The following is an 87929-nucleotide window of genomic DNA, read 5'->3' on the forward strand; positions in this document are numbered from 1 at the left end:
GTTTGGTGGCGATAGCGGAAGGGTTCCACGCGTACCCATCCCGAACACGACCGTTAAGCCTTCCAGCGCCGATGGTACTTGGACCGAAGGGTCCTGGGAGAGTAGGACGCCGCCAAGCGGAAATTTCCACACACTCTGTGGTATTTTTTTTGCCCTTATTAGTTGAATAGGCATATGAAAGGGCCTTTAGCTCAGCTGGTTAGAGCGCACCTCTGATAAGGGTGAGGTCAGTGGTTCGAGTCCACTAAGGCCCACCATTTTCCCTGATAGCTCAGTTGGTAGAGCACTCGACTGTTAATCGAGTTGTCACAGGTTCGAGTCCTGTTCGGGGAGCCATCTGGAGAGGTGTCCGAGTTTGGCCGAAGGAGCACGATTGGAAATCGTGTAGGCGCCACAAGCGTCTCGAGGGTTCGAATCCCTCTCTCTCCGTTCGATTTTGTTTTATTCTTTATAGCATGGCTCGTTGGTCAAGGGGTTAAGACACCTCCCTTTCACGGAGGTAACATGGGTTCGAATCCCATACGAGTCATATCATGGAGGCTTAGCTCAGCTGGGAGAGCATCTGCCTTACAAGCAGAGGGTCGGGGGTTCGAACCCCTCAGCCTCCACCATAATATTCCCCAAAAAGTGAAGCGATGCTTCGCAGAGGATTCCGGTACTTTCCGGGGGCCCCAAGGGATATATACTTTTTACTGACGCGGGGTGGAGCAGCCCGGTAGCTCGTCGGGCTCATAACCCGAAGGCCGCAGGTTCAAATCCTGCCCCCGCAACCAATTTGGAACCGTGGTGTAGTTGGCCTAACATGCCTGCCTGTCACGCAGGAGATCGCGAGTTCGAATCTCGTCGGTTCCGCCATTTTAAATGGTATTAAGGTATCAGGGATTGTGCATCCTATATCTCGAAGTATAGAGTATCCACCCGATTCCGTTGGTTTTGCTAATTATAATATTGGGGATTAGCCAAGCGGTAAGGCAACGGACTTTGACTCCGTCATTCATAGGTTCGATTCCTATATCCCCAGCCATTATGTATAAGAGCCATTAGCTCAGTTGGTAGAGCACCTGACTTTTAATCAGGGTGTCGAAGGTTCGAGTCCTTCATGGCTCACCATTTTCTCACAAAGTGTGCGCGTGTGGCGGAATGGCAGACGCACCAGACTTAGGATCTGGCGTTTCACGACGTGGGGGTTCAAGTCCCTTCACGCGCACCATGTTTTTGCGGACGTGGCTCAGCGGTAGAGCATCGCCTTGCCAAGGCGAGGGTCGCGGGTTCGATTCCCGTCGTCCGCTCCATATAGATTTTGCGCCCTTAGCTCAGCTGGATAGAGCGTTTGACTACGAATCAAAAGGTCGGGAGTTCGAATCTCTCAGGGCGCGCCACTTATTTTTTGAAGTGTGATTACCGTATTACGGGATGTAGCTCAGCTTGGTAGAGCACCTGGTTTGGGACCAGGGGGTCGCATGTTCAAATCGTGTCATCCCGATTTTATATCTTTGCGGGTGTAGTTCAATGGTAGAACTTTAGCCTTCCAAGCTAATAGCGTGGGTTCGATTCCCATCACCCGCTTCATAAACAAAGAAAGAGCTGTGGATTATCCGCAGCTCTTTCTTTTGTTTTCCGGTAAAAGGATGGAAAGAAATTAGTGAGACCTGAGGAAAGACGTGTGTTTGGTGACAGCGGGAATGCCGGTATGCTGATATATTATATTTACATAATTATCCACATTGAATACAAGAAGCCAAGGAGCCTACCGCATGACAGACAAAGTAATTCGAATCTTCAAAATTATTAACGCGATCCAGTCTAATCCCGGAATCACAGCCACGGATCTAGCCTTCAGATGTGACGTAACCCTCCGGACGATTTACAGGGATCTTGATATTATCAGCCACTTTGCTCCGGTTACGAATGAAGGCAGGGGGACCGGCTACAGGTTCCTGGGTAAGTTTTTTCAATATCCGCTGGATTTTTCTGAGCAGGAGGCATTGGCATTCTCCCTTTTGCCCTCAGTGCTGAATCCGGACAAAATCCCTCCGGGTTTTCACACAGCCTATGACAAGGTTATGGGCACACATCTGAAAGAAAAGTATAAGCAGAATGGAATTCTGGAGAACATTGCAGACATTATTCAAATGGGGAAACCTGCCTACCGCAAAGAAAGCCGCAATTTTCTGCAGCCGATTATCGGAGCGATCCTGGAACAACGGAGCATTCGGACAATATATCACTCGCAGTCACGCAATGCCACAACAGAACGTGAAATTAATCCTTATTATTTAATTCCGCGCGACCAGCGCTTTTATCTTATTGGGTACTGTCATGTTAAGGGAGCTATCCGTACCTTCCGCATGAGCCGGTTTCAGCAGGTTGAGGTCACGGACTCCAGCTTTGACAAAAGCGGGTTTAATATTAGAAGTTATTTGAAGCATACCTGGTCGATTAACCGCGGGAATAAATACATAAGGTTCAAGGTGCGTTTTTCTCCTGAGGTGGCGCGCTACATTAAGGAAGAAGAGCTCTTTGTCCATCCACGGATGAGCGACGAGCAGGACGGCAGTCTTCTGTTCGAAGTGACCGTTAACAATGCCAATGAGTTCATGAAATGGATTTTGCAATATGGTCCAAATGCGGAGATTCTCGAACCACTGTCGGCCAGAGCGGAGCTTCAGCTTCAATTGGAGCAGTGGGTGGGGCTTTATCAGTAGTGTTGGTTGAAATTGAAAAATCCCCGGGCTCCTAGCCCGGGGATTTTTATTGAAGGCTTTTATTCAGCTGCAGGTACAGGCAATCCAAGGCCAGCAGCCACACGCTGTCCGAATTCAGGATCAGCTTTGTAGAAGTGGCCGATCTGGCGGATTTTGATTTCATCGTATTCTACAGGTGTCATGGCCCCTACGATATTCTGCACAAGCCGGGCACGTTCCTCTTCACTCAGCAGGCGGTACAGATCACCAGCTTGTGTATAATGATCGTTGTGATCGTATGCCACACTGTCTGCCTGGCCGGAAACTTTGAAAGGTGCAGGCTTATGCTGCGGAGATTCTGTTGCTCCGCCAAAGCTGTTAGGCTCGTAGTAGACAGACCCGCCGCCATTGCTGGTCGAATTCATCGCACCGTCACGCTGGTTATTGTTCACCTCGGCGACAGGCCGGTTAATCGGCAGCTGGTTGTGGTTGGCACCTACCCGGTAACGGTGGGCATCGGCATAAGCGAACAGGCGCCCCTGGAGCATTTTGTCTGGTGAAGCTTCAATTCCGGGCACGAACGAACCAGGGGAGAAGGTGGCCTGCTCAACTTCTGCGAAATAGTTCTCAGGATTACGGTCCAGTACCATGCGGCCGACCTCAATCAGCGGATAGTCTTTCTGCGACCAGACCTTGGTTACGTCGAACGGGTCGAACCGGTACGTATCAGCATCTTCTTCCGGCATGATCTGTACACAGAGTTTCCAAGCCGGGAAATCGCCTTTATCAATGGCATTGAATAAGTCCTCGGTATGATAATCCGGGTTCTCACCTGCAAGCTGTGCCGCCAAATTAACATCAAGGTTTCTTACACCCTGTTCTGTTTTGAAATGATATTTAACCCAAACAGCTTTCCCTTCAGCATTAACCCATTTAAAGGTATGGCTTCCGAAGCCATGCATATGACGGAGCGTTGCCGGAATGCCGCGGTCTGACATCAGAATCGTAACCTGGTGCAGCGACTCAGGCGATAATGACCAGAAGTCCCAGACGGCATTTGGATTCTTCAGGTGTGTCTGCGGATGACGTTTCTGGGTATGGATGAAATCCGGGAACTTAATCGCATCGCGGATGAAGAAGACCGGCGTATTGTTGCCGACAAGATCATAATTGCCTTCCTCAGTGTAAAATTTAACAGCAAAACCGCGCGGGTCACGGACAGTATCGGCAGAACCCAGCTCACCGGCTACGGTTGAAAAGCGGATAAACATAGGTGTGCGCTTGCCCACTTCAGACAAGAAGGCCGCTTTGGTATATTGGGACAAATCCTGTGTAACCTCAAAATATCCATGAGCACCGGCCCCTTTAGCGTGAACGACACGCTCTGGAACACGTTCTCTGTTGAAATGGGCCAGTTTCTCGAGCAGATGAACATCCTGCAGCAAAGTGGGCCCACGGGAACCTGCTGTCATTGAATTCTGATTGTCTCCTACGGGGGCGCCCCAGCTTGTTGTAAGTTTGTTATTGCTTTGACTCATGAATACAATCACCTCGGTATAGGATTTGAATTTAGAATTAGTATAAGTTCTATAATAACAAAGATTCGATGGAAATCAATCCTTTTTTATAATCATTTTAATTAACAATATGCGGAAGAAGATTATTTAATGATAGGGACTACTGGCAGCGAAAAATAGTTAGCATGGTTTGGGCATGGCGTGATAATTGGGAAGGCAGAAGGCAGAAGGCAGAAGGAGCTGTGTAATAAAAGAGCCTCCCCACCGCAAAAGCGGTGGGGAGGCTGATAATGAGATTAATCTCCAGAAATCATGGAGTGATCAGGATCGTATATTAATTTTCGTTAATAACGGCTTAACCCTTGATGTACATTTTGCTGTAATATTCATCCAACATTCGTTTGCTTGCGAATTCGGTGCGGGTAGTTTCGATACTCTTGTGCATCATTTCTACCCATTTGTCCCGGTTCTCATAAAAGGTCGGAACTACCCGGTTCAGAAGCGTATCATATAGTGCGTCACTGTCATGCTTGTCGAGCACTGCAAAATCAGTAGTTTCAAAACCGTCGCCAATCTGCCAGCCATTCTCCCCGTCAATGCAGGCTTCCGGCCACCAGCCGTCCAGGATGGAGCAGTTCAGCACCCCGTTCATCGCTGCCTTCATGCCGGAGGTTCCACTTGCTTCAAGCGGTCTGCGCGGATTGTTGAGCCAAATGTCAGATCCGCGGGTCAGCTGTGCACCGATCGTCATGTCGTAGTTTTCCAGGAAAACTACGCTCTTCGGATACTTTTTCATCATGGCGACGAGGTTGCTGACGATTTTTTTGCCGTTGTCATCCAGGGGATGGGCTTTGCCGGAGAAGACGATTTGGATTTTGCCGTCTCTCAGGTAAGGCTCGATCACTTCCGGCTGGGAGAAAATCAGGTCGCTGCGCTTGTAAGGCGCGGCACGGCGGGAGAAGCCGATCAGCAGATTGTCGGGATTCAGGGCAATGCCGGAGCGCTCCTCAATAAAGCCGATCAGTTCATTCTTGATCTCTGTATGTGTAGCCCACAGATCGCCGCCTTCCTCGAAGGCGCGGGTCATTCGTTCATCTACCCAGGTAGGGGTATGAATGGCATTGGTGATGCCGATGATTTCCGATCTGCCGGCAACCTCTTTCCACATTTTATTAGCGGTATCGGCGTGCAGCTGGGCAACGGCATTGGAGATCCGCGACAGGCGCAGGCCGGCAACGGTCATATTGAACGGTTCACCGCCGATCCGTTCCATTTGGTCACGGGTTAAGCCGTTAAAGGCACTCATGTACTCCAGACGGTCTAGCGGATGGGTCTCATTGCCTTCTTTTATCGGGGTATGGGTAGTGAACACAACTTCTTCGCGCGTCGCTTTCCATGCTTCTTCAAAGGTGCTGCCGCCGGACATTTTTTCGCGGATCAGCTCGATTGCCGCCAGTGCAGCATGACCTTCATTAAAATGATAGACATCAATCGGAATCTGCAGCGCACGCATCGCCTTCACCCCGCCAATGCCAAGGACAATCTCCTGTGCAATCCGTTCTTCACCAAACCAGCCGTACAGCTGGCCGGTAATCCATGCATCACTGTTCTCCGGGATATCCGTATCAAGCAGGTAGAGCGGGCTGTTGCCGAATTGCTCGGTTTTCCATACTTTGCAGACCACATCGGTTTTTCTGACTTTTACAGTAACCTTAACCCCTGTATCTTCAAGGAAATCATAGACATAATTGTGGTAAGAGTCATAGGGATTGCCATTCGCATCAATCTTCTGGTCCGTGTAGCCTTGCTTCCATTTCAGTCCGATAGGGATGATTGGGGCACCGATGTCCTTTGCACCTTTGATGTAATCTCCAGCAAGGATGCCCAGGCCGCCGGCATACATTTTGAAGTCGGAATGCAGGCCATACTCCATGCTGAAATAAGCGACAGACGGTAATTTGTTCTGGTTCACTTGATAAGCCTCCTAAATACGAATTAGATTGGAATCAGGTGTTGCTGTAAGCTACATCTAAGGTGCAAACGTTTGCTCAAAACGGTGAAGCTTTCCCTGGAAGCGATTGCACACCTATTCTAGCACATTTGCTGAACAAAAGCATAGCGATGTTTGAAAAACAATTCGACCTGGAAAAGCATACAAATTAAGTAAGCCGGGGTCTAATATGAAGTAGGTATCCTTGGCTAGTGCCAGGGGAGTATCGCAGGTTCCGGACTGAGTAAAACCTCCTAAATATTCATTTTTGCTCATCAGGCGAGGGACGGCAACCGAAATATATGATGAAGTACATCACAGCATAGGGGGAACAGATCACATGAAAAAATTCCTTAGTATCTTTGCAAGCTGTCTTTTGGCATTCAGCATGATGTCGGGAGCGGCACTGGCAAAATCTGAAAACGGTAACGGAAAGGGTAACAGCAACGGTAACAGCAATAAAGAAGCTGCTGTGACACCTGCTGCGACACCTGCTGCAACACCTGCAGCCGACAAAGCGAAAGAAAAGGAAAAAGAGAAGGGCAATGAAAAGGCTAAAGAAAGCGTTACTTCTGTTACATATGCTACATATGAAAACAAGGGTCACAATGGATATAAGGGGCTTCTGAATGCGATCGAAAATGTGAAGGACAAGCCGGCAGGAGCAGTTATTGCGGGGCTGTTGTTGACCAAATATAATACTGAGCTGACACCGGAAATGAAAGCTGAGCTGGAGGCCATTCAAGATAAGGATGCTGCGCTGTCGGCACTTGCGGATATGCTGAAGGAGCGGGGAAGTGTAACTGATGCAGTGTATGTGCAGAAGGAAGCTATTCTGGCCAATGTCAAGAATCTGAATTCATACAAAAAGCTTGGCGAGCTGTATGCACAAACCGGCCAAAACGGGATAAAGCTGTATGTTAACGGCGAAGAGTCTACCTCAGCAGTTGCTCCAATTCTTAAAGCCGGAACTACATTAGTACCGTTCAAGGCTATTGCGGAGGCCCTCCAGGCTGAGGTGGTCTGGAACGCGAAGGATCGTTCGGTTACCATGACCCGGGAAGGGACTACCGTGAAGCTGTTTATCGATAAGAAGACTGCATATGTTAACGGTCAGGAAATCATTCTCCAGGTGACGCCGGCCATCGTTAAGGGCAATACCGTGGTGCCTGCCCGCTTTGTCAGTGAAGCCTTGAAGGCTACTGTCAAATGGGAGCCGGTATCCCAATCTGTAGTTATCTACGAAGAGTAGTATACTTCAATATTCGCTAAGGCACGGCAGATACTGTCGTGTCTTTTTGCGTATAAGGACAGAAATAGATCACGTCATCGTTTGATTAATCCGGGGAAATCCGAGTAAGATAGAGAGTAACAAGTTTAGGATGGTGAAAAGATTGGGAATCGTGATAATTGGCAGCCTGAATATGGATATGGTCGTGCGTACAAGCCGGGCTCCTGAGGCCGGAGAGACCCTGTTTGGACAGGCCTTTGCCTTATCCCCAGGCGGAAAAGGGGCTAATCAGGCTGTAGCCGCAGCACGTCTTGGCGCAGAGGTGACGATGATCGGCAGAGTGGGCAAGGATGGATTTGGCCGTGAGCTGCTTGAGGTCATGCGGCAGGAGGGGGTCCATACGGAGTATATCGGGCAGAGTGAAACCCAGGCTACAGGTGTAGCTTCCATCGTAGTGGATGAAGAAGGGGAGAACCGGATTATCGTTGTGCCTGGGGCGAATCTTGAAATGGGACGTGAGGATATCGCAGCACTGGCACCGGTTATCAGCCAAGCGGAAATGGTGGTCATGCAGCTGGAAACGGATCTTCCGATGTGTGAACAAGCTGCGTCTATCGCGTATAGCAATGGGATTCCGGTGATTCTCAACCCGGCCCCGGCCCGCGCCCTTAACGATGAATTGTTACAGCATGTGGCCTATCTGACTCCCAATGAAACGGAGGCGGGTATCCTGGCGGGAATGGCTGTGAACAGCATCGCGGATGCCGGGCAGGCGGCGCGGGTTCTCCTGCAAAAAGGCGTAGAGAATGTTATCGTTACGCTCGGTGCCAAGGGGGCGCTGATTGTGAATGATGCCGGTAGCTTGCACATCCCGGGATTCCCGGTACAAGCCGTGGATACGGTTGCTGCCGGGGATTCTTTTAACGGTGCGCTGGCCTATCAGCTGACCTCCGGAAAGACGCTTGCGGAAGCTGTCCGTTTCGCTAATAGTGTCGGTGCGCTGGCGGTAGGCAAGCACGGGGCGATTCCATCACTGCCGCAGCTGGCGGAGGTTGAACAGTTCCTCAAGGAATCGGCCGGAGCCTAAGGTATATTATAAGCAAATTAAGATACATAAGGAGCTGAACATAATGAGCGGTACTGTAACGGTTAAAAATGTAACGCTGGGTGAAGGAATGCCTAAAATATGTGTACCGCTGGTTAGTGGAACATTGGCTGAACTGGAAAAAGAGGCTGAGGCGCTGAAAGCTCTCGAACCGGATGTAGTGGAGTGGCGGAGCGATTTTTTGGCCGGAGTGGAGGATATCGCAGCAGTTATGGAAGCGCTGGAGCGGATTCAGTCCATTCTGCCGGACATTCCGCTGATCTTCACGTTCCGTAGCGCCAAGGAAGGCGGGGAGAAGGAGATCTCCACCGAATATTATATTCAGCTCAATAAGGCCGCCGCTGAGAGCGGCTGGGTCGATATTATCGATGTGGAACTGTTCAACGAGGAGAATGTCGTACGTGATTTAATTGCGGCTGCCCATGCCTGCGGGGTGTTCGTAATCCTGTCCAATCATGATTTTGAGGGAACACCGTCCGAAGAGGAGATTGTCTCCCGGCTGTGCAGGGCACAGGAGCTTGGAGGCGATCTGCCGAAGATTGCCGTTATGCCGGACAGTCCGGGGGATGTGCTGACACTGCTGGCAGCAACGAATAAGATGCAGGAGCAATATGCGGACCGTCCAATCATTACGATGTCCATGGCCGGAGAAGGGGTAATAAGCCGCCTGACCGGGGAAATCTTCGGCTCGGCGCTGACCTTTGGTGCAGCACACAAGCCCTCGGCCCCAGGCCAGGTGGCGGTAACCGAGCTGCGCAGAGTGCTGGAGCTGCTGCACCGCAGCCTATGAGCCTTGGGTCTTGAAGGAATCGGGAGAATACAGACAGCTCCATCAGTCGGAGCTGTCTTTTTGCTGATCCTGTACCGTTATTCCACGTGACTTAAATACGTCCTTAGCCACAAAGGTTGCATTCAGTACACGGGGAAATCCGGCGTAAGGTGCGCAATGCAGGATGGCTTCCACTATTTGTTTTGGAGAGAGTCCTACATTAAGCGCGGCATTGATGTGAACGTTAAGCTGTGGTTCACAGCCGCCCAGAGTGGTGAGTGAGGAGATGGTGATAAGCTGGCGCTGCCGCAAATCCAGCCCATCTCGGGTATAAATATCGCCAAAAGCAAACTCGATGACAAATTGCCCCAAATCGGGAGAGATATCTTTCAGCGATTCAATCACTTTGGCTCCTCCGGTACCGTCCACCTCCATCAGCTTTTCCCAACCGCGGTTATATCGTTCTGTAGTCATAAGTAAACCTCCGTTTATATAGAAATTATATGCTCTACACACAGAGTACAGCTTAGAGCGCGCTCTAATGCAACTGTTCATTTGCTGTGGTATGATTTCAGCATGAACAACTTACTTACGATTCAGGAAATGTCCCGCTTGACGGGACTATCAGCGCATACGCTGCGGTATTACGAGAAAGTTGGTATGCTGGAGGGCGTGTCCAGGAATGAACAGGGCTACCGTGCCTATTCCGAGGCCGATGTGTCTTGGGTACAGTTTCTGGTCATTCTGAGGGAGCTGGATATCCCAATCCGGGAAATGAAGCGTTATTCCGATCTGCGCAGCCAGGGTCCCTCCACTGTCCATGAGAGACGATTGATGCTGGAAGCCCATCAGAGCAGGGTCCAGCAGCAGATGCAGAAGCTTAGCGATAATCTCGGGAAGATTGAGGGCAAGATTCAATACTACAAAGAAATGGAGGAAGAGGTGGAAGCTTAGATACAAAAGAGCGGCAGCGAGTATCTGCTGCCGCTGTCGCTGTCGCTTCATGGTCAAAGAACGCCCTATAATAAGGGCAGGTGAACCTTGAACTGAAATCTGGTTTACTCTTGCGAAGGCCCGGTATACACATGAACGGCATCCCTTAGGAACTTGGCCATACCGGGACGGACCTTGTCGTAGTAAGCGGTAAACCGCTCATCATCCACGTACATCTGCGCTACTCCGGCATGGGCTTCTTTCGTGTAAGTGTCCCAGTAGAAGCTGAGCCACTGGCGGTGCAGGTCAGCGGCTTTTTGCGCCAGCTCGCTGGCAGAATCACCTTCCTCCATCGCCTGCTCCAGTGACGCGAACATGTCTGCTTCGAGCTGTTGAAGGGCAGTGTATTGCTCTTCCGTCATATTGCTCAGCTTGCGGTTCGACTTCTCTACGGCTTCCTCGCCGTATTTCTCCCGGACCTCTTGTCCGTATTTCTGCTCGTTATCATCGATTAGCTTCTGCTTAAAGCCTGCGAATTTCTCTTCATTACTCATGGTTATTCTCCCTTCTGATTGGGCCAGTGTCTGCTCGACGTTCGCAATCAGCTCATCCAGCTGATTCCTCCGCTGAAGCAGCTTTTCATGGTGTTCCCGCAGAGCCTGTGCACCGTCAAAGGACGGTGAGGTTACGATTTCCTTAATTGCCTCCAGGGTTAGGCCGAGCTCACGGTAAAATAGAATCTGCTGCAGCAGATCTACTTCAGCCTGGCCGTAAATACGGTATCCCGAGGAGTTAATTCTTGCAGGTCTCAGAAGCCCGAACTCATCGTAATAACGCAACGTCCGTGTGCTGATTCCCGCAAGTTGCCCTAGCTTCTGCACGGTATATTCCATAATGACTGCCTCCTGTAACAGATTTTCAGCGTCAGATTCCTCTGCATGACTGCGCATCCCGCCGGTAAGCTGCTGCTTACAAAACCACTCTACACCTTCACGTAACGGCAATGTCAAACGCTATTTTTATTGTAACCATCTTTATTATCAGATAGGCAAAAGGCACAAAAAAGCGGCAGTCTCCGCCGGGATACCCCAACTGGAAAACTGCCGCCATTCATACCGTCTAAAGTTGAAGATTATTTCTTGCCTAGCTGTGCTGCAAAATAGGCCTGCAGCTCCGCCGCTTTGCGGGGATCGGCCAAAGCATCTTCGCCCGGGAAGTAGTGCTCGGCTACCAGCTCCCAGGTGGGAACGATTTTTTGCGAGGTCATGGCTTTGATCGCAATTTTGACCGTTTTTCGCTCTCTGGCATTGGAGAAGGTATCCACATAGTGCTGGGACCGCTCAAAGTCCAGCTCCGGGAAGACTGCACGAAAAATCTCCGCAGTCATCTTGGCATCGTCTAGCGCCCGGTGGGCAGAGCCGGAGGGCTCAAGCCCAAACAGCGCCATCGCACCTTCAACGCTGATGTCATTGCTGAGCCCGCGTGCCCGGAGCACCCCTTTTAGGAGATCAAAATAGGTAGCCTCCATCCAGTAGGCGTCGTCCATTTTGTGCATCCGGATGTCCTGGATGATCCGCTTCATGTCCTCGCCGCCCCAGGTCAGGAGCAGCACGCCGTCAGGGCTTTGATCGAGCCAGGCCCGGAATGCAGTAATGACTTTAGGGAACCGGTCAGCGACATCGATATCCTCTTGGGGAATGCCGGTTTTTTTCTTAATAAACGAATTCAGGGTAGAGAAATATATAGGTTTGATTAAGGCGGAGAACTCATCCTTAAACTGCAATGAAGCGTCTAACCGGACGGCTCCAATCTCAATGACCTCCATAGGATGCTCGCTGGCAAATTTGCGGCCGTTGAATTCGATGTCCAGAATAATATAATCCACAGGTAATGCCTCCGTTTCAGTGACTGGCGCTTTCAAGCCGAAGCATGCGCCGACTCTTCTATTTTAGCAAAAAAAGCGGACAAAAGGGAAACTGGCCTGGAATTGCCGATGGCCAAGCGTAAGGGCTGCAGAATTAGGACATCGGTTGGTTCTCTATGGACAGATCTGGTTATTGCATGATTATGTATACGCATTAGGAATTAATGGATTTTAATCTATATTTGTCATAAAACAGCGCAGAAAAGGAGGGATTTTGTCTTATTATGGCGAATTTATAAGCTTGGGAGAGTGGTTGAGGGAATGAAGAAAAAAGCGGCTGTACATTTGCAGTCTTTACAGAATGCATACTCTTCTTTATGTGGATTGACTATGGTAGTAACGAATCAAGAGGATGAACGCTTAACGGAGCCTTCAGGATTGTCTGAAGGACTTGGTCTTTTGTTAAAGTTTCAAGGCAAAAGCTTAGAGAAGGCGATTCCCAATATTTTAACGAAAGTTAAGGATATACAAAAACCGATTGTTTATGAGACCTCTTCAGGCTTCAAACTCTTGATTGCGCCTATAATAACCAAACAATATATGCCGTATTTTATTCTTGCGGGTGTCTTGGTAGAGGAAAACACTAAAGAACTGGTGGAGGGGATCGTCTATCAATCCAAACCGCTGGAGGAACACGAGGCATGGAAGCGCTCTCTTCATGGTGCGCGAGTCTATACTATGGAACGCATAAGACTCATCCTTAATCAGCTGGAGGAACTGGCAGAGATTATGGGGATTCTTCTGGACCAGGAAAAGGAAGAGAATAATTATGCGTATAAACTGCAATTAATGAATCTGATTCATCTCATGGATGCTGATAGTCCTACCTGGCTTCAGGGTGTTTTAGCTATTTTTAACCGTGTGATGGGGCTGGAATTTACGGGATATGCCACTAATGATCTGGACGGGGAACCATTTCGTGTGACGGAAACGGTGGGTTTGAACGCAGACCATGCTTTACTGGGGGCCTCTTTTTATCCGGGGGAAGGCTACCTGGGTCAGGTGGGGCTTTCCAAGCAAATGGGGTATTGGGAAAAGGCAGACCGGGATCCCAGAGCCTCTTTCTTCACAGGCAGGGGGATACAACCCAAAGTGGTGATCTGCTACCCCATCAAGCATCAGAATCAATTTTTCGGAGTGCTTTTTGGCGGGAGTACTTCCATACCGGAGATCTCGGAAGAACTTGCGGATATGGGAATGCTGGTAGCTACTCAGATCTCCTCGGCGCTGTACGCCCTGAATAAGGAAACCTCTAGTGAACGGCGGCGGATACGGATTCAGACTTTTCATGAGCTGGCTCAGGCTGCTGTAGTCATTAAGGAAAAAGAGATCTTTCTGCAAATGTTGATCAAGTCCATACAGCAGCACATTGACAGTGCTTTTCTGTGCCTGCTGCTCGATCCGCAGGATGGTGGAGGCATGAAAATATATACGCCTTTTAATGATCATACAGAAGACTATTCAGCATACGCCGCCGATGTGGAGGCCGCTTATTTCAGAGAAGATAAGCCCGGAGTGATCATGTTCCGCAGGCCCATACAGCGGCAGTGGGAGGGAAGGGGCCTCGTTGAATTCCCTATAGCTTACGAGCAGAGACTTTTGGGTGTGATGGCTGTACATTTTAATAATGGTCTGCAGCAGGAGGAGTGTACACCTTTTCTAAACGCAATCAATGTCCTGGTGGTAACTAAACTGCAATTGGAGACAACAAACGTCTCCTTCAGTAACGCGGATATTATCAGCCTGCTTCATGACAACCTGCTAATCTGGAATCCTGAAGCCCACCATAGAGGGGTCAGAGCCAGGGAACTAACCATTGGATTCCTCCAGGAACTGAATCGTCCAAACGATGAAATCGAACTTATAGGCAAAGCAAGTCTGCTCACGGAATATAATCCGGAGCTATTATCCAAATATTTCGGTGACAGCCCCGTTGTGCTTGTATTACGTCAATTTCAGGCCTGCAAGGCAGGGCGGAGCGAAGAGGGGACACCGGGACTAGAGCCTTATGCGTTTTTGGGGAAGGTCCTGCTTATCATGAGCTTGTACTTGGAGAAAGGGGAAAAGGATTGGAAGGCAACTCTCCCGGTTTCCCTGCAAGAGTCTTTATTGCTGCCCGCTGATCATTTTCTCCACTCGTTGTCAATGGAAACAATGGAGCCCCAGCCGGAAGCCAAGGGGCGTCTAACGGCCAGGGAGGAAGAGATTTTGACGCATATTATGCAAGGATTAAACAATAAGGATATTGCCGAAAAGCTGTTTATCAGTGTGCATACGGTTAAAAACCATATTACAAAAATCTATGAGAAGCTGGGAGTCAGCGGCCGCGTTCAAGCCATCTCTCAAATGTACCAAAGCCCATTACCAGAACCAAACAAAAAGCGATAATCCTGCTCCTGCAGAATTATCGCTTTTTGTTTGAATATAGGAATCAGTTCCTATAGTAGCTATAGGAGTTCCTTGGTAATAAACGGGAATCAGCGGGGATAGGCACAAGGGCCTAAAGATACGATAATTTAAGAGAAATATTTCACAAACTCATACTTCAAGCAATGGACACCAAAGGAGAACTCCATTATGTAGATTTTAAATCCGCCATCAGAAGAGTATCTGTGTATGAGGTTACTATTTGGAAACGCAAACAAAGGAAACAAAGACAGAACTTTAGGGGAGTGTAAGGTATGAAATTAAATATCCGTTTTAAATTATTGGGCAGTTTTCTGGTTGTTGTTGCTTTGCTTCTGTTTATTAGTGGATTATCAATTATGAAAATGGGACAGATGAACAGTGATTCTGAGGAAATGCGTGATTACAATTTCCCGGGATTAGTCAATATGGAGAATATCCGCACTGATCTGTATAAGCTGCGGGGCGATTTAATGAAGATTATTCTGGAAACACGCACTTCGGAATTCAGTAAAATTCAGTCTGCTATCAAACAAGACCAGGATAAACTCACTGCGAATATCAATGCATACACCAAACTCGAGCTGAATGATGAGCAAAGATCATCGCTGGAGACAATTAAGCAAAGCATAGAGAGCTATAACGCTGTTGTACCGGATGTAATTGTAGCCGGAATGGCCAATGATAATATCAAAGGTTATCAAATGTTACTGGATTCGCTTCCTAATCTGCAAAAGGCGCTGGACACGGCAGATCTTGCGGTTGAAGGCCTGGTTAAAGATGCAAATGCTAATATCGATACAACTGTAGACAGCTATCTGTCCGGCAGAATGACGATCGTCATCTTTGCGTTCATTGCTACAGTAATTGCGATTGCACTGGCCTTCATTATCTCACAGGGAATTGTCGGTCCTGTATCCAAGATCCTCACCTTAGTGACTAAGATGGCCGGTGGTGATCTGAGAGAGCAGGTATCCATCAAAAACCGGGATGAATTCGGCAGATTGGCCACGGCTGTAAATGATATGACAGAGAGCTTAAGAAAATTAATTGGTTCGGCTGCCGAATCCGCTCAGAATGTTGCCGCTTCCTCCGAGGAAATCTCGGCGACTACGGAACAGATTGCTGACGGAAGCCAGTCCCAAGCCCAGGCGGCACAAAATATGAATCAGCTGATCCAGGATCTGGTCAGAGGAATTGATGAGGTTGCTAAAAATGCCGAGGTGGTCTCGGAGCTGTCCATTCAAACACGCCAGGGTGCAGAAGAAGGCAGCAACGCCGTAAGGGAATCCAGTCAGGGCATGAATGACTTATCTCAAAAAATGGAGCTGCTTGAGCAGGACTCTCAAAAAATCGGAGAAATTATTGAGGTCATTAATGAAATTGCGGAACAAACGAATCTACTTGCCTTAAATGCGGCGATTGAAGCGGCGCGTGCAGGAGAGCAGGGCAGAGGCTTTGCCGTTGTTGCTGATGAAGTACGCAAGCTGGCAGAACGCAGCAGCGAAGCTACGAAGCAAATTGCCCATATTATCCGGGGAATGCAGAAGAATACAGTACTGAGTGTACAAGCTGTTGGTGAGGTAAGCGCACTGTCAGACCGGACGGAAGGGCTGATTAATGGAATCGTCTCCCGCGTAAATGAAACCACACAGCAGATCACCAGTATCGCTGCAGCCTGTGAGGAACAGGCGGCTCAAACGAGTGAAGTACTCTTCTCTATTGAAGCCATAGCCGCAGGAAGCGAGGAATCCGCAGCTGCAGCCCAGGAAACGGCGGCCTCCTCACAAATGCTGGCCAAGCTGGCCGATGAGTTGAACATCTCTGTCTCAGCTTTTAAGTTATAGGAGGGAGTCATATGCCCGCAGGAGGCTCTGAACAATATATCGTGTCCCGCTTGGGGAGTGAACGGCATGCTATAAACATCCGGGATATCGAAGAAATTATTAAAATGCAGCATATTACGGCAGTGCCAAACAGTAAACCGTTTATCCGGGGCGTCATTAATTTGCGCGGCAGAATTGTGCCTGTGATCAGCATGTGCAGGAGATTTGGCATTTCGGATACGCCGGCAGATGCCCAATCACGCATCGTAGTGGTGCGATACCGGCAGGAAGCTATGGGGGTTATCGTAGATGCGGTGGAGAAGGTGACTTCTTTTGAGGAGATTGAGCCTCCACTCGAGGATCATGACACCGTAGGAGGCAAATATATAGAGGGGATCGGACAAGTTACTGACGGGATGATCAGTATTCTGAACATCCAGCGGCTGTTCGGTGATGGGGAAAGTTATGAGGGGTGCGATAAAGGATGAATGACTTTTATAATTCCGAATATCTGGGTGTTTTTCTGGACGAAATGGATGAACAGCTGCAGTGCTTGGACGAATCCCTGCTAATACTGGAAAATTCGGGTAGCCACCTGGAAACGATACAGAAAATATTCCGGGCGGCACATACCTTAAAGGGATCTTCGGCGGTAATGGGCTTTAAGCAGCTCAATAGGCTGACGCATCAAATGGAAAGCGTATTTGAGCTGATCCGCGGCGGGCAGCTGTCAGTGGCTAACGAATTATTGAACATTCTGTTTGAATGCATCGATTTCATTAAGCAGCTCCGGTGCTCTATCTTGGCCGGAGTGATGGAGGAGGAGGATATTTCTGCTCTGATGAGCCGGCTGGAAGCCATCAAGAATTCGGCTGTTTCCTCCCCGGTTGAACAGGAAGTTAAACCACAGGCACCAGCTCTGCACATCCTTTTCAACAGTATCCAGAAGGAAAAGATAGAAACGGCCTTGGCTGACGGATATGAAGTCATGGCCATCCATATCCATATGGCTGAAGAAGAGTCGATGAAATATGTCCGCGCCAAGCTTGTTGAAATTAATCTGACTGAGCATGGAGAGATTGCTGCCTGCTACCCGGAACTGGAACTCATAGAACAGGATGATTTATTTTCGGGCACGGTTGTGTACATTCTGATAACCAGACAAGGACAGCAGGACATTATTCAGAGTCTGAAACAGATCTCCCAGCTTGACTCTATCCACATTGAGTATATTACAAATTTGAATCTGGATACCTTTTTAGAAGGGAAAGAGGTTCCCGGAATCGAAAAAAACAAAGGCAGTATTAGAGAACTTAGAGAACCAGCTAAAGCAAAAGAAATAACGGTATTGCCGGAGAGCAAAGTGCAGGTGCCCCAGACGGTCCGCGTTGATGTGGAGCGGCTGGAGGAATTGCTGAATTTGGTCGGAGAACTGATTATTGATAATACCAGACTCCACAGCATCCGTGCCAGATTAAGCGAGCAGTTCAAAAATCATAGCGATATTAATGACCTAAATGATATCGCGGGCCATTTGAATACTGTTGTATCGGATCTCCAGGAAGGTATGATGAAAACCCGGATGCTGCCGATTGAGCATTTATTTGGCCGCTTTCCGCGGATGATGCGTGACCTGGCGCAAAAATCAAATAAAGAAATTGAGCTCCGGATTGAGGGCAAGGAAACGGAGCTTGACCGCACCTTAATCGAGGAAATCAGTGATCCGCTGATTCATATTCTCCGTAATTCTGCCGATCACGGGTTAGAACTGCCTGAGGAACGTGCGGCTATGGGCAAGCCGCGCAAAGGAACCATTGTGCTCCGGGCCAGCCATCAGGGAAATATGATTGTGATAACGATTGCTGATGACGGCCGGGGAATCGATGTGGAGAAGGTTAAGGAAATGGCTCTTCGCAAGGGGTATGTGACCGCTGATGAGCTTGCCCAAATGACCGAAAAGGAACTGGTGCTGCTAATTTTCCGTTCGGGTATATCCACGGCACAGAAGGTTACGGATTTGTCCGGCCGCGGCGTGGGGATGGATATCGTAAAATCACACATTGAGAAATTAAATGGTGTTATCGATATCGAAACGACACCTAATGAAGGAACCGTCTTTACAATCAAGGTACCCTTGACACTGGCGATCATCCGCTCCTTGCTCGTTAAACTGGGAACAAGCACCTTTGCAGTTCCCTTAGTGAATGTAATTGAAATATTCAGGCTGAGAAATGAAGATATTCTTACGGTACAAGGGAGAGAAGTATGCAAATTCCGCAATCAGGTGCTTCCGCTGGTCCGTCTGCACCGTAAGCTGCAGGTGCAGACTGAGGGAGATCCGGATAAGGAACCATTGTATGTCGTCATCATCGGTTTGGCGGATAAACGGGTCTGTCTGGTCGTTGACCAAACGATCGGCAATCAGGAGATTGTAATTAAGTCGTTAGGAAGCTACATCGGCAATGTTCCCTATCTTGCCGGAGCAACGATTCTCGGTGATGGCCACGTTGCACACATACTGGATGTGCGCTACATCATCCGTGAAGCCGGCTCGCATTATGAAGCCCGGCTGCCTGCCGCAAGTGAAGGCGAAACCGCAGATTCACAAAGCGAAAAGTATATAACCTTTAGCCTGTCAGGCATGGATTTTGCCGTCCCGATCCGGAAAATGAAAGAAATTGTACCTGTTCCGGAGATTCATTTGCTGGCTTCAGCTTCCGTCTATGTCCTCGGTATGATTAATTTGAGAGGATTATTATTTCCGGTATATGATCTGCAGTCCAGATTAGGGATGGGGGATCATGGGCTCTCTTCCAGCTCCAGGATTCTAATCTGTGAAGTGTCTGGCCATGAGATTGGAGTGCTGGTGGATAAAGTTTCAAAGGTATGCCTTCTCTCCCGGGCCCATTTGGAACCGGCTCCTGAGCAATTGCTGCAGAATTCAGAACTGCTTGAAGCTATTTATAAGGACAACCAACAGTTTATCCATCTATTGAATTTAGAGAAAACACTGAATCTTGAACCTAAACGGAAAGAGGTGGGATGAGTCATGGATAATTCCTTGAAGGATAAGGTGGAGCAGCTGAACTGGAAGGCGGATGTAACGCTAAAGAATGTGGAGGAGTTCCGCAGAGCTCTTCTGAAACTGACAGATTCCGAGAAAACCAAACTGGTCTTGGAGCTCACGGAAGTATCCTATTTAAACAGCGCTGCGCTTGGTGTAATAGCAGACGCTGTGCTCCGTGCAGGAAGAGCCGATAAGGAGCTTGTTATTGGCGGAGTGCAAGCCACGGTGGGCGAGATATTTGAGATTGTTCATTTCCGCACTCTGATGAAGATCTTTCCGGATATCAGTGAGGCGTATGCTTATTTTAAAGGTGAAGAATGATGAATGGACTTTCTGAGGGGACATACAGGGAGATCCTGATTATTAATAAACCCGATGACATTGCACTTGCTATGGAGACCACCCGGACCATTGCCGCTCAAACAGGCTTTTCCGAGCACGATTCGATTTTGCTGCAGCTGGTAACTGAAGAAGCCTGCATGAATGCATTTGAGCATGGCTGCCCGGCGGGAAATTGTAGGTTCAAAATAACCTGGCAGGTCGAATCGGATACGATGGAGATAACCGTCTGTCAAAATGGAGAAGCCTTTGAGCTGCACAACGATCCGGCCTCTCCCGTTAAAGTAGGCTCCCGTGGAAGGGGGCTAGTCCTTATTCAAGGAATTATGGATGAAGTAAGACTGATCCCTTCCGGAGCCTATGTAACCCTCTCCATGCGAAGAAGAAGGAGAGTGACATGAACAATACTTCCCTTAATTCCTGGGGGAAATGGCTTCCGAAATACAGATTTCCGCTTATCCTCCTGATCCTCTTGGCACTGGATTTGTATAATCTAGTGTTTGTTGATAAAAGGTTTGCCTATGAGTTTGTTATCGATATTCTCACTCAAGGGGTTGTATTATTGCCGCTGTACATCATGCACAGACAGCAGATTGATAACGCCAGGAAGCTGCAGGAGAGTGAGCAGCGGTATAAATCCTTATTCCTTTATAACAATGCAGGCATCTATGTTGTCGATCTTGATGGTTCCCTAAACACTGCGAGCCCGAATCTTCTGGACCTTCTTGGATATACAGAAGAGGAGATTCAAAACACATTGTTTACAAGCCTGTTCCTTCCTGAAGATGTGCCGTTGGTCCAGCAGACCTTTGTGGATATCACCAAAGGCAGCCTGCTCTCCACCTCAAGGAAATTACAAATGCGGCGTAAAGACGGTGGATACCTCACCTTTGATTTATCCAGTGTACCCCTAAAGGCTAACGGAGAAATTAAGGGTGTTATCGGTTTTGCCAAGGATATTACCGAATTTGAAAGAATGCAGGGTAAACTGGCTGAAGTCCAGACTCAGCTGAATAATATTTTTGGAAGTATTGATATTATTTTGTGGTCCTATGATGTGAATGAGAGTAAATTATTAACGATTTCACCAGCCTGCGAGAAGGTATTCGGCTATTCACCCGAGGAATATTACCAATATCCTGATTTGTGGTCTGCACAAATTTTGGATGAAGATAAAGCCAGGGTGAAAAGCAGAATGAGCGCCGCCTCGCAGAACATTCCGACGGATACCACTCTGGAATACCGACTTGTCCACGCAAGCGGAGAAATGCGCTGGGTAGAGAGCCGGGTGTTTTCATCTATTGATGAGGCGACCGGGAAGATAACAGTAAATGGGGTAGTGCTTGACATTACCCATACAAAGCTGATTGAGAAAAATAATCAGATCGATCTGGACCTGGCGAGAGAGGTGCAGAAGAGTGTTCTCAGCCGCCCCATCTACACCCCGGAGTTTTCTATAGATGCCCGCTATATTCCCTCCAAGAACCTCGGAGGAGATATGTATGCCTGGTATCGTATGGATGAGCATCGGTATGGCATTTTAATCATGGATGTAATGGGGCACGGAGTGTCCTCAGCCCTTATTTGCATGTCTACCCGTTCTCTGCTGAGAGGGATTATTCAGGCCAATCTTAGTCCTGAAGAAGTAATCAATGAACTGAATAATCACATGAATAAGCTCTTTAAAGAGGCTGTGACAGCTGCGAACTTCTATTTCACAGCCATTTATTTAATAGTGGATCCAAAGAAAAGAACGGTCGAATATATAAATGCGGGACATCCCAGCGGCTTACTGATGGATGAACACGGGGAAATTTCGGAACTGAAATCCTCTTGTCTTCCGATCGGTTTAATTCCGGAGCTGAAGGCGGAGAAACAAACGATTCCAATCAAAGGCCCGGTCAGACTGCTGTTATATACTGACGGCTTAATCGAAAGTCCGGGACGATTATTGAAAGACCAGATGAATCTGGTGCTGGAAGCCATGAGAGGAACTAGAGAAGAGCCGATTTCCATCGTTATGGATACTCTGCTTGCCTCGGGAAAAGGGGATAAGCAGATAGAACAGGACGATATTTGTCTGATCTGCATGGATATCTAGTGACGCAGATGCAAGAGCTTATAATACCTGCATAGAGGGCTGCCCTGTCACAGGCGGCTCTCTTTTATGTGTGCCTAAGTATGGAGCTATCTCTGGGGTGAAAGTCCCAAGCGTGGGTGGTTAGCAGGAGTAGCAGCAGGCAGAGGAGAAGAAGTGGAAATTCAAGGAACGCCTGCCGGGAGTCCAAGCCATAAATAGCGGTTGATCTGCTCGCGGTTCAGTCTCTGATCACATGGCCCTGACCGAGGGTGACCTCAATAAACCCGGCCATATGCCGGGCTTGATAGCGGATCGGTTTGCCGCTGCCCATAATAACAATGTTGCGGATATCTGCAGAGCCTTCCGCAGGAAGCGCGAAGGCTTTGATATAGGGATATTCTTCACTAAGCGTAGTGTGGATGGCCTTGATCAACCGGTCATTTTCACTTCGGCCCATCAGGTTCATCAGGATAGCACCTCGTGAATGAAGCTTGGTCCGGGTGAGGCGGAAAAATTCACTGGAGGTTAAATGTGGCGGCGTTCCGGCGGCCGTGAAGGCATCCAGCAGGATGTAGTCATAACGTCCGTTCTGCTCGCGCCCCAGGAGGCTCCGGCCATCGCCAATCATAACGTTGTCCTGATGATAACCGAAGTGGGTTCGGCTATAGTCTACGACCTCAGCGTTCACCTCAGCTACCTTGAAGCTTTTCTCCGCAAAATAACCGGCAATCGTTCCGACTCCGTGTCCAATCAGGAACACATTCTGGAAATAGGGCTCATTGCACTCCATTAAATGAATCATTGCCCGCGGATACTCAAAGACGACGCGCCGCGGATGCTCCAGATCTAGCACACCCTGAATGGCCTCGCCGGAAAACTGGAGAACGCGGAAGCGTCCTTTTTCACCATATAGCTCTGTAGTTTCATACACCTGGATCTCATCGTTATTGCTTGATGCCGGGAACTGTGGCTGCAAAATATCGGTCTCCTTATACGTGGGAAATTCGTTTGTATTCGTTCGGCGTGACGCCGACTACCTTCTTGAAAAGCTTGTTGAAATAAGCGGGATCGGGATAGCCGACTTCGGTGCCGATTTCATGTACCTTCAGGTCGTGGGCACTCTTAAGCAGCTGTTTCGCTTTGCGGATGCGGATTTCAATAATATAGTCGGTCAGGGTGAGCCCGGTCTCCTGCTTGAACAATTTGCTGAGATAGCTTGGCGTCAAAAATACCATACCCGCTAGCGTATTCAGGTCAGCATGCTGATTATAATTGGCCGACACCCAGCGCTTCACCGTTTCAACTGCCGTACCGGACATCTCCAGCCGGTGGGTGCGGATTTCATTCAGTGCAGCGGAGAAAAGAGTTGTGAACAGCTCTTCCATTTCGCCAAGGCTCATGCAGGTTTTGATCTGCTCCTCCAGCCTTGGGCGGGTCTCTTTCCAGTAGACGGCTTCGAATTCCTGCAATTCTTTGCGGGCGGTCTCCTCCACGTGATGGAGGGAGCGGAGAATCAGATCCGGAGTGGCCTGCCCCGCTTCCAGCACGCGGAACATCTTGCGGATCCATTCTTGCACCCCGGCGGTACTTAGAATCTGCAGATCATGGATCAGCGGCTCCCGGAATGGAGCGAAAGGATCAACTGCAGACTTCTCCGCAACATTAAGTTCCTCTATAGTAGCATAATGCAGCGGCTGCGGATTATAAATTCCCGCATCACAGGCCTGCTTGGCTTCGAGATAAGCGGTTCTCAATCTGGCCGGATCGGAATAGGAACGGCTTCCCCCGATATGCAGGCGCTGATTCCTTCCAGCCGGACTGACATACTCCATGATATCGCGCTGCTCTTCAGGGGAGAGCGGCTGTGGAGAATAACGGACCCATACCTGGATGCCTTTATGCATCTCCAGAAGGTCAAACAGGGCTCCCTTCTCTTGCCGAAGACGCTCAGCATAGGTAAGGGCCGTTTCCCGGCTGCCCCCTTTCAGGACATAGATCGTGAAATACGGCTGTGGCAAACCCAGACCGTTTAAAAGAACAGAGGAAGGCTCCTCGATCTGCAGCAGGGAGAGCAGCAGCCCGGAGCGCTGGCGTTCTTCTTTGTCCTGCTGCTGCTTCCGTGCCTGATCCAGGGCATATAGTACTTCGAAAAGCTGTTCTTTGTTGATCGGCTTAAGCAGGTAATCCACGGCTGAGCTGCGGATGGCTTCCCGGGCATAATTAAATTCAACGAATCCGCTCATCAGCAGCGTGCGAATCTGCGGGTGGCTGGCTTTCAGCCGCTTGATTAGCTCCAAGCCGTCGATCTGCGGCATACGGATATCGGTAATGACAACGTCCAGCTGAAGGGAAGGCAGCTCATCCAGCAGATGCTTGCCGTCCGGATAAGTACCGACGACACAAAAGGTGCTACTCTCTTTGCTGATCATCCGGGCCAGGCCTTCGCGAATCAGAACCTCATCATCTACAATCACAATACGCAGCAATCCGGATATCCCCTTTCCTGACTATATAAGCTGAACTTTAGATTTGCCAAGCTGGCGTAGAACGCGGGCTGCGGGGAATGTTTGGACTTCCGGCCGCTGTTAGGTTTGGATTTCCTGATTTTAACCGCTGTTTGCGGTAGAAATCCAAACCTAAAGGCGGACGCATTCGCTCCTCCAATTCCAAACTTCCCCTCCGCCGCTTCCGCCATCTTACAGTACTTTAGTTCAGCATATATTGTATTATTCATCACCGCGAGCATTCGAGAGGTCGTCAATTCTTAGAATAACGCGGGTGCCCCGGCCAGGCTCGCTGAATACACGCAGCCCGAAGGTGCTGCCGTAATGAAGGCGGATCCGCTCATTTACATTGCGCAGGCCGATGCCGAACATTTCGCCATCGGCCCCGTTCATCAGATTGTTGTTCAGAAGCCGCAGGGTACCCTCGTCCATGCCGACACCATCATCCTCGACACAAAATACGATTTTGCCATCCTCAGTCCAAGCGGTAATATGGATTGCACCCGGACCCTCTTTAGGCTCCAGTCCGTGAAACACGGCGTTCTCGACAATCGGCTGGAAGACCAGCTTAATTACCGGAAGCGGAAGAAACTCCTCCGGTACTTCAATATTCAGGCTGAATTTATCCGGGAAACGGATTTGCAGCAGATGCAGATAATTGCGCACATGATCCAGCTCATGCCGGATCGTCACCATTTCATCGCTGCGGACAATTCCGTAACGCATTTGCAGGCCGAGCAGATAAGTCAGCCTGGCCACACGTGGATCGTCACTGCTCTCTGCCAGCATGCGGATCGATTCCAGCGTGTTGTAAATAAAATGCGGGTTGATCTGATTCTGCAAAGCACGCATATCAGCCTTTTGCTTGCGTTTCTCCGTAAGCGATACTTCCTGGAGCAGATCCTTGACCCGGATGATCATCCGGTTGAAGTGGCTGCCGAGCATTCCGATTTCATCGTTATATTTAGGCGAAAGCCAGACATCCAGATTGCCATGCTGCACCTGCTTCATCAGGCGGACCATCGATTTCAGCGGTTTGGTCAGCGCATAGGAAATGAACGTCGCCACAACCAAAGCAAAGGCTACAATCGCCAAAGTAGTCAATATTAGCGTATTTCGGGTCTTCTGCACCGGGGTAAGGATCCGTTCCAGCGGAATAGTAACGATGGTTGTCCACCCGGTAATCGGTGATACGGTATACACTGCCAGATAATCCCGGCCCTCCAGGTGAATCTGGAAATGGCCCTCCGGCTGATCCGTATTCTGCAGCAGCAGGGGGATATCATGCTGCTGCAGAACACGGCTCTGCGCTTCTGTATTTAAACTGCCATAGATAAGCTGTCCTTGATTGTCCACAATCAGAGTATTGCCCTGGGTGACGGTATTGACCGGGTCGGCGATGCCTTTGAACAGGCTGATGTCGATATCGAAGACCAGCATACCGATCGGCTTCAGCGTGCTGACCGAGGTGATCGTCCGCAGGACACTGAAAACTTCACGGTGATCGCTGGCGTTCACCCGGATCGTATGCCGTCCCTGGACAACAGGCGCTACCCCGGCACCCTTGGTAAGAGTCTTCCACTCATTCATCCGCTCTGCGGGGAACAGTTCATTAATGCTGGGAGCTCTGTCGTAGAAGACAGAACCGTATTTGTCCACTAAGTATACGGCAATGATCTCGTCTTTCGTATGGTTCAAATAGCTTAGGAACATCGACATGCTGGTGTTCTTATCCCAGTCGGCATACTGCTGCTCCAGATAAAACTGAACATCCGTATTATACAGCGGCAGCGCTGTATTTCTTTTTAAATCAGCGACATACCTGTCTATGGTATCCGAAGCGCTGCCCGCCATCTGGCCGGCACTCTTTGTGGAGCTCTGCAGCACCGAATTAAAGGTGGAGCGGGAGGAAAGGTAGCTGACATAAGTAATCGGCAGAGAAAGAAGAAAGACGAAAACGACAATCAGCTTGCGCTCCATCGGCAGGTTGGCCAGAAACAGCCATAGTCTGCGCGGAATTCTCAGGATGTATGATACCACTGTAGTATTCCTTTCCGTACATCCCCCTATTTCACGGCCCCGCTGGTTACCCCCTCAAAGATATAACGCTGCAGGAAGAAGTACAGGATGACCGTCGGCAGCAGAATCAGCAGAATTGCGGCACAGATCAGGTTCCATTCGCCCGAATTGACTCCCTGGAAGCGCATGAGAATGGTGGTGACCACGCCAAGGCTTTGTTTGGGCATATAAAGATAAGGGATGTACATGTCATTGTAGATGCTGATCGTCTTCAGAATCACCAGCGTAGCTGTTGCCGGAGTTAAGAGCGGGAAGATGATCGAACGGTAGATTTTAAACAGGGATGCACCTTCCACCATGGCACTCTCATCGAGATCAAAGGGAATGTTGCGGATAAACTGTAGGTACAGAATGATCTGGATAACGTCTGCACCGATGTAGAGCACGATAGGGGCACCGAGCGTGTTGTAGAGGCCCATATTTTTGATGATGCCGAAGGTGGCGACCTGTGTGGTAATGCTCGGAATGATAGTGGCTACCAGATAAGCTCCGAATACAACCGGCTTAAGCTTGAAAGAGAAGCGGCCCAGCACGTATGCCACCATTGTCCCAAACAGAATGTTCAGGGTCAATGTAATTATAATAATGACCAGGACATTGCCGAACCCGCTGAGGAGACCCCCGCGCTGGAAGACGGCGGTAAAGTTGTCGAAGTTCAGGAAGCTTTTGGGCAGAGCCATTGAACTGCTGGAGTTGAACTCGTCGGTAGATTTAAAGGCATTCACGATGACCACATATGGAGGGAAAAGGACGACAAATACCCCGATCAGCAGCGTGAAGTATTTGATGAAATCAACAAAACGAAATTTGTTATGTGCCATGTTTATTTGTCTCCTCCCCGGTTAAGTACCAGCTGCTGCACCAGCAGCACAATGACGACAAAGAAGAGCAGGATGATGCTCATTGCCGAGGCCAGCCCGTAATTGTTAAAAGCAAATGCGGTTTCAACGACTTTTTGCACGTAAGTCTGGCTGGCGCCGGCAGGGCCGCCTTTTGTCAGAACGAACGGCAGATCGAAGACTTCAAGTGCGCCAGTTACCGTCAGGAACAGGTTCAATTGGATCACAGGCTTCATATTCGGCAGCGTAATTCTCCATAAGGTCTGGAAGGAGCCTGCGCCGTCGATTTTGGCCGCCTCGTAAATATCTTTCGGAATAGCCTGTAAAGAGGCAATGTAAATAACCATGTTGTAACCCATAAACCGCCAGAAGCCGGTGGAGGCAAGCGAGTAGTTTACCAGCCCTTCGGTACCGAGCCAGCTGGTCTGGGCCAGATGGTGAAGCCCAATGTTGTCCAAAAACAGATTCAGTGATCCGTTAGTGGTGTCAAAAACATAGCCGAACATAAAGGCCACAGCGACGCCGTTCATAATGTAAGGCAGGAACAGCATAATCCGGAAGGCGTTTTTGCCCCGCAGCCTGCTGCTCAGCACGACCGCGAAATAAATGGCGACGATATTCTGGACGATCCCCATCACAAAGTAGGCAAAGTTATGTGTGAATACTTTGAAAATATCCGGGTTGCTGAATACCTCGCGGTAATTGTCCAGGCCGACCCATGGCTTCTCGGGGCTGTAGCCGTCCCAGTTGGTGAAGCTGTAGTAAACCAGCTTAATCGCCGGGTAATAGGTGAACGTTGCCAGAAGCAGCAGCGGAATCAGCAGAAAGGATACGATAATAATGGTCTTCTGTTTGTTATAGGATAATGTTCCGAACATTTCTCAGCCTTCCTTCCGTAAGAAGCTCTCTTTAGATTGACGACAAAATGGATTATCCAGAGAAGGCATAATCCATTTTGCGCCGATGTTTATGCGGAGTTACCGTGCAGCGTGTTTATAGGATCAATAGCCGAGGTCTTTTTTAGCTTTCGCCCATGCTTTGTTCCATTTGTCGAAGACAGTTTGCGGATCTTTAGCCAGAACGAACTCCTGAGCCATAGCCGGCAGGTCGAGCTGTGCTTTGTTGGTGATTTCAGTTACTTTAGCGTCATCCACTGTACCTTCTTGCAGAACTACACCAGTAGCCTGGAATTCTTTAAGCTGTGTCAAGTTGGATTCTTTGCCCTTCAGCGGAGAGATGAATCCGGCAAAATCCTCATATCCGGAATCTTCGATCATCCATTTAACGAAGGCTTTGGCAGCGTCTACATTTTTGCTGTTCTTAGCAACAGCGTAGAAGAAGTCAGGGCTCAGCGGAGCAGTAAGTTTGCCTGAGTTGTCATAAGGAAGCGGGAAGAAGCCTACATTGTCCGAAGTGGTACCAGCGCCGATAACCTGGTTGATAACCCAGTTGCCCAGGAAGTACATGGCGAATTTGCCGGAAGCGATGTCCTTCTTCGATTGTTCCCAGTTGGTGGAGTTGATGTCTTTTTCCAGATAGCCTTTTTCATTCAGTTCTCTAAGCAGGCTGAGCGATTTGCCGTAGCCGTTATCCATTGTGAAAGGTGTGTCTGTAGTCAGCTTCTCATTCGGGAAATCAGGGTTTCCGGCAATAATCCGGGGAACAGAGTATACCCAGTCGTTAAGCGGCCATTTGTCTTTGAAGTTGGAAGCGAGCGGCACTACACCGGCGGCTTTCAGCTTTTCGCAGGCAGCGAGGAATTCATCCCAGGTCTTAGGGACTTCGGTAATGCCGGCATCGGCGAAGGCTTTTTTATTATAGACAATCCCTGTAGTGGAGTTACCAGTGGTAATTCCGTACAGCTGGCCTTCATAGGATTTGAAGTCTTTAAATGTAATTTTATCGGTGAGGCCGAGATCGTCCAGCGGTGCGAAATATTTTGGCAGATCGGAGTTAGGGATGTTAGGAATGAACATTACGTCGGGAAGCTCGCCGCTGGCCATTCTGACCTTAGCCTGCTGGTTGTAGTCGGTTTGGGAAGCTTCGAATTCAACCTTGATGTTCGGATATTTCTCATTAAAGCGCTTTAAATATTCGTCATACTCTTTGCCGATCATGTCGGTTCTGTTGGTCAGGAAAATGATTTTGCCGCTGATGTCAGAGCCGCTGGCTGCTGCCGGTTCAGTGGTTGCTGCTGCGTCGGTGCTCTCTGGCGCTGTTGTTGCTGCAGGCTCATCGGTTGCTGTGGCTGCATTATTATTATTGTTGTTCGAACCACAGCCTGTCAGGGATAGAGAGAAAACCATAATGATAACAAAACATAACGAAAATAACTTGTTTCTCATTGCACAGTCCCCTTTTCATGTTATTGATAGCGTTTACATGAACATTATATCGCGATTTTTCGGATGGATAAATGTATTCAATTATTATTTATTGTCTTTATTTGTTTTCTTTCTGGGATTATAATTGGTGTATCACTAACAATATTATAACAAAATACAATGAATCCAAAATGGATGTAATGAAAAGTAAGCGCACACATGCTATTTTGAGGATGCGGCGCAAACCGGTGAATTAGGGTGTAGGCTCACAAAACTTAAGCATATGCTTCCGAAGTGAGTTTTGTACGAAGCGACTCAAGGATGCATAAGCTAACAAAACTTTTAGGAGGACTCATGACTCAACAACGGCTTGATTTGACGAATTGGGAATTTAGGGCTAGTGGGGATGAAGGATGGCTGCCGGCAGTGGTGCCGGGAACGGTGCATACCGATCTGCTACGTAATGGGCTGATTTCGCAGCCTTTTTATGGAAAGAATGAGCATGAACTGCAATGGATCGATAAGAAAGACTGGGAGTACAGAACGAAGCTGCAGCTTGACGGGGATTGGCAGAGCCTGGCTGTTACGGAGCTGAACTTTGCGGGGCTGGATACGTATGCCGATGTGTATGTGAACAATGTGCATGCGCTTTCAGCAGACAATATGTTCCGGGCTTGGACAGTGGATGTCAAAGGTCTGCTGCGGACGGGAGACAATGAGATTCTGGTGAAGTTCCGCTCTGTGGTGACAGAGGACCTGCCGAAGCTGGAGCAGCTCGGATATGATTTGCCCGCTCCGAATGACCAGTCGGAACTGGGCGGTCTTGAAGAGAAGCGGATCAGCGTATTTGCCCGCAAGGCGCCTTATCATTACGGCTGGGACTGGGGTCCGAGATTTCTGACAAGCGGCATCTGGCGTGAAGTGGTGCTTACTGGACGAAATGCTGCTGCAATTACGAATGTTTATATCCGTCAGGATGTTATAAAGAAAGAAGAGGCACGTTTGACGGCAATTGTTGAAGTCAATGCGCCGGAGGTAGGGGAAGGAACACTGCGGATTACAGCGGACGGCCAGGAGTGGACGCAGGCAGTTACTTTGGATGCCGGCATACAAGCTGTGGAACTGGAGCTGGTGATCGGTCATCCGCGCCTGTGGTGGTGTAACGGGCTGGGAGTGCCGGAATTGACCTCATTCCAGGTAGAGCTGCTGCAGAAGGGTACGGTACAAGATACTGCCGAAGTGACAACCGGGCTCCGCGAAATCAAGCTGATCCGTAAACCTGATGTTAAGGGTGCTTCGTTCCAGTTCGAGCTGAACGGTGTGCCGGTGTTCGCAAAGGGTGCGAATCATATACCAAATGACAGCTTCATCACTGAGGTTACCGGTGACCGCTACCGTCATGAGATTGCCTCAGCCGTGGAGTCGAATATGAACATGCTTCGTGTATGGGGCGGCGGCTTCTATGAGGAGAAGGAATTCTACCGTTTGTGCGATGAATACGGCCTGCTGGTCTGGCAGGACTTCATGTTTGCCTGCAGCATGTATCCGGGGGATGAAGCGTTCCTGGAGAGTGTGCGGAAGGAAGCGGAATATAATGTGAAGCGGCTGCGCAATCACCCGTGCATCGCACTGTGGTGCGGTAACAATGAGATCGACTCTGCCTGGGCCCACTTCGAGGAGAATATGGGCTGGGGCTGGAAGGAAAAGCTCACTTCTGAGATCCGCGACACGCTATGGGCAGCTTACGAGGAGATTTTCCACCGCATTCTGCCGGAGGCGGTAGCAGCTTATCATCCGGGTGTTGATTACTGGCCGTCCTCTCCGCTGCGTGAACGTACTAATAATATAGACCAGCATTCGACGCGGATTACAGGCGAGGGAGACATTCACTATTGGGGTGTCTGGCACGGGATTGAGCCTTTTGAGAACTATAACGTCAAGGTGGGCCGCTTCATGAGCGAATACGGCTTCCAGTCCTTCCCGGAGCTGAAATCGGTACTGAGCTATGCGGAGGAAGCGGATATGGAGCTGGAATCGGAAGTGATGCTGGCACACCAGAAGAATGGACGCGGCAATCTGCTGATTAAAGAATATATGGACATCTATCTGCCGGAGCCAAAGGATTTCAGGTCATTCCTTTATATGAGCCAGATTCTTCAGGCGGAGGCCATGAGGGTTGCGATTGAAAGCCACCGGAGAAACAAGCCGTACTGCATGGGTACCCTGTACTGGCAGATGAACGACTGCTGGCCGGTGGCCTCCTGGGCGAGCATGGATTACTACGGCCGCTGGAAAGCACTGCAATATACCGCGCGCAAAAGCTTCAAGGATGTCCTGCTCTCCATTGAGGAAATGGACGGGATAAACCTGCAGGTGCATGCAGTATCCGACCTGCGGGAAACACTGGCCGGGGAGCTGGTGCTCCGGCTGTATGATTTCAGCGGTTCGGTTCTGAAGGAATGGAATCAGCCCGTGCAGCTGGCTGCCGATTCGGCGGCGGTGGTATTCACCGTGCCAACTGCGGAATTGCTGGAGGCCAGCGATCCGAAGCAGGTGGTGCTGGTAGCTTCTCTGCTGGCAGAGGGCTCCCTGCTGGAGCAGAAAGAGCATTACTTCGCTGCGGCGAAAGAGATCAAGCTGAGTCAGCCTGCACTCACAGTGGCTGAGGTTCCGGGCAGCGGCGGCCTAAGCTTCACGGTCAGCAGCGATGTGCTGGCCAGAGGGGTGTATTTGACGGCGGAAGAGGAAGGCATCTTCTCTGACAACTTCTTCGATCTGCTTCCGGGCGAGCCGAAGACGGTGCAGTTCTCGCTGCGCGGCAGCGGAGAGCAGGACTTCGTTCCGGCTGCGCCGACAGGTCTAGAAGTCCGCTCCATGGCGGATTATGTGAAGGAAGCCTGATGCGCCTGGCCCGGGGTGATGCGAGAGCAACAGGGCATTGCCCGGGCGAAAGGGTGGAAAAGAGGGGGAAATCCCTCTGAATCCGGTCTGTACGGGTGGATTGGTGGAAAGAGAGGGAAAAATCCCTTTGAATCCGGCCTGCGCGGGCGAAATGGCAGGATGAGAGGTAGCTGGATTTTTTGCGAGCTCCCATTAAAGAAAATATAACAATATTCAGGAGAGAAGGAACCGGTCCATGGCCATTTGGGTACAGGAAGACAAGGGGACATTTCATTTACAGAGCAAGGGTATGAGTTATATTATCGGTCTTTTTAATAACTATCCGATGCACGTGTATTGGGGCAAAAAACTGCGCCATGACAGCAATCTGGAGGGCTTGCCGCATCTGGGGGTGGGCACTGCGCTGGACCGGCTTCCGCAGGAATATCCGCAGTACGGCACAGGCGATTACCGTGTACCGGCTTATCAGGTCAAGCTGACGGACGGCACGCGGATTACGGAGCTACACTATACCGGTTACCGTGTACTGCCGGGCAAGCCGCAGCTTGCCGGACTTCCGTCCGTGTATGTGGAATCCCCGGAAGAAGCGGATACGCTGGAAATTACGCTGCGCGATGATTACGCGTCGCTGAATGTTATTTTGCGTTATACCGTTTACCGCGACACAGACGTTATTGCCCGCTCGGTAGAATTCGTTAATGATGGCCAGGCCCCGCTTGATCTGCTGCGGGCACTGAGCGCTTCCGTTGATTTTCCGGAGGACAGCCAGTTTGACCTGATCTATCTCTCCGGCGGCTGGTCGCGGGAGGCGAACCTGACCCGCAGACGGCTGGAACAGGGCACGACGGCGCTGCAGTCCCGCCGGGGAATGAGCAGCCATCAGCACAATCCGTTCGCCGCACTGGCTAAGCCGGATACCGACGAGCACCAGGGCGAAGTGTACGGCTTCTCACTGGTCTACAGCGGCGGATTCGCGGCTGAAGCTGAAGTGGATGCCTTCGGACATACCCGACTGTGCATGGGTCTGAATCCTTTTGATTTCTCCTGGCGTTTGGCTCCGGGCGAAAGCTTCCAGACTCCTGAAGTCGTTATGGTCTACTCGAATGAAGGTCTCGGAGGCATGTCGCGGACGTATCACCGCCTGTACCGTACGCGCCTGGTGAGAGGAACATTCCGTGATAAGGAACGGCCAATCCTCGTGAATAACTGGGAAGCGACCTACTTCAATTTCAATGCCGACAAGCTGGTAGACATTGCCGCCGAAGGCTCGAAGCTGGGCATTGAGCTGTTCGTGCTTGACGACGGCTGGTTCGGCAAGCGCGATGCCGACAACTCCTCGCTCGGCGACTGGACCGAGGATCTGCGCAAACTGCCGGGTGGACTGGCCGATGTGGCGAAGCGGGTCAACGACCTCGGCATGCAGTTCGGCCTTTGGGTAGAGCCGGAAATGATCTCGCCGGATAGTGATCTGTACCGCGCCCATCCGGACTGGTGCCTCCATGTGCCGGGACGCCGCCGCACCGAAGCTCGCTGGCAGCTGGTGCTCGATCTTACACGTGCAGAAGTACGCGAGTATGTTTACAATGCACTGAGCAAAATCTTTTCCACGGTGCCGATTGCCTATGTTAAATGGGATATGAACCGCAACCTGACGGAGATCGGCTCGGCAGAACTGCCGGCGGAGCGCCAGGGCGAAACCGCCCACCGCTATGTGCTGGGGCTGTATGAGCTGATCGAGCGTCTGACGGCAGACTTCCCGAATATTCTGTTCGAAAGCTGCTCCAGCGGTGGCGGACGTTTTGACCCGGGTATGCTCTACTACATGCCGCAGACCTGGACAAGCGATGACACCGATGCGGCGGAACGCCTGAAGATCCAGTACGGCACCAGTCTGGTGTATCCGGTGAGCGCAATGGGCGCACATGTCTCCGCAGTGCCGAATCACCAGGTTGGCCGTGTTACGCCGCTGTCCTTCCGCGGGGATGTCGCCATGTCCGGCAACTTCGGCTATGAGCTTGATCTGACGAAGTTCACCGAAGAGGAGAAAGAGCTCGTTAAAGAGCAGGTAGCAAATTACAAGGAAATCCGCGGCCTTGTGCAGCAGGGAAATCTGTACCGCCTGCAAAGCCCGTTCGAGGGTAATGAAACGGCTTGGATGTTCGTCTCGGACGATCAGAGCGAAGCACTTGTCTATTACTTCCGGGTCATGGCTGTGCCTTACCCGGCGCGCCGGACACTGAAGCTCCGGGGACTCAACCCGGACACCGATTACACGGTGCTGGGAAGCGGCGAAGCCTTCGGCGGCGACCGGCTGATGCAGGCCGGCTTGGCGCTGCCTGACATCCAGCGCGACTATGTGAGCGGATGCTTCCACCTGAAGGCACAAGCTTAATAAGCATCTCAGGGAATGAGGGAAGCCAGGGAAACCTGGCTTCTTTTATTTTGTACGAGGGCAATATGGTGGTATGCGAGGTATTAGTGCGTTCGAATTCACTGAAGGCGGGCAATATGGTGGAATGAGAGGTATTATTGCGTTTGAATTCGCTTTAGGCGGGCAACAAGATGGAATGAGAGGTATTAGTGCGTTCGATTTCATTGTAGGCGGGCAATAAGGTGGAATGAGAGGTATTATTGCGTTTGAATTCACTGTAGGCGGACAATATGGTGGAATGAAAGGTATTAGTGCGTTTGAATTCGCTGTGCGTGGGCAATATGGTGGAATGAAAGGTAAAAGTGCCATTGATTATAGCGTAGGCTGGCAATATCGCGTAATCAGAAGCAGGAGTGCCTTTGATTTCAGCGCACGCAGGCAATCTGGTAAAATGAAAGGTAAAGGTGCTTTTGAATCTGGCGTATGCGGTCAGATGGTGGCCGAGCGGTGGAAATACTAGCTTTTATGGGCAAACGGGGCGGTTTTTCCTGATCAATCCACAATAACATAACGGTTAATGTTCGTGTTTTGCGTTACTTTCATGTTAGATTTAGCTTTTTTCTTGCTGGAAATACGATAGTTATGTATAATAGCAATTAATCTCGATGTGATTGTACGATATTCTGTTTTCGAAGGTGGTTTCATGGCAGAACTGGAAAACAGCGAGCAGAAGAAGAAGATGTGCCAGATCTACAATGAGATCTCCAAGGAATTGTTTGGTTTCGGGACGACCCTGCTCCGCGTAACTGTCGATCAGCGGGTCATTACCTTTCACGCCAAGCACCGCAGATCTCCCCGGTCGACCGCCCTTGAAGGCGAGGCGCCGGAGCTGAAGCAGGAAGTGGATTTTCGGATGTCGATGCTGTTTAAGAAGAGATTCAAGGAAAGACTTGAAGCAGAAATGGGCTTAACGATTGAGGTTCTGCTCAGGGATTACGATGCACCGACCCAGTGGGCTTTTACGAACATGATACTGGCCGGAGAATGACAATTTAAACATGATATTAGCGGATTTTTGCTTTTGATCTATCTTAAGCGAAGACCGTCCTTTTATAACGGGGTAGCTCTTTTGCTTTGTTTACACAAAGAAAAGTGTTCTTGTTCCTACAAGAATGCTTTTCTTTTTTTTATGAAAAAATAAGGGGAATCAGAGGTTTATTACTAACAGGGGGTGCTGCTGATCCGATTTACGCTGCCGATTGCTTCGATAAGAGACTGACAGAACATGCCGGATTGCAGGATGAACGCTGGATTTGTACACCTATTAGGACTACATTTGGGAGGTTATTTACTAATGAAAAAGATCATGACTACCGGCCTTGCACTGGCCCTGACTTCTATGTTGGCCGCTTGCGGCGCAAACAATACTGCGACGAACAACACCGGTACTAATAATGCGGCTGCACCCGAAGCGACAGCAGCGGGAGAACCGACAGAGCTGGTGATTTCTACCTGGGGCTTCTCGGAAGACTTCTTCAAAGAATCGGTCTATGCGCCGTTTGAGAAAGAGCACAATGTCAAAATTGTAGTGGAAATCGGAAACAACGCCGAGCGCCTGAACAAAATCCGTCAAGGCAGCTCCGATGTGGATGTGGTGTATTTGTCCGACTATTATGCGCAGCAGGCGATTAATGAAGGGCTGTTCGAAACAATCGAAAGCAGCAAGATCCCGAATATCCAGAACATTTATGATATCGCCAAAGCGCCGCTGGGTGCAGAATATGGCCCTGCGTACACGATCGGACGCCTGGGAATTGCCTATAATCCGGCCCTTACCCAAGGTGACGTAACTACATGGAGCGATCTGTGGACGAAGTTCGATAAAAACCTGGCCATGCCGGCAATTACAGCTACCGCAGGTCCGATGGTAGTAGATGCGGCATCACTTGCGGCAGGCAATGCGGACTTCAATGAAGATACGGCGTTTACAAAGCTGAAAGAGCTGGACAAGAATGTTGTGAAATATTACAGCCAGACCTCCGAGTATGTGAACATGTTCGGCCAGGAGGAGATTGCCGGCGGCCCGATTATGGAAATGTACTTCAAGGATCTGCAGGCTGCTGTACCTGATGCCAAATTTGTAGCACCCTCTGACGGCGCCTATGCCGTAATGAATACTGTTAACGTCGTTAAAGGCAGCGACAATAAAGAGCTTGCCGAAGAGTTCATCAACTGGCAGCTGAGTGAAGAAGTGCAGACAGCATCTGCCAAAGCCAAGGTGGATTCCCCGGTAAACACAAAGGTGGTACTGACAGCTGAGGAAGCGGCTGGTGTAACTTACGGAACGGATGTTATCAGCAAGCTGCGCAAGCTGGATATGTCGTTCGTGAATGAGCACATTACGGAGTGGACCGACCGCTTCAACCGCGAGATTGGCGGCTAAGGATGACGGGGCGTAAAAAAGTCATTCTGGATGTAGATACCGGGGTGGATGATGCGCTGGCCATTATGCTGGCGGTGACGAGCGGACAGCTCGACATTGTCGGAATCACCACGGTCAGCGGCAATGTCTCGCTGGAGCAGGCAACTCTTAACACCTGCAAAATTCTCGAACTGCTCGGCGTATCCGGGCAGATTCCGGTCTACCGCGGAGCTGACAAGCCGTTAGTCCGCGATACTATGTTTGAGCATCGCGTACACGGTTCAGATGGTATCGGCGGTGCACTGGGCGATATGCGAATAACAAAGCAGGCGGAAGCAGAGCGGGCAGAAGACTTCATTATCCGCCAGCTACAGGAGCAGCCAGGCGAGATCACACTGATTATGACTGCGCCGCTGACCAACCTGGCACGTGCGCTGCACCAATGCCCGGAGCTAACTCAGCATGCCGCCGAGGTGATTGTGATGGGCGGCGTGGTGCAGGGCTTCGGGAATATCACACCGACGGCGGAATACAACATGTACGTCGATCCGGAGGCCTCGAAGCAGGTGCTTGCCGCAGGGTTCCCCCGGCTGACGCTGGTCGGGCTGGATGTGACTCGCAAGGCGCTGCTTGCCGCGGAGGATATCGCGAAGCTGCGTATTCCGGCGATCCGGGAGTATGTAGAGAAAAGCACGGCAGACTACCGGCAGCGCTACTATGAGCGCAACGGTGTGCAGGCGTGTGCCCTGCATGATCCGCTGGCGGTTGGCGTGGCGCTGAACCGCGGGTTCGTCACCACGCACGATTACTATGTGGACGTGGAGACCCGCAGCGAGCTGTGCGACGGCCAGACCGTCTGTGATTTCCAGGACCGGCTGGGTAAGCCTGCGAATGCCGCTGTCTGCCTGGAGGTGGACGCGCCCGCTTTTCTGGAATGCTTCATTAATAGCTTGAACAGCTTGAACCAAGAGCCGAAGAAGGACGGGAGTCATTAGAATGAACAAACGAGCCATATATCTGCTGCTGCCGGGCCTTTTGTTCCTGGCGGCCTTCATGCTGGTCCCGATTACGCTGACCATCGCCTCCACTTTCGTGCAGGACGGGAAGCTGACGCTGGAAGGGTATCTGCATTTTTTCCGCGACGGGTACTTTAACCGCATCCTGCTGACTACGCTCCGGGTAAGTGTCGTGACCACGCTGGTCTGTATGCTGCTCGGTTATCCGGCGGCTTATTATATCTCGCGGACCAGTGCCCGCAAAAAGAGCCTTCTGCTGGCGCTGTCGATCTTTCCGCTGTTGACTAGTCCCGTTGTGCGATCCTTCAGCTGGATGATTATTCTCGGCAAAAAAGGGCTGATTAATTCCTTTCTGGTCAATACCGGACTGGTTGCGAAGCCCCTGGACATTCTCTATACACCTGCGGCCATGATGATCGGTCTGGTGCATCTGTTCCTGCCGCTGATTATTATCACTCTGCTTGGAGTGATGGAGAATCTGGATCATGAGCTGGTGCGGGCGGCACGCAGTCTGGGTGCTTCCCCGTTTGCCGCGTTCCGCAAAATCACCTTTCCCCTTACGGTGCCGGGGCTGATCATCGGCGGAATTCTGGTCTTCGTCGGCAGCCTCACGGCGTATACCACGCCAGCACTGCTTGGCGGTAAGGAACGGGTAGTATCAACCTTTCTGTATCAGAACGCGATGACGCTGAATGACTGGCAGGCAGCTTCAGTGATCGCTGTCATTATGATTGTTATTACATTTGTAGTGGTGGGGCTGATGAATGCCTGGGCCAACCGCTTAAATCCGAAGGGGTGAGAACATGAAGGAAGGGAACCGCATGCTGTCACTGTACACGCTGCTGGTCTTTATATTTTTGCTGGGGCCGCTCATCATCATTTCTATTACTTCCTTTGAGCCGGGCACAGTCCTGAAATTCCCCCCTGAGGGCTTTTCACTGAAATGGTATCAGAACATCTTCGAGGTCAGCGCATTTATGGAGACCTTCAAGACCTCGATTATAATCTCGCTGCTCGGCAATCTGCTGGCGCTACTCCTGGGTGTACCTGCGGCCTACGCACTGAGCCGTTACCGGTTCCGCGGGCGGGATACGCTGAATGCGATTTTCCTCTCCCCGGTGCTGATTCCCGGCATTGTGCTGGGCTTCACGCTGCTGCGTTACCTGATTGTCGTCTACGGGCTGCCGATTGTGGCCGGACTGCTGATTGGACATACGGTGATTATGCTCCCGTTTATTATCCGGGTTATAGCTTCAAGTCTTGAAAATTTCGATTTCGCGGTGGAGGAAGCAGCGCAGAGCCTGGGAGCATCGAGGCTGTACACGTTCTTCAAAGTAGTGCTGCCCAACATCCGTTCCGGGATTCTGGCGGCGATTTTGATCGCTTTTCTGGAGTCGTTCAACAACGTGGATATTTCCGTCTTTATGACCGGTCCGGGGATCAGTACCCTGCCGATTCAAATGCTGACCTATGTGCAAAATTACTTCGATCCTACGATTGCCGCGATTTCTGTCATTCTGATGGTGCTGACGGCAACGCTGATGTTCGTCATCGAGCGGCTGATGGGATTCGCTTATTTTACCAAAAGATAGCCTATTAAAGGATAACGGAGGCATAACGCAATGTCACTTTTAAGTCTTGAGCAGGTATCGGTTGCGTATGACAACCGTCTGATTCTGGAGAATTTCAATCTGTCGCTGGCCAAAGGACAGCTTCTCTCGCTGCTCGGCCCCAGCGGCTGCGGCAAAACTACCACGCTGCGGCTGATCGCCGGATTCCTGAACGCGGAAGCGGGGGCATTCATGTTCGGCGGGAAGGATTACACCAAGATCCCGGTAGAAAAGCGCAATTTCGGCTTTGTGTTTCAAAGCTATGCGCTGTTTCCGCATCTGTCGGTGTATGACAATGTGGCGTTCGGTCTCCGGCTCCGCAAGCTGAAGGAAGCAGAGGTGAAGAAGCGGGTAACCCGGATGCTGGAGATTGTCAGTCTGGGCGGCTTCGAGAAAAGACTTCCGGCTGCCCTCTCCGGCGGCCAGCGCCAGCGGGTGGCGATTGCCCGGGCGCTGGTCATCGAACCGGATCTGCTGCTGTTCGACGAGCCGCTGAGCAATCTTGATGCCAATCTGCGGGTGAACATGCGGGTGGAAATCCGCCGCATCCAGCAGGAGCTGGGCATCACGACCGTCTATGTCTCCCATGATCAGGAGGAATGCTTCTCGATCTCCGATCAGGTGGCCGTCATGAATAATGGCAAAATTGAGCAGCTCGACAAACCGTCCTCGATCTTCAAGTATCCGGCCAGCGAATTTGTGGCCCGGTTTATCGGGTTCGGGAACTTTATTGCTTTTGAAGGCCGGAATGATGAAGGTACAGACATTGAACTCAGCCGCGGAGCGCTGAAGTTCCTGGCGGCTAAACGGCCGGAGGGGCTGGGCAACACCGGATTGCTCGGGGCCATCCGACCTGATGATCTGCAGCTGTTTACGGCTATGCCTGAGCCGGGTACAACCCTTAACACACTGCCCGGAACGGTGCAGATCAGCACGTATCTCGGCCGCAGCTATCAGTACCAGGTGGAGACGGAACTCGGTGTATTCACCGTTAATCAGGAAATGGAGCAGCCTTTCATTCAAGGACAGCAGGTCACGGTTTATTTTCCAAAAGAGAAGCTGGTGCTGGTGCAGTAGCGCTTCATAAGGAGCAGACATGATGATTACAGATCAACTTATACTGAACGCTAAAGTGTACAACAGTTACTATAAACGGTTCGAGACAGCGAATGTTGCCGTCAAGGAAGGGCGTTTTCTCTATGTAGGTCCGCTTGGTGCGGAGACATTCATTGCTGCAGAGACGATTGACGCTGAGGGGCAGTATCTGGTGCCCGGGCTAATCGATATCCACCTGCATATTGAGAGCACGATGATTACACCGGAGACCTTCTCCTACGGTATTCTGCAGCACGGGGTAACAACAATTGTCCCCGAGCCTCATGAAATGGCTAATGTATTTGGTGTGGAAGGTGTCCATGAGATGATCCGGGCCAGCCGGGACTGTAAGGTGGACATGTTCTACGCGATTCCGAGTTCGGTGCCGGCGACTCCGCTGGAGACAACGGGCGGTTCGATTGAAATTGCCGATATCGATGAGCTGATGGAAACGGAGCAGATGATCTGCCTTGGCGAAGTGATGAATTTCGTCGATGTCATCCGAGACCCGGACTGTAAAAGCAACCAGATCCTCCAGCACGTCCGCAGCAAGTATCCCGGTCTTGTCATCGAAGGCCATACGCCGAAGCTGCTGGATCTGGATCTGCATCAGCTGATCTTTGCCGGGATTGATTCTGATCATACCCACCAGAGTATTGAGGGCCTGACCGCACGGATTGCAGCCGGGATGTTCATCGAGATCCAGGAGAAATCGATGACCCCGGATGTGGTGGACTATCTGATTCATCATCCGGTCAGCGAGCATTTCTGCTTCGTGACCGATGATGTGATGACCGATTCGCTGGTAGCGACCGGCCATCTCGACCATCTGGTCCGCAAGGCTATTGCTATGGGTATGGCGCCGGAAGACGCGGTCTATGCGGCCACTTACACGCCGGCCCGGCGGATGAAGCTGGACGACCGCGGCGTGATCGCGCCGAACAAAACCGCCGATTATCTGCTGCTGTCGGACCTCAGCAGCTTCATGATTGAGGCGGTCTACAAGCGGGGCGCTCAGGTCTATGACCGCAAGCAGCCGCTGCCGCAGGCAGAACAGGAGCCGCAGTTCCCGGCTCATTTCTACCAGAGCGTGCAGCTCGCACCGCTTGCGGCCGCTGACTTCGCGGTGCCTGCTGCGCTTGCGGACGGCCGCTATGGTGCCCGCGTGATGATGGTCAACAACGTGTCCACGTTTACCGAAGAGAAGCATGCGGAGGCCGAAGTGAAAGACGGCCTGCTGCAGTGGCGGGAGAGCGGCTTCGGCCTGATCGCCACCTTCGAGCGGTACGGCAAGAACGGCAACCGTGCCTACGGCCTGATCGGCGGCGACACGATTAAGCGCGGCGCGGTTGCAACCACGTATTCGCACGACAATCATAATTTGCTCGTGGTCGGCCATAACGCCGAGGATATGGTGCTTGCAGCCAATACTGTGATTGCCGCGCAGGGCGGCTTCTGCGTCGTCTGCGATGGCGAGGTACTTGCACTGCTTGAGCTGCCGGTCGGTGGCATTCTGACCGAAGCGCCGCTGGCTGAGACAGCGGAGCGCGTGCTTGAGCTGCGGACAGCGATGGAATCGCTGGGCTATGATCATTACAACCCGATCATGTCGATCAGCACGCATTCGCTGCCGGTCAGTCCGGCGCTGAAAATCACGGACCTTGGACTGATTGATGTCGGCGCAGGCAAGGTCGTACCGCTGCTGTTCCCGCTAGGGGAAGCGTAAGCAAGAACTGCTGGCGTCAGATTGTGGCGAAGCGGATATAGAAGAGGGGGCGTCCCATGGGGGATGCCCCTTTTTTAAATTCAGTAATAGCAGCGGAATAAGGCTCCCTGCTCCGTAATGACCTCCAAATCATTCACAGACATTTTGAGTGTGGTCCAACAAAATAAGTGTACTTTCTGCAGCTAAAATGAGAGGCAGCTCATGGGTTTTTGAAATAGTTGTAGTACGTACACTTAAAAGGGCAGAAAAGGCCCCTTTTCCTCGAAACAGCCGTGTTTAGTTGCACAGAGTGCAGCTATTTTGGGAATAACGCCGAAAAAACCATTTTTAGCTGTACAAAGTGCAGTTATGTTGATGATCTAGAAAATCCAACTAAATGTGTCAGCCAACCTGTCCTGCCATGTCCCCCGGGCGCCAAGTTTCACCGTCACCGATTGACTAACGTATGACCTGCCCCTATGATGATAAATAATATAAAACATCGCAGAGCGCATAACGTATAGCGTTATAGAGGGAGAGAGACAGCATGGGGATGGAGATTGAACGCAAGTTCCTGCTGCCGGAATATCCGGAGCAGCTGATTGAGGGAGGACAGCTCAACGTGCTTACCCGGCACAGCATTGACCAGACGTATCTGGCGATTGAGGACGGGCAGGAGCTGCGGGTGCGCAAAATAACAGATCTGGATTCGGGTGAGGTTACCTTCACGCACACCTTCAAGGACGGCAAGGGCATCAGCCGGAAGGAGATCGAATACAACATCTCCGAAGGTTTATATAACCAGATGATTGAGGCCGTGAAGGCCGTGCCTCTGGTCAAAACCCGCACTACTGCCGTATGGAACGGCACCACGGTAGAGATCGATGTCTACACTCAGCTTGAGCTTACGGTGATCGAGGTTGAATTCGATTCGCTGGAGGAAGCGGAGAGCTTCACCGCCCCTGAATGGTTCGGCGAAGATGTCAGCGTAGCGAAGCAGTACAGCAACAAAACCGTCTGGAAGCAGCTTCAGCAGAAGTAAGGCGCGGCAGCCGTATTTTTTTCACAAAAGTTGACACGGAAGTAACGGACTTTAACGCTTAAACGTGTTAATATATAGGGTAGTTCTATATAGGGTAAATAAAGAGGGGCTCAGGAGGATGATACTGGTATGGAGTATATAAGCACAAGAGGAAATGTGGAAGCTAGAGGCTTTATTGATACAGTTCTGATGGGGCTGGCGGATGACGGCGGGCTGATGGTTCCGGTGCAGATCCCGGTAATTTCCCCGGACATGCTGGAGGAATGGCGGAAGCTTAGCTTCCAGGAGCTGTTTCTGGAGATTTTCTCCCATTATACCAACGATGAAATTCCTTACGATGATCTCAAAGAAATGGTGTACACCAGCTACGGCAATTTCCGTGCGCCGGAGGTGACACCTCTTCATAAAGTAAATGATTCCTTATACGTGCTTGAGCTGTTCCATGGACCTACGTTTGCGTTCAAGGATGTGGCGCTGCAGTTTATGGGCGAGCTGTATTCTTACATTGCCAAGGTGCGGGGCGAGATTATCCATATTCTCGGGGCGACCTCGGGTGATACCGGTGCGGCGGCGATTCAGGGCGTACGCGGCAAAGAAGGCATCAAGATCTGTATCCTGCATCCGCATAACAAGGTGAGCAAGGTACAGGAGCTGCAAATGACGACTGTGGACGACAGCAATGTGCTGAATCTGTCCGTCGAAGGCAACTTCGATGATTGCCAGAAGGTGATCAAGGAGCTGTTCGCGGATCTGGACTTCAAAGGCAAATACCACCTGCGGGCGATCAACTCGATCAACTTCGTGCGTATCCTGGCCCAGACCGTCTATTATTTCTATGCTTACCTGCAAATCGGGAACAGCGGCAGCAAGAAGATCAATATCAGTGTGCCTTCGGGTAACTTCGGCAACATTTTCTCCGGTTTCCTGGCCCAAAAAATGGGGCTGCCGATCAACAAGCTGATCATCGCCACGAATGAAAATAACATCCTCGAACGCTTCGTGCTGACCGGCGAATACAAACCAGGCGGCTTTACGAGCACGTACAGCCCTTCGATGGATATCCAGGTGGCGAGCAATTTTGAGCGCTATCTGTATTATTTGCTGGATGAGGATGCAGTGAAGCTCTCGGAGTATATGGCGGGACTTGCGGCAGACGGGAAAATTACAGTTGACGGTGAGCTGTTCGCACGGGTGCAGGCTGATTTTGCGGCACTGGGCGTCAAGAATCAGCAGTGCCTCGATATTATCGGCAAATACCAGCAGGAGTACAGCTATCTGCTTGATCCGCACACGGCCTGCGGGATCGCAGCTTATGAGGCTTTCGGCGGACCGGATGAAGTGACAGTTACCTTTGCTACCGCACACCCGGCGAAGTTCGATGAAGCGATTGCCCTGACCGGCATTAAGCAGGAGTTCCCGGCGCCAATTTCCGCATTGTTCGAGATGCCGCAGCATATGACGGTTGTGGAGCATGACAAGGCGGCGATTGTGCGCGAGCTGCAGGCTTTTTACGGATAACTAGCGCTGGGACGTTCACGAGTTGAACCTACTTCAGCACCCTATATGAAAAGTACGTGCAAAAGGCCCCGTTTCTCGAGAAGAACGGAGGCCTTTTTGGCGTATAGCTGGAATTAGCCTGCAACTCCGGAGGCTGCACAGAACATCGTTACTTTTTTCACATAAATAGGCTTGCAGGATTTGTCGTAAATTCTGATTGAAAAGTGGACATACCTATCACGGAATGAGAAAATAGCAGGTAGAGAGCAGCAAAAGAAGCGGAAACGTGTCCGCGGGAAAAGAAGGAACTTATAATCATCCGGCATTAGTCGTATATTTAAAAAAAGGACGGGATCACTCATGACAATTCGTTTCGGGGTCGTAGGCACCAACTGGATTACAGACCGCTTTATTCAAGCCGGGCTGGAGAATGAGGAATTTATTCTGACAGCGGTATATTCCCGTACAGAAGAAAAGGGCCTTGCTTTTGCCGCCAAATACGCGGGAGCCGCCATCTATACCAATCTGGAGGATATGGTGTCCAGCGGAGAAGTGGACGCAGTGTACATCGCAAGTCCCAATTCGATGCATGCCGAGCAGGCGCTGATCTGTATGAATCACGGCAAACATGTGCTGTGCGAAAAACCGGCTGCCTCCAATAGCAGCGAGCTGCAGAAGATGATCGAGGCTGCGCGGAGCAATGATGTGCTTCTGATGGAAGCGATGAAATCGACCTTTATGCCGAATTTCGGCGTGATTAAAGATAATCTTTATAAGCTGGGCAGGGTACGGCGTTACTTCGCCAGCTATTGTCAATACTCGTCCAGATACGATGCGTACCGGCAGGGAACGGTGCTGAATGCTTTTAACCCGGAATATTCGAACGGCTCACTGATGGATCTGGGGATTTACTGCCTGTATCCGATGGTGGCGCTATTCGGCAAACCGGATTCGGTAAAGGCCACAGGCGTTATGCTCTCTTCCGGGGTAGACGGCGAAGGCAGCATGGTGATGCGATATTCGCATATGGATGCCGTCGTGATGCATTCGAAGATTACCGATTCCTATCTGCCGGCAGAAATTCAGGGGGAGAATGGAACGATGGTGATTGATAAGATCAACCAGCCGTACCAGGTCAAAATCCAATACCGCGACGGAACGGTGGAGGAGCTCACCCTGCCGCAGGTGTTCGAGCCGATGTACTATGAAGCGTATGAGTTTATTAATCTGCTCAAAAACGGACAACGTGAGAGCACAGTCAACAGTCACGCCAATTCCTTGGCGGTAGCAGAGATCATGGAGGAAGCGAGACGGCAGATCGGCCTCCGCTATACCTCGGATATATAGTGAAATGGGGAGCAGCACTTGAAGACTTTTAAAAAGGTTTACATCGAGATTACAAGCGTCTGCAACCTTGCTTGCAGCTTCTGCCCGCCAACCGAGCGGCAGAAGAACTTCATGAAGCCGGATACCTTTAGCACAATTCTTGATGAGATTAAGCCGCACAGTAATCACATCTATCTTCATGTCAAAGGCGAGCCGCTGCTGCATCCGAAGATTGGTGAGCTGCTGGACATTGCAGATGCCAAAGGCTTCAAGGTCAATATCACGACCAACGGAACGCTGATCCATAAGGCGGGGCCGAAAATTATCGGCAAGCCGGCGCTGCGCCAGATGAACTTCTCCCTGCACAGCTTCGATGGACATGAAGGCTCGGAGAACCGAGAGGGGTATTTGAAGGAGATTATTTCTTTTGTGCGGGAAGCTGCGGCACAAGGGGTCATCATCTCCTTCCGGCTCTGGAATCTGACGGAAGATAACCAGACCAATCTGACGCGGAGCCGCAACCGCGAGACGCTGGCTGTGCTGGAGGAGGCGTTCAATCTGGACTTCAAGATTGAGGAGAAGGTCGTTCCAGGCAGCGGCGTCCGCATTGCGCCGCGCATCTATCTGAACCAGGACCACGAGTTCAGATGGCCGGCACTGCACGAGCCGGAGGATGACGGCAAAGGCTTCTGCCACGCGCTGCGCAGCCAGGCGGCGGTGCTGGTGGACGGCACGGTGGTGCCGTGCTGTCTCGATGGCGAGGGGGTTATCAACCTCGGCAACATCCATGAGCGGCCGTTCTCCGAGATTGTCGAGGGCGAGCGGGCGAACAATCTGTTCTACGGCTTCTCCCGCAGGGAAGCAGTAGAGGAGCTGTGCCGCAAGTGCGGGTACCGGCAGCGGTTCGGTACGTAGGCCGGAGACAGATGATGTCGTAGCCAGCAACAAGGGTAGCCTGCTAACCATTCCAGCAGTTGCCCTGCCACTAGATAAGCAAACCATAGCAAGCTTCCGCCGGAAGCTTGCTTTTTGGCGTGTTTTGGGAGAGGATCCCACGAAAAGAGGCGTTGCCGGAAGCTGGCACCATGAACGCTCACAGTCTACTCATTCTGATGATCGGAGCTCCTCACCTAAGTCGACTTTACCTATTACAGGCCATATTACCTATGGGTACCCGGGTAGATGAACTCTTTCATCGACAGAGTGGCGCATGTAATCGTATTCACGGTGCTTAAAATATTAATATTTTAATATAAAATACTTCAATTTTAACGCATATGGGTCGATAAATAGGAAAAAAGGTCTATATGTTTCTGTTTATGACCTCTAAAGGAGGGTAATTGTCCACATAATCCCATATTTTGGGTTGATTTTGTCATATGAAAGGAGTCATCTATTGAAATTTAGAGCGATCAAAAAAACAGCCATCTCCTTATTGGCCCTCTTGTTGCTGACCATGACCTTCCTGCCCCAGGTCCGTTCTGTCTATGCCAGCGGATTGGACCTCACCGGGACTGGAAATGGATGGTTGACCGTCTATCCTAAAAACAGCCAATTTGATTACGTCGGCGACCAGCAGACCGGAAGCGGCAGTGTAGCGCAAGACATCGTCGGGGATGCAAACAATCCTCCTTTTTACGTTAACTATGATTCGGCTGCGGGTGAAATCGGCTTTCGGATCCGTGTGAACAATCTGGATGGAACCCAGAAGGACAAGTTTACAAGCTTTGCGTTTGTGGGGGTGGATGCCAACGGGAACGGGGGTATCGACTTTTTCTTAGGCGTTTATAATCCGACAAACAACAACGGGAAGATCGGTATCTATAATGCTGATCCTAACAAGGCGAATACCTCGCCCAGCACGACGGGTATCATCAATCCTGCGCTCATCTCTTATGTACCGAGTGCTAACCAGAATTACTCGTTGATGCAGGCTACTGGAAGCAGCTTTTCAGGCGACAGTGACTATTTTGTGACCTTTAAAGTCAAGGTTGCAGACATTAATACGGCAATGGCGAGCAGGGGAATTACTGTGACTGCTACCTCCCCTCTGCAATATATTATCGGCACTGCTGCCCAGGACAACTCTTTTAATCAGGATATCGCGGGCACGCAGGGCATAAGCACTAATGATACTACTACGTGGAAGGACCTCGGCGTCTTTTCGCCGCCCGTCAATGTTACGGGTACGATCCTGAACACGGCGCCAAGCGCAGTAGCGGATACGCTGACTGTAGCCGAGAACGGCTCGGGAAGCTTGACCGTAACGGCAAACGATACGGATGCCGAGAACGGGCTTGTCCCATCGACGGTAAAGCTTAATACACTACCGTCGCACGGTACGGTCACTGTAGGCACGAACGGCCAGGTGACATACACGCCGAACGAGGGCTACAGCGGCAGCGATAGCTTCACGTACACCGTCAAGGATACGGACGGAGCAGAATCTAACCCGGCCACGGTAAGCGTGACGGTGACAGCGGCTCCAATCCTGAACACGGCGCCAAGCGCGGTAGCAGACACGCTGACCGTAGCCGAGAACGGCTCGGGAAGTGTAACGGTAACGGCGAACGATACGGATGCCGAGAACGGGCTTGTCCCATCGACGGTAGCGATCAAAACGCAGCCGTCGCATGGTTCGGCCACCGTAGGCGCGAACGGACAGGTTACGTACACGCCGAATGAGGGCTACAGCGGCAGTGACAGCTTCACGTACACCGTCAAGGATACGGACGGAGCGGAGTCCAACCCGGCCACGGTAAGCGTGACGGTGACAGCGGCTCCAATCCTGAACACGGCGCCAAGCGCGGTTGCAGATACGCTGACCGTAGCCGAGAACGGCTCGGGAAGTGTAACGGTAACGGCAAACGATACGGATGCCGAGAACGGGCTTGTCCCATCGACGGTAAAGCTTAAGACACTACCGTCACACGGTACGGCCACCGTAGACACGAACGGCCAGGTGACGTATACGCCGAACGCGGGCTATAGCGGCAGCGACAGCTTCACGTATACCGTCAAGGATACGGACGGAGCGGAGTCCAACCCGGCCACGGTGAGCGTGACGGTGACAGCGCCTCCGGTCCTGAACACGGCGCCAAGCGCGGTAGCGGATACGCTGACCGTAGCCGAGAACGGCTCGGGAAGCTTGGCCGTAACGGCGAACGATACGGACGCCGAGAACGGGCTTGACCCGTCGACGGTAGCGATCAAGACGCAGCCGTCGCACGGTAAGGCCACCGTAGGCACGAACGGCCAGGTGACGTACACGCCGAACGAGGGCTACAGCGGCAGCGACAGCTTCACGTACACCGTCTTGGATACGGACGGAGCGGAGTCCAACCCGGCCACGGTAAGTGTGACGGTGACAGTGGCTCCGATCCTGAACACGGCACCAAGCGCCGCAGCAGATACGCTGACCTTAGCCGAGAACGGCTCGGGAAGCGTAACGGTAACTGCTAATGATTCAGATGCCGAGGACGGGCTTGACCCGTCGACGGTAGCGATCAAGACGCAGCCGTCGCATGGTACAGTCATCGTAGGGACGAACGGTCAGGTGATGTACACGCCGAACGCCGGCTACAGCGGCAGCGACAGCTTCACGTACACCGTCAAGGATACTGACGGAGCGGAATCCAACCCGGCCACGGTAAGTGTGACGGTGACAGCGGCCAACGGAATTCCTGCGGCATTACCGCAGCTCGTTGAGATCAACGAAGGGGCCGTAGCGGTAACGGTTATTCTTGAAGGCACCGACCGCGAAACGATCACTGGACTGGTTTACCAGATCACCACTCAGCCGTCACAGGGTACCCTTACCTTACAAAGCGGCAATATCTATTTGTATACACCGGCCCCGGGCTTTACATCGGGTACGGACAGCTTCAGCTTCACCGTGACGGACGGGAACGGCCAGACGAGTCCGCCGGTTCAGGTGACGATTCAGATGAACAAGGCGCTCAACGGCTGGGTCGGCAATAAGCTTGAAGGCGATCCGTCTGTCGTGAATGCAGTGCCCGGCTATCCGCTGAAGTTCTCGGCCGTAAGCCCGCTGTCGGCCCATGAGGTCAAGGCGACAATCGGAGGCGGCACTGTCAGTCTTGAGTTAGCCAATCCTGCTACCTTCCTTCAGGACGGCTACAAACGGTGGGAGAGTACGGGCTATCTGCTTACCACACCGCTGGCCGCAGGTTCTTACACGGTAATGTTCCAGGCGTTTAAGGCTGACGGCACACCGCTGCCCGCCGAGACCCGCCTGGCCGATAACGGATTCCAGGTACTAGCGCACTCACTGGCGCTGACGGCATCGCCGGACCGGATTGTCGGAGACGGCCGCTCGACGACCGAGCTGGCCGCCGTGTTGACCGACAGCAGCGGTAATCCCGTGCCGGACACCGAGGTTGTGTTCTCGGTCCCATCGGGTCTGGGTACGTTCGTTGGAGCTGACCGGGTGCGGACGGATGCCCAAGGCCGGGCGGCAACGACCTACCGCTCAGCTGACCTATCCTCCAATCAGGAGCAGAAAGTGCGGGTTGAGGCAGCAGCAATTGACCTGACAAAAGGACTCTATGCGAAGGACGATATTCTGGTTACCTTCCAGCCGGCAGTCATCAGCGGGGTTATCACCCGCGGTGCCGCGGGCGAGAAGATCGCCGGCGCGACCGTACGGGTAACGCTGGATCTGAATGGCGATAACATCATTACACCTGGTGTTGATTTTGACGAAACAGTAGTGACAGGCGCGGACGGTTTTTACTCGCTGCCGGTGCCGAAGGGCAATGCGCTGTACACCATCGCAGTGACGCAGACAGTAAATGTAGGCGGAGTTTTAACACCGGTGACGTATACTCAGACGGCGGCAGTCGGCTCGGTCAGCGGTACCGGCCAGGAGAGCTACGATTCAACGAAGACAGCCACCGGTATCATCCTGATGAAGCAGCCGGCAGGCGGCACCGGAATGATATCCGGAGACCTGGTAAAGAAGACAAAAGTATATTTGAAAGACGCGGCAACGGGTCTCTATATTCTGGAGAACGGATCACCTAAGGCTTTCCCGGCCCAGCAGAACGGCGTATTCAGCGCCGAAGGGCTGGGGCTCGGCACATATGTGATGGAGATCCGCTATGAAGTCGAGCCGGGACAGGAGATTATTATCCAGAAGAGCGAAGTGAATGTTACAGCCAACGGGGAAATGAATATTTCAGAGGAGCTGATCGACCCGTACGGTGCGATTACGAACAGCTTGACCGGGGTCCCGGTGGAAGGCGCGAACGTAACCCTGTACTACGCGAATACAGCGCGCAACGGCAGCAAAGGCGGTAAGACCGTAACGCTGCCGGCAATCCCGGGCTTTGCCCCTAACGACAACGCGAGCCCCGAGCAAATCAGTGACCCGCAGGGTCTATACGCCTACATGGTCTATCCGCATACGGATTATTATCTGGTTGTGACCAAGTCCGGCTATGAGACTTATACCAGCCCGACAATCGCGGTGGAGTTGGAAATTGTCCGCCATGATATCCCGCTGAATCCGATAGGGGCAGCCGCCATCCCGGGTTCCTCACCGGTTAATGCGACCATCACACCGGTAGTGGCAGTCAGTCTGGACCGGAACCTGATTGAAGAGGGCGGGACCTCAGCAATTACGGTCGAATACGCCCAGACCGGGAAGGGAACACTGACCGGCGGCACGGTTACGGTGACACTGCCAGAAGGCGCGGTAGTCGTAAATGCGGACGGCGGAACAGTAGCCGGCAATACGGTAACGTGGCCTGTCGGTACCCTGGCTCCGAACCAGCACGGTACGCACCGGATTGAAGTGAAATGGCCGCAGCTCAGCAAGGCGGAGCAGGAGTATGAGGTAACGGCAGCGCTGTCTGCCGGCAGTCAGACGCAGGCAGCAAATGCAGCATCCTCTGCCAAGCTGAAGGTATTCTCAAGCCGGTATGGCGAGTTGAAGCATCAACGCTACATCCTGGGTTACCCGGACGGGCAGTTTAAGCCGGCGAAGAGCCTGACACGCGCTGAGCTGGCGGCGATTGTTGCCCGGCTGACAGAGAACGCGGCCCACAGCGGCAGTTCGACCTACACGGATGTGCCGGGCAGCCACTGGGCGGCGGACTATATTATGATCGCCACCCGTCAAGGCTACTTCAGCGGCTATGCAGACGGTACCTTCCGTCCGGAAGCTCCGGTGACACGCGGCGAGCTCGCGGCGGTCATGGCGAAGTTCCTGAAGATAGACCTCACGGCGGCCGCTTCGGCGCATTTTACCGATCTTGGAGGCCACTGGGCAGCGAATGCTATCGAGCAGCTCTATAACAGCAAATTCTTGTCCGGCTACCCGGATGCTACATTCAAGCCGGACCTGAAAATTACGCGGGCTGAGGCAGTTACGATGATCAACCGGATGCTGTACCGCGGACCGCTGACGGGAATTGAGCCGCAGTTCCCTGATGTACCGGCCACCTATTGGGGCTTTGGCGACATCCAGGAAGCGACACAATCCCATGAATCGAAACGTGAGGGCGACGAAGAAGTCTGGGTGAAGACGCTGACCAGCGACGAAAGGTAGTCTCCGCGTGGTCAGGCCTCATCCAAGTAAGGCTATTGCTGAAGCCATTCATACAGTAAATGATTAAACGAAAAAAACAAAAACAGACCAGACAAGGTAACCTTGTCTGGTCTGTTTTTTGCTTCATTGATGGGAAGCTTCCAAGGTGATACACATGCTGTGCCCTGCAGAACCGGTATTGAAGAATGAGGATTCAACCTCCTGTACGGGTACTGTGTTTTTTTGAAACAGGGTTAGAAACATGGTAGACTTATCCATGCGGCCGCCTCCTGAATCTAGTGTAATCGTGTACAATCGATTCAGGAGGCGGCCCTTTGCATTCGGTGTTTTATATAATCATCGGACTGCCGGAAATGAAGCTTACCAACTGTCAGTTTGTAGTGTAACGGTTTACGGTTACGTACTAATAGGTTTCTATCCACATTCGCCAATCAAACAAGACATTATCTTATTAGGAGGTGCAGGATGCTGAAATCGTTGCAGGCTATTGAAGCCTACCGTGAAGGGGATTATTTGCCTGAGGAGGAGCTTGTGTGGCTGAAATATATTGTTCAGGCCGAAATGCCGATAGTCAATCTGGAGCGTGTGGAATCGCTGCGGGAGCTGGATCATCGGAATCCCGTGCTGGACTATGTGGAACGGAGTCTGCGGCTGCTGGATAGTCTGCCGTTGTCCTACTGGATTAAGGAGCTAGCCGAAGAAACGCTGGTCTGGTCGGAGACGGCCAAAGGCGGGACCTCCCGCCAGCGCCGGAAGTGGCAGGAGGAAGGCATTAATTGTTTTGCCCACAATATAGGGTCAGCGCAGCTGTACTGGCAGCATGCCGGAGGCAATGCAGCCGCTGTAGCCTCCGGGCCGCAGGCGGCGCTGCTTAAGGCGGCAGGTGTTGCGCATGCGGAGAAGATTCTGATTGTGCACCGGCTGATTGAAACGCATGGCCTCCTCGGCCAGCAGATCCGCGGCGAGGTTCCGCCAAATGTTAACCGCCCGCTGGCCGTTATGGTAGAGGAGGGGCTGCTGACCTCCGACGAGCTGGAGCGGCTGCTGTTTGCGCTGAACCATTGCATCATTGGCGCTGTCTCGCCGGTACTGTGGCAAGAGGTACGCAGTGAGGTGATGGAGCTGATAGCAGTCATCGCTTCAGGAAGTCTGGACACTCCGTTACCAATGAAGGAGCGGTTGCACCGCATGCGCTCCGGTCCAATCTCCCGGGGCGAGGATTTCGCGGCGGAGTGGAGCAGGCTGGAGCAGGAGGGCATGGATTCCGCATTGCTCGAATCCATGCAGCCGGTAACGTTCTGGTATGTGGAGTCGGCACTGCAGACGTTCTCGCTGGAGCAATTTCTTAAAGTGCTGGTGCTTGCTGCACAGGGCAGCGGCAGCAGCGGCCTGAACCATATCAGCTTTGAAGCCGTTATGAATTCAATCTATTATGACTATAAAGGCGATAAAAAAATCAACGTCTATAAGAAACGGATTATCGAAAAGTATCTGTCTGAGCTTAGCTGGCAGGACATTGCCGCCGGAAACAGCACTTCCGGCAATCCCCATCTGATTCACCGGCTGCGGCGGCAGAAGCATCTGCAGGATACGGTGTTTTTTGATTTTGAATTCTCCCCCGCAGCAGAGAAGCTGATTGAATTCTGTATTGAAGCCGAGAAGTCCGCGCTGTACGAGCGGGCGGTGCTGCTCTTATTCGATTTGTTCGATCTGCGGCGCGACGCATTCGACCGCTTCCATAACGAGGATAGCTACCTGAGCCAGATGAACGATACGGCTGATTATAAAGCTGTTATTCTGGATTATGTCACTGGCAGCAAGGTGCTGGATATCGGCCCGGGCGGCGGTGTGCTGCTTGATCTGATTGAAGAGCGGATGCCCGCTGTCACTCCGGTCGGCATTGATATATCCAGCAATGTAGTGGAAGCGCTGCGCCAGCGTAAACAGCGGGAGGGCCGCCGCTGGGAGGTGCTGCAGGGTGATGCGCTGAACCTGAAGGATTTTGTGGAGACGGGCAGCGTGGATACGGTGATTTTCTCATCCATTCTGCATGAGCTATATTCGTATGTGCCGATGAATGGCGTGAAATTCAATCATGAGACGGTAGCCGCAGCGCTGGTAAGCGCATTTGAGGTGCTTGCCGAAGGCGGTAGGATCATTATCCGGGACGGGATCATGACCGAACCGGAGACAATGCAGCGTAGAATCCGGTTTCTGGAACAGAACGGACTGGCATGGCTGGAGCGGTATGCCGGGGATTTTGCCGGACGCAAAATCCAGTATGAGGTGGTCGGTGAGCAGGAGGTGCTGATGCCTGTGAACGATGCCATGGAGTTTTTGTACACCTATACATGGGGTGAAGAAGCCTACGTCCACGAGGTCCAGGAGCAGTTTGGTTATTTTACACCCGAGCAGTATGTGAAGTTTATCAGGGAACGTCTGGGAGAGCAGGCGCAGATTGAAGTGTTCCGCCACTATCTGCAGGAAGGCTATACGCTGGCACTTCAGGAACGGGTCGTAATCATGGATGAGCACGGGAATGAGACGGCTTTGCCGGACAGTACCTGCTTCATGGTTATCCGTAAAGGACATGAGGCGGGCTGACTTACTCTAATAGAACGTACGGCCTGAAGTGCTCCGGCATAATGGCGGGTATAACAAAAGGGAGACGCACGTATGCGGCTCCCTTATTGCTGCGCAATCCGGTTAGATTTGCGTAATTAGGAGTGATTTGATTTTACCGTCCAGCACCTGCATCGTCTGTACTGATCTCTACAGATACATAGTCAGAGAGTGGAGTAGACAGCACCTTCTTAATCTTCTCCACGGCTTCATATATGTCCTCTGATAGATTAGAAGATACATTCACATTAAAGATAAGGTCACCCACTCTGAAATCCTTCTTGTTTTCTTTGCTCGTATTCTTTGGTAAAGTTATATTCCCCAGTGTGAAGCGTGGCCAGTGTTGCACTAGTCTCTGTTATTTCCCACACCGGGTATTTTCGTAGCGTCCGGCGGCGTATCATGTCGATCCCTAGACAGCATTCTTCTTCTGTCACCAATTCCTTTGCAACTGTTTAAGTCTTATCCAAGGCATCCAACGCCTCCATGGCCTTGTGAAGTTCTGTCATTGATTCCACTGTACGTTTATACATTTCTCTTCACCCTTTCCTATTGGTGTATAGCAAAAAGAGCCGCTTTTCAGCGACTCCTAATTTAATGATGCTTGTATTTATTTCCTTTCTAATTCAGACCACACTAGATAAAATATTCCGAATATAACTAGTATGGTTGGAACAGTCATAGAAAATGGTGGCGGGATCAAGGAGAGGTTACTCTTTATCGTGGTATTTGAAATTCCACTAAATTTAAAAGATAGTAAAGTAGCCCCAATATAATGAATGGACTCACGAATTAAATAAGATACAATTCCAAGTGCAAGCAGAGTAATTCCCACTCCCTTTTTATTCAAACAAATCCCCTCCACCTTAATACATTTTAATAACTTGGTGCGGACAAACTTTGTTTAACCGTGTACACTCCATCAGGAAGTCCACCGCTCATCACTCTTGCTACATAAATATCCGCATAAGTGTTTGTATCACTTACCAAGACACTAGTTCCTTGAGCATTAGCATAAACCTTTTCATTGAGTAAACCATAAGAGTTGTTAAAGATCGGATAATAATCCATCCAAGCGTAGTATCCTGGTGAAATAGATTGAGTAACTGTATCACTACTAGTATACGTGTTAGTCCAAGTTGCGCCAGCAGTAATCCCAGCAGTGACAGCATTTATTTTGGCCGAAACATTAAATGAAATATTGGCTGCAAAAGCTTGCGAAGCAGTGTAGGCAATTGCTCTAGTAACTGGATTGTTTGAATCATTCTTAACTGCGGAAGAAATTCTTCTATTCAAGTCGCTTCTTGCATAATTATAGATATATCCCGATTGGTTGTACTTGTAAACTGTTGTAGTGTAGGCATCCATTGGTGTAATAAGCGAGTTAGTTTTAAAGAGTGGGGCGCTCTCTGCAAGCCCAACCTTTGCTTGTTCTAAAGCTGCGTTTTTGTTAGCTTCAGCTTCGAGTTTATTATATTCCTCTAGCGTTATTTCTTTTAATCCACCATCTACTGCTCGGTACGCTTTCACCACTTCAACATTGTTCTTTTGGGGTGTTGTAGCACTATGTACTTCTTCTGCCCCTGCATAAATTGGCAAACACAACAATAAAGACATAGCGATAGGAATTAAAATTCTTTTTTTCATTTTTCAACCTCCAATTTTATTAGAGGGCGGCCGATCCCTAAATAAAGTATACAATACTTATTTTTGGAAAAATATAGCGCAATAGTCTTACAATATTTTCAATTTAATGTATTATTTTGTTTTTTTATTAACGAACTATATTTTATTATAAGAGCAAATATCACAAGAATATTAAGTAGCGAAACCTATCGCCGCCGTTATAGTCATCTTGTGACCCGAGCTGGTGCTGCAGCCAGGAGAGATGGTGGCTACCGCTAATGTCATAGATCAAATTAGTATTCCCCGCTTGGTCCCTCTCAGTTAGGCTTATTAACAAAAATATATCATACTGCCAATGCTTCATAGCTAACGGGAGGATATTTTACTAAATTTATCTCAATAGCGAGGATGAAATAGCGAGATTATAACAAATGAGGTATTTCAAATAATATCAAAGGAGACTACTGCAGCAAATGAAATCATAAACGAAATAGATTTAGATGAGTATCTGACCAAAGATAAAGAGTATGTGCAATACCCACTGTTAAAAAAAAAGCAAGCAGGGTGCCGGATAATAACGGATAGCCTGCTTGCTTTTTACTTTCTTTTTATGCAGAAATTGTTGCACAGAATCCCTTGAACTTTGGAGAACGAAGCTGGTCTTACCCATAGAGGGGTCTGTGATTTGGTCAGACGCCAGCGGATGCTTGTATATGAAGTTATCAAAATGGCTGAACTACAGGGACTATTCTACACGGTTTGGTTAAGTTTTACAGTTTAACTTGTCCCCATTGCCCTATCACGGATACAGCTGACCCTGCCCGGCCCCCTGCATGGCTCCCAGCGCTGCCCCTTTGCGGAACTCCGAGGGTGAGCATTTCATCGCCTTACGGAACACTTTAATGAAATAGCTGACGTTGTCGAAGCCGACCTCCAGTGCGATGTCCGATATTTTACGTTCACTCTGCTGCAGCAGGTCAGCCGCCTGGCGGATGCGGTAGGAGTTGATATAATCGACGGGTGTCTTGCGGGTCATGGCTTTGAAGAAGCGGCAGAACTGGCCCTCACTCATCGGAATCAGCTCTGACAGATCCCGGGTGCGGATCGGCTCCTGATAGTTGTCCTGGATATACAGAATGACCTTTTTGAGCCGGTTGATCTTGGTAGTATCAGCGCTCTCCGACTGGCTGTGGTTCACGGAACGGTCCGGGGTGGCAATCTGCGAGAGCATAATGAGCAAAGTTCCTTTCATAAAGGCTTCGAATCCGGGCATTTTATTAGCATATGCTTCCATCATCCGCTCCAGGTGGTTCAGCAGCTCCTGCTGCCAGGGAACAGCGGGTGTAATGTGCCGGGGGAAGCTCTGGCGCTTCTCCTGAAGCGGAAGAATCACATTCTGCTGGATCGTATCGTATTGGGCGCTGGCCAGAAGATCGGGGTGAAACACAAGCGCACAGAACCGGCAAGGGCCTTCCTTCAGGACATAGGCAGCATGAATATCACCGGATTCGATAAAGACTGCTTCCCCTGCGCGGAGCGGAAAATAATCGGTGTCCACCTGAAACAGGATCTCTCCTTCCAGCAGCATAAAGAACTCGGCCTCCTCATGCCAGTGCGTATCCAGGACATGCGTTCCGGCCGGAAGTTCGATCCAGTAAGCAGCCAGCGGAAACATAACATCACCGTGTACGCGGTCTTCTTTGAGCAAACGCTGGGACGTGCGGTCCATTCCTAGGTCTCCTTTAATCAAAACATCAAAATAGTGTTATAAACGAGCTATATTTTATTAGTTTTGTTGTTTTATTATCGTTATAATGCAACTATAAACACCAAATTGAAAGGTGGCAAGTGCACACATGAAATTTACAGACGGCCTCTGGCTGGTTCGTGACGGAATCAACATCAACGGCGCAGTACAAAACTATGTAGTAGAAAAAACATCCGAGGGTTTGACCGCAGTCACTCAAACAACTCCAATTACAGGACGCGCAGCTACACTGAACTCCACGCTCCTTACCGTTAAATTCCATTCCCCGCTTCCTGGTGTAGTGGGTGTGAAGATCATTCATAATGACGGCGTGATCGACCGCGGTCCGGCCTTTGAATTGACTAAGGGAACCGGCGACCATGTCCAGATTGAAGAAAACGAAGCCCAAACCGTGCTGATCAGCGGCGGACTCCGTGTCGTTATCAATAAAGGCACTCAATGGTCCGTGGATTTCTACCGCGGCGACGAGCGCATTACAGGCAGCGGTTACAAATCGATGGCCTATATCACCGACCAGGACGGCAACACGTTCATGCGTGAAGAGCTGGACATCGGCGTAGGCGAATTCGTGTACGGTCTGGGCGAGCGCTTCACTGCTTTTGTGAAGAACGGTCAAGTCGTAGATATCTGGAATAAAGACGGCGGCACCAGCTCCGAGCAGGCCTACAAGAACATCCCGTTCTATGTAACCAGCAAGGGCTACGGCGTATTTGTGAACCAGCCTGAACTGGTTTCCTATGAAATCGCTTCGGAAAAAGTAAAAAAAGCCCAATTCAGCGTAGCTGGAGAGAGCCTGGAATATTTCGTGATTGAAGGACCTACGATCAAAGAGGTCATCAGCAAATATACTTCGTTAACCGGCAAGCCTGCGCTTCCGCCGGCATGGACCTTCGGCCTGTGGCTGACGACTTCGTTCACTACTGACTACGATGAAGCAACAGTTAACTCTTTTGTAGAAGGAATGGCTGAACGCGATCTGCCGCTGCATGTGTTCCACTTCGACTGCTTCTGGATGCGTGAATACCAATGGACCGATTTCCAGTGGGACGAGCGCGTCTTCCCGGACCCGGTAGGCATGCTGAAACGCCTGAAGGAAAAAGGCCTGAAAATTTGCGTCTGGATTAACTCCTATATCGGCCAGCGTTCACCGCTGTTCGAAGAAGGCAAGAAGAACGGCTATCTGATCAAAAAAGCCAACGGCGACGTATATCAAACTGACCTGTGGCAGGCGGGCATGGGACTCGTAGACTTCACAAACCCAGCGGCTTGTGAATGGTATGCAGGATACCTGCGCGGTCTAGTGGATATGGGCGTAGACAGCTTCAAAACAGACTTCGGCGAAAGAATTCCGACAGATGTTGTGTACTTCGACGGCTCCGATCCGCAGAAAATGCATAACTACTACACTCAGCTGTACAACAAAGTGGTCTTTGATGTATTGGAAGAGAAGCTCGGCAAAAATGAAGCAGCGGTCTTCGCACGTTCGGCTACAGCCGGCGGGCAGCAGTTCCCGGTACACTGGGGCGGCGACTGCTACGCAGATTACGAGTCCATGGCAGAAAGCCTGCGCGGCGGCTTGTCCCTCGGTCTGTCCGGCTTCGGGTTCTGGAGCCATGATATCGGCGGATTCGAAAATACCGCTCCGGCGCATGTCTTCAAACGCTGGCTGGCCTTCGGCCTGCTCTCCAGCCACAGCCGTCTGCACGGCAGCACCTCGTACCGTGTGCCTTGGGCTTACGATGACGAAGCGGTGGATGTTACCCGGTTCTTCACCAAGCTCAAATGCAGCCTGATGCCTTACCTGTATGATGTAGCCGGCCAAGCGCATGAAGAAGGCTGGGCTTCGATGCGGGCCATGGTTATGGAGTTCCCTGAAGATCCTACCTGCGAAGTGCTGGACCGTCAGTACATGCTTGGTGACAAGCTGCTCGTAGCTCCAATCTTCCAGGAAAACGGCGAAGTGAAATACTACCTGCCGGCTGGTCGCTGGACTCACCTGCTGAACGGTGAAACAGTAGTAGGCGGATCATGGCGTAAAGAAAAGCATGACTTCTTCAGCCTTCCGCTGTTCGTACGCCAGAACTCGCTGCTGGCAACAGGCAGTGTAGACAACCGTCCGGACTATGATTTTGCCGACGGCGTGAAATTCGGCCTGTACTCCCTGGAAGACGGCGCTACAACAGCGGCAACAGTCCGTGATATCAACGGCGCTCCTGAACTGACAGTGACAGCTGCACGCACAGGCAGCACCGTTAAGGTAACTGCTGAAGGCAGCGGCAAACCGTTCACATTTGCAGTGAAGGATCTGGGTGCTATCGCTTCCGTAGAAGGCGCAGAGCAGGCAGATGAAGCTACAGTACAAGTTAGCGGCGGCAGCAAGTCCGTATCGTTCACGATTACATTGAAATAAGTTGTACCGTATGTATCAGACTCTCTGATGGCCGGGGACACATTGTCCCTGGCTCATTAGGGAGTTTTTTTAGAAAAACAAATATCTTAATCTGGCTATGAACCTATGATTTTTTTGTACAAAGTGCAATTAGAGGATAGCAGTTATTTCGTATGCGGATCAGGACAGGAGAATTGATTACTATGATTATTAAAGATAACTACGGAGTGCTCAGCGAAGCGGGCTACTCTTCGGCCACGGCGCTGTCCACTGCGGCCAATTATATTATGAATGCGCCGGAGCCGTTTACCCATACCTACAGGACATACGTCCGCCTGCGGGAAAACGGCAGCCTGACGCTGAAATTCTGGCACAGCAACAGTGTCGATTCCACCTGGGATATTGGGCAGGAGGCTAATGGCAGCGAACCAGGCGGGGAGTGGAGCATTGAAGCTGCGTACATCGCTGACGGCGGGCTTGTGCCGGACGGTACGGTAGCGCCGGACTCGCAGGTTCCGGTAACCTTCACGGGGGCGTACTCGAAGGTGGTTGCTCCCGGCGAATGCTTCTGGAGTGATGAAGCCTCACTCGACTTACCTGAGGGCCATTACCTGGCCTTTACCTGGACCATTAGAACAGCCGCGCCGGGCAAGTCCTTCCCGTTCAACGTGGAAGGTATTCTCGTGTCGGCTTATGATGCAGACGGCAATCTGGCCGGGCAGTCATCTGCGGATACCTTTACCGAATCAGACAAGCTGCTGGTGATGCCGAGCTATATCGGATACAAGAAGCAGGTGGCGAAGAAGCTGGTGTTCCTGGGGGATTCGATCACCCAGGGAGTCCGGACGGAGAAGGATGCCTACAGCTATTGGGCGGCGCGGATCGCTGAAGGGCTGGGTACGGATTACGGACTGTGGAATATCGGTTCAGGCTGGGGCAGAGCCTATGATGTGGCTGCGGACGGGGCTTGGCTGAATAAGGCTAAGCAGGGCGATGAGGTACTGATTGTACTTGGAGTCAACGATCTGGATATCGGCAAGCGCAGTGCAGAGGAACTGCTTGGCGACCTGACGGCGATAATAGGCAAGATTAAAGAGGCGAACAACCACGCGGACATTATCCTCAGCACCGTGCCGCCGTTTAATTTCGAAGAAGAACGGGAAGTATCCTGGCGTAAGGTGAATGAGACGATCCGCACCAATCCTCCAGCTGGTGTGAACCGTGTGTTCGACATCGCAGCAGTACTGTCCGTACCGGCTCCGGCAGATCACAGGATCAGACCGGAATACATGAGCAATGAGTTTGATCCGCATCCAAACGGGCACGCCGGCAAGGCGGTAGCGGAAGCTTTTCTGGCTTGGTACGGGAAAAATAGATAAAGAACACTACAAGCTTACTAGGCATACTATGTATTACTTTTAACAGAAGGGTAGTGTGCCTGCAATGGGTATTCAAGTGGGAATGCAGCCGAAAGTGCTGTATCAGGCTGATCAGAATTATATTCAAACCATGAAATCGGTTAGACATCACTTACACAGTATATGTAGACAGCATGTAAACCAATTCGTCCGGGTGCAGACAATTGACGGTCAGGTCGTTACGGGAAGAATATTGGGCTGTGATAGAGGGTTGTTATATTTGGGCGTGCAGAGTCATGGAGGACAACGCGCCTTCTTTGGGGGCAGCGATGAAGCGATTTTAACCCTGGTACTTTTCGAATTGCTTGTTATAACTTTATTGTACACTTAACAAAAAAGATAAGAGTCTGGCATACCTGCCGATTCTTATCTTTTTTTTGGGGGATGGGTTAGAATGTTCTGAGAATGATTACCAGCAGAATATAAAGCACCAAGATTGTCGTAGTGGAAGTAAACATGCCTCCGACATTTGCACAACCGCTCATCGCTTTACCTCCTTCGCAGTATCATCTTACAGACCCATGATATGCACTTACCTCGATCTCTGTATGGACAATTGACCAGATTAAATGAGGGATTTATGCGATGGCCCGTCCCGTCAGGGGGCAACCTGCACCCGGTAATCCTTCGGCGTAACTCCAATCTGCTTCTTGAACACTTTGCTGAAGTACTTCACATCGTGGAAGCCGACCATTTCCGAGATCTGCGACAGCTTGAGGTTCGGATTCTGCAGCAGGAGCTTGGCTTTATTGATTCTGACGCTGCCGATGTAATCGGAGAAATTAATGCCGTATTCCTGCTTGAATTTGCGGGAGACATATTCACGGCTGACATAGAATCTGCCGGCGACCTCCTGAAGAGACAGGTCAGACTGATAGTTCTGATCGATATATTTGACGATCTCTGTAAGCGGGTTACGTTCCTTGATCTGCCTTGCCGACAGTTCCTGCGACAGGCGCTGCATCAAGGCGAAGGACCAGTCGCGCCAGGCGAACAGCGAGAAGGAATAGCCGTTGGCATAAGGAGCAGGATTGTGCCGGTCGGCCAGCTCCAGCTCAGCCAAAGCACTGTCCGCTTCCCCACCCAGCGCTTCGCGTACGAGCCGGGAGCGGAACAGCAGGGCATCGGCTTTCCAGGAGCCCAGCATTTCCGGCGTCACCACGCCCCCGCGGCTCAGCTCATCAATCCAGTGCTGGGCGGCAGCGGACAAGGCCTCCGTATTTCCGCTGATAACGGCCATCCTCCAGTCCTCCTGGACATGGGCGAAGATCGCCCTGGAGCCGTCGGCTGCCTGCTCAGCTTTGCTATGCTCTCCGGCAGAGGAAGCGAAGTGGCAATAATCCTCATGCCGGAGCAGATTCCGCCGCATCAGGGCGTCCAAAGCTTCCGAACGCTGCCGTGCAAGCTGGCCTGGCAGGCTGCCCGTACTGCTGATCCCAAAATGCATCCGGAACTGCAGCGTTCGGAAGATGCCTTGATTGATCCGGCTGATCAGCTCCAGCACCGATTCCTGGACATCCCATAGCAGGATGGCGATTTCCGGCGGCCCTCCCCAGTAGCGGAAAGCGATCCCTTTCTTCTGGGGCTGCAAGAATTCATTGCAAATATTGACGATGGCATAATAGAGCAGCTCACTGTCTCCGCCGAATCTTTTGAGCAGCTGATTATTGCCCGCATCGGTCTGTACAAGAATCAGCCGGGAGGACCCGGCATTACCGGGAATGACATTCTCAGCGACAAGCCGGCGGAGTGAGGTTTCAGAAGTAACGGGATCATCAATCAGCGCCGACAGGAGCCGTTCTCCGTAGATCGGTTTGATCTCATTCAGCCGGATGCTCTGCTGCTGCCGGTGGCTGCGTTCTTCTTCCTCGGAGCGCCAGGCGGCAACCGCCTTGGACACGGCTGTATTGATGGCATCGGCCTCAATGGGCTTGAGAATATAGTCAATTCCTCCATGCCGGACCGTCTGGCGAACAAACTCAAAATCATTATGTCCGCTGACCACTATAAACTTCGTACTCCCGGCAAACTCATTCACCCAGGTCATCAGCTCAATGCCGTTACCTGATTCCATCATCATATCCATGATCACCAGAGCCGGCTTTTGCCCGCGGATCACTTCAATGGCTTCATTGCCGTTTCCCGCTTCCAGGATCTCATCGATCTGATGGGCGTCCCAGTCGACCAGCAGCCGGACCGCCTTTCTGACTCTCGCTTCATCATCCACAATCAGCGCCTTCATATCCGTTCACTCTCCGTTAGTATTTCAATTTCCAGTCGTATCAGGACTCCGCCCTCAGGCAGATTGTCCACGGTCAGTGCAGCGTCATCCCCGCAGACAAGCCGCAGCCGCGCGAGTACATTGCCAAGGCCGATTCCTGCACCTGGCGCATCCCGCCTGCTGTCACTGCTCTTCACGGCGGTGACGTCGAGTGGAGTAGGCCGCTCCAGCTCCTGCCGGAGCTTGTCCAGTTTCGCCAAAGGAATGACATTGCCGTTATTCCGGATCCTGATCTCCATTCGTCCGGATGCCAGCCTGGCTGCCGTAATCTCGATCAATCCATCGCTGCGCGACAGATTGAAGCCGTGCTTGAAGTAATTTTCAACAATCGGCTGGAGGATCATTTTGGGCATCAGCGCATTCAGCAGCGGTTCCTCCATATCGTAGCGGAAACTGAATTTATTTTCAAAACGCTCCTTTTGCAGCTCGATGTAAGCTTTGACATGCTCCAGCTCATTTTGAATGGTGACAATCTTCTCGTCATTGTACATGCTGTAACGCATCATCTTGGCAAGGGCCGACAGCAGGGCATAGATTTGCGGCACTTTCATCTCCAGGGCAAGCGTACCGATAATCTGCAGGGTGTTGTTGAGAAAATGCGGATTGATTTGCGACTGCAGAGCCCTCAGCTCATTGGTTTTATTAGACAGCTCCAGCCGGTACTCCCGCAAAATCAGATTATTGATCGTATCCATCATGCTGCGGAAATGCTCGGTCAGCACACCGATCTCATCGTTGCCCGCCGGGCTGATCTCCACCTCCAGATTCCCGGTCCGCACCTGATTCATATACCGGGTCAGCTGCTTGATCGGGGCCGTGATCCGGAAGGAGATGAAGATGGTTAGCGCAATAATCATACTCATCAGCAGGAAGAGCAGCAGCAGGTTGAGGCCAGCGGCTTCCTTGGCTTCGCGGAACAGGTAGGACACCGGGATTTGCTTGACCAGCGTCCAGTTCAGACCTGTGCTTTCCACCTTCTGATAAATGAACACGGACCCGCCTTCCTCAAAATAACCCTGGGCCTCAGCATTCGCAGTAATTTGCTTATTGTACCAGGCTGCATTCAGCGGCTTGCCGAGCGAACCGGCATCCTGGCCGTACACCAGCATACCGTCACTGTCCACTACGTAGGCCTTCTCCTGATCCTGCTCATACAACTGGTCGACAATTTCAGCAAGCGCCGTCAGCTTGATATCAATCGACAGATAGCCAAGTGCTTCCGAGGAAGGAATGCGCTCAATTCTGCGGTGCAAGGTAAAGACGGGTTCAGGCGTGAACTGGATCAAAGGCAGGTTCAGTCCGTAAGCATTGCTGAGGTGGGTACTCTGGACATTTACCGGAGAACTGCCTGTAACGTCAGACTCCTGATAAGGCTTGCTCACCAGCCATCGCTTGGGCGTTGTATTGTCGGTAATCAGCGTGGCTTTGCTGTCCTTGACCCCGTATAAGTATACCTGTGAGATATCGGGCAGCGAAGTGGAAATATAACTGAGTGAATTATAGATGGCAATATCGGAGGACAGGTCATCATAACCGGCTTCCAGCAGACGGTAAAAATCTGAATCGGAATATACGCTCAGCGACAGCCGGTTGACCTCCTGAATCAGGCTGTTAATATTTTTGGAGCCTTGATAGAGCAGGTTTTTGTTCTCATCTACGGCCCGTGTTCTCAGCGACTGGGTTGTATAAGAATAGCTGATATACATCGTCGCCATAATACAAATTAAGGTTGGAAGGAGTAAAAAAAGGATCAGTTTGGTGCGGATATTGTTCCATTTCATCGATTCTTGTCACATCCGATCAATATTTTACACCTGAAAGATCACTTGCGTAGGTGTAAGAGGTCCGCAAAAAAACGGATAATATCTTTAGATCATAAACAAGTAAGTGAGTAAAAGAAAGGGGGGGCCAATTCATGCGAGGTCATAAGTTGTCCCAATTCGGCCAACAGCTTTTTTTCGTTGGTCCGGCAGTACTGTTTTTCTCTGTAGTCATGATTATTCCATTTCTGATGGGGATGTATTATTCCTTCACCGACTGGAACGGTGTATCGGGAAATGTAAGCTGGGTAGGAATTGATAACTTCAAAAATATTTTCACGAATGACCCTGACTTCTGGTCATCGTTCTGGTTTACTGTAAGATTTACTCTGTTAGGTGTTATTTTGACCAACGTGGTCGGCTTTTTCCTGGCGTACCTGTTGACGAAACCTTTAAAAACACGCAATATGCTCCGTACGATCTTCTTTATGCCGAATGTCATCGGGGGCTTACTGCTTGGTTTTATATGGCAGTTTATCTTTATCAAAGGTTTTGCCACACTGGGTGATACTACCGGCTGGTCCTTCTTTAATCTTCCATGGCTCGGTGATGCGACGACCGGTTTCTGGGCAATCGTTATTGTGTTTGTCTGGCAGTCCTCCGGTTATCTGATGGTTATCTACATCGCTTCGCTCAGCAACGTATCCAAAGAAGTGCTTGAAGCTGCTGATATCGACGGCGCCTCGCCTTTCCAGGTGCTCCGCAACATCGTCGTTCCGCTGATTATGCCTGCGGTAACTATCGGCTTGTTCCTGGCCATTTCCTGGTCATTCAAAATGTTCGACCTTAACCTGTCGCTGACCAAAGGTGGACCGTTCAAATCAACGGAATCTGTAGCGATGAACATTTATAATGAAGCCTTCCTGAATAACCGTTACGGTCTGGGTACGGCAAAAGCGCTGCTGTTCTTTGTAATTGTCGCGGTAATCACGATGATTCAGGTCCGTGTAACGAAGAGCAAGGAGGTTGAAGCTTAATGAACGCAAAATCAAAAAGCAGATGGAATATCGGGACCGAAGTACTGATGATCCTGCTTGCGCTGCTCTTCCTTGCTCCGTTCTATTTTCTGCTGGCAAACTCGTTGAAGTCATTCGGCGAAATTCTCAGCAATGCGGCAAGCTGGCCGCATGAATTCATGTGGTCCAACTATTCCAAGGCCTGGAAGCTGGCGCGGTTCGGTGAAGCGTTCCGCAATTCGGTCATTGTAACGGTAATCAGTGTCGTCCTGATCTCTTTGTTCAGTGCAATGGCTGCGTACCGGATGGTCCGTGCGGATACGAAGTTCAATAAGATCCTGCTGCTGCTGTTTGTGGCGGCAATGGTCGTACCGTTCCAGACCATCATGATTCCGATCCTGAAGGTTGTAAACATCCTGGGTGTAAACAACTCCATTCCGGGTCTCTTGATCACCAACTTAGGTCTCAGTATTCCGATGGCGATCTTCCTGTTCCACGGATTCATCAAATCGGTGCCGCTGGAAATTGAAGAGGCGGCTACAGTCGACGGCTGTAATCCGATTACGGTATTCTTCCGGATTGTACTTCCGCTGCTGAAGCCGATGCTGATGACAACCATCGTCCTGAATGCACTTGGGATTTGGAATGACTATCTGCTGCCGTCCCTGATTCTTCAGGCGCCTAATCTGCGGACCATTCCACTGGCAACCTTCTCATTCTTCGGCCAATATACGAAGCAATGGGATATGGCGCTCCCGGCACTTACGATCGGCGTAGCACCTATTGTAATTTTCTATCTGTTCATGCAGCGTTACATTGTTGAGGGAATAGCGGCAGGCTCGGTGAAGGGTTAACCTTCACGGAGTCCCCGTTCCAAATATTTATTATGCAGTTAAACTTATCTAGGGGGAAAATAGAATGATGAAGAAACGTTCTGCAGTGATGATGTCCAGCGTTATGCTGATGTCTGTCGTACTCGCGGCGTGTGGCGGTAATAACAATACCGCTTCAAATAACACACAAAATGGAAGCGCTGGCAACGCTGGCAAAGCTGCTTCCGGAGAAGTGAAAACGGTTAAGATCTTCCAGTTCAAAACCGAAATCGTTGAAGGCCTCAATGAGCTGAAAGTAGAGTTTGAAAAAGAATATCCAAACATCAAGCTGGACATCCAGACTGTCGGCGGCGGCGCAGACTATGCAGCAGCCCTGAAAACGAAATTCGCTTCCGGCGATGCTCCTGATATTTTCAGTAACGGCGGTTATGCCGAAATGGCACTTTGGGCAGACAAGCTGGAGGACCTGTCCGATCAGCCATGGGTTAAGGATCTGATTCCTTTGGCCGCTGAACCAATGACCAAAGACGGCAAAACCTACGGTATGCCGATGAACCTTGAAGGTATCGGTTTTGTATACAACAAAGACCTGTTCGCAAAAGCAGGTATCACGGAAACTCCAAAAACAATCACCGAGCTTGAAGAGGCTGCTAAAAAATTGCAGGCGATCGATGTTATTCCTTTCGGCAATGCATATCAGGAATGGTGGCTGCTGGGTATCCAGGGCATCAGCGTAGCTTTTGCACAACAAGATAATGTGGATGAATTCATCAACGGCCTGAATGCAGGAACTTCCAGTATCGTGGGCAACGAGAAATTTAAGGATTGGAGCAACCTGCTCAACCTGACTGTAAAATATGGACAGAAAAATCCTTTGACTACAGATGCTAATACCCACCTGGCTATGTTCGCTAATGGCGAAACAGCTATGATGCAGGAAGGCAACTGGGCACAGACTCTTGTTGACGGCATCACTCCAGATATGAACATCGGTATGTTCCCTATGCCAATCAACGACGATGCTGCGATGAATGATAAGCTGTCTGTAGGCGTTCCGGCTAACCTGGTCGTTAACAAAGATTCCGGTTCGAAGGAAGAAGCTAAGACTTTCCTGAACTGGCTCGTAACTTCTGACATGGGTAAAGAGTATATCGTGAAAAAATGGAAATTCATCCCTGCTCTGTCCACCATTCCAGCAACACCTGAAGATATCGGTCTTCTTGGTGCTGATGTATGGAACTATGTTAAAGAAGGTAAAGTATACGGATTGCAGGCTTCGAAATTCCCTGATGGTGTAACTCAAGAATTCGCCAGCTCGATCCAGCAGCTGATTGCTGGTAAAGTCGACGAAGCCGGCTGGGAAAAATCGATGCAAGCGGCTTGGGACAAGCTGAAGAAATAAAGAATATAATATTTGAACTTGATTATAAACATTAAGGGAAAAGTGGCGGAGGGGAATTTTGGAACTGAAGGAGCGGTAGCGTCCGCCTTTGTCTGCTGATTTCCACCGCGAACAGCGGTACAAAATCAAGAAATCTGCAGACAACAGCGGCCGTAAGTCCAAACATTCTCTGCAGACATGACCAATCCCAAAATAGAAATAACAAGTTTTATCTATATATCTTTATAAACAAAGAGTCCTTTGAAGGACCGGTAAGTGGATAAAGTGGATTTGCCAGGGCGCTCCCCGCCTAACTCATTATTGATGTGAGGCGGGGGCGCCTTTTTGGTAAGATGGAGAGCATACGGGAAAGGAGAAGGGGAGATGGAGATGCTCAGCTACAGCAATGTTCAAATCGGTGTCGATTATTACCCGGAGCATTGGGAAGAGTCTATGTGGGAAGCGGATATGCAATTAATGAAGGACACCGGAGTGAAGGTAGTCCGGGTAGCCGAGTTCGCCTGGAGCCGGCTGGAGCCTGCGGAAGGAAGCTTCGATTTTGCCTGGCTGGACCGGGCGGTTGATGCCCTGCACCGCTATGGGCTGCAGGTGGTAATTGGAACACCTACCGCAACACCTCCGCGCTGGCTGACGGCAGGATATCCCGATGTGCTGCCGGTCTTTGCAGACGGACAGACCTTTCATCCCGGCGTGCGCGGGCACCGCTGCTACAATAGCGGGTCGCTGCGGAAATACGGCACGCGGATTATCAGCAAGCTGGCCCGTCATTACAGCAGTCATCCCGCGGTGATCGGCTGGCAGACTGACAATGAATTCGGTATGATTGACTGCCACTGCGACAGATGTAATGAGGCTTTCCGCGGCTGGGTGCAAGACAAGTACAAGACGCTCGAACACGTGAATGCAGAATGGGGAACGGTAGTATGGAGCGGGGAGTACAGCGACTGGCAGGAGCTGACGGTCCCTTATGGCGGATCGCCGTTTCAGAATCCTTCGCTGCTGCTGGACTTCCAGCGGTTTCAGTGGGATTCGGTGGTGAAGTTCCAGCAGACGCAGATTGATGTGCTACGTGCGGAGTGTCCGGATCATTTCATTACCCATAACTTCCACAGCTACCCCCAGCGGCTGGATATGTATGCGGTCGGCACGAACCTGGATGTGGCTTCATTTGACTATTATCCGAATACCTCTCCGGACAAGCAGGCGACGACGCCCTACAGCGGAGCCTTGTCGCTGGATGTGACAAGGGGAATCAAGCGGAAGAATTTCTGGATCATGGAACAGCTGAGCGGTCCGCCCGGCTGCTGGATGCCGATGTGGCGCACACCGTATCCCGGCTTTATCCGGGCTTATGCCTGGCAGGCCATCGCCCGTGGAGCGGATACCGTGGTCCACTTCCGCTGGAGAAGTGCGGTTGCGGGTGCCGAGCAGTACTGGCATGGCCTAATTGACCACAGCAATGTGCCGGGACGGAGGTTTGCAGAGTTCGGCCGGCTATGTTATGAAGTAAACGCTTTAGCCGATAAGCTTAAGGGAACGGAGCTTAAGCATGAGGTGGCCATTCTTCACTCCCATGAACAGAAGGCGGCGCTGGACATACAGCCGCAGGCTGAGGGAATGGATTACTACGAGAATATCAAGCTGTATCACCGTGTACTGACAAAGCTGGGTATCGGCTGTGATGTGATCCAGGCAGGCGAGCCGTTGGAGAGATATAAGCTGGTCATTGCACCAAGCCTTTATCTGTTAAGCGAGGAGCTGGCTGCGCAGCTTGAAGCTTTTGCCATTAAGGGCGGCACCCTGATTCTGACAAACCGCAGCGGTGTGAAGAATATCAATAATATTTGTGTGATGCAGCCGCTGCCTGGCTTGCTGAGCCGAGCAGCCGGAGTATGGGTTAAGGAATATGATCCGGTTGGCGGGGATGTGCATACGATCACGGATCAGAAAGGACTCTCCTTTGAATGCAGCCAGTGGTGCGACCTGCTCGCTCCGGTTACCGCAGAGCCTATCGCATGGTATAACGATGATTTCTATGCGGGAACTGCGGCGATCACTGTCAATAGCTTCGGCAAAGGCCAGGTCTATTACTTCGGCACCCATGCCGGAGAAAATTATTGGTCCGTGCTGCTGGCGGGACTCGCAGACAAGCTAAGTCTGCAGCACTTCGCCGGCTTGCCGGAAGGCGTACAGGCTACGGTCCGCAGCGGAGAGAACGGCAGCTTCCTGTTCCTGCTGAATCTCGGCCGGACAGAGCAGACGGTGAAGCTGGACAAGGAGTACCGCTGTCAGCTGACCGGAGCCGTACGTTCAGGGCCGGTTGTGCTCGCTCCGTACGGCGTAGAGATTCTCGGGACAGAAGGCTGAAGCATTTGGGAAACTGGGATCATGCGGACGGATGGCGTCTTGTATCCGTCATACGGGAGATGAAGGGAATCAGCTTGGCTTTCGGCTTGGTATTCAGCCTTGAAGCCTGTATCTGCGGTGTGGTCTGAACATCGTCCTTCCGCATGAGATCCAGTAGATCATACACACTTTTGATTTCGCTGACATCGATTTCCTTAAGGCTGCCTTCCGGCTCTCCGGGAATTCTAAAGCTCCAACGTTTGTTTTCCATTTTACTCACTCCTAAAGTTTTGATAGCATAGACTTCCTTGTAGTACTTCGCAAAACTCGCTTCGGAAGCATGAGCTAAAGTTTTGATAGCATAGACTTCCTTGTAGCACTTCGCAAAACTTGCTTCGGAAGCATGAGCTTAAGTTTTGATTGCATAGACTTCTTTGTTGTACTTCGCAAAACTCGCTTCGGAAGCATATTCTTAAAATTAATTTGTTTTATATTTTCATCATATTCCATGGACCAGTTCCTGTATAATGAAGGGAAATGATGGAGGGCATCACTGCGGCTGATGGCTGATCCGGGGGGAGAGACGGATGATGGATATTGGACTTCTTAAAGTGTTTAGGGCGGTTGCCGAGGAAGGGAGCATATCCAAAGCGGCCCAAAGCCTGAACTATGTGCAGTCGAATGTGACGGCGAGAATTCAGCAGCTGGAGCAGGAGCTGCGGACTCCGCTTTTTTACCGGCATAGCCGGGGCATCACCTTGACTTCAGCCGGACAGACGCTCATGGAATATACGGTTAGGATATTTAATCTGCTGGAAGAAGCGCAGCAGGCGGTTCTTGATTCACCGGTTCCAAAGGGCACAATTACGGTTGGCTCCGATACGACCGCTGCCGTACGGCTGCCTGCGATCCTGTCAGCTTACCGCGGCTGTTACCCGGATGTTGAGGTTCAACTGCAGATCGGACGGGCAGCTGATCTGATTGATTCTGTCCTGCAGCATGTGGTACAAGGGGCGTTGATGGACGGGCCGGTCGAGCATCCGGAGATCGTCCAGGAGCTGGTCATCCATGAGCAGCTGGGGCTGGTCATTCCGGATACAATCGGTTATCGGGGTCTCTCTTCGATTAATGATAAGACGCTGCTGATACTAAATGCGGAATGCATCTACCGGGCGAGGCTTGAGGAGTGGCTTAGGGAAGAAGGCTTCCGGCTCGGGAAGGTGATGGAGTTCGGGACGATGGAAGGATTGCTTGGCTGCGTTAGGGCCGGCATAGGATTTGCAGTGCTGCCGGTATCTTATTTCAGGCGGATGAATATTACAGAAGGCATCTCCTGTTATCCGTTTCCGGAGCGGTACGCCGAGGTGCCGACTGTATTCATCCGGCGTCGTGATTTGTATATGACGAGTGCTTTCCGGGAGTTCATGGAGGAGCTGAAGGTGCATCTGCCGGAAGCGGTATGCAGGACAGACATTCTGGCGGCTGAAAGCAGTGGAACGGCTACGAATTAGAGGCGGGGCAGGCATGGGGCTCAAACCGTCCACCTCAACGAAAACAGCGGCACCCGGGGGTTACCCCTGGGTGCCGCTGTTTTGCAAACGCCGCATCGCACACCAATCAGTGCAGCCTCCGGAACTGATCCGGGGTCGTTCCCGACTGCTTGCGGAAGGTGGCCACGAAGTGGCTGACATCGCGGAAGCCGACGAGCTGGGAGATCGCTTTTACTGTCAGGTGCGGCTGGCTTACGAGCAGCTCCTTGCTCTTGCGGATGCGTAAGCGGACGAAGTAGGCGTAGGGAGACAGCCCGAAGGTCTGCAGGAACAGGCTGTTGAGATATCGGCCTGACACCTCCAGCTGGGAAGCAAGATCATATAGCCCGATGCCGGGATCACCGTAGTGGCTGTCCATCCATTTCAGGAGCGGCTGCAGCTTGTCCACGTTTCGCGAAATTGCAGTGTTGTTATGCAGCTGTCCGTATTTACTGAGAGTAAGCAGGAAACGATAAGCATCGGTGGACACGCCCAGGCTGAACATGTCTGCGGCGGCATCATGCCGGTCAAGCATTTCCTGCAGCATACGGGTCAGCGGAGCTTCACTTTCCCAGCGGTAGAAGGCATTGGCCTGCATGCCTAAAGTCTCAAGGATGTGCTGGGATGAGCCCCCACCAAACGTAAGATAATACGTGCACCAAGGCTGGGAGGAAAGAGATTCGTAGCGGTGCGGGGTACCCGGCAGGAGCAGCACGCCGCTGCCAGCGGCAAGCGTGAGTTTTTTATTCTCGAAATGAATAATCCCTTCACCCGCGGCGGTCTGCAGCCAGTGATAGACATGATAGCCGTCCGGACGCGATACCTTTTCCTGATCAGGATTATAGCCCATGCTATCGAGCGTAATGGGCAGATGCTCCCTATTTTCCTGGGCGAACACAATTCTGCGGGGGGCTGGCGTTAGCAACAAGAATCACCTCTTAGTCGTACCATATTATTATATATTCTGGTGAAAATTTTATATTTATCGCACTAAGTTTAAAGGTTAAACTAAGAATATACTTATACTATAAAGGAAGTGCGATGTGTGATCAACGATAAATTGCCGAAGATTTGGTATGGTGGAGACTACAACCCTGAGCAATGGGACGCCCCGGTTTGGGCAGAGGATGAACGGATGTTCAAGCTGGCGGGAATCGACGTCGCGACCATTAATGTATTTTCATGGGCCCTTATTCAGCCGTCTGAGGACGAATATGATTTCTCCGGACTGGATGAATTGATGGACCGCCTATATAAGAATGGAACCTATGTATGTCTGGCCACAGGTACCGGAGCGCATCCGGCATGGATGGCACACCGCTATCCTGAAGTGACCCGTGTGGATGTGCAGGGCAGAAAGCGCAAATTCGGCGGACGGCATAACTCTAATCCGAACAGTCAGGTGTACCGCAAATATGCAGCCAAACTGGCCGGCAAGCTGGCTGAGCGCTATAAGGATCATCCGGCTCTGGTGGCCTGGCATATTTCCAATGAATATGGCGGCTACGATTACTCCGAGCAGTCTGCGGCGGCTTTCCGCGTCTGGCTGAAGGAGCGTTACGGTTCACTGGATGCCCTGAACAAAGCCTGGAATACCCGCTTCTGGGGCCATACCTTCTATGACTGGGAAGAAATCGTTGTTCCAAATGAGCTGAGTGAAGAGTGGAACGGTAACCGCACGAACTTCCAGGGGATTTCCCTCGACTACCGCCGGTTCATGTCTTACAGCCTGCTGGAGTGTTACAAAATTGAGAAAGAGGCGATTAGGGAGCACAGTAAGGGAATTCCGGTGACGACCAACCTGATGGGTTTCTACCCTGAGCTGGATTATTTCGAGTGGGCTAAGCATATGGATATCATCTCTTGGGATAATTATCCGGCCCTGGACACTCCGGTCAGCCATACGGCGATGACGCATGATCTGATGCGCGGTCTGAAGAATGGACAGCCGTTCATGCTGATGGAGCAGACCCCGAGCCAGCAGAACTGGATGCCGTACAACTCACTGAAACGGCCCGGTGTGATGCGTCTGTGGAGCTACCAGGCGGTAGCGCGCGGTGCGGACACTGTGCTGTTCTTCCAGCTGCGCCGCTCCATCGGTGCCTGCGAGAAGTATCACGGTGCGGTCATTGAGCATGTGGGCCACGAGCATACCCGGGTCTTCCGCGAATGCGCAGAGCTGGGCCGGGAGCTGGAACTGCTTGGCGACAAGCTGCTGGATGCACGCAGTGCAGCGCAGATCGGTATCATCTATGACTGGGAAAACCGCTGGGCGCTTGATCTGTCGAGCGGGCCTACTATAGCCCTTGATTATGTAAAAGAAGTGCATAAATATTATAATGCTCTCTATCAGCAGAATATCGAAGCCGACATGATCGGTGTCGAAGAGAACCTGTCCAAGTACAAAATTGTGATCGCACCGGTGCTTTACATGATTAAGCCAGGCTTTGCCGAGAAAGTGGAGGCCTTTGTTAAGGCAGGCGGGACATTCGTAACCACCTTCTTCAGCGGGATCGTCAATGAGAATGATCTGGTTACGGTTGGAGGATATCCGGGTGAGCTGCGCAAGGTGCTGGGCATCTGGGCCGAGGAGATTGATGCGCTGCTGCCGGACATGAGCAATGAAATCGTAATGAACGGGGAGTGGGGGGCATTAAGCGGTACCTACAAATGCGACCTGCTCTGCGATCTGATCCATTCCGAAGGGGCAGAAGTGCTGGCACATTATGGTGCTGATTTCTATAAGGGCATGCCGGTATTGACGGCGAACAGCTTCGGTGAAGGCAAAGCCTACTATGTAGCATCGAGCCCTGAAGCCGGCTTCCTGCAAAGCTTCCTGGGGAATCTGTGCGAAGAGAACGGCATCAAGCCGCTCGTACACGCACCGGAAGGGATCGAATCGGTACAGCGTGTGAAAGACGGCGTATCCTACCTATTCCTGCTGAACCATCAGGAAGGCGATATGAGCGCAGACATTGGTGCAGAAGAGCGGACCGACCTGCTGACCGGCAAGAGCTTCAGCGGCACCGCTGTTGTTCCGGGCCGCGGCGTACTGATCTTGTCCGATAAGAAATAGGACGCAAATAGCCAAATAACCGGCAACTTTCCTGAAAGGGAGGGTTGCCGGTTTATTTGTGCAGCTATTCGGTAAAAGAACCGAAATCGTTTATTTTCAAATCATATTTAATATTGATCTTGGAGCGGCTGAATGTATCGTCCCAATGGTCCTGGACCTTTTTCCATACCCGGGGATACTGGATGCTGAGTGCATCTCCGAAACCGGCTACATCGGCTTTATATTCTTTTTGCAGCTTCTCCATCATCTTCTCCGTCATCTTCTCCAGCTTAGCCCCGAATATATGCTCTACCTTCTCTGTATATTCTGTTGAGTCGGCATCACTTGAGCTATTCCAGGTTTCGATCAGCCGACCTTCCGTCTTAATGGAGACATCAAACGAAATGTCATCCCCGTCGATACGGGCTTTGATTTTGCTTTTCATATCCTTCATTTCATAGGTCATCGGCTCGTTATCCTGGTCATAGGCTTTGATAGCGCCAGCCTTGCTTTTATTGGTCAGCCAGGAGAGGCATTCGGTGTCTTCCTGCGACAAGGTGCCGATCCAGTGTCCCGTGTCTCCTTTGACAACAGCAGCCCCAGTAAACTCGGTTTCCCCATCCGCGGTAACGAGGTTCTGCAGAGCATAACTTCGCTTCGCATGCATGAGTGCATCCAGTTCGGACAAAATGACCGGTTTCATCACCTTACTTGTTCTTTTCTGACCCTGGATCATATCTCTAAGGTGAAAGGAGGGGATTTCATCGGTCCGCTTGGAGACGAGTGTCTCCTCTGCCCGGCTTTGACTGATAAAAACCATGGTGCTAGGGCGGATATCATTATCGCGGAGTACAAAATCCATCAGTTGTTCCATCGATTGCCGCTTCAGTAATTCTGTTGAGACAACAATGATCTTCAGATGATGACCGACGATCGGCCGTTCGTTCCTTATAGAATATTGGCGGAAGATTTCAAATACGGAATCTCCGGTTCCGGAGATGTTAAGATAATGTAAGGGCTGCGGACCTCCTTTTTTTTCCATGCCGGGGGTTTTCACCGGTACGATCTGGACCGTTGCCGTCACTTTATCCCGCTTAGAATAGGTGACGCCTTGTTCTTCCAGCTCTTGTTCAGCCTTTGTCAGCTTGCCCGTATCCAGAGCGAGTCCGGTATATAGTGCCAGGTCCTCGATTTCTTTGCTGCTCCAGCATCCGGACTGGGTCACAGTAAGCAGGAAAAGACAGAGAATAAGCGGCATTAACCGTCTACACATGCTGCTTCAATCCTTTCGTACGGATAAGCCAGATGACCGAGAGCATCAGGGGTATAAGCAGAAACAGGACAATTCCCGCTTTGCCGATCATATCCCCCAGGCTGAACAGCTCGTTAACGGACTTGGGAACCATCGTAGAAATGAAAATGACAGGCACCAGCAGATAAATGACCGTATGAACCCTTAGGCGGAAAATTTGAGAGATGCCGAGAGAAGCCTGGAAAAAGAAACTGCAGAAGTTGCAGAACATTTGCATCAGCCAGATCACCATCAGCGGAAACTCCATCCGCTCGAACAGAAATCCGGGGATTTCAAAGCTGCGGATCAGATCTATGGTCGGCCAGGTGCTTGTGATCGCAGAATCTATGGAAACTCCGCCAATGACCATAACTACTGTCAACAAATAGAGGCCGATCGGAATGCCGATTCCGACCAGCATTGCTTTTACAGCCTGACGGGGCTGCTGCATAAACGCTACAAGCGTCATCACGACCTCACACCCGGTATAGACAAGCACCGTTGACTTCAGGCCGCTGAGCACTGGCAGAATGCCGCTGCCGAGGACAGGACGCAGGTTGTTAATATCAAAAAGACGCAGGCTGAACCCGTAGCAGATGAGCAGAATCATGATGCTGATCGGGAATATGATCTGAAAGACCCGAGCGATCGCATTGATACCGCCGTACACGAGATAGCTTCCGACCCAGATAAAAGGCAGGATAATCGCCCAGATCGGCGTGCCTTCCAGCAGGAAGAACAGCGTAACCTCGGCAAGCGAGCGGATCTCAAAGCCTGCGATAATTAGAAAATAGATAATCAGCAGCAGGCATAGGAAAGCTCCCGGTACCCGGCCTACAATTGTTCCGGCATACTGGAAAATGGTTTTTCCGGGAAACTGTTGGCTGATCTTCACCATCAGGGTAACTACAGCCATCACGATGACCCCCCCGAGCAATACGGATAGCCAGGAATCAGGAGTCTTCACAGCTTCGCTTACGCTGCGTGGCAATGTCAGGATCCCGGCGCCTAGCACCGTGTTATTGAGGAATACGGCTGCTTGTGTAGCTGTGATTCTGTCGTCTGTGCGGGTAAACATGATGCTGCTGCCTCCTCTCTGAACATATACTTACGATTTCCGTTTGCTGTCCTGCGTCTTCATCATGGCTGGTCTGCGTTTCATCAGGGCAAGCGGTGCCCGGAAGAACAGGTCCTTCCAGTCCCTTGCCCGAAACGGGGATACAGGCGTCAGGTAAGGCACCCCGAAGCTTTTGAGCTTGGTAAGATGGCTGCAGATCATCAGGAAGAAGAGGATTGTACCGAACATCCCTAGCAGGGCCGCAAATCCCATCCCGACAAAGCGGAGAATCCGCAGCGTTATTCCGGCACTGTACATCGGAATAGAGAAGGAGGAGATCGCGGTGACCGCAACGACAATGACCAGAAAGGGGCTGACGATTCCTGCATTTACGGCAGCATCCCCAATAATGAGACCGCCGACGATACCCATTGCCTGCCCAACCGGTTTTGGCAGCCGGATGCCGGCTTCCCGCAGAATTTCAATCGAAACCTCAAGAATCAGCACTTCGATTATAGAAGGGAAGGGGACTCCCTGGCGGGTCTCAATAATGGAGAGTGCCAGCTCTGTCGGGATCAGTCCGGGATGAAAGGAAATGAACGATATATATAGAGCCGGAGCCATCAGCGCCAGAAAGGAGGCGGCGAAGCGCAGCATCCGCAGGAGCGATCCTGGCAGCCAGCGTTCATAATAGTCTTCCGGAGATTGCAGCAGCATACTGAAGGTAACCGGAACAATCAGCGCGAACGGCGTTCCGTCCAGCAGAATCGCAATCCGTCCTTCCAGCAGCGCACTGATCACCCTGTCAGGACGTTCGGTGTTCTGAACCTGTTGGAAAGGACTTAAGTAATTGTCTTCAATCAACTGCTCGATATATCCCGATTCGGCGAGGAAATCGATATCCAGTTTGGAGATGCGTGACTCGACTTCCCGAAGCAACTCCGGATTGACAATATCCTTCATATAAGCGATAACCAGATCCTTCTGAATCCGGTTGCCGGCCCGGTGAGTGACCATCTCCAGCTGATCACTCCTGCCCTGGCGGCGTAAGATGGAGGTGTTCTCATTTAACGACTCAGAGAAGCCCAGCCGGGGTCCGCGCAGCAGCGCTTCCGAAACAGGCTCGTCCAGTGACCGGCTGTCTCCTTCCGGCGGCTGGATCAGCAGCCCTTGCGGAAGCCCCTCAATCAGCAGTCCGGCATATCCGTACAGGACTGATTTATTGAAGTCCGCCAGATCACTGGCCTCACTCAGCTGGCTGAACGGCAGCTGCTGTCCGGCTGATCCGGAAGGGGAGAAGGAATCAGCTGTCGCCTCTAACATCAGAAACTGCATAATCTGCAAATTTAGAATTCTGTCATTCTGCATGCCGTCTACATAAATAAGAACCGCCTGTTTCTGTAGCCTGGTTATCGTAAATTCCTTGAAATGAAGATCAGAATTCCTTCCGATAGCCGACTTAATAGACTGAAGGTCTGCGGCATAATTCCCGCTGAAGCCTTGCCGGGCTTGCGGAGGGGGGGACACCGGAGCATCGGATTGCCCCTTGCGCTTCTTCGCGCTGCTGCCCGGCGACTCCACCGCTCTGCCGCTTCCTACCAGAGAATAGAGTGCTTTATAGATACGGCTTACCGCTAGAGGGATCAGCAGTGCAATTCCCGCCTGAAAGAAGACATCCCAGCCGGGGATGTGGGAAATAACGGAGGATAGCAATGAAATCACCCCAACTTTCTGTATAAATTGCTGTGTACATGAAGTTTTCCAAAGTCTGCTTTCGTTTAGTCATTTCTGTAAAAAATAATTGTCCACAAAAAAGCGGATGCGCCTCTTTTCAGGGACACATCCGCAAGTATTAGAATATTGAATTATGGTTATTAACTTCCCCAGCCGGCAGCAGATGAACCGCCTTTGCCTTGGCCGTTGCCGCCCCCTCCGAAGCCGCCTGCCCCCAGCGTGATCTTCTCTGCATTGGTGGTGTCTGTCTTCAGCGTGTACTGGATAACATCATCAGCCTTGAGGTCGGCCAGGCTGATGACCGTTTCCTTCTGCTCACCGTTATCGAAGGTAACGGATACAAATTGGGTATCGCTGTCGACAGTAATATCCGTAGTCTCCCCGGAGAAATTCTGCATCATGCCGTCGCCCGGCTTCCCGCCTTGGCGTCTGCCGCCTTCCGGCGCAGTACCGCCCTCAGGGGGTTGTCCCCCCTCTCCGCCTTCCGGCGGATTAGCCAGTCCCTGCGGTGCGGTACCTCCGCTGCCCTCACGTCCAGCTGGCATCTCGGCTGTATAGACTGTGATGGTGCTGCCGCTGATGTTTTTGATTTTACCGATATTCATGCCGACTCTGTTCATACCTCTGTCCCGGGCTCCGGGGGAGGCGGCGGGTTGTGCGGCTGTGCCGTCGCTCTGGGTTTGTGCAGTTTGGCTGCCTGCGGCTGATGAGGACGCTGTATCTGTGTTTGAACTGCAGCCTGCCAGCAGGATAGCTGCGATCAGGCCGCTGGCCATCATATAGGGTACATGCCTTTTCATTTCAATTCTCCTCCTCGATGAACTGCACAACTTTCTGCGGACAATATATCAGAGCGTCCTGAATGTCAGCTTAAAGTTTGGTAAAGATTTCTGAAAAGATTGACAGCAGCAATTGAGATATAATGGGTATATAAATTGAACCTTTGTTTTTCTATTTTGGGAATGGCCGTGACTACAGAGAATATTTGGACTTCCGGGCGCTATCGCTCCTACAGTTCCAAACTTCTCTTCCGCCACTTTTCCCTAAATGTTTATTTCAAGTTCATTTTATATAGTAGAGTGGAGTGGGATATACAGATAAACCTTCTAGGAAAGAGGCAGCACATGACAACCCTACTGGTAACAGGCTACCGTGCGCATGAGCTCGGGATTTTTGACAATAAGCATCAGGGCATCCCCTATATCAAAAAAGCGCTTGCAGCAAGGCTGATTCCCCTTATTGAGGACGGAGTGGATTGGGTCATTACTCCCGGTCAATACGGCGTGGACCTCTGGGCCTGCGAGGTGGTACTGGAGCTGAAGCGTAAATATCCGCTGCTGAAGCTGGGGATCATTACCGCCCATGCCAACCCGGAAGAGAAGTGGAAAGAGGACAAGCAGAACGAATACCGGGGGATTGTGGCCAGAGCGGATTATTATGGAGCGGTAAGCAATGCCCCTTATGACGGCAGCTGGCAGTTCCGGGCCAGAGATGATCTGCTGTTCCGCAAAAGCGATGCCATTCTGCTGTTCTATGATGAGGATGCCGCTGAAGGAAGTGCGAAATATTTTAAGGAACGGGCACTAAAGCTGCATGCGGAGGGCGACTATGGCCTCTATCTGATGTTTGCGGAGGAAATCCAGAATATTGCCGACGAGGAAAACCAGCGTGATTACGAGTGACAAGCTCCCGGCGGGATGGTGATTATCCGGGCAGAATCCCGGGAAGAGGCAGAGGCGGTTGCGGAGCGTGATCCGTATGTTCTCTCCGGCATCCGCAGCTATGAGCTCCGCACCTGGAGCCTGTCACATGCAGGCAACAGGCACATGGGCATAGCCGCGGATTGACAAGAGCTGCTGCTTAAATGAAGCTCTGCAGCGTAGGCGCCTTGCGGACCTTGTAATTCTGCTCATAGGCATAGGCCAGCTTGATCAGCAGCGGCTCTTGATAAGCCTGGGCCGAGAAAGTCACCCCGAACGGTGCACCGGCCGAAGTGTAGCCGGAAGGCACGACGATGGAGGGATACCCTGATCTGGAGGTGATGCGTGCGCCAAAGTCAGCCGGGAACAGCAGGGCGTCCAGCTGGTGCTCTTTCATGGTAGCGTCGATGCCCTGCTCCTTGCATAGCCTTAGATCCGTGGCACGGTCACGCAAATACTGCGGCTCTGTCAGAGTGCCTGAAGAGGTATATTCAGCATCGATCAGTGTTGCTTGACCATAGCGCAGCGTCTCTACCGGATGGGCATGGTTGAAGTCAATGATATCCTTCAGGGTCCGTACCTTCGCACGCGGGCCGAGCCGGGCCAGATAAGCGTTAATGGAGGTTTTGAACTCGTTCAGCACCACGGAGGAATATTTGATCTCGCGGGCGGTGCGGATATCGGCAGGATCGATGATGGTTGCGCCTAACTCACGCATTCTGTCCACGGAGGCGTTGAACAGCGCCAGCTGTTCTTCCGTTAACTCTTCGAAATAGTAGTCCCGCGGAATACCGATCCGCGAACCCTGCAGACCGTTCAGATCAAGGAATTCCGTATAATCCTCATGCAGCCTTCCTACGCTAGTGCCCATCGCCGCATCACTGCTGTCCCGGCCGAGCATGGCATTCAGCAGAAGCACTGCGTCACGGACGGTTCTACCCATTGGCCCGGCAGTATCCTGCGTGTTCGACAGCGGAAGAATGCCGGAGCGGCTGAGCATGCCAACGGTCGGCTTAATTCCCACAATTGACCCGAGATTGCCGGGATTGAGAATGGAGCCGGAGGTTTCGGTTCCCACCGATACTGTGCAGAAATTACAGGCGACGGCTACGGCGGAGCCGGCGCTGGAGCCGCCGGTTGGCGTGGAGATATTGTAAGGGTTCAGCACCTGGCCTCCGCGTGAGCTGTAACCTGACGGCATGCCATTCGTCATGAAGTTGGCGAATTCCGTCATGTTCGCTTTGCCCATGATGATGGCTCCGGCCTCACGCAGCTTCGTAACGATAAAGGCATCTTCCCCGGCAAAAGAATCCGCCAAAGCCAGCGATCCCGCACTGGTATGCATTTTATCCCCTGTATTGATATTGTCCTTGAGCAAGACCGGAATGCCATGCATCGGACCTCTTGGACCCTGCAGCGCACGTTCCACATCCAAAGATTCCGCAATGAACAGCGCATCCGGATTGATCTCCAGCACGGAGTTAATCGTCAGGCCGTTTTTGTCATGATCGGCAATGCGCTCATAATACATGAGAACCAGTTCCTTGGAAGTGATCTCTCCGGCTGCCAGTGCGGCCTGAATATCCGGAATTGTAGCCTCTACGATTTCAAAACTCATGCGGGTTCACGCTTCTTTCTCTCTTTGGTTTGGCCTTCTCCTTCATCTAACCATAGTTTACCGCGTCTTGATAGAGTTCATTTTGGATTTTTTTGATAGTTGACATTCCATATCTGGTGTATAATCCCATACAAAGCTCATACGGGAGGATTATATTTTGAATAGATGGGGAAAAGGTTTGCTGGCTGCGCTAATTGCGTTTGGCCTGGCTGGCTGTGCTAAAGATGGCACTGTGAAGGAAAGCCCGGATCAAAAAGTGGCAATGCCTACAGCAGAAGAGTTAATTGCGAAAATAACGGAAGCCGGCAAAGGGCTTAGCAGTTTCGTTCAGGAGTCGCAGACCTGGTCGAATATAAATATGGCACAGAGCGAAAAGAATGACCTGCAGCCTACGGAGACGAATTCGACCACTGAGGTTGTGCTGAGCCCGCTGCAAATGCATCAGGTGAGCCAGATTAAATTATCGGGAAAAGGTGAACAGCTTATTGAGCAATATTACACTGATAACAGGCTATTCATATCTATAGACGGATATTGGCGTGAAATGCCTGAGGATATCTCCGGTAATATAGGGGGCATCGTGCAACAGTCGGCCAGTCCCAGGGAGCGGATGGAGCAGCTTAAGACGATTTTGCCTTATTTGAAGGTAACGGAGGAAGGGGATGACTATGTACTGAGCGCCCGGGGATCCGGTGACCAAATGAAGGATTTCACAGCCTATTACCGGGTTCAGTACAGCGGTGTAGAATTACCTGATCAGCAGATAACTGATGTGAAGAGTATGAGCACGACGTACTGTGTCAACAAACAGACCTACCTGCCGACCCGGACAGAGGATGAAATGGTGACCGACGATAGAGCTGGCGGATATGGGATGTACACGGAGACGAAGACGAAGACAACCATCGGAAAGTATAATACCCTTTCCAAGATTGAAATTCCGGAGGAAGTGCTGAATGTACAGCGGTAAATCTTAAATACCAGGTATTCATAAAAAAGAAACGCCCGTACAGGCAGGGTGTTTTTACGTTCCTGCCCGGTACGAGCGTTGTACTAAGGTTTCACTTTACACGATTACCGGAGACTAGAGCTTGAAGCTCTCCACAATGAGAGAGAGCTCCTCGGCTGTATGGGACAAATGGTCAGCCGAAGCTGAGATCTGTTCCATCGAAGCAAGCTGTTCCTCGATGGCAGCGGAAACGTTCTGGGTGCCGCCGGAGTTCTCACCGGCTATCGCGATGACATTCTGAAGAGACGAAGCCATCCGTGACGACTGTTCGGCAATCTCTGAGGTAATGCCACGTAGGACGCTGCTCATTTCTGCCAGTGGATTCACAGCCTGTAAAATGCTTTTGAAATTATGATCGGATTCTTCAACAACCTCAATGCCTTTGCGGACCTCATCAGCCGTTGTTTTCATAGAGGATACTGCAGCTGAAGTCCCTGTCTGTATCTGGTCAACGAGCGTTCTGATGGACTGGGTGGATTGGGCGGTTTGTTCAGATAATTTACGGATCTCAGCGGCAACTACGGCGAATCCCCGGCCATGTTCACCAGCGCGGGACGCTTCAATGCTGGCATTCAATGCGAGCAGATTGGTCTGTGAAGAGATTCCATGAATCACCTTGATAATTTCACTGATCTCATGTGATTGTCTGTTTAATCCCCCGATAATCAGCGATTGCTGTTCGGTACTGCTCTGAATAGCACTCATCTGGTTGACCACGTGCTGCACTCCGGTGCTTCCGGCAAGCGAGATTGACCCGGCTTGGCTTGTGAGCTCCTCCAGCTGGGTCACGTAGCTGTCAATTTCATTCATCCGGTCGGTAATAGAGGAGATCACTTCATGATTTTCGACCAGCAGATTTTCTTGCTGATTGGCACCCACATGGATATTTTCGGCCGACTCCGCGATATGCTCGGCGGCATGTGTAGCCTGACCGGCACTTGCGCTCAGCTCCTGTGAAGAGGCGGCCAGAGTCAGGGAAGCACCGTGAATTCTGTTCATACTTTGGTGTATATTCTCCGCCATTGCGTTGAAACTGCGGCTTAAGAGGCCAAGTTCGTCGTTCCCCGTGAGCGGAATCCGCACCGATAAATCCCCATTGCTGATAGTATCCGCTGTGACGAGCATGATTTTTAGTGTCCGGACAAGACGGATGAGGATAAATGAGATCAGGAATCCGGCAATGATAACGGAGATGCTTACTACAAGCATTGTGTGGTTAAGGATAGGACTGGCTTCCTCCGTGAATTCCTTATTAAACATAACCCCCCCGATTTTCCAACCGGTCATGGGATTTGAGACGAAGGACATGGACTTGTCCTCTCCGTCCGAAGTGAAATTGAATCGTCCGCTATCTCCGGCAAAGAGATTGCCGACCCAGGATGCCTTAATGGCTTCTCCGCTCTGAAGCGTGGGATGGAAAACCAGCTTTTGAGAATTATCCATAATCAACGCGTGACCGTTTTTGCCGATTTTGACATTATCCGTAATTGCCGTCAGTTCTTCGATCTTAACTTCAGTCCGCACAACACCGCTTGCATCAGACACTGCCTTTGACAAGCCGATCACAAAGTCACCTGTAATTGCAGATATGTAAGGAGAGGATACATGAACATCCGAGTTTTCCATAGCGGCAGTGAACCACTCTTGCTCGCGGAAGTCGCCTTCGCCGGCCCATTCCTTCCCCTGAACATTGCGGTAATAGCCGTCTTCGGCGGCAAATTCGATACTGGACATCATAGGATGTGTCTTATAGAACGGATCCAGAATGCCTCTTTGAAGCGTGGCATCTGGTCCAGTATACACGGATGCGCTAATTAAACCGGACAAATAATTGGTGTTCGCGATTTCGGCTGAAGTGAATTGAGTAATTACGGCGTTCAAAAGATCAACATTTTGTTTCGCACCGCCGTTCATTTGATCGCTGATTTCTGTTTTGGCTGTTTGATAGGACAGAATACTGACAGCGAGCACCGGAGCAAGCAATACAACGGCAAATGTTAGAGTAAGCTTGGTGCGTAACGACAGGTTTGTTTGCAGCCGGGGAATGCGGAATTTCGAGAAAATAGACATAATGACCTCCCAATGATGTGTTTTACTATTTATATATATAAAATAAAACCTGAGAAAAAATATAAAGTGGATTCAGGCTTCACATATTTAAAGCGTTTTCAATATTGTCTCTAATCTAATCGGTTTTTTCTTTGAAAACCTTGTTATTATTATGATATTCAAGAGTTTTATTAAGATTTTAATGAAGTTTCAGCTTGTTTTATACCACCGGCTGAGGATAAGATAATAT

Annotated in this window: 65 protein-coding genes, 14 tRNA genes and 1 rRNA gene; 54 read left to right on the forward strand and 26 right to left on the reverse strand. The window is 51.0% G+C overall.

The features are described 5' to 3' along the window. Position 1 precedes the first annotated feature (1 nt). The 16 genes from rrf (at position 2) to L6H70_RS26975 (ending at position 2705) form a co-directional block, all read left to right on the forward strand. Positions 2 to 118: ribosomal RNA gene (gene rrf, locus L6H70_RS26900) — 5S ribosomal RNA — on the forward strand. 62 nt (positions 119 to 180) lie between these two features. Next, positions 181 to 257, forward strand: a tRNA-Ile gene (locus L6H70_RS26905). A gap of 3 nt (positions 258 to 260) precedes the next feature. Further along, positions 261 to 336 (forward strand) — tRNA-Asn (locus L6H70_RS26910). Positions 337 to 339: 3 nt separating this feature from the next. Next, a tRNA-Ser gene (locus L6H70_RS26915) sits at positions 340 to 429 on the forward strand. A gap of 28 nt (positions 430 to 457) precedes the next feature. Next, positions 458 to 529: transfer RNA gene (locus tag L6H70_RS26920), tRNA-Glu, on the forward strand. Positions 530 to 535: 6 nt separating this feature from the next. After that, positions 536 to 611, forward strand: a tRNA-Val gene (locus tag L6H70_RS26925). Positions 612 to 696: 85 nt separating this feature from the next. Beyond that, a tRNA-Met gene (locus tag L6H70_RS26930) sits at positions 697 to 773 on the forward strand. Between the two features lie 4 nt (positions 774 to 777). Next, positions 778 to 855: transfer RNA gene (locus tag L6H70_RS26935), tRNA-Asp, on the forward strand. Between the two features lie 94 nt (positions 856 to 949). Next, positions 950 to 1024, forward strand: a tRNA-Gln gene (locus tag L6H70_RS26940). Positions 1025 to 1034: 10 nt separating this feature from the next. Next, a tRNA-Lys gene (locus tag L6H70_RS26945) sits at positions 1035 to 1110 on the forward strand. Between the two features lie 16 nt (positions 1111 to 1126). Continuing rightward, positions 1127 to 1210: transfer RNA gene (locus L6H70_RS26950), tRNA-Leu, on the forward strand. Between the two features lie 7 nt (positions 1211 to 1217). Further along, positions 1218 to 1292 (forward strand) — tRNA-Gly (locus L6H70_RS26955). A gap of 10 nt (positions 1293 to 1302) precedes the next feature. Next, positions 1303 to 1379, forward strand: a tRNA-Arg gene (locus L6H70_RS26960). Between the two features lie 30 nt (positions 1380 to 1409). Beyond that, a tRNA-Pro gene (locus L6H70_RS26965) sits at positions 1410 to 1483 on the forward strand. A gap of 12 nt (positions 1484 to 1495) precedes the next feature. Then, a tRNA-Gly gene (locus L6H70_RS26970) sits at positions 1496 to 1566 on the forward strand. Between the two features lie 188 nt (positions 1567 to 1754). Continuing rightward, positions 1755 to 2705 (forward strand): helix-turn-helix transcriptional regulator, encoded by a 951-nt coding sequence (locus tag L6H70_RS26975; protein ID WP_236337301.1) that lies wholly within the window; start codon positions 1755 to 1757, stop codon positions 2703 to 2705. Between the two features lie 59 nt (positions 2706 to 2764). On the opposite strand, the gene katA is transcribed toward L6H70_RS26975, so the two are convergent. After that, a complete protein-coding gene (katA, locus tag L6H70_RS26980) occupies positions 2765 to 4222 on the reverse strand; it encodes a catalase KatA (RefSeq protein WP_236337303.1) in 1458 nt (485 codons plus the stop codon). A 334-nt stretch (positions 4223 to 4556) separates the two neighbouring features. Then, on the reverse strand, positions 4557 to 6173 hold the full coding sequence (gene glgP / locus L6H70_RS26985) for an alpha-glucan family phosphorylase (protein ID WP_236337304.1): 1617 nt from the start codon (positions 6171 to 6173) through the stop codon (positions 4557 to 4559). Between the two features lie 358 nt (positions 6174 to 6531). Between glgP and L6H70_RS26990 the strand changes: the two genes are divergently transcribed. The 3 genes from L6H70_RS26990 to aroD all read left to right on the forward strand — a co-directional run bounded on the left by L6H70_RS26990 (position 6532) and on the right by aroD (position 9317). Continuing rightward, the gene (locus L6H70_RS26990; RefSeq protein WP_236337305.1) at positions 6532 to 7443 is read left to right on the forward strand and encodes a copper amine oxidase N-terminal domain-containing protein; all 912 of its coding nucleotides are present in this window, start codon (positions 6532 to 6534) and stop codon (positions 7441 to 7443) included. A 130-nt stretch (positions 7444 to 7573) separates the two neighbouring features. Continuing rightward, entirely contained in the window at positions 7574 to 8509 is a 936-nt protein-coding gene (gene rbsK / locus L6H70_RS26995; RefSeq protein WP_236337306.1) for a ribokinase, read from the forward strand. A gap of 43 nt (positions 8510 to 8552) precedes the next feature. Next, entirely contained in the window at positions 8553 to 9317 is a 765-nt protein-coding gene (gene aroD / locus L6H70_RS27000) for a type I 3-dehydroquinate dehydratase (RefSeq protein ID WP_236337307.1), read from the forward strand. 42 nt (positions 9318 to 9359) lie between these two features. On the opposite strand, the gene L6H70_RS27005 is transcribed toward aroD, so the two are convergent. Further along, positions 9360 to 9770 carry a carboxymuconolactone decarboxylase family protein gene (locus tag L6H70_RS27005; protein WP_054938848.1) on the reverse strand — a complete coding sequence of 137 codons (411 nt, stop codon included), beginning with the start codon at positions 9768 to 9770 and terminating at the stop codon, positions 9360 to 9362. 81 nt (positions 9771 to 9851) lie between these two features. On the opposite strand from L6H70_RS27005, the gene L6H70_RS27010 reads away from it, so the two are divergent. After that, a complete protein-coding gene (locus L6H70_RS27010) occupies positions 9852 to 10250 on the forward strand; it encodes a MerR family transcriptional regulator (RefSeq protein WP_236337308.1) in 399 nt (132 codons plus the stop codon). A gap of 104 nt (positions 10251 to 10354) precedes the next feature. Here the strand turns inward: L6H70_RS27010 and L6H70_RS27015 are convergent, their stop codons facing one another. Then, the gene (locus L6H70_RS27015) at positions 10355 to 11122 is read right to left on the reverse strand and encodes a MerR family transcriptional regulator (protein ID WP_236337381.1); all 768 of its coding nucleotides are present in this window, start codon (positions 11120 to 11122) and stop codon (positions 10355 to 10357) included. 239 nt (positions 11123 to 11361) lie between these two features. Further along, a complete protein-coding gene (locus L6H70_RS27020; protein WP_236337309.1) occupies positions 11362 to 12114 on the reverse strand; it encodes a 3'-5' exonuclease in 753 nt (250 codons plus the stop codon). A gap of 300 nt (positions 12115 to 12414) precedes the next feature. Between L6H70_RS27020 and L6H70_RS27025 the strand changes: the two genes are divergently transcribed. The 7 genes from L6H70_RS27025 to L6H70_RS27055 all read left to right on the forward strand — a co-directional run bounded on the left by L6H70_RS27025 (position 12415) and on the right by L6H70_RS27055 (position 21892). Next, entirely contained in the window at positions 12415 to 14541 is a 2127-nt protein-coding gene (locus L6H70_RS27025; RefSeq protein ID WP_236337310.1) for a LuxR C-terminal-related transcriptional regulator, read from the forward strand. 293 nt (positions 14542 to 14834) lie between these two features. Continuing rightward, positions 14835 to 16406, forward strand: a complete 1572-nt coding sequence (locus tag L6H70_RS27030; RefSeq protein ID WP_236337311.1) for a methyl-accepting chemotaxis protein — start codon at positions 14835 to 14837, stop codon at positions 16404 to 16406. An 11-nt stretch (positions 16407 to 16417) separates the two neighbouring features. Continuing rightward, entirely contained in the window at positions 16418 to 16873 is a 456-nt protein-coding gene (locus L6H70_RS27035) for a chemotaxis protein CheW (protein WP_236337312.1), read from the forward strand. Continuing rightward, complete coding sequence (locus L6H70_RS27040; protein ID WP_236337313.1) at positions 16870 to 19431, forward strand: chemotaxis protein CheW; 2562 nt, start codon at positions 16870 to 16872, stop codon at positions 19429 to 19431. Before L6H70_RS27035 ends, L6H70_RS27040 begins: the two co-directional genes overlap by 4 nt. Positions 19432 to 19434: 3 nt before the next feature. Continuing rightward, on the forward strand, positions 19435 to 19773 hold the full coding sequence (locus L6H70_RS27045) for an STAS domain-containing protein (protein WP_236337314.1): 339 nt from the start codon (positions 19435 to 19437) through the stop codon (positions 19771 to 19773). Then, positions 19773 to 20192 (forward strand): ATP-binding protein, encoded by a 420-nt coding sequence (locus tag L6H70_RS27050; protein WP_236337315.1) that lies wholly within the window; start codon positions 19773 to 19775, stop codon positions 20190 to 20192. The genes L6H70_RS27045 and L6H70_RS27050 overlap by 1 nt, the downstream gene beginning before the upstream one ends. Next, positions 20189 to 21892, forward strand: coding sequence for a SpoIIE family protein phosphatase (locus L6H70_RS27055; protein WP_236337316.1), 1704 nt, complete (start codon positions 20189 to 20191; stop codon positions 21890 to 21892). The genes L6H70_RS27050 and L6H70_RS27055 overlap by 4 nt, the downstream gene beginning before the upstream one ends. Before the next feature lie 217 nt (positions 21893 to 22109). Here L6H70_RS27055 and L6H70_RS27060 read toward each other — a convergent pair whose 3' ends face one another. The 6 genes from L6H70_RS27060 to L6H70_RS27085 all read right to left on the reverse strand — a co-directional run bounded on the left by L6H70_RS27060 (position 22110) and on the right by L6H70_RS27085 (position 29638). Continuing rightward, complete coding sequence (locus tag L6H70_RS27060; protein WP_236337317.1) at positions 22110 to 22847, reverse strand: spermidine synthase; 738 nt, start codon at positions 22845 to 22847, stop codon at positions 22110 to 22112. A gap of 13 nt (positions 22848 to 22860) precedes the next feature. After that, entirely contained in the window at positions 22861 to 24357 is a 1497-nt protein-coding gene (locus L6H70_RS27065) for a response regulator (protein WP_236337318.1), read from the reverse strand. A 240-nt stretch (positions 24358 to 24597) separates the two neighbouring features. Beyond that, entirely contained in the window at positions 24598 to 26415 is a 1818-nt protein-coding gene (locus tag L6H70_RS27070) for a cache domain-containing sensor histidine kinase (protein ID WP_236337319.1), read from the reverse strand. A gap of 26 nt (positions 26416 to 26441) precedes the next feature. Further along, the gene (locus tag L6H70_RS27075) at positions 26442 to 27275 is read right to left on the reverse strand and encodes a carbohydrate ABC transporter permease (RefSeq protein ID WP_236337320.1); all 834 of its coding nucleotides are present in this window, start codon (positions 27273 to 27275) and stop codon (positions 26442 to 26444) included. Positions 27276 to 27277: 2 nt separating this feature from the next. Continuing rightward, positions 27278 to 28171 (reverse strand): carbohydrate ABC transporter permease, encoded by an 894-nt coding sequence (locus L6H70_RS27080; protein ID WP_236337322.1) that lies wholly within the window; start codon positions 28169 to 28171, stop codon positions 27278 to 27280. 123 nt (positions 28172 to 28294) lie between these two features. Then, positions 28295 to 29638, reverse strand: coding sequence for an ABC transporter substrate-binding protein (locus tag L6H70_RS27085; protein ID WP_236337324.1), 1344 nt, complete (start codon positions 29636 to 29638; stop codon positions 28295 to 28297). A 333-nt stretch (positions 29639 to 29971) separates the two neighbouring features. Here L6H70_RS27085 and L6H70_RS27090 point away from each other — a divergent pair, with 333 nt between their 5' ends. The 15 genes from L6H70_RS27090 to L6H70_RS27160 all read left to right on the forward strand — a co-directional run bounded on the left by L6H70_RS27090 (position 29972) and on the right by L6H70_RS27160 (position 53176). Beyond that, the gene (locus tag L6H70_RS27090) at positions 29972 to 32518 is read left to right on the forward strand and encodes a beta-mannosidase (RefSeq protein ID WP_236337325.1); all 2547 of its coding nucleotides are present in this window, start codon (positions 29972 to 29974) and stop codon (positions 32516 to 32518) included. Between the two features lie 235 nt (positions 32519 to 32753). Continuing rightward, entirely contained in the window at positions 32754 to 34910 is a 2157-nt protein-coding gene (locus L6H70_RS27095) for an alpha-galactosidase (RefSeq protein WP_236337327.1), read from the forward strand. A 226-nt stretch (positions 34911 to 35136) separates the two neighbouring features. After that, on the forward strand, positions 35137 to 35409 hold the full coding sequence (locus tag L6H70_RS27100; protein ID WP_236337328.1) for a hypothetical protein: 273 nt from the start codon (positions 35137 to 35139) through the stop codon (positions 35407 to 35409). Between the two features lie 183 nt (positions 35410 to 35592). Continuing rightward, the gene (locus tag L6H70_RS27105) at positions 35593 to 35937 is read left to right on the forward strand and encodes a DUF2294 domain-containing protein (protein ID WP_206103236.1); all 345 of its coding nucleotides are present in this window, start codon (positions 35593 to 35595) and stop codon (positions 35935 to 35937) included. 306 nt (positions 35938 to 36243) lie between these two features. Next, a complete protein-coding gene (locus L6H70_RS27110; RefSeq protein WP_236337329.1) occupies positions 36244 to 37332 on the forward strand; it encodes an ABC transporter substrate-binding protein in 1089 nt (362 codons plus the stop codon). A 2-nt stretch (positions 37333 to 37334) separates the two neighbouring features. Continuing rightward, entirely contained in the window at positions 37335 to 38306 is a 972-nt protein-coding gene (locus tag L6H70_RS27115; protein WP_236337330.1) for a nucleoside hydrolase, read from the forward strand. Between the two features lies 1 nt (position 38307). Beyond that, positions 38308 to 39126 carry an ABC transporter permease gene (locus L6H70_RS27120; protein ID WP_236337331.1) on the forward strand — a complete coding sequence of 273 codons (819 nt, stop codon included), beginning with the start codon at positions 38308 to 38310 and terminating at the stop codon, positions 39124 to 39126. Positions 39127 to 39130: 4 nt separating this feature from the next. Further along, positions 39131 to 39919 (forward strand): ABC transporter permease, encoded by a 789-nt coding sequence (locus L6H70_RS27125; RefSeq protein WP_236337332.1) that lies wholly within the window; start codon positions 39131 to 39133, stop codon positions 39917 to 39919. Between the two features lie 30 nt (positions 39920 to 39949). Beyond that, the gene (locus L6H70_RS27130; protein ID WP_236337333.1) at positions 39950 to 41014 is read left to right on the forward strand and encodes an ABC transporter ATP-binding protein; all 1065 of its coding nucleotides are present in this window, start codon (positions 39950 to 39952) and stop codon (positions 41012 to 41014) included. 22 nt (positions 41015 to 41036) lie between these two features. Then, positions 41037 to 42758, forward strand: a complete 1722-nt coding sequence (locus tag L6H70_RS27135) for an adenine deaminase C-terminal domain-containing protein (protein ID WP_236337335.1) — start codon at positions 41037 to 41039, stop codon at positions 42756 to 42758. Positions 42759 to 43284: 526 nt separating this feature from the next. After that, on the forward strand, positions 43285 to 43779 hold the full coding sequence (locus L6H70_RS27140; protein ID WP_236337338.1) for a CYTH domain-containing protein: 495 nt from the start codon (positions 43285 to 43287) through the stop codon (positions 43777 to 43779). Positions 43780 to 43908: 129 nt separating this feature from the next. Further along, positions 43909 to 45297, forward strand: coding sequence for a threonine synthase (gene thrC, locus L6H70_RS27145; protein ID WP_236337340.1), 1389 nt, complete (start codon positions 43909 to 43911; stop codon positions 45295 to 45297). A gap of 339 nt (positions 45298 to 45636) precedes the next feature. Next, positions 45637 to 46623 (forward strand): Gfo/Idh/MocA family protein, encoded by a 987-nt coding sequence (locus L6H70_RS27150; protein WP_236337341.1) that lies wholly within the window; start codon positions 45637 to 45639, stop codon positions 46621 to 46623. A gap of 18 nt (positions 46624 to 46641) precedes the next feature. Next, on the forward strand, positions 46642 to 47517 hold the full coding sequence (locus tag L6H70_RS27155) for a radical SAM/SPASM domain-containing protein (protein WP_236337344.1): 876 nt from the start codon (positions 46642 to 46644) through the stop codon (positions 47515 to 47517). 481 nt (positions 47518 to 47998) lie between these two features. Further along, positions 47999 to 53176: an Ig-like domain-containing protein gene (locus tag L6H70_RS27160; RefSeq protein ID WP_236337346.1), complete on the forward strand. Its 5178-nt coding sequence runs from the start codon at positions 47999 to 48001 to the stop codon at positions 53174 to 53176. 123 nt (positions 53177 to 53299) lie between these two features. Here L6H70_RS27160 and L6H70_RS28780 read toward each other — a convergent pair whose 3' ends face one another. After that, entirely contained in the window at positions 53300 to 53434 is a 135-nt protein-coding gene (locus L6H70_RS28780) for a hypothetical protein (protein WP_279306803.1), read from the reverse strand. Positions 53435 to 53641: 207 nt separating this feature from the next. Here L6H70_RS28780 and L6H70_RS27165 point away from each other — a divergent pair, with 207 nt between their 5' ends. Next, positions 53642 to 55780 carry a class I SAM-dependent methyltransferase gene (locus L6H70_RS27165; RefSeq protein ID WP_236337348.1) on the forward strand — a complete coding sequence of 713 codons (2139 nt, stop codon included), beginning with the start codon at positions 53642 to 53644 and terminating at the stop codon, positions 55778 to 55780. A 133-nt stretch (positions 55781 to 55913) separates the two neighbouring features. Here L6H70_RS27165 and L6H70_RS27170 read toward each other — a convergent pair whose 3' ends face one another. From L6H70_RS27170 to L6H70_RS27180, 3 genes are all read right to left on the reverse strand, one after another. Beyond that, positions 55914 to 56066, reverse strand: coding sequence for a hypothetical protein (locus L6H70_RS27170; protein ID WP_236337350.1), 153 nt, complete (start codon positions 56064 to 56066; stop codon positions 55914 to 55916). A gap of 608 nt (positions 56067 to 56674) precedes the next feature. Continuing rightward, positions 56675 to 57445 carry a hypothetical protein gene (locus L6H70_RS27175; RefSeq protein WP_236337352.1) on the reverse strand — a complete coding sequence of 257 codons (771 nt, stop codon included), beginning with the start codon at positions 57443 to 57445 and terminating at the stop codon, positions 56675 to 56677. Positions 57446 to 58223: 778 nt separating this feature from the next. Next, positions 58224 to 59153, reverse strand: coding sequence for an AraC family transcriptional regulator (locus tag L6H70_RS27180; protein WP_236337354.1), 930 nt, complete (start codon positions 59151 to 59153; stop codon positions 58224 to 58226). 127 nt (positions 59154 to 59280) lie between these two features. On the opposite strand from L6H70_RS27180, the gene yicI reads away from it, so the two are divergent. Next, positions 59281 to 61602, forward strand: coding sequence for an alpha-xylosidase (gene yicI / locus L6H70_RS27185; RefSeq protein WP_236337356.1), 2322 nt, complete (start codon positions 59281 to 59283; stop codon positions 61600 to 61602). Between the two features lie 182 nt (positions 61603 to 61784). Beyond that, the gene (locus L6H70_RS27190; RefSeq protein ID WP_236337357.1) at positions 61785 to 62960 is read left to right on the forward strand and encodes an SGNH/GDSL hydrolase family protein; all 1176 of its coding nucleotides are present in this window, start codon (positions 61785 to 61787) and stop codon (positions 62958 to 62960) included. Between the two features lie 428 nt (positions 62961 to 63388). Here the strand turns inward: L6H70_RS27190 and L6H70_RS27195 are convergent, their stop codons facing one another. The 3 genes from L6H70_RS27195 to L6H70_RS27205 all read right to left on the reverse strand — a co-directional run bounded on the left by L6H70_RS27195 (position 63389) and on the right by L6H70_RS27205 (position 67061). Next, on the reverse strand, positions 63389 to 63484 hold the full coding sequence (locus L6H70_RS27195; RefSeq protein ID WP_236337359.1) for a YjcZ family sporulation protein: 96 nt from the start codon (positions 63482 to 63484) through the stop codon (positions 63389 to 63391). Positions 63485 to 63597: 113 nt separating this feature from the next. Further along, on the reverse strand, positions 63598 to 65241 hold the full coding sequence (locus L6H70_RS27200) for a helix-turn-helix domain-containing protein (RefSeq protein ID WP_236337361.1): 1644 nt from the start codon (positions 65239 to 65241) through the stop codon (positions 63598 to 63600). Further along, positions 65238 to 67061 carry a sensor histidine kinase gene (locus L6H70_RS27205; RefSeq protein ID WP_236337362.1) on the reverse strand — a complete coding sequence of 608 codons (1824 nt, stop codon included), beginning with the start codon at positions 67059 to 67061 and terminating at the stop codon, positions 65238 to 65240. Before L6H70_RS27205 ends, L6H70_RS27200 begins: the two co-directional genes overlap by 4 nt. Positions 67062 to 67195: 134 nt before the next feature. Here L6H70_RS27205 and L6H70_RS27210 point away from each other — a divergent pair, with 134 nt between their 5' ends. The 4 genes from L6H70_RS27210 to L6H70_RS27225 all read left to right on the forward strand — a co-directional run bounded on the left by L6H70_RS27210 (position 67196) and on the right by L6H70_RS27225 (position 72658). Then, positions 67196 to 68077 carry a carbohydrate ABC transporter permease gene (locus L6H70_RS27210; protein WP_236337363.1) on the forward strand — a complete coding sequence of 294 codons (882 nt, stop codon included), beginning with the start codon at positions 67196 to 67198 and terminating at the stop codon, positions 68075 to 68077. Next, entirely contained in the window at positions 68077 to 68910 is an 834-nt protein-coding gene (locus L6H70_RS27215) for a carbohydrate ABC transporter permease (protein WP_236337364.1), read from the forward strand. The genes L6H70_RS27210 and L6H70_RS27215 overlap by 1 nt, the downstream gene beginning before the upstream one ends. A gap of 64 nt (positions 68911 to 68974) precedes the next feature. Continuing rightward, complete coding sequence (locus tag L6H70_RS27220) at positions 68975 to 70291, forward strand: ABC transporter substrate-binding protein (RefSeq protein ID WP_236337365.1); 1317 nt, start codon at positions 68975 to 68977, stop codon at positions 70289 to 70291. Positions 70292 to 70654: 363 nt separating this feature from the next. Further along, entirely contained in the window at positions 70655 to 72658 is a 2004-nt protein-coding gene (locus L6H70_RS27225; protein WP_236337366.1) for a beta-galactosidase, read from the forward strand. A gap of 19 nt (positions 72659 to 72677) precedes the next feature. On the opposite strand, the gene L6H70_RS27230 is transcribed toward L6H70_RS27225, so the two are convergent. Further along, complete coding sequence (locus tag L6H70_RS27230) at positions 72678 to 72908, reverse strand: hypothetical protein (RefSeq protein ID WP_236337367.1); 231 nt, start codon at positions 72906 to 72908, stop codon at positions 72678 to 72680. Between the two features lie 319 nt (positions 72909 to 73227). Between L6H70_RS27230 and L6H70_RS27235 the strand changes: the two genes are divergently transcribed. Then, entirely contained in the window at positions 73228 to 74148 is a 921-nt protein-coding gene (locus L6H70_RS27235) for a LysR family transcriptional regulator (protein WP_236337368.1), read from the forward strand. Between the two features lie 106 nt (positions 74149 to 74254). Here L6H70_RS27235 and L6H70_RS27240 read toward each other — a convergent pair whose 3' ends face one another. Further along, a complete protein-coding gene (locus tag L6H70_RS27240) occupies positions 74255 to 75094 on the reverse strand; it encodes an AraC family transcriptional regulator (RefSeq protein ID WP_236337369.1) in 840 nt (279 codons plus the stop codon). 117 nt (positions 75095 to 75211) lie between these two features. Between L6H70_RS27240 and L6H70_RS27245 the strand changes: the two genes are divergently transcribed. Next, positions 75212 to 77242 (forward strand): beta-galactosidase, encoded by a 2031-nt coding sequence (locus L6H70_RS27245; RefSeq protein ID WP_236337371.1) that lies wholly within the window; start codon positions 75212 to 75214, stop codon positions 77240 to 77242. A 64-nt stretch (positions 77243 to 77306) separates the two neighbouring features. Here the strand turns inward: L6H70_RS27245 and L6H70_RS27250 are convergent, their stop codons facing one another. The 4 genes from L6H70_RS27250 to L6H70_RS27265 form a co-directional block, all read right to left on the reverse strand. Continuing rightward, complete coding sequence (locus L6H70_RS27250; RefSeq protein ID WP_236337373.1) at positions 77307 to 78494, reverse strand: Ger(x)C family spore germination protein; 1188 nt, start codon at positions 78492 to 78494, stop codon at positions 77307 to 77309. Further along, the gene (locus tag L6H70_RS27255; RefSeq protein WP_236337374.1) at positions 78487 to 79590 is read right to left on the reverse strand and encodes a GerAB/ArcD/ProY family transporter; all 1104 of its coding nucleotides are present in this window, start codon (positions 79588 to 79590) and stop codon (positions 78487 to 78489) included. The genes L6H70_RS27250 and L6H70_RS27255 overlap by 8 nt, the downstream gene beginning before the upstream one ends. Positions 79591 to 79620: 30 nt before the next feature. Then, positions 79621 to 81282 carry a spore germination protein gene (locus tag L6H70_RS27260; RefSeq protein ID WP_236337382.1) on the reverse strand — a complete coding sequence of 554 codons (1662 nt, stop codon included), beginning with the start codon at positions 81280 to 81282 and terminating at the stop codon, positions 79621 to 79623. Positions 81283 to 81443: 161 nt separating this feature from the next. Next, on the reverse strand, positions 81444 to 82103 hold the full coding sequence (locus L6H70_RS27265) for a hypothetical protein (RefSeq protein WP_236337375.1): 660 nt from the start codon (positions 82101 to 82103) through the stop codon (positions 81444 to 81446). A 324-nt stretch (positions 82104 to 82427) separates the two neighbouring features. Between L6H70_RS27265 and L6H70_RS27270 the strand changes: the two genes are divergently transcribed. Beyond that, positions 82428 to 82985: an SLOG family protein gene (locus L6H70_RS27270; protein ID WP_236337376.1), complete on the forward strand. Its 558-nt coding sequence runs from the start codon at positions 82428 to 82430 to the stop codon at positions 82983 to 82985. Between the two features lie 15 nt (positions 82986 to 83000). After that, on the forward strand, positions 83001 to 83150 hold the full coding sequence (locus tag L6H70_RS27275; protein ID WP_236337377.1) for a YciI family protein: 150 nt from the start codon (positions 83001 to 83003) through the stop codon (positions 83148 to 83150). 13 nt (positions 83151 to 83163) lie between these two features. On the opposite strand, the gene L6H70_RS27280 is transcribed toward L6H70_RS27275, so the two are convergent. Next, positions 83164 to 84621: an amidase family protein gene (locus L6H70_RS27280; protein ID WP_236337378.1), complete on the reverse strand. Its 1458-nt coding sequence runs from the start codon at positions 84619 to 84621 to the stop codon at positions 83164 to 83166. 157 nt (positions 84622 to 84778) lie between these two features. Between L6H70_RS27280 and L6H70_RS27285 the strand changes: the two genes are divergently transcribed. Then, positions 84779 to 85591 (forward strand): DUF6612 family protein, encoded by an 813-nt coding sequence (locus tag L6H70_RS27285; protein WP_236337379.1) that lies wholly within the window; start codon positions 84779 to 84781, stop codon positions 85589 to 85591. A 114-nt stretch (positions 85592 to 85705) separates the two neighbouring features. Here L6H70_RS27285 and L6H70_RS27290 read toward each other — a convergent pair whose 3' ends face one another. Next, positions 85706 to 87700: a methyl-accepting chemotaxis protein gene (locus L6H70_RS27290; RefSeq protein ID WP_236337380.1), complete on the reverse strand. Its 1995-nt coding sequence runs from the start codon at positions 87698 to 87700 to the stop codon at positions 85706 to 85708. Positions 87701 to 87929 lie beyond the last annotated feature (229 nt).

The sequence above is a fragment of the Paenibacillus auburnensis genome (assembly GCF_927798115.1).
Taxonomy (GTDB): Bacteria; Bacillota; Bacilli; order Paenibacillales; family Paenibacillaceae; genus Paenibacillus_AQ; species Paenibacillus_AQ auburnensis.

What these genes read in the sequence shown, in the direction of transcription:
- L6H70_RS26975 (WP_236337301.1), top strand. Translation starts at nt 1,755, where the DNA reads ATGACAGACAAAGTAATTCGAATCTTCAAAATTATTAACGCGATCCAG.
- katA (WP_236337303.1), bottom strand. Translation starts at nt 4,222, where the DNA reads ATGAGTCAAAGCAATAACAAACTTACAACAAGCTGGGGCGCCCCCGTA.
- L6H70_RS26990 (WP_236337305.1), top strand. Translation starts at nt 6,532, where the DNA reads ATGAAAAAATTCCTTAGTATCTTTGCAAGCTGTCTTTTGGCATTCAGC.
- rbsK (WP_236337306.1), top strand. Translation starts at nt 7,574, where the DNA reads ATGGTGAAAAGATTGGGAATCGTGATAATTGGCAGCCTGAATATGGAT.
- aroD (WP_236337307.1), top strand. Translation starts at nt 8,553, where the DNA reads ATGAGCGGTACTGTAACGGTTAAAAATGTAACGCTGGGTGAAGGAATG.
- L6H70_RS27005 (WP_054938848.1), bottom strand. Translation starts at nt 9,770, where the DNA reads ATGACTACAGAACGATATAACCGCGGTTGGGAAAAGCTGATGGAGGTG.
- L6H70_RS27015 (WP_236337381.1), bottom strand. Translation starts at nt 11,122, where the DNA reads ATGGAATATACCGTGCAGAAGCTAGGGCAACTTGCGGGAATCAGCACA.
- L6H70_RS27025 (WP_236337310.1), top strand. Translation starts at nt 12,415, where the DNA reads ATGAAGAAAAAAGCGGCTGTACATTTGCAGTCTTTACAGAATGCATAC.
- L6H70_RS27030 (WP_236337311.1), top strand. Translation starts at nt 14,835, where the DNA reads ATGAAATTAAATATCCGTTTTAAATTATTGGGCAGTTTTCTGGTTGTT.
- L6H70_RS27035 (WP_236337312.1), top strand. Translation starts at nt 16,418, where the DNA reads ATGCCCGCAGGAGGCTCTGAACAATATATCGTGTCCCGCTTGGGGAGT.
- L6H70_RS27040 (WP_236337313.1), top strand. Translation starts at nt 16,870, where the DNA reads ATGAATGACTTTTATAATTCCGAATATCTGGGTGTTTTTCTGGACGAA.
- L6H70_RS27045 (WP_236337314.1), top strand. Translation starts at nt 19,435, where the DNA reads ATGGATAATTCCTTGAAGGATAAGGTGGAGCAGCTGAACTGGAAGGCG.
- L6H70_RS27050 (WP_236337315.1), top strand. Translation starts at nt 19,773, where the DNA reads ATGAATGGACTTTCTGAGGGGACATACAGGGAGATCCTGATTATTAAT.
- L6H70_RS27055 (WP_236337316.1), top strand. Translation starts at nt 20,189, where the DNA reads ATGAACAATACTTCCCTTAATTCCTGGGGGAAATGGCTTCCGAAATAC.
- L6H70_RS27075 (WP_236337320.1), bottom strand. Translation starts at nt 27,275, where the DNA reads ATGGCACATAACAAATTTCGTTTTGTTGATTTCATCAAATACTTCACG.
- L6H70_RS27080 (WP_236337322.1), bottom strand. Translation starts at nt 28,171, where the DNA reads ATGTTCGGAACATTATCCTATAACAAACAGAAGACCATTATTATCGTA.
- L6H70_RS27085 (WP_236337324.1), bottom strand. Translation starts at nt 29,638, where the DNA reads ATGAGAAACAAGTTATTTTCGTTATGTTTTGTTATCATTATGGTTTTC.
- L6H70_RS27090 (WP_236337325.1), top strand. Translation starts at nt 29,972, where the DNA reads ATGACTCAACAACGGCTTGATTTGACGAATTGGGAATTTAGGGCTAGT.
- L6H70_RS27095 (WP_236337327.1), top strand. Translation starts at nt 32,754, where the DNA reads ATGGCCATTTGGGTACAGGAAGACAAGGGGACATTTCATTTACAGAGC.
- L6H70_RS27100 (WP_236337328.1), top strand. Translation starts at nt 35,137, where the DNA reads ATGAGAGGTATTATTGCGTTTGAATTCACTGTAGGCGGACAATATGGT.
- L6H70_RS27105 (WP_206103236.1), top strand. Translation starts at nt 35,593, where the DNA reads ATGGCAGAACTGGAAAACAGCGAGCAGAAGAAGAAGATGTGCCAGATC.
- L6H70_RS27110 (WP_236337329.1), top strand. Translation starts at nt 36,244, where the DNA reads ATGAAAAAGATCATGACTACCGGCCTTGCACTGGCCCTGACTTCTATG.
- L6H70_RS27115 (WP_236337330.1), top strand. Translation starts at nt 37,335, where the DNA reads ATGACGGGGCGTAAAAAAGTCATTCTGGATGTAGATACCGGGGTGGAT.
- L6H70_RS27120 (WP_236337331.1), top strand. Translation starts at nt 38,308, where the DNA reads ATGAACAAACGAGCCATATATCTGCTGCTGCCGGGCCTTTTGTTCCTG.
- L6H70_RS27125 (WP_236337332.1), top strand. Translation starts at nt 39,131, where the DNA reads ATGAAGGAAGGGAACCGCATGCTGTCACTGTACACGCTGCTGGTCTTT.
- L6H70_RS27130 (WP_236337333.1), top strand. Translation starts at nt 39,950, where the DNA reads ATGTCACTTTTAAGTCTTGAGCAGGTATCGGTTGCGTATGACAACCGT.
- L6H70_RS27135 (WP_236337335.1), top strand. Translation starts at nt 41,037, where the DNA reads ATGATTACAGATCAACTTATACTGAACGCTAAAGTGTACAACAGTTAC.
- L6H70_RS27140 (WP_236337338.1), top strand. Translation starts at nt 43,285, where the DNA reads ATGGGGATGGAGATTGAACGCAAGTTCCTGCTGCCGGAATATCCGGAG.
- thrC (WP_236337340.1), top strand. Translation starts at nt 43,909, where the DNA reads ATGGAGTATATAAGCACAAGAGGAAATGTGGAAGCTAGAGGCTTTATT.
- L6H70_RS27150 (WP_236337341.1), top strand. Translation starts at nt 45,637, where the DNA reads ATGACAATTCGTTTCGGGGTCGTAGGCACCAACTGGATTACAGACCGC.
- L6H70_RS28780 (WP_279306803.1), bottom strand. Translation starts at nt 53,434, where the DNA reads ATGGATAAGTCTACCATGTTTCTAACCCTGTTTCAAAAAAACACAGTA.
- L6H70_RS27165 (WP_236337348.1), top strand. Translation starts at nt 53,642, where the DNA reads ATGCTGAAATCGTTGCAGGCTATTGAAGCCTACCGTGAAGGGGATTAT.
- L6H70_RS27175 (WP_236337352.1), bottom strand. Translation starts at nt 57,445, where the DNA reads ATGAAAAAAAGAATTTTAATTCCTATCGCTATGTCTTTATTGTTGTGT.
- L6H70_RS27180 (WP_236337354.1), bottom strand. Translation starts at nt 59,153, where the DNA reads ATGGACCGCACGTCCCAGCGTTTGCTCAAAGAAGACCGCGTACACGGT.
- yicI (WP_236337356.1), top strand. Translation starts at nt 59,281, where the DNA reads ATGAAATTTACAGACGGCCTCTGGCTGGTTCGTGACGGAATCAACATC.
- L6H70_RS27190 (WP_236337357.1), top strand. Translation starts at nt 61,785, where the DNA reads ATGATTATTAAAGATAACTACGGAGTGCTCAGCGAAGCGGGCTACTCT.
- L6H70_RS27195 (WP_236337359.1), bottom strand. Translation starts at nt 63,484, where the DNA reads ATGAGCGGTTGTGCAAATGTCGGAGGCATGTTTACTTCCACTACGACA.
- L6H70_RS27200 (WP_236337361.1), bottom strand. Translation starts at nt 65,241, where the DNA reads ATGAAGGCGCTGATTGTGGATGATGAAGCGAGAGTCAGAAAGGCGGTC.
- L6H70_RS27205 (WP_236337362.1), bottom strand. Translation starts at nt 67,061, where the DNA reads ATGAAATGGAACAATATCCGCACCAAACTGATCCTTTTTTTACTCCTT.
- L6H70_RS27210 (WP_236337363.1), top strand. Translation starts at nt 67,196, where the DNA reads ATGCGAGGTCATAAGTTGTCCCAATTCGGCCAACAGCTTTTTTTCGTT.
- L6H70_RS27215 (WP_236337364.1), top strand. Translation starts at nt 68,077, where the DNA reads ATGAACGCAAAATCAAAAAGCAGATGGAATATCGGGACCGAAGTACTG.
- L6H70_RS27220 (WP_236337365.1), top strand. Translation starts at nt 68,975, where the DNA reads ATGATGAAGAAACGTTCTGCAGTGATGATGTCCAGCGTTATGCTGATG.
- L6H70_RS27225 (WP_236337366.1), top strand. Translation starts at nt 70,655, where the DNA reads ATGGAGATGCTCAGCTACAGCAATGTTCAAATCGGTGTCGATTATTAC.
- L6H70_RS27230 (WP_236337367.1), bottom strand. Translation starts at nt 72,908, where the DNA reads ATGGAAAACAAACGTTGGAGCTTTAGAATTCCCGGAGAGCCGGAAGGC.
- L6H70_RS27235 (WP_236337368.1), top strand. Translation starts at nt 73,228, where the DNA reads ATGGATATTGGACTTCTTAAAGTGTTTAGGGCGGTTGCCGAGGAAGGG.
- L6H70_RS27250 (WP_236337373.1), bottom strand. Translation starts at nt 78,494, where the DNA reads ATGTGTAGACGGTTAATGCCGCTTATTCTCTGTCTTTTCCTGCTTACT.
- L6H70_RS27255 (WP_236337374.1), bottom strand. Translation starts at nt 79,590, where the DNA reads ATGTTTACCCGCACAGACGACAGAATCACAGCTACACAAGCAGCCGTA.
- L6H70_RS27265 (WP_236337375.1), bottom strand. Translation starts at nt 82,103, where the DNA reads ATGAAAAGGCATGTACCCTATATGATGGCCAGCGGCCTGATCGCAGCT.
- L6H70_RS27270 (WP_236337376.1), top strand. Translation starts at nt 82,428, where the DNA reads ATGACAACCCTACTGGTAACAGGCTACCGTGCGCATGAGCTCGGGATT.
- L6H70_RS27275 (WP_236337377.1), top strand. Translation starts at nt 83,001, where the DNA reads ATGGTGATTATCCGGGCAGAATCCCGGGAAGAGGCAGAGGCGGTTGCG.
- L6H70_RS27280 (WP_236337378.1), bottom strand. Translation starts at nt 84,621, where the DNA reads ATGAGTTTTGAAATCGTAGAGGCTACAATTCCGGATATTCAGGCCGCA.
- L6H70_RS27290 (WP_236337380.1), bottom strand. Translation starts at nt 87,700, where the DNA reads ATGTCTATTTTCTCGAAATTCCGCATTCCCCGGCTGCAAACAAACCTG.